This is a genomic window from Belliella filtrata (assembly GCF_022549775.1).
GTDB classification, from domain to species: Bacteria; Bacteroidota; Bacteroidia; order Cytophagales; family Cyclobacteriaceae; genus Belliella; species Belliella filtrata.
On sequence record NZ_JAKZGP010000001.1, the window covers coordinates 57,672 to 173,014 of the forward strand.

A 115,343-nucleotide genomic window follows, 5' to 3' on the forward strand; every position below is an offset into this window, starting at 1 on the left:
TCTCGTATTCTCATCAACAGCTTACCATCTCGGAAGGATAGAATCTCTGAATGTGGCTCTGCTTCCTCTGGGAATGCTATTTCAAACCTTTCTTGACCTTCCAAGGAGACAACCATTATGCTGTAGCAAGCTGGGTCTTTATGAGCCAAATAATCAGGATTGCTATCCATTAGATTCTGAATTTCCCCTTCTGATTTCCCCATAAAGTAAACCAAAACAATTGTATGCTTATCTAGCTTGTACACACCAACATTTCTAGCTTGATTTGAAGCAAGAAAAGATTCATGATCCAGAGAAATCTTACTGACCAGCTCAAAACCATTGAAAATGTCATAAATACCCAAGATTGAACTGTTCTTAAATGTCAAATATAGTAACCCCTCTTCTTGATCCAGGTGAAAAATTTGAATTGGTCTGAAGTATTGAGCTTCAAGCTCTGAATCATTGAAATACTCCATATCCAAGCTCAAATCCGACTTTAAATCTTTAGCCGAAGTGCTGTAATACTCTAACAGTTTTTGCTCTTGCAATACTTCATTCTTTTCAAACTGATGAAAGCTAAAACCTGAAAAAAAGCTAGCAAAAAAAGAAAAATCAGTGCCATTTTCACCCATAAAGTAAGGCACTTTGAATCTAGGACCAGAATATAAGAATACAGAAATTTTGGGAGAAAATTTTATCCTTTCAATGACATGCCAGTCAGTATCATACTTTATCAACTCTCCTGCACTCTGAAGAAAATAACCCTCTTCATCCTGACTAAAGGAAGCAGCAGTAAGTAATGAATTGTACTCATCAGGCCCCTCTCCTTGAAGCTTGATGCTGTTTAATTCCTTTCCTTGATAATCAAGAACGACAAACTCTTCATTAATAACATCATAGCCAAGATAATTTCTCTTCGATTCATTAAAATCAAGAATCCTGACAGCATTTTCTCTGGGGATATCAAAGGAATCCACCTTCACAATATCGTACATAACATCACCTCCAAAAAGATTTTCACTTCTTTGGTTACTACCACAGGATGTGATTACCCCTGGCAACAATATTAAAAACAAAAGCCTTCTCATAGTTAGTAATTATTTATGGATAAATACTCTTGATATGTTTATCATATACTTCTTAAAGAAATTTCTTGGCGGAAAATATTTTTGAGTTAATGATCATTTATTAATACTTATCCTAACAAATCCCATTTCATCATCCATATTAGTAAACACCCATAGCTTCCCCTCCTTAGCGAAATACTTTGTGCTTTCTGTATCAAGTTCTGGAACTTCTACTTCTGAGACTAAATTAAAGTCTTCGTCAAAAACAGTTAGAAAAACTTTTACTTCTTTAACTTGGGGAAGAAATGCATTTTCTGGCTTAATATCAGTAAAAACTCTTTGGGCAGATAAACGCAGATACCTCTTATTTACCTGATCCCAGACTGGAGGACTGAATTTTATCTGTTCTAAAAAGCCCTGATAAAATTTTTTTAATATTTCTACAGAGACTATTTCTTCTTTCTCAATTTGTTTGACACTTTTAGGAGTTAATGTAGGTTCATAAGAGACCTTTTTTACTTGCTCTCCTCCAGTATCAAAAATGTACATTTCATTGGAAAAGTCATGGCTAACGATGGCGTAACCATTTTCTGCAGTAAGATACACCATGGGATCTAAAAAATAGTAGTGACCATTATCATCAAACTCCAAAATATTGTTTTGATATACCCCTTCAGAATCTATTTCAACAGTCTCTTTTGTATGTTCATTTACTGACAAAATTTCTAAGCTAACACTCCTATCACCTTTATAGGACAAGCCAAAAACTTTCATAGAGTCGTTATAACTTAACGTAAGTTCATTCCTTAACATCTGAAAATCTTCACCTTCGTTGACTTTAGACCAGTCTGCTTTTTTGAGAAGTTTAGCATCCATATTGAAAACACTTGATTGAACTGATCCTTTGATAAAAAATAAGTCATTTGCCAGCGCATAAATATAATTTACATAACTCGTACCGTTAGGTCCTTCTTTTTGAAATGGAATACTTTGTACAAACTCCAGTCTTTCCAGATTGATCTCATCTATGGAATGATCAAATCTATTGAACAAATAAATGGCGTCTTTGTCAAAATTCACGCTAGCATTGGTAATATTTCTGGAGAGATCGAGATTTCTTTCTTTGGAATCAATCACTAAAGTATCTAGACTATAAGAAATTGCATGAACATAATCATTACTGGTATTTTGACTACACGAGAAATGTAGACATAATAAAAGGGCAAAAATCGTGTGCTGCTTCATAAAATTCAATATTGACTAAAACTATAGCTAACTACTGTAAGGTTTATTTAATTTTTGAGAGGAAAACACAACCTCTAAACACCTCATTTTTAGTGATATTTAGTAGGTGGTTTGAGTGTTGTTTGTCAAGTGATATAATTTCATACTTTAAATAAAGATGATGCATAAGATAAACAATTAATGATAAAACTAAAATTTTATCTGTAAGAGTTTGAAAAACATGAGCTGTAATCTTCGAAAAATAACCAATACACCCTTCTTGGAAAAAGATCTTTGCTCAAAATTAGGCGCCATTAAACGAAAAAAAGCGAGACTATTCAGTCTCGCTTTTTACTCGACTTTGGCTATTTACTAGTTTGGAGAAAAAAAAGAGTCACAATTTGGAATTGTGGCTTTTTTTTTAGACTTTTATATCTAGTTATTTGACTAGATATGGGATATCCAACTAAAATTCAGCTCATAAAGAGAGCGAAAAGTGAACAATGGTACATCAACTTTCCCGCAGCAGTGGCTCAGGCTATTGAATTTGAACAGGGAGAAATAGTCGAGTGGATTATTGATGATCACCAGAGACTAGTACTTCAGCGAAGTGAGAAGGCTACCGAAGGCCTTAAAAAAAAACTGCCCAACAAAACCTGAAAGAGGTTTTTGAATCTATCTTTTCTCAATGTAAAGGAGCCTTTAAGCAATCTCGTACCTGGAAAAGAGCCTTTGGTCTTGCCGAAGGTGTTTTGGGTTGTGTAGGAAGGAGTACCGTTACAGGTATGATATCTGCTACCGGGCAGCATTTCAAAGACTGGTCGGCAGCCTATCGGCTTTTTCAAGGCGACAGGATGGATACAAGCAAGCTTTTTTCGGTGATCAGGAAGACAGTAGCGGATGCTATTTCGGCAGACGAAAGGGAGATTTATGCCCATATGGATGATACCCTGTTGAGAAAAAGGGGTAAAAAAGTATCTGGGGCAAAATGGATGAGAGACCCCCTTGGCCCTCCTTTCCAGACCAATCTTGTATGGGGTCAGCGGTTTATTGAGGTATCTCTCTCCTTGTGTTCCAAAATGGATAAAGTTCAGGCAACCACAATACCTGTGGACCTTCAGCACTGCCCCTCTGTCTCCAAACCCAAAAAAGACAGTCTCCAAGAAGAACACGACCTGTACAGGGAAGCGCAGAAAAAAATGAAACTCAGCGTAATCGGAGCTCAGAGAATCTCTGAACTGAGAAAGGATCTTGACAAAGACGGACATAACGAAAAAACGCTGGTTGTTAGCGTTGATGGCAGCTATACCAATGAAGCTGTTCTTAAAAAGCTAGATGAAAATGTCGTTCTAATTGGTAGAATACGTAAGGACTGCAAGCTCCACGAATCACCTGAAATCTCCCAAAGCAAAGGAAGAAAACTTGTTTATGGAAAACAATTACCAACCCCCGAGCAGATCCGCCAGTCAGATGAATATGAATGGAAAGAAGTCAAAGCATGGGCTGCAGGGAAGGTTCACACTTTTAATGTCAAAACAGTTGAGCAGGTGAGATGGAGAAAGTCAGGACCAATGAATTTAAGACTGATTATCATAAGGCCAGTAAGTTATCGACTTACAAAAAAATCAAGGCTCCTTTACAGGGATCCAGCATACCTAATATGTACATCTACAGAACTATCGCTTGAAAAAATCCTTCAGGCATATCTATGGCGCTGGGGCATAGAAGTGAATTTCAGAGATCAGAAGACATTGATGGGATGTGGCCAGGCCCAGGTGAGAAAAGAAAAACCCTGTAGCAAAGTACCTCAATTTATTACTGCTGTTTATTCGATGTTACTCTTATCTGCGTCAATAGCCAAAATAACTGAATTACCACGTCCTAAATGGTATAAGAAAAAGAAAAATCAGAGGTTAACAACCCAAGACTTTATCAACCAATTTAGAGCAATAAACTGGTCTGATTCAGTCAAAATCAATTTCTCCGACTTCGTGAACATGGAGCAAAAACAACGAAGTACTAAAAATTACCCAGTTCATACTTTATCAAGCCTATTCTATAATAGAAATTAGCCAAACTTAAGAAAAAAGCGAGACTATTCAGTCTCGCTTTTTACATTTAGTTCTATTTCTTCTCCTGAATCGTCCAGGAATCTGTACTCCGTCACAGGTAGTGAAGAATCTTTGATCAGTTTTACCCATTTGAAATATTTGAAAAACCATTTGATCCTTTGTGAAATGATGCCATTTGTAAAATAGGCATGCAAATAAGGATGTAATCCAATTTGGATTTTCGAAACATTTTGGATCGTAGCCATATGTTCTAGATCTTTCTCTAGTTTGTCGGCTACAAGGATTGAAGCTTGTATTTTGCCTGTACCGTTACATGCCGGACAGGTTTCTTTGGTGACTATATTGACTTCAGGTCTCACACGTTGTCTAGTGATCTGCATTAGACCGAATTTGGTCAATGGTAACACGGTGTTTTTAGACCTATCAGATTTCATCTCTTCTTTCATCGCATCAAAAACAGCCTTTTTGTTATCAGCTTTTTTCATATCGATAAAGTCAATGACGATAATCCCTCCCATATCTCGGAGGCGCAATTGTCTGGCAATTTCTTTTACAGCTACCAAGTTGGTTTTGAGTGCCGTTGTCTCTTGGTCGCTTTCTTGATTAGACTTGTTGCCACTGTTGACATCCACTACATGGAGTGCTTCAGTATGCTCTATGATGACATAACCACCTTGTGGTAGGCTGATTGTCTGTCCAAACAAGCTTTTGATTTGCTTCTCTATTCCAAAATTTTCAAAGAGCTTAGCTTTACCATTGTAAAGCTTAACAATTTTTTCTTTTTCAGGGGCAATCGATCTTATATAAGATCTGATCTGATCATAGATCATTTCATCCTCTACTGTGATTGCATCGAATGATTCGTTGAGCAGGTCTCTAATGATAGATGACGCCATGCTCATTTCTCCTATTATCTTGTCTTTGGCTTTAGCTTTGGGTAGCTTTTTCATCCCATCTTCCCACGTGGTCACCAAGTTTCTGAGGTCTTTGTCTAGTTCCGTTACGGACTGACCTTCGGCCACAGTTCTGATGATCACACCAAAATTGGCAGGTTTGATGGAAGTGATTAGCCGCACTAACCTACGCCTTTCATCTGCGCTTCGTATCTTTTTGGACACATTGACTGTATTCGAAAAAGGTACCAGCACCAGGTATCGACCGGCAATGGAGAGCTCACAGGATAGTCGAGGACCTTTCGTTGAGATTGGTTCTTTGACTACTTGTACCAGTATTTGATTGCTTTTAGGAAGGACATTGGAAATTTTTCCAAGCTTTTCTATGTCTGGTTCAAGGTCTAGTCCTTTCAAATTGTAAGCAGAGAGATTTCCATTCTTAGCTAGTTTCGTAAACTTGTTCAGGCTATTGATCTGGGGGCCTAGATCCTGATAATGCAGGAAGGCATCCTTTTCATAACCCACATCAATGAAGGCTGCATTGAGCCCATTGACGATCTTACGTACTGTGCCGAGATAGATATCTCCTACTTTGAACTTGTTGTCTTCTCCATCTGCATGGAGCTCCACCAAGCTCTTGTCCTTCAAAAGGGCGATACGACTACCGCTTTGAGCAGAATCGATTAATAATTCTGTGCTCAAATCGTGTCTCTGTTTATGTGAATGAACGTTTACTGTAAAAACTCAAAAAGAAGAAGTAATTAATTACTTCTTCTTGTGTCTGTTTTTTCTAAGTCTCTTCTTACGCTTGTGCGTAGCGATCTTATGTCTTTTTCTTTTCTTACCGCAAGGCATAGTCTTGAATTTAAATGTTGAACAATTATTTACAGCCTCTCAAGGTAGCTATCTACACTAGACAGAACCTGTGGATCTGTGGTCATGCTTTTCACTTGCTCGAATTGCTTTTTTGCTTTGTTATTTTGCTTAGACTCGTAGTAGCTGACTGCCAAATAGAACTGTCCCTGAAGATTGGAAGGATGAAATTTGATCAATTCTTCGAATCTTTCAGCTGCTCTTTTGTACTGCCCTGACTGCATAGATAGCACTCCCATGTTGAAAAGTGCGTCTTCATTGCTAGCATCTGCTTCCAGCACCTCCCTTAGCATGGTAATACCATGCATTGGGTTGGAAGAAGACACATACGTCATGGCTACTTTTGTTTTTAAATCTAAGCGGCTTGGATCTTTATCCAGAACCTGATTGAGATACTTTCTTGTCTTTTCGGCAAGAAAGGAAATCTTTTGCTCATTGAGCGCAAAGGTGTATGCTTCATAATATGCATTTCCTGTTCGCTCTTGACGTTCAATATTATTTGATTTATCCAAAGCAAGCTCTTGATAATGCGCTGCACTATCATATTTGCCCAATTCTGAATAAATCTCGGATATTGCGTCTGCAAAGGTAACGAAATTTTCCTTATTATCAGCTGCTGACAGCTTGCCTCTTAAAGTGGCAAGCTCATCAGCAGTAGATTCATCTATCGCTCCCATGTGTGAAGGGGCCGTTTCGGCAACTTCCTCCTCACTAGTCGCAACTTGATTCTGCCCCTCATCATTGTCTACAACTACTCTTGGTAGTGAGTATAATATACCGATGGCTACTATACCGACTGCAATGGCTATGATTTGGGATTTTTTCATAAGGAATTTAGCTTTTGAGGATTAGTCCTGTGGAGCTAGATCTTTGATTTTTTTACTGTTTTTAATTTTCTCGATGAAAACCTTCGAAGGTTTGAAGGCCGGCACATAATGCTCATCGATCACGATAGCAGTGTTTTTAGAGATATTTCGGGCTATTTTCTTTGCTCTCTTCTTATTAATGAAGCTGCCAAACCCTCTCACATAAATGTTGTCTCCCTCTGCCATGGAATCTTTTACAACTTTGAAGAATGCCTCAATGGTCTGAGTCACATCGTCTTTCTGGATTCCAGTTTTGTCCGAAATCTTGGTAATTACTTCTGCTTTAGTCACTGTTAAATTAATTTAAATTATTATCGAATAAGCTTAACGACCTATTAACCAACTAATTTTGGGACTGCAAATTTACAAGAAGCATTTCAAATTAAAAACAAATTCACCAAAATTAGCTTCTTTTGTTTAACGTTTATTTCATACAAAAAATTTCAACATTTTGAAAAACAGGCATTTTGCTTCTACATTACTACACTGGTATGCTAAGCACAAGAGGGATTTACCTTGGAGAAACACACATAATCCCTATATAATTTGGCTATCAGAAATAATTCTTCAGCAAACAAGGGTCGCTCAAGGCTTGCCATATTTTGAAAAATTTTTAGAAAAATTTCCAAAAATTTCAGATCTAGCTTCTGCGCCTAGCGATGAAGTAATGAGACTCTGGCAAGGGCTGGGCTATTACAGCCGTGCGAGAAACCTCCACCAATGTGCCAAAGACATCATGACAATGCACAATGGCGAATTTCCAAACACCTACAAAGAGCTCCTTAAACTAAAAGGGGTGGGTTCATACACTGCGGCAGCCATAGCGTCTTTTGCTTTTGGTGAGGCTGTTGCTGTCTTAGACGGCAATGTATTTCGAGTGCTGGGGAGATATTTTGGCGTGAGTGAGGATATTTCAAGCGGACAAGGAAAGCGAGCTTTTGAAGCTCTTGCAAATGAACAATTATCCAATGAAAATCCAGCGGAATATAATCAAGCCATCATGGAATTTGGTGCCCTTCAATGCACACCCAAAAATCCAGATTGCACTTCCTGCTCACTTCAAGAGGGATGCTTTGCTTTCAAAGAAAATTTAGTTCGAGACCTTCCTGTCAAACTAGGTAAAGTAAAAGTAAAAACAAGGTATTTTAATTACTTATATATAAGATGTGGTTCACAGATTGTAGTTCGTCAAAGACCAGCTGGAGATATTTGGCAGGGGCTTTATGATTTTCCTCTAGAAGAAACAGAGGGTGCACTACTTCAAGACATCGAAGAATTAACCTTTTTCGGACAATTTGAGTCAAAAATCGAAAAAATTGAATTTGAACCTGAAAGTACCTACAAGCATATACTCACGCATCAAAGAATTTTTGCCAACTTTGTGACGTTTGTGATTCAAGAAAAATATTTGTCAAAATTAGATCAATGGGTCAATGAGTCTGGTATGGAGTTGGTTAGTGCAGACAAGCTAGAATCATTGGGTAAACCAAAGTTGATCGTTAAGTTTTTGACTGATGAAAAATAATGCTTAAATTAGATCATGAACTTTTAGTTAATCATTTAAACCAATTTAAATTATGGCAGGAGGAGTTAATAAGGTTATTTTAGTAGGTAATTTGGGTCAAGATCCAGAAGTAAGACACCTAGAAGGAGACAAAGTAGTAGCAAATGTGAGTTTGGCCACCACCGAATCTTACAAGGACAGAAGCGGCAATAGGGTAGATAATACCGAATGGCACGACCTAGAACTATGGGATGGATTAGCAAAAATCGCTGAGAACTATCTCAAAAAAGGGAGTAAAATATACGTCGAAGGCAAGATCAAAACAGACTCTTGGCAAGATGAGCAAGGTAACAATAGAAGGAAAGTACGAATCAGGGTTCAGAACTTGACGATGTTGGATTCAAGGACTGATGGTCAAGCACCTGCAAGCAATAACTCAACTAATAATCAAAACTATAATAATAACCCTTCAACACAGCAGATGCCTGCTCCAAATGTAGCAGAAGGTCCAGCAGATGACGATGACTTACCTTTCTAAAACATTAAGAATAACCAATTTTGAAAAAGCTATTTGCAGGTAAACTTGTAAGCCTATTTCAAAATTGGTTAAATTTGTAAAAACAATTCAGACATTTAATGGACGACCCATATCCGAGTATGATGTTGCTGACTGAGATTTCAGAAATCTCGGTCAGCTATCTTTTGATCAATGGATTTATTTTCATTTTTCTTCTAATTGCTTCAGGGCTAGTATCAGGTTCAGAAGTTGCATTTTTTTCTCTGTCATCTGAAGATCTCACCGACCTAGAAAATCAGGGGGATGCCAATTCAGAGAAAGTTCTCAAACTTGTAGGCAATCCACAACGATTGTTGAGCACCATATTAATCCTCAATAACCTAATCAATATTGGTATAGTTACCTTAACAACCTTTGTTGCTTGGAGTATTTTTGGACTCAACGCCACTGGTATATTTGTAATCTTGATACAAACTGTAGGCGTGACATTTGCCATTGTATTCTTCGGGGAAATCGTACCAAAAGTATATGCTACTAAAGCGCGCCAAGAATTTTCTTTGATGATGGCACCTATAGTTCACTTTTTTTCATTTATCCTGAAGCCGCTTTCATTGTTCCTAATGGGTATCAGCAATATCATAGAAAGGAGGATAGAGAGAAAAGGATACTCCATGTCAGTGGATGAACTTCACAAAGCGATCGAAATCACAACAGAGGATACCACCGAAGAAGAAAAAGGCATCTTAAGAGGAATAGTCAACTTCGGAACCTTGTCCGTAAAACAAGTAATGAGGTCTAGAATGGAAGTCACTGCGGTAGACACAGAAACCGATTTTCATGAATTAATGGACAAAATCAATAAAAGTGGATACTCTAGGATTCCTGTGTACAAAGAGACCATCGACAACATTGAAGGCATTCTATACATCAAAGACCTATTGCCATTTATTGAGCATGAAGAGGATTTTGAGTGGCAAAATCTTGTTAGAAAGGGTCTATTTATACCAGAAAACAAGAAAGTAGATGCTTTACTTAAGGATTTTCAGCAGAAGAGAGTGCACATGGCTATAGTCGTAGACGAATACGGAGGCACTTCTGGACTCGTTACTTTGGAAGACCTTATTGAAGAAATCATAGGTGAAATCAATGACGAGTTTGATGACATTGAAGATTTTTATTTCAAAGAAATAGATCCCTTTACCTTTATTTTTGAGGGTAAGGTTTCATTAAATGATTTTTGTAAAAAGCTAGAGTTAGATCCAACCATATTTGATGAAGTGAAAGGAGAAAGTGAATCTCTCGGTGGACTACTTTTAGAGTTGAATGCAAACTTCCCAAAAAATGGTGCTAAAATTATTTTTGAGAATTTTGAATTCACCATACTAGCAGTGGATACCAGAAAGATAAAAAAGGTGAGAGTGAGGATCATATCTGAAGAAGAGAAGGTTCAAAATGAATACGAAGACTGAAGCCCTATAAATAGCTCTCAAACATTATGTGGTGTAACAGGTGTTTTTCAAAATTTTATAAACCTCATTTTTTCAAGCAAAATATACTTAAGGCACACAAATTGAAAAGTCAGGAAAAAAAATTGAACTTTTTTTAATTTTTTTTCCTGACAACTTATTATTGTTATTTTTATGTTAAAAATGAATTTAGTGGTTCAAATAGAGAGTCTATTCAAACTTATCACACACCTATTATTCAATAATAGGTTGAAATAATAACAGACATGCCATTTTTGTAATAGATAAACAAAGGTAATATTCGGTACAAACTATGCAGTTAAACATTCGTTTGGTTGCTTAAATTTTAATAAAGAGAATATTTTTTGTAAATTCCGCAACCATTTCGAAAACCTATTAAACTTATTGATAATGAATAAAGGATTATACCGTTCAGATTTTGAACATGATTCTTGTGGTATAGGTGCAGTCGTAAATGTCAAAGGACTAAAAACCCATGAGACCATTAGCGATGCACTCTATATGTTGAGTAACATGGAGCATAGAGGAGGCCGAGGAAGTGATCCCAAAACTGGTGATGGTGCTGGGATATTGATTCAGGTTCCACATTCTTTTTTGAAAGAAGTAACCCAAAGAGCCGGTTTCGAGATTCCGGGTGAGGGAAGCTACGGTGTCGGCATGACATTTTTCCCAAAAAACAAGCAGTTATACAAAAAGTCCAAAGAAAGACTTAACCAAATCATCAAAGAGCTTGGGTTCAAACTGTTGGGATATCGTCAGGTACCTGTAGATGAGACTGTCCCTGGTTCTGGAGCTTTGGATGTAATGCCAATCATCGAGCAGGTTTTTGTAAGACATGAAGATGGTCTACAAGACATAGATCTTGAACGCAAGCTGTATGTTTTGAGAAATTATGCCACTAGAGAGATCAACAAAGAAATCCCAGGTGTCAACAATGCTTTTTACTTTGCCAGCTTCAGCTCAAACACCATTATATATAAAGGTCAGCTAAGGACAGATCAAGTTTTACCTTTCTACAAAGACCTACAAAACAACAAGATCACTTCTGGATTAGCGATTGTCCATTCAAGGTTCTCGACCAATACATTTCCTAACTGGAGACTTGCGCAGCCGTTCAGGTACCTATCCCACAATGGAGAGATCAATACAATCAGAGGAAATTTGAACAAGATGAAGTCAAAGATGTCTTTGATGAGATCTGTCAATTTCACTGATCAGGAACTCGCTATGGTAATGCCTGTGACTAATAAGCAGTATTCTGATTCAGCTAACCTTGATGCGCTGGTAGAACTATTGACATTAAGTGGAAGATCATTGCCTCATGTGATGATGATGCTGGTGCCTGAAGCTTGGCAAGATAACCAGATGATGGATAAGGATAGAAAAGCTTTCTACAAATTCCACGCAGCCCTCATGGAGCCATGGGATGGTCCTGCTGCATTACTCTTCACTGACGGAAAATCTATAGGTGCTACCTTGGATAGAAATGGACTAAGACCTTTACGCTATTTCATAACCAATGATGATAGGGTAATCTTATCTTCAGAAGCTGGAGCGCTCCCAATCAGAGAGGCTACTATCAAAGAAAAGGGACGAATCAGTCCAGGCAGAATGCTCTGGATAGATTTAGAAAAAGGCAAAGTGGCATTTGACGATGAAGTTAAGTCTTCTATCTGCGACAACAAGCCATATGATAAGTGGGTAAGAGAAGAGCGCATTAAGCTTAGACTCATGCCAGACCCTAAAACCCTTACAAACCCATATACAACAGAAGCCCTTAAGCAAAAGCAAACCATATTTGGCTATACTTCGGAGGAAGTAAAAGTAATCCTAGCTCCTATGGGAGACACTTCTTACGAACCAATAGGCTCTATGGGAGCAGATACTCCACTTGCTGTTCTTTCAAAACAAAGTCAGCATGTAGCCAATTACTTCAAGCAACTGTTTGCTCAGGTAAGCAACCCTCCAATCGATCCAATCAGAGAGAAATTGGTGATGTCACTATTCACAAGAATAGGAGAAAGCCACAACATACTCGATGAAAGCCCAAGGCACACGAGACAAATACATATTTCGCAGCCAGTTCTTCTCAATGAAGACCTTGAAAAACTAAAAAACCTCGAAGATCAAGGATACAGAGCTGTAACATTACAAGCTCACTTTACAGCAGATCACAGACCTGGAAGCCTTCTCGACGCTCTCAATGAACTTGGAAGACAAGCTGAAGGTGCAATCTATGCTGGTAAAAACATCATAATAATTTCAGATCGAGGCTCAGATCAAACTAAAGCACCAATCCCAAGCTTACTAGCCATCGGAGCAGTACACCATCACTTGGTCAAAAAGAAACTTCGTACTCGAGCTGGACTGGTAGTAGAAGCAGGAGATATTAGAGAAACACATCATTTTGCTACAGTGATAGGTTACGGCGCTTCAGCCATCAACCCGTACTTGGCTTTGGAAACACTACTCAGTTTGAATGAAAAAGGTCAACTAAGCAAGCAGCTTCCAACCAAACAGCTTTTTGCAAACTATCAAGCAGCTGTGGGCAAAGGGTTGCTCAAAGTTCTTTCCAAGATGGGTATCAGTACGCTTCAATCCTATCAAGGCGCACAGATCTTTGAAGCCATAGGATTGGGACCTGAAGTTATCGACAGATGCTTTAAAGGTACCGTAAGTAGGATATCAGGAATATCATTTGATGAGTTGGCAGAAGAAGTGTTGATCAGACATCAAGCAGCATACGAGACTGATAGGCCAGTATTGGAAACTGGTGGTGTATATCAATGGAAGCGAAGAGGGGAAAAACACATGTTCAATCCCGAATCGATTCATTTGTTGCAAAAATCTACAAGGCTAAATGATTATGCGCTGTACAAAAAATTTGCTGAAAAGATCAATGTGCAGACCAAAGACGCATTGACACTTAGAGGATTGTTTGAATTTAAGAAAAGAATCTCTATCCCCATCGAGGAAGTTGAACCAATAGAGTCAATCCTCAGACGATTTGCTACAGGTGCGATGTCTTTTGGATCGATTTCTCACGAAGCACACACTACTTTAGCAATCGCCATGAACAGGATCGGTGCAAAAAGTAATAGTGGTGAGGGAGGAGAAGATGAAATAAGGTTTGAAAGAAAGGAAAATGGGGACTGGGAAAGATCTGCTATTAAGCAAGTAGCTTCAGGCAGATTCGGTGTCACTTCCAATTACCTCAGTAATGCTGAAGAAATTCAAATCAAAATGGCTCAAGGAGCCAAGCCAGGTGAAGGTGGTCAACTTCCTGGTCACAAAGTGGATGATTGGATCGGTAGGGTAAGACACTCTACTCCAGGTGTGGGGCTGATTTCTCCACCTCCTCACCATGACATCTACTCTATTGAAGATTTGGCGCAGTTAATTTACGATTTGAAAAACGCCAACCGTAAAGCCAGAATCAATGTCAAGCTTGTATCCCAAGCTGGTGTAGGAACAGTCGCAGCTGGTGTGGCCAAAGCACAGTCTGACGTAATTCTGATCTCTGGAGCAGATGGAGGTACAGGTGCGTCACCGCTTAGCTCTATACGACATGCGGGCTTACCTTGGGAGCTTGGACTTTCGGAAGCTCATCAGACATTGGTGAAAAACAACCTAAGAAGTAGGGTTGTCCTTCAGACTGATGGACAGCTTCGTACCGGTAGAGACATTGCTATTGCGACCCTTTTGGGAGCGGAAGAATGGGGTATTTCTACTGGCGCACTCGTAGTAGAGGGATGTATCATGATGAGAAAATGTCACCTCAATACCTGTCCAGTAGGTATAGCTACGCAAAATCCAGATTTGAGAAAACTTTTCACTGGTGATCCTGACCATGTCGTGAACTATTTCAGGTTCCTTGCCCAAGACCTCAGAGAAATCATGGCTTCATTGGGATTTGCTACAATTGATGAAATGGTAGGTCAGAGTGATGTTCTAAAGGCTACTGGAAACATGAACCACTGGAAATGGGACAAAGTAGACCTTACGCCAGTATTCCACAAAGTGGAAGTTCCTGACCATGTTGGTGTACACAAGCAAATAGATCAAGAGTTTGAGCTCAAGAAAGTCCTCGACAGAAAACTGATCAAAGCAGCTCTACCAGCCCTAGAGCAAGCCAATGAAGTCAAAGGAAAGTTCGAAATCAAAAACATCGACCGCTCCGTAGGGGCTATGCTTTCTAATGAAATTTCTAAAATATATGGAAGTCCAGGCCTTCCAGAAGATACTATTCAGTACAAATTCATAGGTTCAGCGGGACAGACATTTGGAGGATTCTTGACCAAAGGGGTAACTTTTGAGCTAGAGGGAGAGGCCAATGACTACTTCGGAAAAGGATTGTCTGGAGGAAAACTGATCGTATATCCAAGCAGAAATGCCTCCTTCCGAGCAGAAGACAATATCATCATCGGTAATGTGGCTTTCTATGGTGCAACATCAGGTGAAGCCTTTATCAATGGAAAAGGTGGAGAAAGATTCTGTGTAAGAAACTCTGGAGTAAGCACTGTAGTAGAAGGCATAGGCGATCATGGATGTGAGTATATGACTGGTGGATTGGTAGTGAATCTTGGAGAAATAGGCAGAAACTTTGCCGCAGGTATGAGTGGAGGTATTGCATACATTCTCAAAGACTACCTACACTTGATCAATCAAGAGATGGTCGACATCGATCCATTGAATGAAGATGATTTTGTCTTGATTAAAGACTTGACAACTAAACACAAAGCACTTACTAAAAGCCCTTTAGCTGGGGAGTACTTAGATAAATGGGATTCTTACAAGGAGCGATTTGCTAAGGTAATCCCAAGGGATTACAAGGAGGTATTGAGAAAAAGAGCTTTGGAACAATCAAAAACATTAGTGTAATATGGGAGCGAAAGAAGGATTTATCCAATATAAAAGAGAGCTACCAGAGTCACGCTCTCCCGAAGAAAGAATCAACGATTACAAAGAAATATATAAGCCGTTTGATGCACAGAAGTTGAACGAACAGTCAGCTAGGTGCATGGATTGCGGTATACCATTTTGCCACCAGGGGTGTCCGCTGGGTAATGTAATACCTGAGTTTAACGATGCTGTATACAATAATGAATGGGAAGAAGCTTTCCATATATTAAAAAGCACTAACAATTTCCCAGAATTTACTGGTAGGATTTGCCCAGCGCCCTGTGAGGCATCATGTGTACTTGGTATCAACAAAGATCCAGTAGCCATTGAGCTTATCGAGAAGCATATTGCTGAAAAAGCTTATGAGTTAGGGTTTGTCAAGCCTAAATTGCCTAAAACCGAAACAGGCAAAACTGTAGCGGTAATAGGCTCAGGACCTGCAGGACTAGCAGCAGCTGATCAGCTTAATCAAGCTGGCCATAAAGTGACCCTTTATGAAAAAGATAAGAAAGTAGGAGGACTTCTTCGTTACGGTATACCTGATTTCAAGTTAGAAAAATGGGTGATCGATAGAAGAGTAGAGGTAATGGAACAAGAAGGTGTCCAATTTTCGACTGAAACAGAAATTGGTGTCAGTGTGAAAGCAGAAGAAATACTTGCTAACTTTGATGCTGTAGTACTAGCCACTGGAGCGGCGCAGCCTCGTCAGTTGAAAATCAAAGGATCAGACTTGAAGGGTGTGCACTTCGCAATGGAGTTCTTGGGCAAGCAAAACCAAGTCGTAGGTGGCGAAATCAAGGAAAATCCAATTTCAGCCAAAGATAAACATATTGTGGTGATTGGAGGTGGTGACACGGGTTCGGACTGTATAGGCACATCTAATAGACATGGTGCAAAGAGCATTATGCAACTTGAGTTGCTACCAAAACCTCCAAAGCAGCGAACAGAGCTGAATCCATGGCCCGAATGGCCAATGACTTTGAAAACCTCTAGCTCTCATGAGGAAGGTGCAAACAGGGTATTCTCTGTACTTACCAAAGAGTTTGTTGGCAATAAGAAGGGTGAAGTCACTGGCTTGGTGCTAGTAGATATAGAATGGAAACATGAAAATGGAAAGATGCAGTTTGTAGAAATCTCTGGTACAGAGCGTACTGTTCCATGTGATTTGGCATTCTTGGCCATAGGGTATACAGGACCCGCAGAAAATGGTCTTCTCGAAGCATTCAAAGTAGAGAAAATGGAAAATAGTCTTCCTATGTCAAAAGAATATCAATCTACTGCAAAGAAAGTTTTCCTTGCTGGAGACATGAGAAGAGGACAATCACTTGTCGTATGGGCTATATCGGAGGGAAGAGAAGCGGCCGTACGAGTAGATGAATTCCTTCAAGGTAGTTCTGTTTTACCTAGGAAAGATGAAGGATTCTACCAAGTAGAGGAAGAAATGGCACCTTAATCCAAATTTGAAACCACTATTTCAACCAATAGCCGGCCTGGGTAATTTAGGTCGGCTAATATTTTATGTAAGCAAAAAAAATGCAGGCCAAACTGACCTGCATTTTATGTATTACATTTAACCAACCTTTATGAAAATTACCGCTGTGTTCTTGGACCTCTAGTCCCACGCTCACCTCTTTGACCTTTTCTAAATTTCTCTCTGTCAGGGTTTGTTCTAGCATCTCTGACAGCATTCATTCTTTTCTTATTTTCATCCTGCAACTCCTCGTACTTCGTCAATTGCTCTGGAGTAAGTACAGAAGTGATTTTTTCTTGTTGAGCTTCATGCTTCGTTTTCATTTCCTCTCTCTTGGCTTTCATCTCTTCTTTTCTCGCTTCCATTTCAGCTTGCCTTTTATTCGCATTTTCTAAATGAATAGCATAAATCTGCTCTTTCTGATTTTCATCTAGCTCTAATTTATCCGCTAGCCTATTTGTTGCCATTTCTGCTCTCTTTTCTGGGCTAGCCATTTCAGCCCTTTTGTCTGGACTCATACCATTTCTTGGTGACACTCTTTGAGCTTGTGCTGACAAAACTCCTAAGGAAAATATGGCGACGATTATCAATAGCTTTTTCATGATTTCTTTGTTTAAGGTTAATATTTCTTCTTATTAAGATCCATCACTTACCCGGGTAGATTGGATGTTGGTTTAGTTTCCAATTTCTTTTGGAATTTGTCTTTTAGACCAAGCGGCCGCTCGAAGGTTTAATCTACCACTCAAAGAAAAATGTTAACAAACGTTAAACAAAAAAAGGCTACTCCTAAACAAGAGTAGCCTTCCAAAAGGATTATTATTGGGTTATTGTTGCTCTAATTCTTCTGCGCTTGGCGTGAAAGGATTCGAAGAACGAATCAATCCAGCTGGAAGCTCTCCTTCAGTAGAGGCCACTGTCACACATACTGCTGCATCACCTGTGATATTTACCACTGTCCTGAACATATCCAAAATCCTATCAGGAGCAATGATAAGTGCCACACCTGCCCCAGGTACACCGATAGCTTCAAGTACTATGATCAACATGATCAAGCCAGCGCCAGGTACCCCCGCAGATCCAATAGCTGCTAAAGTAGCCGTGAGGACAATGGTCAATTGCTGGGATAAAGTAAGATCCATTCCTAATGCTTGAGCGATAAATACCGCTGCTACGGCTTGATACAAGCTGGTACCATTCATGTTGATAGTAGCTCCAAGAGGAAGCACAAAGCTACTTACCTCTTCAGATACACCAATCTCCTCTTCCACTAGCTTCATCGTCACTGGAAGCGTAGCTGAACTAGAAGAGGTAGAGAACCCAAGCAACATGGCAGGTCTCAATGATTTGATAAAGTCAAGGAAAGAAAGCTTGGTGAAGGCTTTCAGCATAGCGCTATAGACACCAACGATGATCAGGAACAATCCGCCCATTACAACCAATGTGTATTTCAATAGCGCCAATAGCAATTCGACAGCTGAATCTGGATTATCTCCAGCTATCTCCACAATGAGAGAAGCCATAAGTGCAAATACCCCATAAGGTGCAATCATCATGATATACTCTACAATCTTGATGATAACATCATTCAGGGCATCAAAAAAGTCTGTAAATGTCTTGGCCTTTTCTTTAGAAATCTGAAGCAAAGCAATACCCGCAATGATCGCAAAAAACACGACCTGAAGCATGCTTCCATTGTCTGCCGCGGCTGCAATAAGGTTTTCAGGAACTATATCTACAAGCGGTTGAAGCGGCCCTTGATCTTTGATGGCAGCGGCTGTATCAGCTTTGGATCCAGCTTGAGAGTCAAATTGAGCCATTAGCTTATCTCTTGTCTCCTGTGGAAGTTGCTCCCCTGGCTCGAAGAAGTTCACTAATAATAAACCTAAGGTAATGGCAATAATGGTAGTTACCAAGTAGGCTAAAATAGTCTTTCCACCAATTCTTGAAAGCTTTGAGATATCACCAAGATTAGAAACACCCACAATCAAAGATGCCAAAACCAAAGGAACTGCAATCATTTTGAGTGCATTGATAAAAATCGTACCTACAGGCTTGATGTAGTTGACGGTAAACTCTGGTGAAATTCCAAATTGGATAATCACCAATCCAAAAATCAATCCTAAAACTAGCCCAGCAATAATCTGGGTATGTAAGGGTATTTTTTTAAACATAATATTTGGGTTATTTACTTTATAATTTATTCGTCCTGCTGATCAAGAGGTAGTCTGCCAAAACAAGTGCAGCCATGGCTTCTACAATAGGAACAGCTCTAGGGACCACACATGGATCATGTCTTCCTTTGCCAGATACCGTTACTGCCTCTCCTACTTCATTGACAGATTCTTGGTCTATCATGATAGTCGCTACTGGCTTGAATGCTACTTTGAAATAAATATCCTCACCATTTGAAATACCTCCTTGAATACCTCCACTGTGATTGGTCTTTGTCCTAGTCTTTCCAGATTCATCTGTATAAAATACATCGTTGTGCTCCGAGCCTCGCATACTGACTCCTTCGAAACCACTCCCATATTCAAAGCCCTTTACAGCATTGATACTTAGCATAGCCTTCCCCAGTTCAGCATGAAGCCTATCAAAGACTGGCTCTCCCAATCCTGCTGGTGCTCCAGTGACTACACAGCTCACAACACCACCTACGGTATCTCTAGATTTACGAATCGAATCAATATAGTCAATCATCTCCTCTGCCTTCTTAGTATCTGGACATCTTAGTATATTGTCTTCTATCTTGGAGAGATCTAGCTCTTGGTATGATTTGTCAAGCTTAAGGTGCCCAACTTGGCTTACATAGGCTTTGATATCTATTCCAAAATGTTTCAGAAGTAACTTTGCGACAGCACCTCCTGCCACTCTTGCGGCAGTCTCTCTTGCACTACTTCTTCCTCCCCCTCGGTAGTCACGCACTCCATACTTCTCATGGTAAGTATAGTCTGCGTGTGAAGGTCTAAATTTATCTGCAATATGACCATAATCTTTACTTTTTTGGTCAGTATTCATGATGACCATTCCTATAGGAGTGCCAGTACTTTTTCCTTCAAAAACTCCAGAAAGCAACTGAAATTCATCTTCTTCTTTCCTTTGTGTTGTGATTTTTGACTGACCTGGCTTACGGCGCTGCATTTCTGTTCTGATGAATTCCTCATCTATAGCCAAGCCGGCTGGACAGCCATCGATGATTACACCTAGCCCTTTGCCGTGCGATTCCCCGAAGGTGCTGATTTTGAAAATCTTTCCGAATGAATTACCCATTACTCTTTCTCACAATAAGTACAGCTATCAAGATCACTGATGCTGCCAATAGTATATTAATAAAGATGGAAAAATAAGACTTATATCTCTGGTATGAAAGTTTATTGTTCTCTACTTCGATTAAATCATATATCCCACCTAATCTTTGGTTGGAAATAGCTTGATTGACCTTAGATTCTCCTGTGATTTGAAGCGTTGCTTGAGGCCTTAGCGTATCGTACTTTGCTAACCTGGGATTGAAATATATCCATTCAAAGTGATTGGATAACTTAACTTCGCCTGGTTCATTGATGGTCAAATAGTAGCTGAATTCTTTGATTCCAGTTACTTTTCCCATGCCTCTATTGATCTGCTGACGTACATTTGGATCGTAGGTATTTAGTTTTTGGATTTGCTTTGTTCTAGGCTTGTTGATGGAATTTACATTTCCTGATCCTGATATTCCAAAATTGTAGGTAATACCTTCTCCTGTCTCTGCTGTCCTCTCTTTGAAGTTCTCTCTTAACTGATATTCCCCCACACTGACTTCATTCCGTAATGGATGTGGTGGTAGAGGCTTCACCATGACTGTCTTTGCCGCAGAGTAAAAAGTTTTGAAATCCTCCATTCTATTGGCACCAAAGAAAGATGGATTTTTGGCTACTCTATACTTGATCATTTCCCAAGATATGGATGGAATGGTAACCTCTCCTTCGGAAAAAGGGAAAAACGTAGCTTCATATACTTTATACTTGGTCCAATTTTTCCCATTGATGCTCACCCTTTCAGGCTGAATACTCGTAATGTTGAAATTCTCTTCCCAAGCATTACTTGGCTTAAGCTTTTTCAAGATGTTGTCAAGCTGCCTGCCCGGCTCATGAAATTGAAATGGCGCTTGATTTTCCTCGGACATGTAGAAAGCCAAACTCACATTGATCCCTTCTCCTACAAACACCTCGGACTTGTCCACAGAAGCTGCAAAAAATGCGTCATCATCTATCTCTATAAATTCCTGCTCTTCCCTACTTCCTCTTCCAAACATTTCATCAAATGCATCGAAAGCACTCGAAGGTCTCTGGCTGCTGCGCGAGTCTACTACATTGATAGACTTTCCTTGAGAGGAATAATCTGTCCCATTTATCTTTATTGTAAAATTAGAAAGTTGAAACTCACCTTTCCGTGTGGGCCGATAATATTGAATGATGCTATTGGATGAGCTCATCTGCCCGTTGATGATGTTCATTGAAGAAGATTGCTGAATCCCTTGTTTTTGGAAGCCTAGAATATCCGGAAACTGATCATAAGATTTTATTTTATCATCAGAAATTGTTACCTTGATGGTGAAGGTTTCATTTAGACCTATTTCACCTGGTCCTAATTCTATCTTTACATCTTGGGCAAAATTCTTAAATGAGATAATACCTAATAGCAATACCAAAACCCAGGTGGCCTTCGTTTTTATCATAGTGGTTTTAATCAATTTATGACCGCAAATTAACTTTATATTTTAAACGCAACAAACAATATAAAGTATCGTATGATAGAATTAGTAGTTTCTGTTTAACCTTTTAAAATTTTAGAACCAATGCTAGAATACGTTAAGACAGTCTTGATGAAAGTGAGTTTTGACAAATCACTCTTTGAGAAAGAACTGCGTAAGAGCCTAAACTTGATCCTCCCTGATGAAATCAAGGAATTTCAACTTTGGTGCTACAGGACATTTTCAACTGTTTATGAACCTGTTTTAAATAAGTACTTTGTGAAGCTTGCAGGCTAAAAAAATAAAAGGCTCTTAAATGAGCCTTTTCTAATTTGATGTTTTTCAACTGTTGAGTATGCAATCTAAATTAGCTGCGAACCAAAAACTTTATATATGTGACAAATAGCTAATTGAATTCATCTTTCTTCTTTTTTTAACAAGTTCGATCGCAGAATACATCAATTTGTCAACCGATAACAAAATATATAATAGAACGGGCTTTTACCATGAATTTGAGCATCTTCTCTTGATATTAGTTTATCATTAGTTGAACAAAATTTCAAAGCCTTCATTCCAATGAAATCAAACTCCCAAAAAGCACCATAGAGAGCAAAAGGAATAGACCTATTCATTTCAAGATAATCAGAAATTTCAAATTCTTTCAAGCCAAATGACCTTTTATAATCCTGATGAATCGTGACTTGATTTTGTGCCTTGTTGATATCACTTCCAAAAACAAAATTAAATTCACTTGAGTTAGATTTTTCCCTTTTTATTCCCAAAACAAGATTATTTATAAACTTCCTCTTCAAACTATCAAGTTGATGATAAGTTCGTCCGGAAAAAATAGTTTTCTCCTCTATAAGAATGTCTTTTTCATAAATTTCAACGATATAATCAATGTTAAATTCCTCATCGTTAAAACTTAAACTTTGTTGTATTACTCCTATACCATTTTAAGCATTGCTAATATTAAGAAGTTCTTCTAAATGATCTACTTTAGTAGCTTCGTCTTTTTCAACTCGATTTGTTTGACAAAAACCATTATTTAGGGTAGTCAGAAATAAACTGACTAAGATTAAATCATTGAAATGTTTCATTTTGTTCATTTTTTAAATACTTGCCTAATTAATGGTAAGTTAAATTAGGTTGAAGCTTCCCGTTTCGGTGAGATTCCAAAAAATCCTACAACCTTATTTGATTTTAATGTCCAAAGCTTGCTTTCTGGATTTGATTTTTAACTTTGAGTATATACTCCCGACATGAGACTTTGTGGTGCTTAGTTCAATGTTACAAGCATCTGAAATTTCTTGATTGCTCATTCCTTGCTGAAGCAAGTCCAAAACCCTTCTTTCTTGAACACTCAGGTTTTCTAGTTTTGGTTTTCTTCTATGGGATATGTAAAACCCAAGCAAAAATAGAGTCCCTACTAGTGAAATTGTCAAGACTAGAATCCATGGGAAAGAATTGGAAATAGGGAATTGTCTTCTGAATGGATCAAAATATGAATCGCTTTCATTTCTCATTTTGGCAAGATATGACTTGTAAAAATCTGGATCCTTTTGGTAATCAGAAAGGAAATCAGTTTTGTAGAGTGCATAAAGAGAAACCAACTGGTTGCTGCTTGTATCTGCTATAGCCTTCAGTTTTTCTGCTACTACATCTTCTATAAACTCCTTTTCGACCAAGGAACTTTCATAGTCAATCGCATTGGGATATTCTGCTAATCTTGATATGTAATCAAATGTATCCATATAAGGAGCTCCTTCAATAACCTTGTTTTCAAAGACGGGCATGCCTTCTGTATTGAAAAGCCTGATTTCAGAATCTCTTTTGGCTATGATCAAAACATAATTTTCCTCATTACTTCCAATCACCAGATACTTTGGAGCGAATCCTTTCTTGACCACATGCAATCGAAGCATGGACCAATCAGTGGATACGTTCTCTAATGGTATTTCAAAATTTCCCAAACTGTCCAATTCAGTGGTTGCTAAGATCAAACTGTTGCTGAAAGTGAATTCCTTTTCGAAGGACTCCACTAGAGATAGAAATACCTTTCTTTCCCAGGTATCATCAAGCAGTAAGGTCCCCGAAATTTTCCCAGGATCCTTAGGGAATGAATCATGCTGCCAGCTCCAAAGAAGGATGACTAAAACAAATCTTATCCTTAACACCTTACTCATCTGTGGCAGGTTTAATGTATCTGCCAACTGAAATATTGACATTTCCCTCTGATTGTTTTGGCGTGATTCTGATTTGCCAATCGCCAGCATCTGCATCAGCTATGGTTTTGTTAATCGATCCGTTAGTGTATTTTGAAAAATCATCAGCTGAAACAACGCCAGACTTTTGCTTGTGTTCCAGTGAAAGCTCAGCTTCTTTCCCACCTTTTGGATTGAATATCTCTATCAAGATATTGCCTGAATTCAATCTGCTATGGACGTTGAAGTATATTGTTGTTTTTTTCTCAATGTTGATCGTGATTGGATCGATCTTAGTTGAGGATTTAGAAATTTCAAGATTTTTTGTCAAAATATTTTCAAAGCTGTTTCGAAACTCCTCGGCCTTTTTCCTTTGAATTTCAGCCAGCTTTCTCATTTCTTCAGCTACTTTTCTTTGCTCAGCGGCCACCTCCCTTTGTTTTTCGGCAATTTCTCTTTGTGCCATTGCCTGTTTTCTTTGTTCCTCGGCTTTTTTCCTTTCTAGGGCACTTTCAATTCTTGATTGTTCGGCTTGCTTTCTCATTACTTCAGCTTGTTGCCTTTGAATTTCAGCTTGCTTTCGAGCTTCTTCTGCTTGCTTTCTTAGGATGTCAGCTTGTTTTCTCTGTTCTTCAGCTTGTTTGCGGAGGATTTCTGCTTCTTTTCTTTGAAGAGCCGCTTCTTCACTTTGCTTTTTTACTTTTTCGATGAACAACTTCTTTTCATTATCATAGTCAATCAGTTTTTTCTGTATTTCTGATTCACTTAAGCCAGCTGCTTTCAATTGTTTTTGGTAAGCTTGTTTATGGATTTCCCAACTTTCTTCTGCTGAGAAATTCTCATGGAATTGTGGATAAATGAAATTGCCTCCAGAGGAACTCTTGCTCTCTTGTGCATTTAAGAATCCACAACTTGTCAATAAGACAATCAAAATGATTAAGCTCGATTTCATAACGATAAATTTAACTGTTAATAATTATTTTCAGCAAAACTAGGCTCTGGATTCTGCCAAATGGGTATTGCTAAGGGTGGAAAAAAGTAGGAATTTGGGAGGAATCTTAATGGGTAGGGGTGAAAAAGATGCTTTTTTATCCCTGAGGCCATGAATTTGAAAAATTAGGATTAATATTTTAGCTTTTTTCTAAGAACACCTTTTACTTTTTCACAAACGAAATATTCCTCTTCAAGCCTTCCAGTTTTGTTCGCTTTACAGCTGATTTTTGAAAGACTTTATTGAAAGTTTCCTGAGTAATTTCTTCCCAGTCTCTTGAAGTGAATCCTTCCAGCTCTGGATGAGGCAAAAATGCAGGCTCTTGGTGTGCCTTCGAAAACCTATTCCATGGGCATACATCCTGACATATATCACAGCCAAATATCCAATTTTCGAATTTGCCTTTGACTTCTTCAGGGATTTGGTCTTTGAGTTCTATGGTGAAGTAGGAGATGCATTTGGAGCTATCCACCACTCCTGGCTGTACGATCGCATCTGTGGGGCAGGCATCGATACATTTGGTACATGTTCCGCAATAATCCTTTGCCAATGGTGTATCAGGACTCACTTCCAAATCAATGATCAATTCAGCCAAAAAGAAAAAACTCCCCATATTCCTATTGAGTAGAAGGCTGTTTTTACCTGTCCAGCCCAAGCCTGATTTTTGCGCCCATTGACGCTCCATCACGGGAGCTGAATCAACAAAGGCACGACCTCCTATTTCTCCAATTTGTTCTTGCAGGTTTTCCAGCAATACCTTAAGCTTGTCTTTGATCACAAAATGGTAGTCTTTGCCATATGCATACTTTGCAATCTTATAAGTTCCCTCTACCGCAGCTATTGGCTTATCTGGATAGTAATTATAAATTAAGCTCACGACTGTCTTTGCACCATCCACCAGCTTCGCGGGATCCAAGCGCTTATCAAAATGATTAGCCAAATAGGCCATTTGACCATGATAATTTTGATTGAGCCAATTTTCAAGCTTTGGTGCATCCTCCTCTAAAAACTCCGCTTTGGCTATACCACAAAAGTCAAAGCCCAGACTTTTGGCCTGGGATTTTATGATTTGGGCATATTTTTCTTTAGAAGTCGTTAAGCTCATTTATTGGAAATACAAAGGTTGATTTTTTCGAAAAGATGGTAGGAATGTTTTAGAAATAGGTTTGAAATATTTGGAAACAAAATAGAAATAAATTTGAAATATTGTAGAAATATTTGGGTTAACAGATATGATAGGATCTTGTACATTCCTGCATATTTCACGATAATATTATTTCCCAAACCTGTCTATCGTTAGTGTAGAGGCATATTTCAACATTATTTCAGCGAAGCTATATTAAGAAAACAAATTGCCTGTTTGACCACCGAAGTCTGCTTTGATTTTGAGATGCTTGTATGCTAACTCTGTAGCCATTCTACCTCTCGAAGTTCTCTTGAGATAGCCCTCCTGAATCAGAAACGGCTCATAGACTTCCTCAATGGTCTCCGCTTCCTCACTACAAGCCGTAGCTATAGTGCTTAGACCTACAGGGCCACCTTTGAACTTTTCAATAATGGTCAGTAGTATTCTATTGTCCATTTCATCTAGTCCATTTTCATCGACATCTAAGGCTTCCAATGCAATCTTGGCTATTTCGAGCGTAATCTTTCCATTTCCTTTTATCTCAGCAAAATCTCTCGTCCTTCGCAAAAGCATGTTGGCGATCCTTGGTGTACCCCTACTTCTTCTGGCTATCTCATAAGCCGCCACCTCATCTATTGGGGTCTTAAGTATTCCTGAAGACCTAGTCACAATATCTGTCAGAAGCTTGGCATCATAATATTCAAGCCTTGAATTGATCCCAAATCTAGCCCTCAGTGGAGAAGTCAATAAGCCAGATCTTGTAGTAGCTCCAATGAGTGTAAATGGACTCAGAGATATCTGAACAGTTCGAGCGTTGGGGCCAGAATCAAGCATGATGTCAATGCGAAAGTCCTCCATTGCCGAATACAAGTATTCCTCCACAATAGGATTGAGACGGTGAATTTCGTCTATAAATAGCACATCACCCTCCTCCAAGTTGGTCAACAGTCCAGCCAAATCAGAAGGCTTATCCAAAACGGGTCCAGAAGTGATCTTTATCCCAGCTTCTAGCTCATTGGCAATAATATTGGAAAGTGTGGTCTTGCCTAGACCTGGAGGGCCATGAAGCAAAACGTGATCCAATGGCTCTTGCCGTCTCTTTGCTGCCGCCACGAAGATTTTTAGGTTTTCTACAATCTTAAATTGTCCTGTAAAATCGTCAAAGCTCAATGGTCTCAATGCCTTCTCTATTTCTCTATCGGATGAACTTAGATGATCGGAATCACCACTCAAATAATCTTCTCGCATACTTTGAACTGGTCTAGCTACAAAGATAAAAAAATCAACGAAGGGGAATAAACATTCTATTAGTAATCAAAACTGCAATGTTATTGCAATCTGTTGACACCTACTTCCTCACTTTTGAAAAAATAGCATTAACTTTCGCAAAAAATTTGACAATGAGAAGTAACGCCAATAAAAATATCATTTATTCTATTATCCTTTTGCTCCTCGTGGCTGTAGTTTACCTCTACAGGCAAAACCAAAATAAGCCAGAGGAAGAAGCTGTAGAATTGGCGACGGGCAAAATAGTGCTGACTGGAAGTACCATGGGGACAAGCTATAGAATCGTGTATCTCGATATAGCAGAGCGAGATTTCAAAAAAGAGATTGATTCTGTTCTTGTGGATTTCAATCAATCCATGTCCACTTATATCAAAACTTCCGAGATCAGCCAGTTCAATCAGACGGACACATTATACTTCAATTCAGGCTATTTTTTGCCCATTTTAGAAGAGAGTAAAACGATTCACGAGATCACAGCAGGTGCCTTCGATCCTACTGTAGGACCACTTACTGACCTATGGGGTTTTGGTCCAGAAGGCCCTCAACTCAAGGATAGTGTGAATATTGATAACATGCTACAGTATGTAAACTTTGGCTTGATTTCTTTTGATCAAGTAAAGGCATGGAAACCAATGAATGAGATGCACTTAGACTTCTCTGCCATAGCCAAAGGATATGGGGTAGATGTAATAGCATCCTATTTAGAAAGCATGGGAATAGAAAACATGCTTGTCGAAATCGGGGGAGAGCTTGTAGCACGTGGTGTAAATGAGAATGGAGAATTGTGGAAAGTGGGTGTGAATACCCCGTCTGAAGACAATAATTCAGAAGAGCTATTTGGTATCATAGCCTTAGAAAATAGAGGAATGGCTACTTCTGGCAACTATCGTAACTACTACGAAGTGGACGGTTTGAAAATTTCTCATACCATAAATCCTAAAACAGGCAGACCTGTTAGGCACAACTTACTAAGCGCAACAGTGCTCGCTGAAAATTGTATGAGAGCTGATGCTTTAGCTACTGCAATCATGGTAATGGGAAAAGAAGAAGCTATAGCATTACAAGCCAAATCAAACTTTGAATTTTATCTTATCTACAGTGATGAATCAGGAGAGATCAAGTCTCATGCAAGTGAGGGGATCAAGCCATATTTATCCTTTTCACTTAATTGAACCAATTAGTATAAATCACGGATTATTCCTAATATGTTATTCAACTTCCTTTTGCTCTTCTTTACTGCCCTGATAGCGGGTGGTTTAGCTTATTTTCTACCCAACTGGCAAGAGCGCTACTTCAAGTTGGTATTGGTGTTTGCTGGCTCTTATTTATTTGCCATTACGGTAATGCACATTTTGCCTGAACTATTTGTAGGTACAGAGGATGCCAGGTTTATGGGCTTGTACATTCTTTTGGGTTTTTTACTTCAGCAGATACTCGAATTATTGTCTTCTGGTGTAGAGCATGGTCATATTCATCACCATGGACATCATCATGGAATAGAATCAGGCGTATGGACATTGATGATTGGCCTTTTCCTGCATGCCTTTTTGGAAGGTACTCTCCTGTCACATGATGGGATGCTTGCACTTCATGATCATAGCCATGAGGGGCATCATCACCATCACCACCATGGTAGCAACAATCTTCTTTTTGGGATCATGCTGCATAAGGGGCCAGAAGCTTTTGCTTTGGTAGCGGTACTGATGACTGCATTGAAAAAAAGATGGGTACTTGTGCTGTTAGTAATATTTGCACTGGCAAGTCCGTTGGGAATGTGGGCGAGCTCCTTTCTTTATGAAACAGATTTGATCGGTAGAGGTGCCTTAAATGTGTTTTATGGCATGGTAGCAGGAGGATTCTTGCACATTTCTACTACCATTTTTTTTGAAAGTAGTCCTGATCACCGATTTCACTTGAATAAAGTGATCATCTCTATGATTGCATTTGGTCTTGCGATAGGTTTTGAATTATTGGCTTAGCACGCCTTGCTCATGGAAAAATTTGGGTATTGTGTTCATGTTTAGGAAATTATCCAGCATAAACTCTTGTATTATTGCTAAAATATTATACTTTCGCTAAATTGATATACCGAACCCAAAAATAAACTATGGAACAGCCAATTTGTCCCAAATGTGACCATACCAAAGTAGTGAAAAGTGGTATAGTAGGTGGTCGGCAGCGATTTAAATGTAAGCGCTGCAGCTATCACTTCACTGTGAATAAAATAGGAAAAGCAATTGACAAATACTACGTAGTCAAAGCTTTACAACTTTATATCGAGGGAATTTCTTATCGCGAAATAGAAAGGATATTGGGAGTAAGTCACGTTTCAGTGATGAACTGGGTAAAGCAATATAAAATCAAAGCCCCAGAAAGTTATGATTACCGCCCTACCTATAAAGTGCTGAACCATACAGAATTGGTCAAATTCATGGCTATCAAAGAAAACTTACTAGATACTGGTATGCTGATCACAGAGCTTGGTGACAAGTTCATGATTATCAAATGGGAAAGGTTTAAAAACAGATAGTATGTAAAATCCGTGGACCTTTCAGGCTTTTAATACCCCAATCAGCTATTATAAATTTTTGAGTAAGACCTACAAGGTTTTTTTCCGCTATAAATCAATCTATTACTGAAATATATTGCAGATTTTGAGGCAGAATCAAATCATTTTTTCCTGATGCTTTAAATTCACATATCCAATACACCTTTTACTTCTGATTCCAGAAATTGAGTTCCACAATTGCTTTGAGAAGAGAATTGTATACTCAATTAGCAAAAATCTATCATCAACTTTTCTTTTTAAGGGCTTCTTATCAAATTGGAGTTCACAACATTACCCATTAATGTGTGAAATCACCCAAATAGCCATAGACCATGAAAAATCACTTACCCTCCATACTTGGTTATGCATTGATGTTCTTTACCTCCACAGGATTAGCTCAACAAATCAACACCAAGAGTCCAATTAAAGATGAACAAGAAGATTTTGTAGACCATACATACAAGCCTCTTACACTCAAGCTTGATGAAGAGGGAAATAAGTACATTCGATTTCTTTTTTGGAATCAAATGTGGGCAAGAGTTATCCAAAACAATCCCGGAACACTTGATGCAGCCGGAAATCCACAAAGAGCTACTTCTGATATCGGAATCCGTAGAGCTAGGGTATTGGCATATGCAGAGATTTCACCTCGATTTATGATATTGTCCCATTGGGGAATCAACAATCAAACATTTAGAACAGGCGGGGTACCTGGTGGTGGGTTCACTGGAAATCCTGGTGGTATCCCTGTTCAAGTTGACCCAATCAACGGTATAGGCTCAGCTAATGGAATGTCGGCAAAAAAGCCTCAACTTTTTTTTCATGATATCTGGACAGAATTCAAAATCCTGCCAGAGCTGTATGCAGGACTTGGCCTTCATTACTGGAATGGAATCTCTAGAATGTCTAGTGCAAGTACTTTGAATTTCATGACACTTGATGCTCCAATTTTCAATTGGCCTTTAATTGAAATGACAGATCAGTTTGCTCGTCAATTTGGCTTCTATACTAAGGGTCAAGTCAACAAGTGGGACTATAGGCTCGCAGTCAATAAGCCATTTGCAGTGGGTAATGGGGGGAGTTTTGACTCTGAGCGCAATAGACCTGTTTCAAATCATATTGTAAATGAAAATTGGGCTACACAAGGATATATTGCTTATCAATTTTGGGATACTGAGGATAATAAGCTACCGTATTTCGTAGGATCATATTTGGGAAGCAAGAGGGTTTTCAATATCGGTGGAGGATGGCACCACCACCCCAAAGCCATGAGTTCTTTCAATTCTTCAAATCAAGTCCAGTTTCATGACATGAAGCTTTTTGGATTAGACAGCTTTCTAGACTTGCCTATAAACAAATTAGCTGGAACTGCATTGACCAGTTATGCTGTGTTTTACCATTATGATTTTGGTCCTAACTATATCCGAAACATTGGAATCATGAATGTGGGAATGGGACAAGGCTCCTCACAAAATGGACCAGGAAATGCCCAACCAACCATTGGTACTGGAAATATCTTCTACATTCAAAGTGGCTATTTGCTCCCAAAAAAAATACTCAAGGACAAAGGTAAGCTTCAACCTTACACTGCTGTCACTCACAAAAACTTTGAATATTTTGACGAGGGATCTTGGCAATATGACCTGGGCTTGAATTACTACATCAATGCACATCAAGCTAAGATAACCCTTCAATACAGCCAAAGACCAATTTTTGAACAATATAGCAGATCTGGATCCGCTTCCGAATTTATATTACAAACACATATTTTCTTATAACAATCACCAAAAACCCAACAACCATGACACCATTAAAATCAAGCAAAGAAGCCTATTGGAAAAAGAACCTGAAGATACTTGGGGTACTATTGACCGTCTGGTTTACAGTCTCATTTGGATTTGGAATCCTACTAGTCGAGCCACTCAACCACATCAGAATCGGAGGATTTAAATTAGGATTTTGGTTTGCCCAACAAGGCGCTATTTATGCATTTGTGGTCTTGATATTCATCTATGTCTACAAGATGAATAAGCTTGACAAAGAATTTGATGTAAACGAACAATAAACCACCCAAAATACTATAAAATGGACATTTTAACTTGGACTTACATACTTGTAGGCTTATCCTTTGCACTTTACATAGGCATTGCAATCTATACAAGAGCTGGATCTACAAAAGAATTCTATACAGCAGGCGGCGGAGTGTCTCCTTTAGCCAATGGCATGGCAACTGCCGCTGACTGGATGTCGGCAGCATCATTCATTTCTATGGCTGGAATCATATCATTCTCTGGATATGATGGGTCAGTTTACTTGATGGGGTGGACAGGGGGCTATGTTTTACTTGCATTGCTTCTCGCTCCGTATCTTAGGAAGTTTGGGAAATTTACAGTTCCAGATTTTGTTGGAGACAGGTACTATTCTAACAAAGCCCGTGTGGTGGCGGTAGTTTGTGCCCTTTTCATATCATTCACCTACGTAGCTGGACAAATGAGAGGCGTTGGGATTGTTTTTTCCCGGTATTTGGAAGTCGACATCAATACAGGTGTGATCATAGGAATGTGTATCGTATTCTTCTACGCAGTATTAGGTGGAATGAAAGGGATCACCTACACTCAAGTGGCACAATATTGCGTGCTGATTTTTGCATTTATGGTCCCAGCAATTTTTGTTTCGATGCAACTGACCAGTAACCCTATTCCTCAGCTAGGACTGGGAGGCACAGTGGCGGATGGATCATATTTATTGGACAAACTTGACGGGGTGCTCACAGAGTTGGGCTTTGCAGCTTACACTTCAGGAAGAAAAGGCATGTCAGACATATTTGCCATTACATTGGCATTGATGGTGGGAACAGCTGGTCTTCCTCACGTGATCGTAAGGTTCTTTACCGTGCCTAGGGTAAAGGATGCCAGACTATCTGCAGGATACGCATTGGTGTTTATTGCCATACTGTACACTACAGCGCCAGCAGTAGCAGCTTTTGGAATATACAATGCCATAGATACTGTGGCAAGCCAACCTGTAAATGAATTACCAGCTTGGGTGGATAACTGGGAAAAAACAAGCCTGATCAGCATAGAGGATAAAAATGGAGATGGTGTCGTGCAGTATGCAGCAAATCCTGATATCAATGAGCTCAATATTGACAAAGACATCATGGTACTAGCCAGCCCCGAAATTGCCAATCTACCAAACTGGGTTATCGGTTTGGTAGCAGCTGGAGGAATGGCTGCAGCACTTTCTACCGCCGCTGGATTACTATTGGTAATTTCGACTTCAGTATCTAGAGATCTCTTTAGAACTTTCAGTCCTCAAATGACAGAAAAAAGAGAACTCTGGATAGCAAGGATTTCGGCAGCTGGAGCTGTGGTACTTGCTGGGTATTTTGGGGTAAATCCTCCTGGCTTTGTAGCTGAAGTAGTTGCATTTGCTTTTGGTCTGGCCGCTGCATCGTTTTTCCCTGTGATCATCATGGGAATATTTTCCACTCGGATGAACAAACAAGGAGCCATTTCAGGAATGCTTTCAGGCTTGATATTCACCCTAGTTTACATTGTATATTTCAAGTTCGGAATTACGCTCTTTGGATTATCTCCTGACTTGGTTAGCGCTGATTATTACTTGTTTGGAATATCTCCAGAAGGTATAGGAAGTGTAGGGATGTTGCTAAATTTTCTAGTTTGCTATATCGTATCCATGTTGACACCTGCACCACCGCAAGCCGTCCAAGAAATGATTCAAGAGATCAGGATTCCAAGGGGTGCAGGGGGTGCTCATGATCATTGATCAGTAATCACATACTATAAAGAAGGTCTAAAAAATGGTGACACATCCAATCAAAAAGTGTAAATTAATGATGCTAATCACTTCTCAAGAAAGTTAGGAATGAAGGAAAGTCTGAAATCACAGTATTTATGGGCATTATTTTTTCTTGGAATGTTTCTTTTGAACTATCCAATGTTGGCAATATTCGACATCCAAAGCAGGTGGCTTGGGATACCTGTATTGTATTTCTGTGTTTTTAGCGTTTGGATTGGATTGATATTGTTGACATTCATCATCATCAAGAGAACCAAAAAAGATGTTTAGCAACCTGATCATCATCTTCTTCACTTTCGGCTATTTGGCTTTGCTATTTGCTATAGCTTGGTTTTCAGAACTGAAAGCCAAGCAAGGCAAAAGGCTGTCCAATCATCCAGCGATCTATGCATTGACTTTGGCGGTATACTGTACTGTGTGGACCTATTATGGATCGGTGGGAAGAGCAGCTACCAATGGACTAGAGTTTTTGACGATTTACATTGGTCCGAGTCTGATCGCTCCCCTGTGGTGGCTGATCATGAGAAAGATCATCCGAATTTCAAAAGTACAACGAATCTCTTCTATAGCCGATTTCATTTCCAGCAGGTATGGGAAAAACATCACCTTGGGTGGAGTCGTCACCGTAGTTTGCCTCCTCGGCATTTTGCCTTATGCCTCGATACAAATTAAAGGGGTGGCGAGCTCTTTTGAGATTCTCCAAGGAGCATCAGGAATTGGTGTTTTGCAAGGCGTTCCATTCTACCAAGATACAGCATTCTATCTGGCCATGGGACTAGCCTTGTTTACTGTGCTTTTTGGTACGCGAGACATTGAAGCCACAGCGCAGCATGAAGGTATGGTGATGGCTGTAGCCTTTGAATCCATTTTCAAACTTCTAGCCTTCTTAGTGGTAGGGGTATTCGTAAGTTTTTTTGTATTTGATGGAGTCGTGGAGATTTTTGATCAAGCGGAAGCTGTGGGACTAAGTAGTCTTTTTCAAATGCAAGGTGAGGGCAGCACTACGGAATGGTTTTGGATGTCAACACTGTCGATGATGGCAATATTATTCCTCCCGAGACAGTTTCAAATGGGGGTGATTGAAAACACCAATGAAAAGCACATAGATACAGCCATGTGGTTATTCCCTATGTATCTATTACTTATTAATTTGTTCGTGATGCCAATTGCACTTGGAGGATTGGTCTATTTTCCGTCGGGGAGTTTTGAAGCAGATACTTTTGTACTAGCATTTCCTATAGCCTTTGATCAGAAATGGTTGGCATTGTTGGTATTTCTCGGAGGATTCTCCGCAGCCACAGGAATGATCATCGTGTCAACGATAGCATTGAGTACCATGATAAGCAACAACTTGGTAATGCCTAGCCTATTGCTAAGCAAACATTTTCAAGCACAAAATCAGCCCCAGCTTGGAAAAATCTTGATTTGGACTCGAAGATTGGCCATTTTCGGCATTATTCTAGCGGCTTATCTTTATTACAGGCATGTAGCTGGTCAATTCACTTTGGTCAGCATAGGTTTGATTTCATTTGTGGCCATCGCACAGTTTGCTCCTGCAATCATTGGAGGGATATTCTGGAAAAGAGGCGCTAGAGTGGGTGCTTTGGCAGGAATTGTAGGAGGGTTTATCATTTGGTTTTACACTTTGGTAATACCTACTATGGTCACTGCAGGCTATGTAAACGAATCGCTAATGACTGAAGGCTTACTTGGTATAGGCTGGCTGAGGCCTTATGGTCTTCTCGGATTCAATGACTTGAGTTACATTACTCATGGTCTGTTTTTCAGTCTTTCTGTGAACTTGATATTATATACCGTGCTAAGTCTCTTGGTGGATCAAACTTCTAAGGAACATAACCAAGCCGCAGTCTTTGTAGACATCTTCAAACACAGTGAGACGATGGATAATGTGGTGATTTGGAAAGGTCAAGCATACCTTTATGATTTGAAGAAATTACTCAATAGTTTTATTGGAAAAGAACGAACCAATCAAGTTTTGGAGGAATTTGAAAAGAGTACAGGCAAAATGCTAAACCAAAATGAAATGGTTGATCCTGCATTGGTCAATTATTCTGAAAGGCTTTTGTCTGGAATCATCGGGGCAGCCTCCGCCCGCATCTTGGTTTCTTCGGTAGTGAAAGAAGAGGAGATTACAATGGAGGAAGTATTAGGCATCCTCAAGGAGACACAAGAGCTCAAATCATTGAATAACGAACTCAAAGCCAAAAGTCAAGCCTTAAAGAAGGCTACAGAAGAGCTCCAAGACCTCAATCAATCACTTCGTCTAAACGACATGCTGAAGGACGAGTTTATTTCTACTGTCACTCATGAAATGAAAACCCCGATTACTTCTATTCGGGCCTTTTCAGAAATTCTTCGTGAGGAAGAAGAAAACCTGTCTAAAGAAGAAAGTAGAAAATTCTTAGACATCATTATTCAGGAGACCAGCAGAATGACCAGACTAATCGATCAAGTCCTTGACTTGGAAAGATTCGATTCTGGAAAGCAAGAATTGAACTTAGAAAAAGTAGCGATAAAACCCCTTTTGACCCAAGCAGTAAATAGCATCGCACAAGTGATTAAAGACAAAGGGCTTGAATTAACTGTTGCTATGCACTTGGAAAATATTGAAATGATACTGGATCAAGACCGAATCACACAAGTGATCTTGAACCTCATGTCAAATGCTTCAAAATTTGCCTCAAGAAACATTTCATTCGAGGCAAAGAATACTCAAAATCAATTGATTGTGACAATCAAAGATGATGGCAAAGGAATTCCAGAAGAAGAAATTCCATTCATTTTCGATAAGTTTTTCCAAGCCAAAAATCAAACAAGTAAAAAACCAATAGGTAGCGGACTTGGCCTTGCCATTTCTAAAAAGATCATCGCCTATCACCGCGGGACAATAAGGGTAGACCGGATGGATGGCATGACCTGTTTTGAATTTAGCTTACCCTTACATTATCAACAAACTCAAAGAAAAACCGATGAACAAAATTCTAATAGTAGATGACGAACCCAACATTCTACTCTCTTTAGAATACCTATTCAAAAAAGAGGGATTCAAGGTATACATAGCAAGAGATGGGGAAGAGGCCATTGGTATCATAGATGCAGATCCTCCAGAGCTTGTGATTTTGGACATCATGATGCCAAAAGTGGATGGCTATGAAGTTTGTAAGTATATCAAAGAAAAAAACGAAGCAGTCAAAGTCGTATTCTTGACAGCTAAAAGCAAAATTCAAGATATTGAAAAAGGGCTTGAAACTGGTGCTGATTTATACTTAACCAAGCCATTTGGCAACAAGGATTTGATTTCAAAGGTTAGAAACCTACTCACTGATCCTTCTTGAATACCTAATAGCTTCTAGAAAAGCTTAGGTTTTCCAAAATATATATCGGACAACTCAAAAGTAAATTGGCAAAATAAGCTAAGATTAAGAGCATTGAAATAAAACGAAAATCATAAAATCAACTCATCAAAATAACCAAAACTATGAGCGATAGAATTCACACCCTTAGTGGGTATTTTCATGAATATCAAAAATCAGTAGCCCAACCTGAAGAATTTTGGGCAAGAATAGCAGACTCATTTCACTGGAAAAAGCGCTGGGACAAGGTACTAGACTGGAACTTTGAAGAACCAGATGTGAAATGGTTTGTCAATGCAAAACTAAATATCACTGAAAATATCCTAGAGCGTCACCTTTACACCATAGGAGATAGACCAGCTATCATCTGGGAGCCCAATGATCCTAGTGAAGCAGGTAGAACACTGACCTATAGGGAATTGCATACAGAAGTATGTAAATTTTCGAACGTACTTCAAGAAAAAGGCATCAAAAAAGGTGATAGGGTAATCATCTATATGCCAATGATTCCTGAAGCTGCCGTTGCAATGCTTGCATGTGCCAGAATCGGAGCTGTACATTCTGTTGTCTTTGCTGGATTCAGTTCTTCCTCACTGGCTGATAGAATCGAAGATTGTAAAGCGAAAGCTGTACTAACTTCAGATGGAAATTTCAGAGGAAGTAAAAAAATTGCTGTCAAAGCAGTAGTAGATGAAGCCCTTGAAAAAGTGACTGTGGACACGGTGATTGTATATCAAAGAACTCATCAAGAAGTTAGCATGAAATCAGGAAGGGATTTCTGGTGGCATGAACTAGTCGAAGGAGTCTCTGAACAGCATGAAGCGGTAGAGACTGATAGTGAAGACATGCTTTTCATTCTATACACTTCTGGGTCTACAGGAAAACCAAAGGGTGTAGTACATACCGTGGGGGGATATATGGTTTATACCAAGTATTCATTCGAAAACGTCTTTCAGTATACACCAGGGGATGTATATTGGTGTACAGCTGACGTGGGATGGATCACAGGTCACTCTTACATTGTCTATGGGCCACTTTTGGCAGGTGCGACTACTTTGATGTTTGAGGGAGTTCCTACATTTCCAGATGCAGGAAGATTTTGGTCTGTAGTAGAAAAGCACAAAGTCAATCAGTTCTACACAGCCCCTACAGCAATCCGAGCGCTTCAAGCACATGGTACTGAACCGATCGAACCATACGACTTAAGCTCACTCAAGGTACTCGGGTCAGTCGGAGAACCAATCAATGAAGAAGCATGGAATTGGTATCATACACATGTCGGAAAATCTAGGTGCCCTATCGTAGACACCTGGTGGCAAACAGAAACTGGCGGGATTTTAGTTTCACCAATCGCAGGTATCACACCTACCAAGCCAGCTTATGCTACCCTTCCCCTACCAGGAATACAGCTTTGTATCGTAGACGCTGAAGGTAATGAACTGAAAGGCAACTCAGTAGAAGGAAACCTATGTATTAAATTCCCATGGCCCAGCATGATAAGAACTACTTATGGAGATCATGAGCGGTGTAAGCAAACCTACTTTTCCACTTACAAAGACATGTACTTCACAGGTGATGGTGTCAAAAGAGATCACGATGGCTACTACAGAATACTGGGAAGAGTGGATGATGTGATAAATGTATCTGGACACCGTATGGGTACCGCAGAGGTAGAAAACGCTATCAATGAGCACCCACTGGTGGTGGAGTCAGCTGTGGTGGGCTATCCTCATGAGGTAAAAGGCCAGGGAATCTATGCCTATGTAATCTGTGATATGAAAAATAGGACCGAGGAGAACCTCACCAATGAGATTAAAGATACAGTATCAAAAATCATCGGACCGATTGCTAAGCCTGACAAAATCCAAATTGTCTCTGGACTTCCTAAGACTAGATCTGGAAAAATCATGCGAAGGATTTTGAGAAAAGTAGCAGAAGGTACTGTAGACAACCTAGGTGATACCTCTACCTTACTAGATCCAGAAGTAGTTCAAGAAATCATAGAAGGTAGGCAATAAAACAGGAATATGCTGCTACGCTATGTATGATTGACATATGCCTTCGGCGATAAATTATAGTACACCTAAACGTTGAAATAAAAGTATCAGAATAAACATGTTTCAATTTGTTAAAATCTCAATACAACGTTTCGCCGAAGGCCTATTTCCACTTTATTTCCATCTTATCTCTACCATATTTCCATTATGTACCAAGTTCCAACCTTAAGATCTTAATTTTGTATTCTCTAGTAATCAAATGAAACATGTCCAACGTAATCTTCAATAGAGTAAAGGAATTCTTGAATCGCTTTCCTCCATTTCATTTTCTGGATAGTACCAACCTACTTACAATAGCACAGGTGGTGGAAGTGCGGTACTTTGCGGCAGGTGAAAGTCTCTTCCAAAAAGGTGATGCAGCACAAGAATATTTCTTTGTACTAAGAGAAGGTTCCGTTCACTTAATAGATCATGAATACGGGAAAGACATCATTGTGGAAGTGTGTGATGAAGGTGATGTATTTGGTGTATTGGCCCTACTAGGCAAACGTCCCTATATACTACAAGCTTTGGCAAAAGAGGATAGCCTTGTTTATGCTATCCCTGTGCGTACTTTTGATAAGATACTGCAAGAGAATAGCCGCGTAAGTCTATACTTCGCCGCTGGCTTTGCATCAGGGCAAGTAGTGGTAAGGCGTGATTTGTCTCAAGTACAAAAAGCCCGAAGTGAATTCAAAGAAATGTCTCAGGACAATGGACTGATGATATTTACTGGTCAATCCGATATGAAGTTTTCGGAGGATGTCCTTTGTGTCCAACAGGGTACAAGTATAAGAGAAGCGACTATCGCAATGTCTGAAAAAGGCGTGGGCTCTGTAGTGATCACAGACTCGAAACAGTTTCCAGTGGGAATTATAACAGACAAAGATATAAGAAATAGGGTAGTTGCAGCTGGGCTAGGATATGATGTACTGGTCGAGTCAGTAATGACTACACCTGTGATCACGAGAAGAAAAGATGCAGGATTTGCCCCACTATATCTTACCATGATTAAGAACAGGCTTCATCACTTGATATTCACAGAAGATGGCAGTGATCAGAGTCCTGTTACGGGCATCTTATCAGACCATGACATCCTACTTTCGCAAGGCAATAGCCCAGCTGTCTTGATCAATGCACTGATGAATACTTGGGAAGTCAGCGAAATGGCTCAAGTGAGGAATAGGGCCGAGAGACTACTGAAGTATTACTTAGAAAATGAAGTTGGGATGGAGTTCATCGCCAATATCATTTCAGAGATCAACGACATCATCATCCAAAGGGCTGTCCAAATCGCCAAAAAGAAATATGATGAAGCTCATCCAGAAGCTTCAAAAGTTAAATTTTGCTTTCTTTCTTTAGGAAGTGAAGGCCGAGAAGAGCAGCTACTTAGGACTGACTTGGACAATGCAATTGTCTATGAAGATGTCCCCGCTGATCAAGCAGAAGCTGTTCAAGCATACATGCTTCTAATAGGCAACGAAGTGATAGATATCCTTCTCCATTGTGGATTTGAACCCTGTCCAGGCGATATGATGGCCAACAATCCCAAATGGTGCCAACCCTTGAGTCAATGGAAGCAGTATTTTTCGGATTGGATTTTGGTACCAGATCAGAAAGCATTGATGCACGCCACTATATTTTTTGACTATCGACCAGTGTATGGGCACAAGGCGCTGTCGGATGCCATGACAGATCATATTTACCAAGAAATAGCAGGAAAGTCTGTTTTTCTTAATTTTTTAGCAAAAAATGCACTGCTTAACCCTGCACCACTTGGTTTCTTTAAAAATTTTATAGTAGAAAAAAGTGGTGAACACCGAGACAAGTTTGACATTAAGCTTAGGGCAATGATGCCACTGGCTGACCTAGGAAGATTGCTTGTCCTCAGCCACAGGGTAGTGGGAATCAACAATACTTTTCGTCGATTTGAAAAAATAGCAACCTTAGAACCTCAATACAAAGAGCTGATGTTAGAAGCAGGGAAGGCCTATGAAATTCTCATGCGTATGCGTGCCATTGAAGGCCTCAAGTCTGGCTCGTCAGGAAGGTACATTCAGCCTGATGCACTTGGTAAACTGCAAAGGCAATTACTCAAAAATGCTTTTGCTCCAATAGACGAGCTGCAGCGAATCATGAGCGTCAGGTTTCAAATGGAATATTTCAACAGGTAATATGGGATTCTTAGACTTTATATTTAGAAAAAAAACCAGCAAATCTGACTTTGTGGTGCAATATGAGCAATTTTTAATCAAAAAACAGTCAGAATTTACACCTTTAGATCAGTTGAATTTCACGATTTTAGACACTGAGACCACGGGCTTAGACATCAAGAAAGACTACATTGTCTCCTTCGGTGCTGTCAAAATGAAAGGCTACAGACTAAATTTAGAACAGTCCTGGGAAGTCTATTTGGATGCTCCATTGCAAAATGAGGCTTCACTGAAAATACATGAAATCCTCTACCCCATTGAGATTTCTCCCATCAAAGACTTTGCCGCAGATTTTTTAAAGTATATTGGTAGAGATATTATCGTAGGTCACCATATAGGCTTTGATTTGGGAATGTTGGAAAAGATCTTGAAAAGCTTTGGCTTGAAACAAGTTCTAAACCCTATCCTTGATACCCAAGCACTGGCTATACGACTAGAGCAAGGACCACACTTTGATCGCAGGCTCATGAGAAAAGGAGAATATGCCTTGGACACACTCTGTGAGCGGTATGGCATACCGCTTGATGATAGACATACAGCAGCTGGAGATGCTTTTCTCACTGCACAACTCCTTATGAAGCTATTGAAACTTGCTGAGAAAAAGGGAATAAAGAACTTGAAAGACCTGATGCAGGTATATTGATGCCAAAAAAATGCATCAAAGCTCTTCCTACGAACTTCAATGCATAATCAAATTAACCTAACAGCTTCCAAGCGATGAGTTTACATTTGAAAGTCAATTATTTTTCACTCAAACAACTGTGGTGCAAACTGGCTTAGGTATACCCTCCAATTTCTCCAAATATGCCCTCCTTCACTTTCTACATAGGTGTATGGCATATCAATTTCATCAAGCAATTTTTTAAATTCCTGATTGGCATCATATAAAAAGTCTGTTTTGCCTATCGCGATCCAATATAGCTTGTATCCATTATCGCGTTGAACTTTTAGGGTTCCTTCGATATCTTTATATACTTTGCCCGAGGCATCCTCTCGCGGCATAATGGCCGCAGAATATAGACCAATGAAATCGAAAGTGTCAGGAAAAAACCTAGATACATGCATCGTGTGAAATCCTCCCATCGATAGACCAGCTATGGCACGATGAGACTTTTGCGGCACAGTTCTATAGTTTTTATCTATGAAATTTACAATTTCCATAAAATTTTCCTCATAGGTACCATCCATGGTCTTTGGTATCATGAATTGTGGCTTATAGAATCCCAGCGTACCTTCACCAGGTGCCGCATCTTGAATCACATTACCGTTTGGCATGACCACAATCATGGGTTTTGCTTTACCTTGATTGATAAGGTTATCCAAGATTTGAGCTGTTCTTCCTAAAGAGATCCATGCTTCTTCATCACCTCCCGCACCGTGCAAAAGGTACAATACAGGATATTTCTCTGCAGAAGACTCATACCCTGGTGGAGTATATACAGTCAGTCTTCTTTCCATTTGCAATCCGTCTGAAGGATACCATCTTTTGGCTACAGTTCCATGAGGAACCTTTTGTACCCGATACAAGTCAGCATGAGCACCTTCAATGATAAATATATTGGTAACAGAAGCCACATCTCGAATCAAAAATGGATTGTTAGGATCTGTAGCCGGCAAGCCATCTACATGGAAAGAATAGCTATAAAGTTCTGGTTGTAATTTATCTATTTTGAATTCCCAGACACCATTTTCATTTATAGTAAGTGCAGCTTTACCAGGGCTATCTATTGTCCCCATTGGTGAATCTATTTTTTCAGTAGGCAAAAAATCTCCTGTAATCTCAACTTTTTGCGCCTTTGGAGCATAAAATCTGAAGGTAACTACATCCCCTTCTATTTCTGGTGAGGTTAATTGCTCTGCTCGAAAGATCGCTTCTTGGGCCGAGAGACTAGTGATTATAAGGAAGAAAAACAGCTCGGCAAGTAATGTCTTTTTCATCAATTTCGGGTTTTGATTGAGCAACTAATTTACGGCTATATCCATGAAAATTGTAAAAGTATTTTCAATTTCTGCAAACAAGATTCAACAAAAAAGGAGCAAGCTCAATAGCTTACTCCCTGATTTAATGATGTTCTAAAGGATTTACGACAAAATTTATAGAAATTATTCTCTAAGCATTTTTCAGCACGCCCTTTTTAGCCAACACGCTCAAATATCCTTCTGAAGCTACATGCCTCTGCAAGTTTGCCATGCAATTCGGAAATTGGCACTCGCTCTTGCTCTGTAGTATCTCTATGCCTGATCGTAACTGTATTGTCTTCTAGTGTCTGATGATCCACAGCGATACAATATGGCGTACCTATCAAGTCTTGTCTGGTATATCTCTTCCCGATCGACGCTGCATCTTCATAGATGATATTGAAATCATACTTCAATGCTTCAAAGATTTCCTTTCCTTTTTCAGGAAGCCCATCCTTTTTGGTCAATGGTAAAATCGCTGCTTTCACTGGAGCGATTGCAGGGTGGAATTTCAAGTAGGTACGTTTTTTACCCTCCACTTCTTCATCCACAAATGCATTGCAAAGCGTCATCAAAAATAATCTATCTGCTCCAATAGAAGTCTCAATGACATATGGAATATAATTCTGATTGATTTCAGGATCAAAGTATTGTTGCTTCTTTTTAGAAAACTCCTGATGACTCTTCAAGTCAAAGTCTGTTCTTGAGTGAATCCCCTCCACTTCTTTGAAGCCAAATGGAAATTGATATTCAATATCCATTGCAGCATTGGCATAATGCGCCAACTTCTCGTGATCGTGTCTTCTTAGCTTATCTTGCGGCACTCCAAGTGCCAAGTGCCAATTCATCCTTGTATCGGCCCAAGCTTTGTACCAATCAAGTTCAGATCCAGGACGTACAAAGAATTGCATTTCCATTTGCTCAAACTCCCGCATTCTGAAGATAAACTGACGTGCCACGATTTCATTTCTGAAGGCTTTACCAATCTGGGCAATTCCGAAAGGCACTTTCATACGTGCCGTTTTCTGTACATTAAGGAAATTCACAAAAATACCTTGTGCTGTCTCTGGTCTCAAATAGATCGTAGAAGCATCTTCAGCTACAGATCCTACTTGTGTAGAAAACATCAGGTTGAACTGTCTTACATCTGTCCAATTACTTGTACCAGATATCGGACACTTGATATCCTCTTGAATGATCAAATCCCTCACGCCTGCCAAATCTTCGGCTTCAAGCAGTCTCCCCATGGCTTGGAGCAAGTTTTGAGCACGATCCTTATCACCAGCATTTTCATATGAAGCCGCTTTATCTTCTATCAATACATCCGCTCTATACCTTTTCTTAGAATCTTTGTTATCGATCATTGGATCATTGAAACTATCCACGTGACCAGAGGCTTTCCAAGTAGTAGGGTGCATAAAAATCGCTGCATCTATCCCAACGATATTCTCATTGAGACGAGTCATCGTCTCCCACCAGAGTCTCTTTAGGTTGTTTTTCAATTCCACACCATAGGCACCATAGTCATACACTGCCTGCAGTCCATCATAAATCTCAGATGAAGGGTACACAAATCCATACTCTTTGGCATGGGAAATAATATCTTTCAGTTGAGCATTTTCTGCTCCTTGTTCGTTTTTTGCCATAGGCGCAAAAATAAATAAACTTCTTGAGAAGTAGGCGAAGAAATTGGCTTTTGGAACAGCTTATCAAAATTCTTTTGAAATGCTTGTCATATAATGAGTAAATTTATTCACCAACATGTAGTTATGACATCAAAGGAATTGGAAGTTTTGATCAAAGCGCATCACAGAGAAGCATTTCTCTGGTCTAGGCAATGCTGTGGTTTTGATACCTCACTTGCTGAAGATATTCTCCAACATGCCTATCTCAAGGTATTGGAAGGAAAAGCAAAATTTGGTCACCAATCCAGTCCAAAAACTTGGCTTTTTGCTATAGTTAGGTATACAGCTATGGAATGGCTGCGCAATGAAAAACCAACTCATTCCTTGGAGGGTGTCGAGATAGAAGATATAGAACCTGATAGGCCAGTAGAAAGTCAAGAAGATATGCTGAATCTTCTCCCTAGTCGACAAAAAGAAGTCCTGCTGTTGGTCTTCTATCATCAGATGACCATAGAAAAAGCTGCTGAAATCATGGAAGTAAGTCTGGGCACTGCGAGAACGCACTATGAGAGAGCAAAGAAAAGTTTGAAAATGCTAATTGAAAAGAAACATGAAAATGCTAGATAAAGAGGAAAGGGAGTTGGAGTTGTTCTTTTCCGAATTGAAATCAAAAGACCAAGGTATCTCTACTCCAACCTTGCCTGCTTTCAAAGCTAAATCTTACAAAATATGGCGATGGATACCCGCCGGCATAGCAGCAGCACTTGTCGCTGCCATCTGGATAGGTACGAGTGACAAAAAGGATGAAACATTGGCAAAAGATGTAATCATCATTTCACTGATAGAAGATGAAAACCAAAAACAACAGCTGATCATAGAGACCACCTCTTCCATGGATATTTGGGAATCTCCTACAGCTTCATTATTAGAACTAAACTAACAACAACATGAAAAATTTGATCACCATATACTTTCTGCTTCTTGCTGGAATTGCACAAGGGCAAGATTTGTTTCAAGGCACGCTATTTTCTGCTGACCTTATCATGAAAAACAGGGACAAAATATCCCTTACTGATCAACAAGCAGATAAAATTAAAGCAATCCATGGCAAGAATGCGGGGGAATTCAGTACACTAAAATGGGACCTAGATGCAGAGAATGAAAAGCTCAAAAAAATGCTTCAAGAACCAAAGATCAATACAGCTGCTGCTTCAAAACAGATGGACAAAATCCTGAACTTAGAGACTCAACTGAAGAAAAAGCAGTTCAGCAACTTGCTGGCAATAAGAAGTGAGCTCAATGATAACCAAACAAAGTCACTTGCTGATCTCAATAAGTCAGTTTCAGTTTCAACCTTTAATCTATTTGGCTCAGAACAGGGCACGATAAATAACAATATGTTTAACAAGTCAGGCACCAGTATTAAATTGACTGGAAAATCCACACTTTCAACAGAAAACAAACCATTATTTGTTATAGTCGAAAATGGTAAGGAGACTTTTGTAAAAGACCTTGATCAGTATGATCCAAATGAAATAGAATCCGTCTCAGTTTATAAAGATGCCACTGCCATCAACCTATACGGTTCCAAGGCAGCAAATGGTGTCGTCGTGATCACGATGAAAAAAAAATAAAAGTGTATCAATCGAAAATTCAGGTTTGAATAGGTTGTGGCTATTCAAATGAAGAGATTTGAATTATTAGTACAATTTTGTAAACTCAATGTTGACCACAAAAAATTAGAAGGTTACGCGAAGGACGCCAAGGGGAAATGATTACTTCAAAGCACAGAATCTCCTTTGCGTCCTTTGCGAAAACTTAGCGTCCTCAGCGGTTAATCTTATTTATGAGTGAATACCAAGAAAACATCCTCTATACATATGCAGGTTTCCATCGATTTAAATTCTTATAGACTTCCAGTGCATTCAAAACTTCTATGATGTCTTTTTCTGGACCTGACACTCTATTATCTTCAATGATCGCCGAAACCTGATCTTCTGACAAAGTGTTTCCCTCTATGCTTAGAGAGGAATGAATAGTTCTGATTCAATTCTGTTTTGAAGTTTAGGGTTTCCCTCACCAGATTTTTGGCATTCACAGCACCTATCTTTTCCGAGATGGAGGTAATTAATTTTAACATTGTAGCATTAATCTCGTAAGGTGGTTTCATTTTTTGATAGTATCAAAGATAATTAGTTCGTGTGATAAAAAGTTTTGAAACTTGAAAGGAGGAAACAAATATGGGGTAATTTAATTTGGTCGATCTAGGTATATTGTCCTTTTCCAGGTAAAATCATGCTCTAGCTTTTGAATACTAGAACATGATAAAAACAAGAATTATAGAGGCTATCTACTACAATGCTTGAACTTTAAAATAAAACCTTCAATCAGTTAAACTGAATCAACTCTACTTCTCCAGAAAACAATGTTAACCACAAATTATCTTCAAGTTGAACCAAGCCATTTGGGGAAAAATTTAATCGGTCCTGTGAATGAACCAACTCGATGGATCCATTTGACAAATCCACCTGGTAAAACCCACTGATTCTGTGTTCATCTTGATTTGGCATATAAAATAGGTATAACAAAAACTTGTTGTCTTTCAATGTAGTTTCTGAAGGTAAATAGTAAGTCACACCTTTTTCTGAAAGAGATTCAAAGCTGGGTTCTTGGTCCTTTTTACTCACAACGAATTTTGAGGAGAAGCCTTGTTGTAAAGCTTCAGATCCTAATCCTTGAATATAGAAAACTAAATCCTCACTTGGAATATATTGCAACAAAGCAGTTCCTTGAAAAGGAGAAAGCTCCTCGCTCAATGTTCCTGTTTCTATATCAAAAATCGAATTCCCAAATATTTTTTGCCCTATAATATCCTCTCTATAAGTATTACCAAAATCGAAATCTGGTATAATCCTTCTTTCATCATTTTCCAAATTAACAACGGTAAGAGTTCTGTTTCCCTCTTCTATCGGATTGGAATATACCAAGTGTCCATCATTGACTCTTGACACGCTACCTGTACTACTCATTTGTCCAAATGGAATGGATGATGAATTTTCAATATCATATAAAAATAAGTCATTTATGTATACCCCTGAATTTTGATATATGACCCTATTACCATCTACAGCCCTTAATCTTAAACCTAATTTATCATCAATTTTGAGAAGTTGACCAGAATTTACTTCAAGTCTATAAGTGCTAATCTCATTATTGGCAAAATCATTCATAAACAAATATTCCCTATCTGGACTTAAGTCAAATTCACCCAAACGATCAAATTTAGCTAAAGGCTTAACCGCCATCTGCGTTTTTATGATATGCTGGTAATCAGGTAGCTGAAATCTAAAAACACTATCTTCATTAACTTTTAAATCTACAAATAATTGATAAAATTCTCCCTCCTTAAAATCATACTCTAATTCAGTAATTGAAGACGTCTTCTGGAAAGGGGCGGTATCCACAGGTGTTATTGCTAGGGTGTCACTATCTTGATTAAGCATGATCAACTGTGTTAAAGGCTGTGCACTATAATCGTCTAGCCTAGGAAACCAAAATTTAACACTGTTTGAAGACTGTGGGTATGTAGAAAAAAAAAGCTTATCTGATTTTAAAACTACTTTTACTTCAGATGAAATTATAGTATCAGGATTTTGAGGTTCCTCACATGAACCAAGAAGTAAAACAAAAATTAAGAGAGCTATTGAATATTTATTTACCATAATATAAAATTTTGAACAATTTAAATCTTACTATAATTTAGGTGGGTAGCTACAAAAGCTATAATTTCACTAAAAATATAATTATTTCTCAAGAATTTCAAAAAATAATTATATTTATTGAAGCATTACCCACCCAATTTTTATTAGCTTGTCCTTTTTTCATACTATAATAATAAACCCCGAAAATATCCATTTAAGGGATTCTCGGGGCTTTTGAGTTCAAATTAAAAATCCTTCGGAGTCTAAAAAAGACCCCAAGGGTTTAATGTTTATTTAAATCATCCCTACAGAACGTTGCACAAATGCCGTCAAGTCCTTACCAGTTAGCAAGCCTTGAGCTAGTAATGCCAGGTCAAAAGCCTGCTTTGCCAACTTGGTCTGCTCTTCTTGGTTTTCAGCTTTGAGGATTTTGTCAATCACTCCATGATTACCATTGATAGCTACTTTGTAACTGTCAGGTAGTGAACCGTAGAAGCCCATTCCTCCACCAGTGGCTGCCATGTCTTTCATTCTGCGCATAAACTCATCCATTGTTACAGTCACAGGAAGCTCTTCAGGGTTTAAACCTTCGATTTCTACGCTGTAAGATTTATTGTCGATCGCTTTTTCAAAGATTTCCTTCACTTTGGTGGACTGCTCCTCAGATAGAAGATTGGCAAATGCATCATCCTTTTGGATCAGCTTTTCTACCACATCAGCATCCACACGCTTCAGTTGTGTTTTCTCCTCTTTACCTTCCAAGTGCTGGATAAAGTGACTATCGATAGGTGAATCCATCACCAAAACATCATAATCCTTCTTGTTTGCTGACTGAATGAAAGCATCTTGCTTATTGACATCCGTAGCGTATAGGTAGATGGTCTGATCGTTTTTATCCTTTTGGATGGCTTGTACTTTTTCTTTGTATTCTGGCAAGGTATAGAACTCTCCCTTGGTATTTTTCAACAAAACGAAATCTTTACCTTTTTCAGCAAATTTCTCCTCAGAGATCATTCCGTACTTTACAAACAGCCCTATATCATTCCATTTCTCCTCATAGACTTTTCTGTCCTTTTTGTAGAGTTCAGCTAATTTATCAGCTACTTTTTTGGTGATATAGTTGTTGATTTTCTTCACATTACCATCCGCTTGCAGGAAGCTTCTAGATACGTTCAGAGGAATATCTGGAGAATCAATCACCCCATGCAAGAGCATTAAGAACTCAGGCACAATATCCTTCACTTCATCCGTGATAAATACCTGCCTGCTGAAAAGCTTGATTTTATTCTTCTGAAAATCGAAGTCATTTTTCACTTTCGGGAAATATAGCACACCTGTCAAGTTGAATGGATAGTCTACATTCAGGTGAATCCAGAAAAGCGGGTCTTCACTCATTGGGTAGAGTTCCTTGTAGAAGGAAAGGTAATCCTCATCTTTAAGATCACTTGGAGACTTGGTCCAGATCGGAGAGGTGGTATTGATAATGTTGTCTACTTCTACCGACTTCCACTTTTTCTTGCCCTCTTCATCTTCCCCATCTTCTACGCTTTCTGTTTTTGTTCCAAACTTGATCGTAACAGGAAGGAACTTACAATACTTATCCAAAATGCCTTGAAGCTTCCACTTGTCTAAGAACTCCTCAGATTCTTCGTTGATATGAAGGACGATGTCTGTACCTCTTTCTGTTCTGCTACCTTCAGCAATCTCAAAAGTGGTACTACCATCACAAGTCCACTTGGCTGGTTCGGCTCCTTCTTGGTAAGAAAGGGAATTGATTTCCACAGTATGGGCTACCATAAAAGCTGAGTAGAACCCAAGACCAAACTTACCGATGATCTCATTGGCATCCTTGGCGTCTTTGAACTTCTCAACGAATTCGGTTGCACCAGAGAAAGCAATCTGATTGATATACTTCTTGATCTCTTCAGCTGTCATTCCAAGGCCACGATCGGAGATGGTGATGGTCTTTTTGTCTTTATCAAAAGACACTTCTACGGTAGTGTCACCAAGCTCACCAGTGTATTGACCTAATGTAGCCAATCTTTTGATTTTCTGGGTGGCATCCACGGCATTGGAGACTAACTCACGGAGAAAAATTTCATTGTCAGAGTATAAGAACTTCTTAATAATCGGGAAAATATTCTCGGTATGGATTGAGATGGTTCCTTTTTCCTGCATAGCTATATTGAATTTTTAAATTGTTAGAAACAAATTTGACAATACAGCTTTATCAAGGGTTGTTCCAAAGGGTAAAAAATGCCATTTTGGCAGAATTTCTTAAGGTTTTGATTTTGAATCTAACCGCAAAGGATACAAAGGTTACACAAAGGACTCATAGAAATGATATTTAGAAGGAGGGAATATAGGTTGGAATTTGGAGAAGTGGTATAACATAATATCTCAATAACATTCAATTAATCTCTCTATGTTACATTTGATTGGAGATGGAGACGCTTTTATTTATAGTCACCCTACAGGCGCTGACAACTGGATTGCTTATTTACCTGAATAAAAAATTCCGGGGAGAAGATCTTTTTCTGAGCCTTTTCTTTGGAGTATTTACGGTTCACCTACTGTATAAAATACTTTTGCATTTCTACTTTCATGATTCGAATATTTTTGAAAAACTAAATGGCTCATTTTCATTGCTATATGGCCCATTGCTATTTTTCTATACCTCACAAGTTTTGAGAAAAAAGGTGATTAGCTTCAAGGTATTACTTCATTGTACCCCATTTCTGGTATGCTTAGGATTAAATATACTTGCCTACATTTCTTTATTGTTTGAAACAGAAATTTCTCATTTATTAGATATTTATCATACCATTATTTCAGTATTTATTCTTAGCTCACTTATAGGGTACAGCTACCTGACATACTCTATGCTCAAGGAGCAAAAACCCACAATTGTCAATCAAACGAAGAAGCATATCATTCAATTAATTATGAGTTGCCTATTGGTAATTTCGCTACTGATTATAGTTGGTAACTTTTTAGCTTTTTTTGACTGGAGGTTCAACCTGAGAGTCGTCTACTACGGAATCTTGATTATCATGTTTTTTGGAGTAATTCACTTACGCACCAGACTGTTTCTAAGTACTGGTCAAGAAGCTGAATTCAAAGTGGAGAAAAAAGTGAATGCACCTATTGAGAAATATAAAAACTCTAAAATCGATACCAAATTGATGGAGGACATTGCGACCAAAATCAACAGTTACTTACAAGAAGAAAAACCGTATCTCAATGCTGATTTTAATTTGGAAGACCTATCTAAGTACATTGATGTACCCAAAGTTCAAATCACGCAAACCCTCAACCTCCATTTGAACACGAATTTTTATCATTTGGTAAACAATGCAAGGATCGAATTATCCAAAGAACTCATAGCACGTGGTGAAGAAGAAAACCTCACCGTGGTAGGCTATGAAAGTGGCTTTAAATCAAAGTCTACTTTTTACAAATACTTCAAAGAAGTCACTGGATCCAATCCTACCGACTATAGAAAACAAGTCAGCTTATAAGTGTTAATGACGCTTAACGTATTGATAATCATTTCATAAAACACATTATACAATTGTTTTTCAGTGAGTTACATTCCATTCTACCCTGAACATGTACGTCTAAATTTAAAAAGACGAAAAGGAAAAGGACATTGGATAGCGTTGCACAAAAAAATTCATCACCATGAAAAAACGATTACTTTACTTACTCTTTGCAATGTGCATCATCGGAGAAGCCTTTTCACAAAACAATGCTTCAGTAGTGGGAAGATTGTCAGATGGGACTGGTTTCCTACCTGGAGTCAATGTGCTTGTCCTTGGTTCTACTCAAGGAGCTCCTACTGATTTGGATGGGAAATTCCAAATCTCAAATCTGCCTCAAGGAAACATTACTTTGCGCTTTAGCTACTTAGGTTTCGAAACTGTAGAATTGGAGTTAGACTTAAAGTCAGGCTTGAACAGTATCGGTACCATTACCATGCAAGAAGAATCAGGAAGCCTTATGGAATATGTGGTTCAAGGAACCATGGCTCCATCACAACTTAAGGCCATGTCTATCAAAAGGAATTCTCTGGGAATCATGGATGTCATCGCTGCAGATGCGATAGGCAAGCTCCCGGATAGAAATGCCGCCGAAGCAGTTCAAAGACTTCCTGCAGCAAGCGTGAATAGATACCATGGAGAAGCCAATCAAGTCAGTGTAAGGGGAACGCCTTACGCATGGTCTTCTACACTATACAATGGTACCAGGCTACCAAGTGCCAATGTGTTTGGCAATAGAAATGCACTGCTTGATGCCATTCCTGCAGAAATGATCCAATATGTGCAGCTTTCGAAGGCTATCACCCCTGATATGGAAGGAGATGCCATAGGTGGATCGATCAACTTTATCACCAGATCCGCACCTGACGAGCAAATGCTCAATGCAAGTCTTGCTGGTGGTTATAATCAACGCTCAGAAAATTCCTCTTACAATGCCTCCATAGTTTATGGGAATAGATTTTTGAACAATAAACTTGGAGTAATCGTCGCCGGTGCGATTTGGAACAGAAACTTTGCAGCAGACGAAATAGCCATGGAATACAATGTCAACAGGACTAATCCTGCTGAAAGATACTCCATCAATACGCTCAACGCCAAACGCTACTTTGGTTACAGAAGAACCACTGCAATAAATGCCGCATTGGAATACGAATTCAATCCTGCTCAAAAGCTTATTGTAAGGTATGTAAACGATCAGTTTGACGATGTCAGACCTGTATATGAATCTTACTATGAGTTCAACGAAAACCGATACAGATACAGTAACAGAGAGTCTGATTACAAAACAAACCTTAATGGAATAGAGTTAGGCGGTGTACATAAACTGGGCAGTAGATCAAGGCTTGATTGGAGTTTTTCTGATTACGAGATGTATTACAGGCTGGAGACTCCTCCATACATGCCTGCTAATCAAAAAGGACTTCCTATCGTTCAGTTCCGTCAAAGCCTTCAAGGTAATTTTGGCGTGAGGTCTGTCGATGGACTAGTGTACAATCAATTTGACTCCCCTGACGGAAATGGAATTGACCCTTATAACTTTGATCCTAAACTGACCAATTCAAATGATTTTCTAGACCCAAGTAGGCTACGCCTTCAGCAGATGATCATTTACCAAACAGACCAAAGAGACAATGACAAAGTAGGTCAAATTAATTTTACACACAACGCCACTTCAAAATTCACTCTAAAAACTGGTGTCAAGGTTAGGCTAAAAGAAAATGTAGGAGAGCTGACTCCATTGGCATTTTTACCTGGAGTAGCTGTAGGCATACCTGGTGCTCCCCCGTTCAGGTTTTTGAATGAATTCCAGACACAGGATTTCCCAAGCATAGGGACTTATTTCAGTGAAGTCAACAATCAGTTTGATCACCTCGCCCTTAATCCCCTTACTCAAGCTCAGATTTTTGACATGTTTTCACCAGCTTTTTTTGAAGAAAACGGGATCAGAGACTTTTCTCCAGCATCTAATGGAACCACAAAGTTCAATGGTACAGAAAATGTTTACGCTGCCTACATCATGGGAGTATATGAATTCAGTAAAAAACTTAAATTCACTGGTGGTATACGAAATGAATATACAGACATCTCCATGAACAGCTCACAGTATGATGCAGCTACTGGAGAAGTAGAACCTATCACGAGAAATCATGCCTACAATGCATTTCTTCCCATGATACACCTTACCTACAAACCAACTGAACAAAGTAATCTGAGATTGGCTTATACCAAAACCTTCGCAAGGGCTAACTTCCGCGACTTAAATCCTTCCGAAAATGTAGACATTACAGGTGGCGTACCAAGAATCAGTCGAGGAAACACTGGTTTACTACCTACATTCTCTCATAATTTTGACATCATGGGAGAATATTTCCTAAGTGATATCGGTTTGATCACTGGTGGCGTTTTCTACAAAAACATCTCAAACTTCATCTTCTCGGACCTTTCTCAAGAGACCATCAACGGAACAAACTACCTCATCACCCAACCCAATAATTTAGAAAATTCATTTTTGGTAGGATTTGAAGTAGGGATTACCAAAAGGTTTTCTGGCTTGCCTGGGATATTGAGTGGCTTTGGAACTGAACTGAACTATACCAGAATACACTCCGAACTGGAAGTACCTAGAAATGACGAGCAAGGTCAGGTTATCGGTAGAGATATCACTTCACTACCAAATCAATCAGGAAACTTGTTCAATGTATCCCTTTTCTACGAAAGAAATGGTCTTATGCTTAGGCTAGCAGGAAACTACAGAGGGCCAGCACTGGAGACAATCAATAAAGACCTAGGACCTGATTACTACATCTTTGTTGGCAAAAATTTCACCGTAGACTTCTCTGGAGCCTACTCTATATCAGAAAAAGTCAAAGCCTTTGCCGAAGTCAGGAATATCACCAATGAGCCATTTGTTCAATATATGGGTGACAATAAAAACAGAATCACCTCTAGCGAGTGGTTCTCGGTCAATGGCCAAGCAGGAATCAGACTTATCATATTCTAAAACTTCCAAGATATCATGAAACAATATATTTTAATAATCATCACATCACTACTATCAATTACCGCCTTTGGTCAAAAGCATGCTGGTATCGAAAAAAGTCCCAATTTCAGAGAGCTAGGAGGTATCGCTGTCAATGAAAATGAAAAAATAAAAGAAGGTATTATCTACAGGTCAGGAAGTTTTTCTGAACTAGAAAATTCTGACGCTCAAACTTTCAAAGCCACAGGTATCAAAACAATCGTAGATTTTAGGTCTTCTTTTGAAATCGACAAAGAACCAGACTATTTACCTGAAGAACTTGACATCACGTGGATCAATGCCCCAATAGGCAACCTTAATCCAGCAATGTTGGGAAAATTCACTCAAGTCCTGATGAGTCCTGACTTTGATGAAAAGGCCGTAGAGCAACTGATGATAGACATCAACGTAGGCTTTATCGAAAACGCTTCAGACTTCAAGCCCCTATTTGATGAATTGTTGGAAACTGAAAACCCTTTGTTGTTCCATTGCTCGGCTGGAAAAGACAGAACGGGTTTGGCTTCCTCTCTTTTGCTTCATGCTTTGGGAGCTGACTGGGATACCATCATGGTGGATTTTATGAGATCAAATGATGCTGTAGCTAAACTGGACAAATCAAAGCCAAATGCTTATGGCATTCCACAAGATAGGCTTGATATGCTCATGGGAGTAAAACCTAGCTACTTGGAAAGTGCTTGGGACAAAGCTGTCCAGAAATATGGAACGATGGACAACTTGCTATCCCAAGAACTCGGCATCGGTGAGGATGAAAAGAAAATTCTAAGGTCAAAGTACCTAGAGAAAATCAGTCAGTAAACCACCAAAAAACCCCCAATCGACAAAATGATTCTGTCGATTGGGGTTTTAAACATGTCTTAAGAAATTATCTTTCAACTTATACCCTTCATCACTTTTTCAACAAATTAGGGATTTCGAATTCTACCACATTTGGATCTGCATCTGTTGTAATACCGAATATTTTACCCACAGTTTCATCAACAGAAATAGCATACAGTGAACAATCTAAGTTTAGAATAGTAATCGGTTTCCCGTTAAAGTCAAATACAAATATTGTTTTGGCTAGATCACCTGTGTTTCTATAATCTTTCTCACTAAATCCTCCATAAAGCGCATATACGTAGTTCTTTGTAATACTCACATCTCGGTATCGGTATGGATTAGTATTGATATCATACATCAATTGAAGATTATTTTCCGAGCCCACTAATTCATATGGTGGAATTGCTAAATCAGGGCCATCTATGACTACATACTTCTTGGTATGGTAATCAAATATCTCTAATCTATCCCTGTGATTGCAAGCAAATACATAATACCTTTTCGATTCGTCTCCTATAAACCAACCTGAATTCAACGAACCAAATAAATAATTATCAAGAGGTTCTGACGAGTCTACAGGTTCCCAATTACCATACCCAGCTATTCTCTCCCCATTGGCATGATATTCTACTAGTCTATTAGGCTCATCTACGGACCTGCCTAAATATGTAGAATCAGAAGCATGTAGCATCCGTATCATTTTGAAGAAACTCTCTGGTTGCTTGTATTGTGAAACAGCATAAGGAGATTTATCTTCATAGCTAAACTTTGAGATTTTCTTATCTACAGAGCTATAGGCCCAGAAAAAATTCTCTTCAAACCCAGTATCTATATTTGACACATAGGGTATTTCATTTGGACCAAACCCCATTACTCCTTTTTCGCTAATATGCTCCAAAGTAGCTGGGTCATATAAGTGCATAAACCTATTTTCCTCTGGTATTTTACTACTTTCAATGACGATAAGATACTTCCCTTCCTTTCCTGCTATATTAAACGGATTTATCAATTCTGGAAGCAATCTTTTGGTCGAAACCAAATCTATCTGCTCAATCCCTTTGTCATCAAAAATCACGTATTTGTCAAAATAAGGGTTTTCAAGATTCTTCGAACAACCCAAGATAGTAATCGAAATAAGAATACTGGCAAGTAAATCGTTTCCTTTCATAACAATAGAGCCATAAATCTGAAAAGGTATGCTAAATGAACTAATTATGTAAATATATAAAACATAAAATAGCTTATTAAGATACTCACTCATTTTCTGCAAAAAACACCTTAAGCAGAACAACCCTCATTTAAACTTTAAAAAAATCACCCCTACTCCAACCCATGAACATTAGTCTATAGTTAAATTTTATTTCTACAATATTTCCATGTCTATCAATTTCTTAAAAAGTATCCCAACATCTATGTTAATCAAAAAATATCACATCCATTTCATCTCCTCAATATCTTCTCCATCTTCTTCCCTTTGGCCAGCTCATCGACTAGTTTGTCGAGAAAGCGGACTTGCTTGGTGAGGGGGTTATCGATCTCTTGGATTTTGTAGCCACAGATGGTACCAGTGATCATTTCTACATTCGGGTGAAGCTTGGCTTGCTCAAAAAACTCCTCAAAAGTTACCTTCTCATCTATCAGAGCCTGAATCTTCTTATCGTCAAACCCAGTCAGCCAAGTGATTACCTCATGAAGCTCTTCTTTCGTTCTGTCTTTTTTCTCCACCTTAGTGACATAGTGTGGATAGACCGATGCAAAGGTCATTTTTGCCATTCTTTCGTTGTGCTCTGGAGTAGGGATCATTATCTATTTGATTTTGTTCTAGACTTACCAAGGTAAAATTAAATGTATATCCGCAAAGATACCAGGAACCAAACCATATTTGGGGTTTTCAAGATCCAGATATAAATTGATACCTGTCCGATATAGTGGGCTAGATCCTCCTAGGTGGACAAGTTAGCTAGTTGATACTAATTTCGAAGTAACCTATTATTTGAATGAAATACTTCTTCTTGAATAAAAACGGATATACATATAACATTATTATTTTTCTACTATTACATAAAACCCCTGACTCTCTTTATTATTTCTAGCAAATCCTTCCCCTTGATAAACGAGTACAACCTCTTTACCTCCTGTTAATTCTCGAGGAATTTTATAGTAACTAATTTCAAACTTAAAATTATTATCTCCATAGTCATTTGCATTTTTTTTGTAAGTCAAAGCCCCCTTTTCTAACTCAATAGTGAGGTAAGCCTTTCCTTTCCACTTTGGTGGTCCATATCCTGTTGGGTTAAAATTTGGAAGGAACCAACTCCAAATAAATTTCTCTTTGGCAAAATGTTTCAAATATAAATCAGGAGATAAATCTCTGATGTCAAAAAATGGATACGGAGGCTTGATAATTTGAAAATCACTTTCTTGAAGATTAAAATTTATGCTATCCTTGCTGACAATGCTCCCCGAGTAATCAAATTCAATCCATTCATAGACAGTTTTCTTCATTGAGGTATAGGCATCCTCACTAGTTTGATCTACTGGATATTCCATATCATCTACTTCATCAAGTATTTTGATCCAAAAAGTACCCTTGGTCGCATGATACAATACTTCACTTCTCAAGTCACTTCGATATACACCTGTATCATTTAAAAATGTATCATTTTCTTCTTGTGAATAAAAGTAAGATTCTAAAAACTCCTCCAATCTTTTGTCTGTCATTCGAATGATTTTATAACCTTCTATTTGCTCAATCTCATGAAGATATTTATATTTTTTGTACCACTTTTGATCTCCAAAATAATTCAAAATACCTGGATATGTAACTATAAATAAGATAGATGCTATAAAAGTCAAAATAAATATCATCTTTCTCATAGTTTCATTTTAGTTAGCATTCTCCCTTACCAATATTTTGTATCTCAAAAATATGGATACATTCTCAAAACTCCATTCCCCCTCCTTTTCACGATCTTGGTAATACTTTGTAAATCGGATTTCTTCAAATTCCAATGTAAACCCATATTCTCCCAGCTCAAATGTAGCTCGTAGTTCTGATGTTGGTTTTCTGATTTCATGATTAGCTTCATTTCTTAGCTTAAATTTTCCTTTAAGAAATGGTATCAAATCATAATTAGCTATTTGCTCCTGGTTTTCACTCTCAAGCTTAAGAATCATCTTTTTCTTATCATTCTTATCCCAAAGGTTCTGATCTACGGTAAGAATTATATCATTGAGTTTTACTCTATTTCCTGCATAAAGCATATCTGACGCAAGATAAAAGTCTACACCTCTGACATCATGAAAAGCGTTCTGCTCAACATCTACCTTAGTGATCAAAAACTCATAAGAATCACTACTATAGTTGTCTTCGTCAATATTCGTAAAATGCTTGGTGAAATTCCAATCATAAAAATACTGTGGATCTTTGAAAGCAAGAGAGTCAGGAGATTCTAACAGGTTCTTGACAAAGTCCATCTCTTGGTGCTTAGCCAAGAATGTTGCAATGTCTCCTAAGCGCCTCAAATCTGTACGCTTGATGGGTTGATCCACTTCTATAAAACCATTTTTATATAGTCCAAATTCATCTAAAAGCATCATAAACTGCTGCTTTTGATTTCTTTTGGAGACGCTGTAGGCATTGAAATATGGAAGTGAAATACTGAACAAGCCCAACACAAATAAAGTAACTGGAATAGTGAAAATTTTGGAGTTTTTGAAGAAAATAAAATACAGACTCACTCCTGCAATCCACAAGGCCAATATAAAGACAAAATACCTATTCGGTGTGATTCCATATTCAAAAATCCTGAACAATATAGCAACAAATAACAACACCAAAACTGGTATCATCGTGTAGAAAAATGTCCTGTCAAAGATTCGAACCCAAGGCTTGCTAGTCTCTCCAAACAAGGGATATATAAGTAAAATAGCTACAAAGCCCAACACGGCATATGCAATTACCATATAGCTCACCCAGCCTTGAGGAAGTGACCAAAGCAATACTATCTTTGCCATGTAGGCATACAAAATCAACCCGTAGATAAAGATAAGAGGTATCAGAATATACTGAACAAAAAAACGCTGGACTGGAGGTACTTTAGAATCCTGAATCATGCTTGCAAAGCCATCTTTGCAAAACAAAAGGAAGACAAAAGCAGATCCTAATACACTCGAAACAATGCCTACGTATAGGTAATACCTGTCTAAGTAATTTTTGATATTAAACAGGTTCTCAATAGCTGCTATTGCAAGCAAAAGTCCACCAGTCAGTACACCAACGAACAATATTGTTTGAGCCAAATTGCCAAAAAGTGTCTTATTATAACTCCAAAAAGAAATATCATCTCTTTTTTGTAGAAGAAAAGGCAAAAATGAAACTGCCAAATGGTGAAGTAGAAATATCACCAAAAAACTTGTCACCTCCACACTTGACCAGTTCTTTACATCATTTGGGAAAATCAAATAATAAACTGCCATCAGCAACAGGCCAACAAAAGGCAACCACATCCTGCTTTTGATTTGCTTGATAACTTCCAGAACAAAAAATAAAGAAATACCCAATGCAAAAATCAAATATAACTTAACAAATGGAATTGAAGCTAAAAAAGGATAACCTTGGATAATGTTACTCCCTCTCCTAAACTCTTGCAGTTCGAAGGCAAAAATTGCCGCAGTAGTAGCCAGCAGTGCACACAAAAGTGTGAGAGGATAAGAAATCCACACTTTTTCCGACTGCTCAAATAAAGATTTGAATCTATTCATATGAGGAAATTTAAAACAATATTTTCAATCAATTACAAAAATTCATTTAGATGAATAACCAAAATTCTGAATTAGCAAGCTTGAACCATGCACATAGTAACAAGATTCAGATTACATACCAATTTCAAATCACTCACTTTTCTTATTTTTCCCAACTTCCTCATTTTGCAGTCCTAAACCTGCCTGGTTGCCAAAAGGATCACGAAAACACTAAGTTTTGAATATGTAAGATAAAAGAGGAGAGACTTTAGAAGGAATGTGTTTGGTTCCTGAACACATGACACTTGTGTCAATCTCGCCTCTAGCTTCTAACTTCCATCCATTACTCTCTCTGATACACCATATTACCTCCTACTACAGTCATTACCACCTTCACATTGAGTAGCTCATTTTCAGGAATCTCCATAATATTTTGATCGAAAACCGTAAAATCAGCAGCTTTACCAACTTTAATTGATCCTTTAAAATCCTCTTCAAATTCCGCAAAAGCCCCTGCTAGAGTGTAAGATTTCAAAGCTTGCTCTCTGGTCAACTTCTGATCTGGCTCATAGCCTCCTTCAGGAGTCATTTTGAGTGTTTTTCTACTCACGGATGCGTAAAAAGATGGAATGGGATCCAAAGGCTCTACTGGTGCATCAGTACCATTAGATAGCACTGCTCCTGACCCTAGGAGTTTTTGCCATACATAAGCTCCATCTTTGATCCTTTTGGCTCCAAGTCTTCCTATGGCCCATGGCCTATCGGAGCTCAAATGAATCGCCTGTATAGCTGCAATTACACTTAGGTCACCAAACCTACTGATATCGTCTGGATGAAGATGTTGTGCATGCTCGATACGGAAACGGTGATTTTTCTCCTCTGGAAACTTTGCAAAAGCTGCCTCAAACCTATCCAAGACTTCTCTGTTTGTACGGTCTCCAATGGCATGCGCATTTACTTGAAATCCAAGCTCTAATCCTTTTTCAGCAACTTGACTTACTAGATTGATCGGCATGGTCTCATGCCCCTTATGCCCAGGCTTATCTTCATAATCCTCCAATAGCCAGGCTCCCCATGGCCCCAATGCTCCATCCATGTTCAATTTGATCGATCTTACTGTGACCATGTGGTCTGAATCTATCATTGGTCCTCTTTGATACCACTCTTCGAGCAAATCTGGCAATCTACTTGATAGCATCACATACATCCTTGCGGTCAACCTTCCTTCACGCTTGAACTTTTCTAATAGATCGATTACTTCTTGACCACTTCCTGCATCATGGAAAGAAGTGATACCTTTTGATGCCAATTCTTCCAATGCCAATTCTAGTGCTTTTTCTGCACGCTCTGGAGTATCTTTTGGAACTAAGCTACTCACCAAACCAGAAGCTCGCTCTACCAATACACCTGTGGGATTCCCCACTTCATCGAGTATGATCTCGCCACCTTCTATGACACGAACAGGTTTCTCATTGCCTAGAGTAGTGATACCGGCCATCTCCATAGCCTTTTGATTGACAAATGAAGCATGGCCTGAGGCATGTGCCAAGTATACAGGATTATCAGGAGTGACTTTACTCAATGCTTCATGTGTTTGAAACCCTGCTACAGTTCTGTCTGGCATTTCTATCCACTTATCTTGATGCCAACCTCTTCCTGTAATCCATTCCCCTGGCTCCACATTTTTGGCCGCTTCAGCTACTTTTTCTACCAGTTCATCATAAGTCTTAACATACATCAAGTCAATCTCCAATTTGTTGTAACCTATACCCATCAGGTGGGCATGAGATTCAATAAGACCTGGAGTCATTGTTTTTCCCGCTAAATCTATTTTCTCTGTTTTTACACCGATGGACTTTTCTACCTCGCTTAAAGGTCCTATTGCGATGATCACACCATCCTTGATGGCTACTGCTTCTACCATAGGCTGATCTTCTTCTACGGTATAAATCTTCCCATTGTAGAACAATTTGTCTGCTTCTTCCTTTGAATTACAGGCAAAAAGCAGCCCTATTAATGCGCTGAATAGTATAGTTTTTTTCATAAATTATAATGTCCTCTCTCAAATCTAGGAAAAATATAGGTTGGAACGTATGCCATTCCTGTATTTGATTTCAAGAAACTCTTCTTTGAAAAACATAATGAAATCATAAAATTCTTAAACTAGACAAAAATTAGTTGCTTGATATAGTTAGAATTTGATACTAAATTGGATGATATTTCTAAACCAAGTCAATAAATTGGTTTTAGTTTTGTTAAAAATCAACTTACAGAACAACCTGTAATTTTACAAAATTTCTCTTAAATGCTAATTAGAATTTTGTTTGAGTTCAAACAGTAAAAACCACTATTCATCAAATTAAAAAGTTCTTTGAGTTGTTCCATTGAACTATGTATATGAATTATAGGTGAATATTCTCTATATTTTCACCTGGCTAAACACAACGTATCACGATAGTGGAAAATCACCAAAAACTTTAAATTTTCTATGGAAAAAAGCCTAGATGAAATAGACGAACTATGTAATTTGATCAAAAGCAATGATCAAATCATGATTTTTTTGAGAAAGGTTTGCTTGCAAAACATTTGGTTTTGGGAAATAGAATCACCCGAAAGTGCTTGGATAAACGATAACATCAGGTCAATTTTAGGCTATCAAGAACCTTTAAAAAAGAGTGACTGGAATAAGATAATCAACTTGCAGGATCTCGAAGTTTCTAATCTTGGCTTCGCCTATCATCTAAAAAATGAAAACGCCCTGTTTGATCAAACAGTGAGATTCAAGAATAACAGTGGCCACACATTATGGTACAGGTGTCAAGGTAAAGTTATAACCGAACCCAATGGAAACAAACTAAAAGCTATTGGTATTTTTAGTGATATCACAGAACAAAAAGAGCAAGAACTAAAAAGCAAACTAATACTTCAGGACACCAATACTGGTGTTTGGGAATTGGATATTGCTACTGGCAGGACTATTTGGAGTGAAACCGTATATGCTATACACGAGATACCTAGAGGTTTTGATCACAACATGTATAATGGGATTGAATTCTATCATCAAGACTACAGGTCAATTATTTCCAAAGCCGTGGAAAACTGTATCAATGAAGGCATCTCTTTCAACCTTGAATGTTTACTAATCACTGCGAAAAAGAACTTAAAGTGGGTAAAATCCACAGGAAGTAAAGTAGGCAATAAACTTATAGGAAGCTTTCAAGATATCACTGATATCAAGGAGAAAGAGCTCAAATTCAAAGGGATTTTTAACTCTACTTTTGCATTCATTGGGTTTTTGAATACTGATGGTATTTTGCTAGAAGCCAATGATACCGCAGTAAAGATGGCTGGTGTTGCACATGAAGATGTGATTGGAAAACATTTTTGGGATTGCTATTGGTGGCAAATTTCTGAAGAAACAAAGAAAGAACTTCAAAACAAATTCAAACTGGCCCTATCAGGTCAGCCTGTTGAGTATGAAGTTGATGTTTGGGTGGCTGGAAAAACACCAATTACCATTCTCTTTTCTTTGAAACCCATATTTGATGAATACAGAAACGTCGTGTATGTAATTCCAGAGGGAAGACCTATTCAAGATATCATAGAAGTTCGTAATAGATACAAAGCTGTAATAGAAGGAACTCAAGCTGGAACTTTTGAATGGAACATCCAATCAGGCCATGTTATAATCAATGATAAACTGGCCAATCTACTAGGCTATTCACTCAAAGAATTTCAAAACACTTCTTTAAGAAAATGGTCCACTATTATTCATAATCAAGATTTTCCCATTGCACAGGAAATGATCATCAAGTGTTTCAAAAAAGAGCTTAATTTTTTCGAACTCGAGATTCGATTAAAACATAAATCAGGCAAATGGATTTGGCTTAATACTAGGGGGAAAATATCAGAATGGAATGAAGCAGGTACAGCGCTTAAAATGTATGGTACTTTTATAGAAATCTCTAAAAGGAAAAAAGCTGAAGAGGAGTTACTATACAATAAAAATATTTTAGAGGCCTTGTACAGCCTTTCTCCAATAGGCATCGCTTTAAATGATTTCGAAACTGGTAAATTTATAGATATCAATCACAAACTTATAGAACCAACAGGCTACTCAAAAGAAGAATTTCTTAATCTGAGCTACTGGGACGTTACGCCAATTGAATATAAAGAATTCGAAGAAATTGCCCTTGATCAACTAAATGATAGAGGATATTATGAGCTTTTTGAAAAAGAGTACATCAGAAAAGATGGATCTAGATATCCTGTAGACTTACAAGGTATTTTGATAACTGATGTAAATGGAAAAAAACTAATCTGGTCATTTATTCGAGATATCACATTGGAAAAAGAAAATAAAAATAAACTTCAAGAAGCAGTTGGAAACTTACAAGCAGTTCTAGATATCACACAAGACCAAAATAAAAGATTAAGAAACTTTGCACATATTGTATCTCACAACCTCCGTTCTCATGGGTCTGGTATATCCGGATTACTAGAAATTTTCAGTGATGAAAATCCTAATCTCCACAATAATGAACTATTAAAACTCGTGGATCAAGCAGCAAAAAACCTGATGGAGACCATAGAAGACCTCACTGAAGTGGTTCAGGTAAACTTAAGTAACAAAACCAAATCCGAAATCTACCTTAAAAGGGTGACTCAAAAAAACCTAGACAGCCTAGCTGCACACTTAAGCTTATCCAAATGTAAAGTAATCAATCAAGTTCCTGATAAATTGACAATCAGTGGAATCCCAGCCTATATAGACAGCATAATCTTGAATTTTATCACCAATGCAATCAAGTACAGGTCATCAGAAAGGTCTCCTATAATCGAAATATTTACAACATCAAATGATCAGCGTGTATTCCTTCATTTCAAAGACAATGGACTAGGCATTGATTTAGACAAATATAAAGACAGCCTATTTGGAATGTATAAGACATTTCATCATCATGAAGACTCTAGGGGAGTTGGATTATTTATTACCAAAAACCAAGTAGAAAGTATGGGAGGAACTATAGCAGTAGAAAGTATTCCAGGAGAAGGCACCACCTTCATTGTAGCTTTGCCAAAGGTTTAAATAGATACTTCAGATTACACCTTTTCTTATTTTTACTTAAACATTTTGCAAACTTCTGCATTAATATAGAAGTTTGAACTTGCACATAAAACACATCGATGGAAAAGCGATATGATTACATCATCGCAGGCTCGGGGCTTGCAGGCTTAAGCTTGTTACATGGCCTTTTGAGAAATGAAAAGTTGAGAAACAAAAGGATTTTAGTCTTGGACAAAACAGCCAAAACTCAAAATGATCGCACTTGGTGTTTTTGGGAAATGCAACCAGGACCTTTTGAACATCTGGTAACCAAATCCTGGAAAAAACTTCAATTCTTCTCACCTTCTGTAGATAAGACTTTTCAGATGAAGGATTACAGCTACAAAATGATTCAATCAGGAGATTTTTATAATTATGTTCTCCAGATAGCTTCCACTTTTGAGAATGTGACATTTCTAGACACAAATATCCGGACGATAACAGAACAATCAGGTACCCCATTAGTAGAAACAGTACATGGTACATTTCATGCAGCCTATATCTTTAACTCAACGGGTATGTTTTATCCACCGATGTCGGAAGAAAACACCCTATTGCAGCATTTCATGGGATGGTTTATACGTACTGATAAGCCAGTATTTGATAGTGAAGTAGGCACATTGATGGACTTCACACTTTCTCAGCATCATGGCACTACTTTTATGTATGTGCTTCCTACTTCAGATAGAGAAGCACTTGTAGAGTATACCTTGTTTTCAAAAAAGGAGCTCAACAAGCAAGATTATCAGGTAGCACTAGATGCATATATCAAAGATAATATTGCCTTGAAATCCTACGAAATTATCCACAGAGAGTATGGAGTGATTCCAATGTCACTTGCAAATTTTCCCAAAACAATAGGAAGGGCGCAACGCATTATCAATATAGGGACAGCTGGTGGCCACACCAAAGCTAGCTCTGGATATACCTTTCAGTTTGTACAGTCAAAAATTGAGCGTATCATAACCCAACTTGCACAAGGTAGATCACCACTTATCAAACTCACAATGAGAGAGAAAATGTTCGAATGGTACGATAGGGTACTAGTCGATGTGCTGTTGCAAGACAAAGTAAATGGAGAGTTTCTTTTCAGCAGCTTATTCAAAAAAAATGATCCAGAGCGAATTTTAGCTTTCTTGGCAAATGAAAGTGGCTTCTGGGAAGAATTCAAAATTCGAAATAGTGTACCATTTTGGCCATTTTTCACATCAGGAATCAAGCACTTGATCAAATAAAACAAAAGAAGCACACTTTATTCTTTTGAATATCAAAACGATAGCGTAATTTTTTCAGATTGGTCAGTATTTTTTCTTCCAATGCATGGTAATCCTTCTATTAATTTTCTACCTTATTGGGAGCTAACAACCACTTAAATATCTACCTATGCCAAGAGCCAAATCCAATAAAGAACGTAAAATCTTTGTGCTGGATACATCTGTAATCATCTATGCACACAACAGCATCATGAACTTTGCTGAACATGATGTCGTCATCCCGATTACCGTATTGGAAGAGCTCGATCAGTTCAAAAAAGGAAATGATACCAAGAACTTCGAAGCAAGGGAATTTATCCGCATTCTAGACAATCTCTCCAAAGACAATATGATCCATAACTGGACACCTTTGAATGGGAAAACGAAGGGTAATTTCCGGGTATTGATGAATCCTGACAATAGCCTAAACGCCAACGAAATATTTGGTGAAGAAAAGAATGATCATAAAATCCTCAATGCCGCACTTTACCTCAAGCAAACCGAAAAGGGAAGAAAGGTCATCTTGGTCAGCAAGGATATTAATCTCAGATTGAAAGCCAAATCTCTAGACATATTCGCAGAAGATTATGAAACAGGGAAGATCAAAAATATTGATGAGCTAGAAAATACGGGGAAATTTATCATTGATGATATCGCTCCAGAGATCATCAATGATTTCTACGAGAATAGAACCATGGATGCTAAGAAAATCTTTGGTAGAAAAAAGGTGAAATCTAATGGCTACTACATTCTGAAAAGTGAAAAAAATTCTGTTTTAGCCTACTTCAGTGCCGAAGAGAATACCATTGAGCGGGTAGACAAGCAGCTATTTTATAATATCAAACCAAAAAATGCGGAACAGACTTTCGCTATGCATGCAATTCTCAATCCTAGGGTCAAGCTCGTGACAATACAGGGAGTAGCAGGTACAGGAAAGACACTTCTAGCCCTAGCAGGAGCGCTAGAGCAGCGTAGAGATTTCAAGCAGGTCTATCTGGCTAGACCTATTGTACCTTTGAGCAATAAAGATATTGGTTACTTGCCAGGTGACATCAAGTCAAAGCTGAATCCTTACATGGAACCTCTATGGGACAATTTGAAATTTATCCAAAATCAATTCAAAGAAACAGATAAAGAATACCAAAAAATCACAGAACTAGTCAATCAAGAAAAACTTGTAATTCAGCCTCTTGCCTATATAAGGGGTAGGTCTCTTTCAAATATCTTCTTCATCGTAGATGAAGCCCAGAACCTTACACCACATGAAGTAAAAACTATCATCACTAGGGCAGGGGAAAACACCAAGATCATATTTACAGGAGATGTATATCAAATAGATACTCCCTATCTAGATTCACAAAGTAATGGACTCTCTTACCTCATAGACAGGGTAAAAGATCATCCGCTATATGCTCACATCAAACTGGAAAAAGGAGAGCGATCCGAACTAGCAAACCTAGCCAATGAGTTACTCTAATCATTGAAGTGCACTTATATCAGTTGACCTTTTTTGGCCCAGTGAAAAAATCGCTGGGCTTTTTTTTGATAATGACGCAACTTACTTCTTCGAAATATTCTATCGAAAAATGTATCAAATTGAAAATATATTTGTTCGATACCGCACACCCCTTCAAATGACACAATCTGTTATTTATTGATTTACAGCCGATTACATTTTTGGTTCAGGTTTTGGCATATACCTATTGTCCAAACGACACAAGGACACAGGATTTAAAACGAAAAACAAAAAAATATGAAGACTTCAATCTTAACACAGAAAAATGTTTGTGCCTTCTTAGGCTTAGTTATGGCTATCATGATCGTATGGACTGCTAACGTTCAAGCCTCACCATTGAAAGATGATGCAGCTACAGAAAAAACTGTTTTGACACCAAAGTCAAATGCTTCAGAGTCTCTGAATCTCGTGCTTGATTTACCTTCGCTAAAAACGGAGCCTACAGCTGTGTTGATCAACAAATATGGAGATGTAGTGGCAGAATTCTACGGTGATATGGAAGAGATCAAAGTAAAATTCAGTGGTCTATTTGAAAAGTGTGATTATATCACTTCCTCTGGTAAGCAATCGTTCTACCTGAAGCGCTAAGAAATAAAAGAATTGTTTGGTTTAACGATAAAAAAGAAGGTGAGCGTTGCTCACCTTTTTTTTTTATATTTAATCGTACTACAAAGGACGATTAACTTTCTGTAATGGTATTCAACTTTGCCAAAAAACTGTTGTAATACTGTCTACCGACTTGTACTACAGCACCAGTTTCTAAAGAAATCTCTTTGGTATTGAAACTTTCGATTTGGCCGAGCTGGACGATGAAGGATTTCTGAACTCTCAAGAAAAGATGCGCTGGAAGCTTCTCTTCCATATCTTTCATAGACTTTCTGATTGTATAGTTTCTATGCTTGGTGTATATCGTCACCATATTACCGTTGGCTTCTACATAGAAGATATCGGTATAAGGTACTTTTTCATAAGAATTGTCAGCCTTGATATAAACAGCATCAGCTACCAAGTAAGGACTTTCATCTTTGGATTTGGTAGTAGCTGCATCAGATATTGGATTGACTCTTTTATTGTAAAGAACTATCTCTACTATAGCGTGAATATCATTGGTGTTGAAAGGCTTCACAATGAATCCTGCTGGATTTATTCTTTTAGCTCTTTCAATGATTGTAGGATCAGAGTATGACGTTACAAATACGAGTGGTGCATCGACCATTTGTTTAAGGATTTCCCCTAGCTCTATTCCGTCTTTATCTCCCTTAAGTTTGATATCCATGAAGATCATATCAGGTCTGTATTTCTTGATGATCTTAATGGCTTGGTTAGCTGAATTTGCTATATCGATATTGACGTAGCCGAGCAGCTCAAGTATTTCTTCTATATTCTCTGCAATATTAACATCGTCTTCGACGACTAGTATTCTTTCCTCTTTCATATAAGTCTAAGGCAAACTTGGAGTGATTACTGTGAACAAATCAATTTTTCTGTATGCAAAATTAATTAATTTCTATATACAAAATCTAGATTTGATAATCAATAGTTTTCCTTTTTTTCTACCACATTTGGGGAATTTTGAGCCTAAAGACTCATCATATCCTTAAATCTTGCCGCTTGACGCCTACTTACCTCAATTCTATCTCCTCCTTTCAAAGTCACAACCAAGCCACCATTGAACCAAGGCTCAATAGCTTCTACCCAGCCAAGGTTAATGATATGTTTTCGGCTCGCTCTGAAGAATGATTTTTCATCCAATTTCTCATCTAGGGCATTGAGAGATTTGTGAATCATCGGCTTATTAGAATCAAAATATACCTTGATATAATTTCCGTCTGATTCAAATAGCCTGACATTTTCCAATTTGACAAACCAGCACCTGTCTCCGTCTTTGACAAATACTTGATCGTTCAGAGTCAATTTCTTCTCACCTAAATCACTATTATCAGTTCCAGATTTTTTCTCTTGCTCTTGTATTTTTTTCTGTAATCTCTCTACCGCTTCTCCCAATCTTTTTGGTTCTATTGGCTTTAGCAAGTAATCCAATGCATTGACTTGAAATGCCTTGAGGGCATATTCATCATAAGCTGTCGTGAATATTACATGGGGTACATTGTCCAATTCTTCTAACAAATCAAACCCTGTCTTTTCTGGCATTTGAATATCCAAAAACACCACATCCGGGAGAAGGGTGTCAATTTTTTCTTTAGCATCATCTACATTATTTGCTTCTCCCACGATTTCTACGTGATCGTATTGGGATAGCAAATTGATCAGCTCCTTTCTTGCTAATCTTTCATCATCTATAACAAGTGCTCGCATTACTTTGAAATTTTAACCTAATGTAAGGCTTTGTTTTGGAATTTTTATTTCGGTGATAACAAAATCATCTCCTGAATTGAATATTTTGAAGGAAGACCTGCTCCCATAGATCAATTTTAATCTTTGAATTGTATTGGAAATACCATTTCCCTCACCATTGCGCTTTTTGGTAAACGACTGAGATTTGAGTTGTCCACTATTTTTCACTTGAATATACAAATCATCCGTCAAGCCTTCATAACACTTGACTACGATCAGTCCACCTTGTACTCGATTGGAAATACCATGCTTGATAGCATTCTCGACTATGGTCTGTAGCATCATGGGTGGAATTCTATAGCTGAAAGCCTCTGGCTCAATATCATATTGTACAGTTAGTCTTTCCTCAAAGCGAATCATCTCTAAGTTAAGGTAATCCTTGACTGTATTGATTTCTTTTTCAAAATCAATCACCCGCTTTTTGTCCATCATTAACGAAAATCGTAAGATATTAGAAAGCTGCGTGATTGCTGACTTTGCCTTATTTGGATCCTCGTCTACCAAAGCCCTCACACTATTGAGCGCATTGAAAATAAAATGAGGATTAAGTTGCGATTTTAAGTGATTAAGTTGTATTTCATTGATTTTGGCTTCATACTTCAAAGATTGATTATAATTGTCCAAAAAGTGAAAAATGAAATACAACATGGCCCATAATGCATAGAATAAAAAACTGACGAAGACATTTGCAGCCAATACCAATGGACTCAAATCCTCATTTAAAATGAGAATGTCGTAGGCAAGGTTGATAAGAATCTGCGCTATCGTATTCGACAGGCCCAAGATGAGCAAAGCAATGAATGTATTCCAAAGTAGCTGATTGAAACTTTTATTGAACCAATGGTACTTCTTGATCACATACCTCAATACATGTGTAGAAATCAAATAGTACAAGGCTAAAGAAAAATAGGCGCCAACTTGTACAGAGGAAATTCCCCTGCCTAAGGATACAAAGAAAAGGTTGATCAGCGCAAAGCCCATCCAACCTAATAATTGTAAAATCCAATATAACTTGATCCTATTCATTGTATAGCTCAAAGATAATCATCTCACTAAAAGCAACTTTGGCTATTGTGCCAAAAGGCATATAGCTTGTGTCAAAAGCTTCATGTTTATTTTAGTTCTTCTTTCAAGAACTTGGCAGTAAAGCTTCGTTTACTTTTGGCTACCTGCTCCGGAGTACCTTCAGCAATGATTTGCCCTCCCTTTTCTCCTCCTTCAGGACCAAGGTCTATGATGTGATCAGCTACTTTGATAATGTCCAAATTGTGCTCAATGATTAATACTGTATTTCCCTTATCTACAAGCTTTTGAAGTACCTGAAGCAAAAGGTCAATATCCTGAAAGTGAAGTCCAGTGCTTGGCTCATCTAGGATGTAAAAAGTTTTGCCAGTGTCTTTCTTAGACAGTTCAGTGGCCAATTTCACACGTTGGGCTTCACCTCCTGAAAGTGTCGTGGCATGCTGACCCAAAGTAATATACCCAAGCCCAACTTCGTTCAGCGTTTGGATCTTTCTTAAGATTTTTGGTTGGAACTCAAAGAACTCTACTGCTTGCTCCACTGTCATGTCCAACACATCAGAAATGGATTTACCTTTGAACCTTACTTCTAATGTCTCTCTATTGTACCTTTTCCCTTTGCAGGTTTCACAAGGAACGTGGACATCTGGCAAGAAATCCATTTCTACTAGCTTCATACCAGCACCCTCGCAGTCCTCACATCGTCCTCCTTTGACATTGAAACTAAATCTTCCAGGCTTATACCCTCTGATCTTAGCTTCTGGCAACTCTGTAAAAAGCGCCCTAATATCGGTAAAGACACCAGTATATGTTGCAGGATTTGACCGTGGAGTCCTTCCGATTGGGGATTGATCTACTTCTATTACCTTGTCCAGATGCTCTAGTCCTTCGATAAGCTTGTGCTCCAAAGGCTCTCTTTTGGAATTATAGAAGTGAGTATTGAGGAGTGGAAAAAGTGTCTCATGAATCAGAGAGCTTTTCCCCGAACCAGATACACCAGTAACACTAATCATCTTACCTAAAGGAAGATGAAGGTCCACATTTTTGAGATTATGTCCTTTTGCACCTAATAAACTTAAAGTGTGTCCATTGCCTGTTCTTCTTTTCTTAGGAATTTGAATCTTAAGCTCGTTTGCCAGGTATTTGGCCGTGATGCTTTTTTGATTGAGAAATTCTTGCGGGTTTCCTGCGGCTACTATCTGACCTCCATGCCTTCCTGCTCCTGGGCCTATATCTACTACAAAGTCTGCTTCTAGCATCATGTCTTTGTCGTGCTCTACCACAATCACAGAGTTACCCAAATCTCTCAAATCTTGAAGTGCTTTGATCAATTTGACATTATCTCTTTGATGAAGACCAATGCTCGGTTCATCTAAAATATAAAGGACACCGACCAACTGTGTGCCTATTTGCGTAGCTAGCCTGATTCGCTGCGCTTCTCCTCCAGAAAGTGACCGAAGTGGTCTATTAAGCGATAAGTAGTCAAGCCCAATATCTAATAAAAAGCCTATTCTTTTTCTGATTTCTTTCAGTACTTCTTTGCCAATCAGTAGCTGTCTCTCGGACATGTTTGACTCTACACCATCAAACCATGCTCCAAGGGTAGCAATATCCATGATCGCCAATTCTCCAATATGTTTATCAGCAATCCTGAAATGAAGCGCTTCCTTTTTCAACCTATAACCATCACAGTCTGGGCATACCTTGGTGCTTGTAAATTCACTCACCCACTGTTGTATTTTATCTGAACTACCTTCTTGCTGTTTTGTCAAGAAATTAATAATTCCTTCAAAAGTTGTCGTCCACTTAGTGCCTGGGTACTTTACAGAGTCTACTTCAACTTCTTGCTTATCGCCATACAAAAGTACATTGACCACTTCTTCAGGAAGCTTTTTTATAGGAGTGGTGATGCTGCATTTGTATGCCTTGAGGATCGCATCAATCTTCTTGAATATCCAAATATCTCTAAATTCGCCCAGAGGAGCTATACCTCCTCGGCTTATGCTTAGACTCGGGTCAGGAATGATGTTTTCTTTGGTGATCTCCTCAATTATACCAAGTCCATTACACGAAGGACATGCTCCATAAGGACTATTGAATGAAAAAGTGTTCGGCGCTGGCTCATCATAGGAAAGACCTGTTGTAGGATCCATCAAATATTTTGAAAAGTGATGTATCTCTCCAGCTTCATCTCTTAGCATGAGTACACCTTTCCCATGCTGAAGCGCAGTTTTGAGGGATTGAGTAATTCGGTATCTATCAGACTCCTCTGCTACTATCCTGTCAATTACGATTTCTATGTCGTGAATTTTGTACCTGTCTACTTGCATTTTAGGCACCATATCCATCACCACACCATCTATTCGCACCTTTGAGAATCCCATTTTTCGGATTTGCTCAAAAAGCTCACGATAATGCCCTTTTCTTCCTTTCACAACAGGAGCAAGGATAAAAAGTTTTTTGCCTTGAAAATTGCTGAATAATTGCTCTATGATTTGATCCTCTGTCTGACGGATCATTTTGTGACCTGACAAATACGAGAATGCCTCCCCAGCTCGTGCATAGAGCAACCTCATAAAATCATAAATTTCGGTTACTGTGCCTACAGTGGATCGCGGATTCTTAGATGTAGTCTTTTGCTCAATAGAAATCACTGGTGATAGCCCATTGATTTTGTCAACATCTGGCCTCTCCATTCCTCCCAAAAAAGACCTGGCATAGGCTGAAAAACTCTCCATGTACCTCCTTTGACCTTCGGCATAAATGGTGTCGAATGCCAAGGAGCTTTTTCCACTTCCGCTAAGACCTGTGATCACTACAAGCTTATTTCTTGGAATCTGAATGTCTACATTTTTCAGATTGTGCTCTCTAGCACCATATATTTCTATGAATTCTTGTTTTTCAGCGATTTTGTCAGTCATGGAAAGGTAATCCTTTATGTATCAAGCTTGCAAAAATAGGGATTTAAATCTACTCATCCCAAAGTGATCTGAAAGTGAAGGCTATATTTTGAAAGGAAAAGTCTAGAAGTTACAAATCACTATGAGTCATTATCATTTGCTTTGGATTTTAAGTCTTCAAGATCTTCCCCTGTCACTGTAGATTTCAAGCCTGAAAATATCAGTTGCCACCAAAAGTGGAACATAGATTTGTGTTTTACCCTTTTCGCATAAACCACTCCTTTTTGTAAATCACCATTTTTACGTGGATTTTGAGATTTGATAACGACTTTACTTGCTAAGAAAGAACCTATTTTTCTGAAGATGTTTTTATCTTTTTCAAAATCTTTATTAAGAATTTCAACTTGCAAATCTTCATACCTCACTATCACTTCACCATGCCCATCATGATCATTGGCGTAAATATTGAAGTCTAACCTATTGATCATACCTGACTTGAGGCTAACTTTTGCCTCTGGTTCTATCATAGGGTTTACTGCAGTCAAGTCCATTTTCCCAAGAGAGCCTCTAAGTTGAAACTTCCCATCTGGATCTTTGAGGTCATAAGAAGCTTCAAGGTTGACCTTACCCTTGCCCATTAGTAAAGCATTCGCTACTATCTCGAAGTTTTTGGCAGTTTCCGAATCATCATCTAGGTTACTTAATCGACTGATTTGAGCATTGACTTCGGAAAAGAATAATTTTCCCGTGGTGGGTGCGCCATTATCTGGCTGCTCCTCTATTTTAATATGCGCATTGATAAGGTTGATATTTCTCAAAACCATAGGAAACTCTATAGTCTGAAAGAGATCATGGACCATTGAAGGACGTCTATCATAGTCCTCCGGTCTATTTTTATTGTTGAAAGCTTCTATCTGAAGTTCACTTATACTTAAGCTATCAACATCAAGGACACCCTTTCTCAAGAAAGAGTCAAAGTTTACACCTTTGACATCCATAGCTCCATTTGTAAGCTCAAGCCAAGGAGTCCTTAGCTTGAATGACTCTGTGTACTCAAATTTTCCAAGCTTATGATTCAATGAAAAATCAGCTACTGTGACCGTTTCATCTCTGGTATCAAAAACCAAATCTTGAATATTAGCATGTTGTTTATAATCGTCAAAATGTACAGACACCCCCGCTATCTCACCATGAACCATACCTACATCAAACAAGGCGTCTGAATCAGCAATATCCTCCTTTGATAGCCTAAAATCCGATGCGTCAAGCCTCAAATCAGTAATTTTCATCCGAACAGAATCAGATTTAAGGTCTCTATTTTCCAAGTTAAAATGGCTAAGCAAGATCGTATTGGCGGAAATCATATCATAATCTTTCTTTTCTCCATTCTTTCCATTGGTCTCTATGTTAAGCGAATCAATAGGCGGAGTGACTGTGCGTATATCCAAGTTTTCCAACTTGGCAGAATCTATTTTTATAGAATTATTGAACAAAAAACTTCTCCACCTGAACCCTGTAATTCTAGCAAGCTCTAGCCTCAATTCTATTTGGGATTGCGTAAGATTAATATCATCAGTTGGTTTGATGATCACATCTTCTATATTTAAAAATGTCCCTGTGTAGTTGTAATCAAGGGTGATATTACCGAAGCTAACTTCATGATTATCAAATCCACTGGTTCGTGTGATCATGTCACTGACAATTCTATCTGCATTTTGATTGAGATAGACATTGATCAAATATGGGACACCTCTTAATGCCATGATAGCGACAAAAAGAAGTATCAAAAGGACAACTGGCCATTTTTTCATAAAAATTGGGCTGGGGTAGAAATAAACACTTGATTAAGATATAAAATTTATCTGATAAAATATAAACTATCTACTACTTCAATTGTTTATTGCACTGGAATTTTGATTTCATACACTTTGCCCTTACTTGTGCGAAGTCTATCTGATCGAAGCCATGGATTGTATAACTTCAGTATTTTGTAATTTGTATTATGTTTGATTGCCCAATCGGCTAGATTTGAGATATCTGTACTTGTAGCCACTTCTCTCAACTTAGGCATGGTGTATAAGTCTTTTGGGGCTAAGTTGAAGCCATATTTTTCTGCATTTTCAAAGATCTCCTTGAAGGCAAGTAAGCGAAACACATAACGACTCGTCTCATCATTGAGTAATAGGTCGTAATAGTTGTTTTGCTTTTGTTCTGATTTTCTCTTAGAAAGACCTCCCATCCCCATGTTGTAGCTTGCCGCTACAGACGTCCAGTTACCATACCTTGCGTAAGCTTTTTTCAAGTACAGACAGGCTGCAATTGTTGATTTTTCTAAATGATACCTTTCGTCCACGTCGTTTGAGACCTCCAAATTGTATTCTTTGGCAGTGGCAGGCATAAACTGCCAAAACCCTCTTGCTCCTGCTGGTGAAGTAACATTCATCAGACCAGACTCTGCCATTGCCAGGTATTTGAAATCTGCTGGAATGCCATTTTCGGCTAAAATCTTTTCAATTGTAGGAATGTACTTACCCGCTCTTTTTATCAACAAGATCATGTTCGACTGCCAATAGGCATTTACATAAATCTCTCTCTCAAGCCTTTCTTTGACATCTTCCAATTCTAACGGTACAGGCTCGTCAGCAAAACTAATGGATTCGGGTAAATCAAAAAGCTTGGCCCTGTCATCTGGAATCTTCATGACAAATTGCTCCCCACTTTCTGGGGTAACTAGCACTTCTTCATAAATGACTTCAGGCTGCTTTTGATCCATATGAAGGATCAAAAACAGCCCTAATAAAATGACTATCAAGCCGTAGATAATGTATGCGTGGTAATGTTTCACTATTAATAGTTTGGTGACAAAAGATATTTGCTATAAAAATCATCAATGACTTTGACAGCATCTGTCGGATTGTCTACGATAGAAAATAGATCTAAATCTTCTACATTGATATTACGCTCTGCCAGCATGGTCTCCTTCAGCCAGTCTACCAACCCTGCCCAATACTCTTTGCCAACAAGCACTATTGGGAATCTTCCGATCTTATTCGTTTGGATCAATGTCAAAGCTTCAAACAATTCATCTAAAGTACCATAACCGCCCGGTAAAGCAATAAAACCTTGTGCATATTTGGTAAACATCACTTTTCTGACAAAGAAGTAATTGAAGGTAATCAATTTGTCAGGATCGATATACACATTATTGAATTGTTCAAAAGGGAGTACAATGTTCAGACCAACTGACTTTCCGTTCTCAGAATGAGCTCCCTTGTTTCCAGCTTCCATGATACCCGGGCCACCACCAGTGATTACCCCATACCCATGCCTTACAAGTTTGGCAGCAATTTCTTCTGCCATTTTATAGTACTTGTGATCTCGAGGTGTTCTTGCTGAACCAAATACAGATACACATGGGCCTATCTTTGCTAATTTTTCAAATCCCTCTACAAACTCTGACATGACTTTGAAAATCGCCCAAGAGTCTGCACTCTTTATTTCATTCCAGTCTCTTTCTTTGAATGCCCGACGGATTCTTTCTTCTTGTTTTGGGTCTATTGGACCATTGTTTTCACTCATAACTTACAATCTTTTATCAAAAAACACTTTTAATAATGGCTTAAAAAGATGTTTAAGCTCTTAAAGGTAGATTTTTTCTTTTCTCCTTGAAAAGAAATCCATTTATTAAAACATGAAAGAGAAAAAAAAGTTGCCCCAAAAATAAATGTTGTTTATGATTATAAGGTGTATTACTTTCGCAGGCTTTTATATGTGAATCTATGAATTTGAGAGAAAAGTCACTGGAAGTCAGGAAGGTATTTGATGAATTAGATATTGAAATCAAGTCCTTCATGCAATCTTCTCAATTATCCTGTGTAGCTGGATGTGGTGCTTGTTGTGCCAATCCAAATGTACACGCATCGGTATTAGAATTTTTGCCGCTGGCTTTTGACCTTTATGAAAAAGGAAAAGCTGAGAAGGCGCTGGAAATACTTGATGAATCTGGTGAAGACGCTAACTGCATTGTGTACAAATCGCTCTCTGAAGATGCGAAATCAGGGTTTTGTTCAGATTATAGCAATAGAGGTATGATATGCAGGCTTTTTGGTAGCGCCGCAAGAAGAAACAAGGAAGGCAAAAAAGAGCTGATTACATGCAAAATCATCAAGGAACAAAAATCAGATGCCTATCAAAGCACTGCTTTGGCTATCAAGGAAGGGCTTGCGGTCCCTTCAAGTGGAGGTTTCTATTCCCAACTGTACAACATAGATTTTCAGTTAGCCAATCAACAGTTCCCTATCAATATTGCTATTAAAAATGCACTAGAGGTGGTTTTGACTTACATGTTTTACATAGAAAATAACGAACCAGAAAGTCTAGAAAATTTTTAATGCACGGTTTTTGATTGTATATTGTAGACAATTTTGTTTTAGGAATTTTAAATAAATCTACATTTATGCTCAATGTATCAGAAATCGTTCAAACGATCAAGCAACTGATCGAAGTCAGGATTCAAATGGTGAAAAACCAAGTTGAAGACCGTTTTTCGGAGATTATTTCTAGAGTTTTCATCTTAGTTTTGATGGGCTTAGCATCCTTGATGATTTTGCTTTTTGCAAGCATTTCTTTGGCATTTTATTTGGGAGAAATCTTATATTCAAACTATCTTGGATTTCTATATGTCAGTCTGATTTACCTACTCTTGTTTGTAGTTTTGTTCATTGTCAGGGAGTCTGATGGCATTATTTCATCCTTCAGGAAGTTTTTTAGAAGTTTTCTTTTCAGAATCAAAAAGTAAAAAACTATGCTAGAACTAGATAAAAAAGCACAGGAATTGGAGCAAACGCTACAAGCACAAATTAATGCACTCAAAGGAGACTCTGGTGATTGGATCAGAGTAGGATCCGGGGTAGTGGCTGGTGGCATAGTAGCTTTTGGCTTGGTTAGATTGCTCAAGGGGAAAAAAAACAAAAAGACAAAACAAATCATGGCCGTCCTTGAGCGAGAAGGTCTATTAGACAAAGACATTAGCTCAAAATTGACTGCAAAAAAGCAAGCTGGTTTCATGGCTCGCATGGCAGCCATATTGCTACCAATGGCCATAGCTTATGGCCGAAATAAGTTTCTCAACAACTATATGAACAACAGTAGTGAGGTTGAAGAAGCGTAATTTATTAGCAAGTAAGATTAATAGTCATGCAACTACAGGTCGAAAAGCTGTAGCGTGGCTCATTGACCCAGATAAAATCAAGTCTTTAAGAGAGGTAAACAAGCAACTAAATCATGCTGTTTCACTAGGACTTGATTTTATTTTTTTTGGTGGTAGCTTAGTTTCGCAACCCAAACAGGATAGCTTGATTAGTGAAATTAAGTCTCTATACCCAAAGATTCCAATCATATTGTTTCCCGGAAGTATAGGTCAGTTTTCTCCCCTAGCAGATGGTTTGCTTTTTATTTCTTTGATCTCTGGACGAAATGCAGAGTTGCTTATTGGACAGCATGTGATGATAGCTCCAATATTGGCTCGCTCAAGCGTAGAGGTGCTACCTACTGGCTACATGCTCGTAGATGGAGGAAAATCCACAAGTGTTCATTACATTTCACAGACGATCCCATTACCTAGAGACAAACCTGACCTTGCTGTAGCTACGGCTTTGGCAGGATCATATCTGGGCTTAAGGTACTTTTATTTGGACGCTGGGAGTGGTGCAAATCTTCCTGTGCCAGTGGAAATGATACTTGCAGTCAAAAAAAACATTGAAGCTCCACTAATCGTTGGTGGTGGATTAGATAATTTAGAAAAAGTCCGGGCTGTTTTTGATAATGGAGCAGACGTGGTGGTAATCGGAAATGGAGCAGAAAAAAACCCCGACCTATTGGCCGAGGTTCTTGAGTATGTAAATGTATTAAACTTATCCTTGAACATTAATTAGAGACTCTCTTCTTCTCATTTTTCCAGCTGGCAAACCGTACATCATCTTGAATCGGCGACAGAAATAAGCGGTGTCTTTATAACCCACCTCTTTGCCTATGTCTCTGATACTCTTCTTGGAAGTACGGAGAAGCTCTACAGCAGCCTCCATTCTTTGGTATTCTATATAATCTTGAGGGTTGATTCCAGTGAGCATTTTAAAATACTGACCCACATAATCTTCCGATACATTGGCTACTTTTGCCAATACCTTATTGGAAAGGTCTCCTCCAATATTCTTCTTTATAAAATTGAACATTTCGATCAATCTTGGGTCTTTGAAATAAGTACTATTGGTAGAAAGTTCTTCAACAAACAGTCTATTCTTTAGAATATGACGCACAATCTCAATAACCAAAAGTTCCGTATGAAGTTTGATCACACGCTCTTTACCCGGAGTATTTTGCTCATTTTCCTTTACGATATCTTCGATAATTGAAGCTATTCTATCATTGAACTTGATTGCAAATGGAGGAATACCAAGTGAATTAAAAAAATTAACGACATCAAACACCTTTGCGTCAAAATTAATCACGGTAATGCAATCTTCCTCTGCTGCTTTGATCTCTCTAAAACTTATCGTTTGAAGAAATTTCCTCTTATTATCTAAAAACTCTTCATTCGACATTTCAGATTTCTTTGTAATGGACCCAAATGTGACATTTGTTCTTCTTCCAGCTGGAATAAAGAGCATTTCACCTTCATTGACTCCTTCACTTTCATCTGAATACTTTAAGACTCCTTGATGTAATAGAATTACTGTATTCTCGGTATCACTATAGTCTGCAATGTTTGCTGGCTTAGTGATCTTATAGTTATTGCCTTTTAAGAAGCGTACTCCTACTGATTCTATGACTTTATTGTAAAATTCCATGAATACAAACTTGGTTGTTTTCTTGTAAAACTAGGACAAATTTTTAAATCACAATGTATTTATCTCATAAAAATTTCATGTAGCCAAGAAAAAGGGCAAATAAATTGTATTTTTTGCCCTTTTTTAGATTGAAATATTGTACTATCTCAATATACCTCGCGATATTACTATTTTTTGAATTTCACTTGTCCCTTCATATATCTGCGTAATCTTCGCATCTCGCATCAGTCTTTCGACATGATACTCTTTGACAAAGCCATATCCACCATGCACTTGAACCGCTTCTACTGTCACATCCATAGCTACTTGTGAGGCATAAAGCTTGGCCATGGCTGAAGCATGAGCATAATCCTTCCCTTGATCCTTAAGCCATGCTGACTTGAGTACAAGCAATCTTGCAGCTTCTATACTTGTGGCCATGTCAGCAAGTTTGAATTGTATAGCTTGATGCTGACTGATGGGCTTTCCAAATGCCTTTCTTTCTTTAGAATAAGCCAAGGCAAGTTCATAAGCACCTGAGGCTATACCCAAAGCTTGGGCTGCGATACCTATTCTTCCACCATTCAGGGTTTCCATAGCAAAGTTAAACCCAAAACCTTCTTCTCCGATTCGGTTTTCCACAGGCACCTTTACATCTGTGAACATCAAAGAGTGGGTATCTGATCCTCTTATTCCTAACTTATCTTCTTTTTTCCCCACAACGAAACCTTCCCATCCTTTTTCCACTATGAAAGCAGATATTCCTTTATGTCCTTTGGCCACATCTGTCTGTGCAATCACCAAATAGACGCTCGCCGTATTTCCGTTGGTGATCCAGTTTTTTGTTCCATTCAATATATAAAAATCGCCTTCCCTATGCGCCTCTGTCTTCTGTGAAGTCGCGTCAGATCCAGCCTCTGGTTCAGACAAGCAAAAAGCACCCAATATTTCACCTGTTGCTAGTGGTTTCAAATATTTTTCCTTCTGCGCTTCTGAACCATATTTTTCCAAACCCCAACATACCAATGAGTTATTGACTGACATCGCTACGGAGGCAGAAGCATCAATTTTTGATAATTCTTCCATTGCCAAAACATACGATACAGTATCCATACCTCCACCATTGTATGCCGGATCCACCATCATACCCATGAACCCCAACTCTCCCATTTTCTTGATTTGATCTTTGGGAAACTTGGCCTCAGTATCTCTTTCTATGACGCCCGGAAATAATTCTGACTGTGCAAACTCTCTGGCTGCATCTCTCACGGCTAATTGTTCTTCAGTATATTCGAAGTTCATATATTTGGGTTATTTGTTTAATGTTAGAAATATAATTCAAAAAAATAAGAGGTACAACGAATTGCACCTCTTATGTAAACTCAAAAAGAGTTTTTTGGTTTCCTGTTTTTCTAATCTCTATTTCCGAAGAAAATAAAAATATAGTACGCTAAGGTAGCTAGTGAAGCCAATGCAGCGACTACATAAGTCATGGCAGCCCATTTTAAAGCATCTTTAGCCATACCGTACTCTGATCTTGTGACGATATTTCTTTGGTTGACCCATGCCAGAGCTCTGTTGCTTGCGTCAAATTCCACTGGTAAAGTGACCAGGGTGAATAAAGTCATGATACCATAAGCACCTACTACGATTGCGCCGATGATTTCATATGGTAAACCTATCAAGAATCCTCCTAATAATGACGCAATAAGAACAATGTTTAAGATTTTACCACTAGCATTTTGGATAGGAACCATGGCAGACCTCAACTGAAGCCAAGTATAAGCTGTAGCATGCTGTATTGCGTGACCACATTCGTGGGCTGCTACCGCAGTAGCCGCGGCATTTCTTCCGTAATATACATCTGGGCTCAAGTTGACTGTCCTATTACCTGGGTTATAGTGATCAGATAGCTGTCCTTCCACACAATTTACCGATACGCCACTGATATTGTTATCAGCTAGCATCAATTCGGCTACCTCCTTACCAGACAAATTTGCTTGAAGAGGTATTTGTGAATATTTTTTGAATTTACTTTTTAACCTGTTGCTTACAACGAACCCCAAGATTCCGAATACAACGACGATAAGAATAATCATAGTTTCGATTTATTTTAACTGCTTGTTCAATACGAATTTAAGATGTTTTAGGTTTTTTGTTTGTGGAGATTCTGAAGAAAATTCCCAAAGCCAAAAGACCTACAGCAATAATGGTCAACACCTGAGAGCCATGAATGATAGCCGCAAATATTTTGCCTTGATCTTCACTCAAATCATACTTGATCAAAATAAAGGCCACAAGTGCATGAAAGGTACCAATACCTCCTTGAACTGGCGCAGTCATGCCTATACTGCCCATCACCATGACCATTAAGATCGCATTAGCTGTCAAACTGGCAGTCGAAGGTATCCCCAGTGCTACAGCGTACATTGTGAAATAGTAACTTAGCCAAACACCTATGGAGGACATCCAAAATCCAAATTGATTCTCTACATCTTTGATCGAAAGCATTCCTTTATAAAGATCCTTTCCAAAGTTGCGCACCTTTTTGACTAGTCTGTTTTCTTTATATTTTTTGAACACAAAGAATATAACCAAAGCTATAACGAAGATCGCCCCTATTACTATAGGTAATATGCTCATCAAACTATCTGAAATATCATCAGTAGCTACAAGTTCTTCGAAGATACTTATGAATAAGTTACGCTCAATAACAAAAGCTAGAAATATGCAAATGAGCATCATTAGCAAATCAATGGATCTTTCTACGATCACCGTACCTACTAGCTTACCCATATCTAATCCATCTGTACGCTTGAGAACACCACATCTTGCCACTTCTCCAGCTCTGGGCACGATAAGATTAGCTAGATACCCAATCATCAATGCCCAAAATGTCCTGGAAGTCTTCACTTTGGTCTCTGCACTAGCATCGATAAGCAGCTTCCACCTCCACGCTCTTAGCCAAAAACCAACCAATGCCACTAAAATTGAGGCAGCCAACCAATACCATGAGAGTTCAGCGACTGCCTCTGAAAGTTCTTCAAAACTGATATCTTTATACAAAAACCAAAAGATTCCAACAGCTACAATTAATGATACAACTACCTGAATCCCTTGCTTGAGAGTGATTTTCAAAATTTATATGACTTTGTTATGGTCATCGGGAAAGATGACGATAGGTTGATGCTTCTTGGCTTCTTCAAAATCCATTGAGGCATATGAAATAATGATGACAATATCTCCAACTTGAGCTTTCCTAGCAGCGGGGCCATTTAGGCAAATCATTCCACTGCCTCTTTCTCCTTTGATCACATAGGTCTCAAGTCTTTCACCATTATTGATGTTGACTATTTGTACCTTTTCATTTTCTATAAGATTTGCAGCATCCATTAGGTCTTCATCTACGGTGATACTTCCTACATAGTGAAGTTCTGCTTGGGTGATCTTTACTCTATGGATTTTAGATTTTAATACTTGGATATGCATGATTCAAATTTTGCGCAAAACTAATCAAATTATCTCTAGGTTGTCTATCAACCTTACGTCTTCAACATATGCTGCGATACAAATAGAAGCTTGTGAAACATCACTTATGCTATTTTTTATTTCCAAAGTATGCGTATCCACAAGTTCGAAATATTCTAGTGAGCACATGGCAGAATGCAGAAATCTATTGACAACTTGTTCTTTGATCTTAAACCAATCTTTACCTGACTTTAGTTCATCTTTAGCATATGTCAAACTCTGAAAAAGGATAGTTGATTTTGTTCTTCCTTCTGGACTTAGTCGGATATTTCGCGAAGACATGGCGAGTCCGTCATGTTCTCTAATTGTCGGTACAGTGACCACCTGCACATCAAACTCAAGCTCCTCAACAAGCCGTTTGATGACTGCAACTTGCTGCAAATCCTTCTGACCAAAGTATGATTTATGAGGTTTAACAATATTTAACAGTTTGGAAACGACCAATCCCACCCCACTAAAATGGCCCGGTCTAAAGGCTCCTTCGAGGGTATTGTCTAAGTATCCAAAATCAAATTTCAAGATAGATTTACTGCTATATAGCTCCTCAACAGTTGGAATAAAAACGAAATCAACCTGCTTTTGTTTTAATAATTCGAGGTCTTTATCTACCGTAATAGGATACTTTTCGAAATCCTCAACATTATTGAATTGTGTTGGATTAACGAAAATAGACGCCACAACAACATCGGAATTTAATTTGGCGTTTTCTACCAGCATCAAATGTCCTTCGTGCAATGCGCCCATTGTTGGAATAAAACCAATGTTTTTTTGAGAATTTCTTACTTGGCTTAGTTTGGATCTTACTTCCACTTTGGTTCTGAGGATCTCCACTTTTGGGCTGGTTTATCAAATGTAAAATAGGCGCAAAGCTATGTTATTCTCCAGAAAAACAATGGATTTTCGGGATTTTTTTTGTAACTTTGTAGTCCCGTATTATACCCTCAACAAAAATTACAAGATATGTCTAAACTTCGTATCCTTTACGTTGCAAGTGAAATCAATCCATTCCTCCAAACATCAGAAGTTGCCAACTTCGTAAGAGCATTGCCTCAGGCGATGCAAGAAAAAGGTATGGAAATTCGCATTCTTGTTCCTAGATTTGGCTTGATCAATGAAAGAAAGAACAGGTTGCACGAGGTAGTGAGACTTTCTGGAATCAACATCGCTGTTGGTGAGGAAGAAAAACCATTGATTATAAAAGTAGCATCAATTCCAAATGCAAAGCTTCAGGTTTATTTTATAGACAATGAAGATTATTTCCAAAGGAAAAGCGTTTTCCATGATAAGCAGGAAAAGTTTTATGAAGATAATGACGAAAGAGCCATTTTCTTCTGTAAAGGCGTCATAGAAACAGTAAAAAAGCTTGGCTGGGCTCCTGATGTAGTACATTGTAACGACTGGATGACTAGCTTGATACCGCTGTATTTGAAGACTACTTACAAAAACGAACCTTTGTTCAAAGATACAAAATCCGTATTTGCTATTTATAATACAGGATTTAGCCATAAATTTGGCGACGATTTGTTTGATAAAGTCAAAATGGTCGATATAGACGACAATATTTTGGCGCCACTGAAGTCTAAAGATTATGAAGGATTCCTCAAAATAGGAATGGAATATGCCGACATGGTCATCAAGAGTGAAGAAATTTCAGATAAGTTGACGCAATTAATTGAAGAGTGCTCTAAAGATAAAAAGTGTGAGATTAACAACGAAGAAGACGAAGAACTTTTTGAAAGTTACTATAACATCTATAATGACCTGGCCGGCTAAAGCTGTCGCTGGGCTATTCGTTACATTATCCATAGCAAGTTCTTGCAGTGATCCGTCTAGCATTGGTCTAGACTTGGATCCCAACAACAACCAGATAGGGGTTTTCTATGCAGAAATACCCCTTTCTGCTTCTATGGTTTTGCTAGATTCATTCAATACTACCAATGCTGGAGTAATGGTAGTGGGTGGATTGACTAGTGATTTCTTCGGCACGACCGAAGGTATCGGTTTTTCTAGATTGGCAATTAGCCCTACTGTCGCTCGCCCACAGCAGAGTGCTGTACTTGACTCTGTAAAGTTCAATTTCCAGATAGAATCGGTGATTGGCAATGACTTGAGTACTCCTAAATCTCTATCTGTTCATTTGCTAACTGAATCTATTCTTGATACAACCTACTATAACACTGATCGACTAGAGTTTGACCCCCAACCTATAGCGCAGGGAAGTTTCAATTTCTCTTCAAGACAAGATACAGCAGTGAATGTTCATATGGAAAGTGGCTTTTCAGAATTCATCTTTGAGGAACTGAAAAAAGGCGATGCTTTCAGAGACATTTTCACATTTAGAAGCTTGATTCCAGGAATTGCATTTCAGGGAGATCCTTCAGAAGAAACTTCTGCAGCAATAGCGGTTGGAAGTACCACAGCCATCACTGTTTATTATAAAAATGAAGGCGATACTATTTCACGAGGATACACCATCTCCACGGCTCAATCAAGGCATTTTAATTATGTGAATAATGACCGCACAGGTACTCCAACTGCAGAGATTACTGAGCCAAGAGTAGCTTATAGCGTTGGAAATAGGGTAGGATCCATTTCCAATGTCGGTATAGTGATGAAACTTGACACAAGTCCTATAGACAGTTTCTTGGATACGCTAGAGAATGTTACATTCAACGATATTGAGCTTTCAATAGGTCCATTAGGCAGTAATGTTAGTACTAACAGACCTCCTCAAGGATTGTTAATGTACTTTACCAACGATCAAAATACAATTGAAAGAAATGCTAATAATAGTAGTTTAGCCGTACAAAGAGAAGGGGCTGCACAGGTGATTAATGACAATGGAAGCATGGTCCCAGCATTTGGTTCCAATAGTGAAGCTATCTTATCTTATAGCTCTGCAACTAACCTTTATCGGGCAAAAATCACTTCACATATGAATGCCCTATACAGATTAGGGTTGGAAAGAAGAGATTTTCTACTCTATCCATCAGTAGGCCTAGGAAGTCCGGATATCTTCAAAAGATCTTTTAGGGAGTTCGTAGTAGATGAGAATGAAATTAAGTTAAAAATATATTACTCTAAAATTAGAGCATTCTAACAAGGAATATAACTATCAAAAGATAAACAAACCCAATCCGCTAATCAAGATTTAATCAATTATATCATGATTTTGGGTTGGGTTTTTGTTTATATCCAATCAAATGAATTACCTTTAGGATCTAATAATTTTTAAATAACATGTGTGGAATAGTTGCTTATGTAGGGCAGAAAGAGGCGCTGCCAATTATCATCAAAGGTCTCAAAAGATTAGAATACAGAGGCTATGACAGTGCAGGAGTAGCACTTATCGACCAAGAAGGGCTCAATGTCTATAAGAAGAAAGGCAAAGTATCTGAATTGGAAAATCACCTGACAGATAAGGGAACCCTCAGCTCCACAATTGGAATAGGTCATACCCGATGGGCTACACATGGAGAACCCAATGATGTGAATGCTCACCCACATTATTCTTCAAATGAAAAATTTGCTATGATTCATAATGGCATCATAGAGAATTATGATGTGTTGAAGACAGATTTAAAGAATAAAGGTTATGTATTCCAAAGTGATACGGATTCTGAGGTATTTATGAAATTCATTGAAGATATTCATAAAAACAATGATTGTAGCCTTGAAGAAGCTGTGAGACTTGCTTTGCACAAAGTCGTAGGCGCATATGCTATTGTAATCATGAATATCGAAGAGCCAGACACATTAATTGCTGCCAGAAAAGGTTCTCCTTTAGTGATAGGAGTTGGAAAAGGGGAGTATTTCCTTGCCTCCGACGCAACCCCTATCATCGAATATACCAATCAGGTAATCTACCTTGATGACTATGAAATCGCAGTGATCAGAAATGGGTCTCTACAAATCAAAACCATCGAAAATGTAGAAACTAACCCATATATCAACAAGCTTGAAATGGAGCTTGAAGCAATAGAAAAAGGTGGGTATGAGCACTTCATGCTTAAAGAGATCTACGAGCAGCCAAGGTCTATTGCTGACTGTATGAGAGGGAGATTAGATGCGAAAAACGGTCGCTTGGTCTTAGGAGGTCTACGGGATTATATGAACAAGTTCCAAAACGCAGACAGGATCATCATCACAGCTTGCGGGACTTCATGGCATGCTGGACTCGTTGCAGAATATTTGTTTGAAGAGTTCGCAAGAATTCCTGTGGAAGTGGAATATGCATCAGAATTTAGATACAGAAATCCAGTAGTCAATGAAAAAGACTTTGTTATTGCTATTTCTCAATCAGGAGAGACAGCTGACACTTTAGCGGCTATTGAGCTGGCAAAATCTAAAGGAGCAACAATATTTGGTGTGTGTAATGTAGTAGGATCCTCTATCGCAAGAGCAACTCATGCTGGTAGCTATACACACGCTGGACCAGAGATCGGAGTAGCTTCAACCAAGGCTTTTACAGCGCAGATATCTGTACTTACTATGATGGCTTTGATGTTAGGTTATCAAAGAGGTACGCTTACTGAAAGCAAGTATGTACAGCTGCTCAATGAACTAGAAAAAATTCCTAGTAAGGTAGAGGAAACTCTTCAGATGAACCCTCACATCGAAGAAATCTCTGCAGAATATAAGGATGCAAGGAATTTCTTGTATTTAGGAAGAGGTTATAATTTCCCAGTTGCCCTAGAGGGTGCATTGAAGCTCAAAGAAATTTCTTATATCCATGCGGAAGGTTACCCAGCTGCAGAAATGAAGCATGGTCCAATTGCCTTGATAGATGAAGAAATGCCAGTGGTATTCATCGCTACCAAAGACAACTCTTATGAAAAGGTAGTCTCCAATATTCAGGAGGTGAAAGCAAGAAAAGGAAAAATCATAGCTGTGGTCACTGAAGGCGACACAACAGTGAAAAGTATGGCCGATCATGTTCTTGAAATCCCAGACACCGCTGAGGCATTTGTACCATTACTTTCTGTAATTCCTCTACAGATACTTTCGTATCATATTGCGGTAATGAGAGGCTGTAATGTTGATCAACCAAGGAATTTGGCAAAAAGTGTAACGGTAGAATAAAAAAAACCCGCTAGTGATAGCGGGTTTTCTTTATATAGTTTAAGCTAAAATCAACCTGTTTTCAATTTTAACTCTCCATTTCTTTTGACAATCTTCAAATCAAAATAATGATTAATGAAAGCTTTACACTGATTTTCTGACCACGCTGCTCTCGATTCTGTATCATATAGCACAGTCATTCGAAGCATCGTTTTTACATAAGGCTCGAACTGACCAAGCTGCCTAAGCCACATTGTAAGTTGTAAAAACCAATCTTCCTGAAATTTTTCAAAATGACTTCTACCATCAAAAAGTAATTCAAGCTGATTATCACCAAACTTATACCTGTATATACCACATAGCTGGTGATAAATTAATCTAATTCTCTCTGCTGGAAACTCGTAACTATCAATGATCTGATTGAAAGTAGTATCCATTATCATCAATGGATTATATAAAGCAGTATAAGATTTCTTCAGTTCAAAAACCATCAAGTCCAATGCCTTATCTTCCAAAGACGTTTGGGCTTGTCTTAGGATATAGTTTTTGTCTAAAGGAAACAGCTTTTGAATCATTGGAATTAGAAATATTTCGCAAAATACGTGATTTTTAGCTATAATTAAAATTTCCAATTAGAAATTATAAACCTATAACCACTCTCGACAAATACAAAATATGGCACTTGATCTTTAATTATCATATAGGTACTGTTGGTGCATTAGGTTCATATGGAGAATATTATTTTATTATCATCAAAAAAATTGAATAGTAATCAATTAGCATTTCAAATAGAAGTTAAAACATAGTAATAAGTGTAATATTAACTTTTCATTTTTATAACTTAGAGATTTCAATGAAAATAGCGATTTTACTGACTTGAAAATACTAGATCAGAAAACAAGAATACAGATGGAAAACAAAACTGTAATAGTAACTGGTGGTGCAAGTGGCATAGGTCTTGCCATCTCTAAGAAATTCCTATCTCAAGGAGCCAGTGTATACATGCTCGATTTCAACACAAAACTTGGTCAAAGCGTAGTGGAAGAATTAAAAAAAGACTACAATCAGATCAACTTTGTAGCTTGCGATGTCAGCAATCAAAAGCAAATAAAAGAGGTGTTTGAGAATATCCCATCCATTGATATACTCATCAACAATGCAGGCGTATCACATGTAGGGAATATAGAGAACACCACAGAAGAAGATTTCACGAGACTTTTCAATATCAATGTGAAAGGAATATTCAACTGCACCCAAGCTGCCATCATGAAGATGAAAGGTAAAGGTGGAGCTATTTTGAACATGGCGTCTATAGTTTCTTCTGTTGGGATTCCAGATAGATTTGCATACTCTATGACCAAAGGAGCTGTACTTTCCATGACCTATTCTATAGCTTGTGATTATGTCAATGAAGGAATCCGCTGCAATTGTCTATCTCCAGCTCGGATTCATACACCTTTTGTAGATGATTTTTTGGCAAAAAACTATCCTGGTCAAGAAAAAGAAGTGTTTGACAAACTTGCCAAAACTCAACCTATTGGCCGAATGGGTACCCCTGATGAAGTAGCAGAAGCCGCCTATTTTATCTGTTCTGATCAAGCAAAATTTATAACAGGAACCAATTTCCCTGTAGATGGTGGATTTGTAAGTATAAAAAACTAAAAATATGAAGTTAATAAGATTTGGAAATGAAGGTCAGGAAAGACCCGGGATAGAGGATGAAAATGGTGTATGGCTGGATTGCTCCGCATTTGGATCGGATTGGAACGAGGCTTTTTTAGGTGATAATGGTACTCAAAAACTTGAATTATGGTTAAAAGAAAATCAAGCGAACTTACCAAAAGTAGATAAAAGCACCCGACTAGGTAGCCCAATTTCAAGACCTTCAAAAATTGTATGTGTTGGCTTGAATTACTCCCTTCATGCCAAAGAGAGTGGCATGGCTATTCCTGAATCTCCTATTTTGTTCATGAAAGCCTCCTCATCCTATTGTGGCCCATTTGATCCTATCATCATTCCTAAAAATTCCGTCAAAACAGATTGGGAAGTAGAGCTAGCAGTGGTAATTGGCAAAAAAGCAACTTATGTGGATGAAGTTGACGCTCACAAGCACATCGCAGGATATGTCTTGCATAATGATGTGAGTGAAAGAGATTTTCAACTCAACCATGGCGGACAATGGGTAAAAGGAAAAAGTGCAGATAATTTTGCGCCATTAGGCCCTTACCTAGTTACTCCAGATGAGGCGAAAAATCCCGAAAACTTAAGACTATGGCTCAAGCTTAACGGGAAAATGATGCAAGACAGTAATACATCTGATCTGATATTCAAAATTCCATTCCTAGTAAGCTATATCAGCCAATATATGACCCTACTCCCTGGAGACGTGATCTCTACTGGAACACCATCAGGTGTAGGGCTTGGGCTCAACCCTCCACAATATCTCAAGGAAGGTGATATAGTAGAACTTGGTATAGAAGGTTTAGGTACAGCTAAGCAAGAAGTTGTTGCATATAAATGAAATGATTTGATAAAACATGAATCTCACGATTCTATGAGATTCAATTGAAAAGACCGCAGAATGTTAAAACTGCGGTCTTTTTTTTATTGATATTGAACAATCAAATTTTAAAATTAGAATGAAGCATCAACCAATGCATAGTTGATCGCCGCACCTGCCATGTTTCCTGAAGCTACTGCATTTGCTACCGACCGCATTGGGCTAGTACAGTCTCCACTAGCAAAGACACCATCTATGGTTGTTCTTTGCATTTGATCTACAGTAATCAAACCTTGCTCATTGATTTCGCAACCCAATTTGACTAGTATATCAGTGTGTTGCTCAAAGATAGGTCTATGATAGATTGCATCCACTTTCATCTCTGAACCATCCTCCAACATTAAGCTTTCTATGTGTCCATCATGATGTTGTATCTTCTGTACCTTTGCTGGAATGATGCTAATGTTTTTTGTAGCAAATTTTTGCATCTGCTCTGGCGTAAACTCAGGAATACCTTGTGTGATAATTACCAAATCATCAGTCAAATTTGAGACTAATTGAGCATAGTGATAAGCAAAGTTACCATTAGCAAGTATGGCTGTTTTCTTTCCACGAACCTCGTAGCCATGACAATATGGACAATGGATAGCTGAAATTCCCCAACAAGCGGCAAACCCTTCAATGTCAGGCATTATGTCTCTTACTCCAGTTGCAAAAAGTATTTTTTTGGCTACAAAGGTCTCCTCATTTTCAGTGGTAACTTCAAACTGCATATCCTGTTTTGCGACTTCAAGCACCCTATCATTCAAATAGTTAATACTTGGATATTTTTCAACTTGTCGCTTCGCTTTCAAAGCTATGACAGCAGGCTCTTCACCATCTTGGGTCAAAAAATTCCGGGAATGAGGCGTTTGTTTGTTACACGGATTACCACTATCTATGATCAATACTTTCCGCAATGACCTACCTAATGCCAAAGCCGCAGAAAGCCCAGAATAACTTCCTCCTATGATGATAACTTCAAAATTTGTTTCCTCCATTTTTATACAATTAACTCAATATGATTAAATAAAACCCAATTTCAAGGCTTAAAAGATGAACAGCCATTAACGCAACATAGTTGCATTTAATGGTTTAATTTTAGAGAAAAATCTTCAACACCTATTTTTACTTAAACGACTCAGTATTAAAGGTGAAATAAATAGCAAAAAGGTTTTAAGGTTTTGATTTCCATATTTTATCAGAGAAGGGTAAATATTCCAGTAGTGCAGCTGAACCATACCAATTAAAAATCTCATAATCCAAAAGTTCATTTTTTATGGCAAGATCAGTTTGTAGTATTTCCTTAGCTTCTTCTATGGATGGGATATTGTCCAAGATAAAAATTCCTCGGTAATTGTACACATTCATTCCTAATGGACCAGCTACTATAAGCTTCCCATTTTGAGCCAACAAATTTATGTTATCCAAATGCGCTCTGAAGCTTTGATTAATAAAGTCTTTATCCGTTGTTTTATTTGGCCCCGTCTTCAAAATCACCAAAAAATAGTTCTTCATTCCAAAATCATCCCCACCTAATTTTTGAGCCAAAATTGGGTCAAAATTAGGATTTGATACAGTAGTATCTTTATGAGCTACTTGAGGACGTTGTTTTCGCATTTTATAAGAAAATCCTTTTTGCTGACCATCAGAAACCTGAACAAAAATCTCATTATCATTGAGTTTTTGATACATGATTATTTTAGGAAAGTCATGCTGGGGGTTTTCAAATATAAAAACACTGTCTGTTTTTGTACCTAAAAAGTCAACCCCTACACCATGGTTTTGATCAAGTACAGTTGCTGTATAAGTGATCTTATTAGCTTCTTTGCTAATATCGAGATACTCTGCAATGACAATTTGTCCATCCTTTAGCTTATATGAGAACCCCTTTAGGGTGTTGCCATTGAGCTTGTCCCAATGTTCATAACTCTCTTTGCCTTCCATTTTCCAAGTACCTTGTAGAAAGTCTGGAGATTCCGATTGAGCGAAAGCTACTTTTATTAAAAATAATGCGACGATTGTTAAGACATACTTCATTTTTGTTATATTTTTTGACTCGATATTCGAAATGATTAGGTATAAAAAATTGATGTTTTTCATATGTCAAATTTTACTTTCAAAAATAAACAATTCCCCAAAAGCAACGCATATCCGAAAAGATGATTTGAGGTTAAGATCAACCAGAAAGATTAGAGTGTTGTATACATCTCTGCACAATGCACTAAAGTCTATTCAATAAATAGAGAAATCCCATTTTCTCCTAAACAAAAAAGTTATAAAACTGCTCAAAATTATTCGGGCAGTTTTTATTTTTATACCTGAGAAACTATCCCATTGGCATATTTGATTCCGGAGTTGGAGAATCATCTATCTGGAAAGAATTTAGAGAACTATTACCATGGGAAAACACTATCTATGTATTTGGCAGATAGTAAAAATGCATCATACGGTCAAAAAACAAAAGATGAGTTTGTCAAAGAAAATTCTGAAAATAAATCCAAAGAAAGAAAATCAGAAATAACATTCATAAGTTCAACACCTTTGATGGAGAAGTTTATAGATAATGCAATTAACCAATCTCATATTTTAGTTTCTCAGCGTTACCCTCCAAACATCATACTATAGTGCTCAAAATATTTGCAATGGGACATTACTTCTTCGTAAAACTGGGTTTGTTCCATTTCCTTAAGTTTTTTGAAATAGGTTCTGTAGCGGCTTATTTTTACATCAAGCAGCTTATCATTTCGGGCTTTATAATCCAACTTATCTAGACCATTGAGTTCTTCGTCATCCTGAGTACTGTAAAAAATGCCCTGCTCACACTTGGAAGCAGCAAAGAGAATACGTGCTTGTGTTTCCTCATTTTTGGTGAGTTTCAGTGCTTTCTTTAAATAGGTCAATGGTAAATTGAAATCATCAGGATACCATACACTAAAAGAATAATTTTTAAAGTAAAAAGGATAGTTGGGCACTCGTTCCTTATAATGACCTCCCCAACTATAGTAGTTGTGGTATTTTGGACTATTGCCATTAGACCAGTCAAAAGCCAAAATATGTCGATAATAACCCAAAGTAGAGATGTTGTAGAAAAAATTACCCAAGAGATAATTCGCTTTTGCGGCAGTTTCTCCTTTTTTGCCAGCTATTTTTTCTAATTGCAATACCACTTCAGTAAGTTCTCTTTTGTTCATCAGGGGCTTGATAAAAGGAAAATCTTCTAAATAATCGGTTTCGATCATTCTGTGATTATTACCCAGACCCATATCTTCCTGACATTCAAAGCATTCTATCCGGTTGTAACCAAACAGACTTGCTGGAACATTTGCATAGCCATTATACACAGTACTGTGAAGTGCTTCATACTTGTGAGATTGATAGTTGTAATATTCCCTAAACTGTGTGTAATCATCAGGGACATTGTCAAATTGATCTTTGGCTTTTTGGATTTCACCCCTACGTAGTAAAGTATTCCCTTTCACATAGGCTACGTAGATGGGAAAGTCAAAATATTCATCCACTTCATACTTCTGCGTGTTTTGATTGTAGACGTTTGGTACAATGTAGTCAATCAAATGTTTTTCGAGTGAGTTTTTGTCTTTTTTGTAATATAAGTTTTCAATAGCTTCTAGAAGTTTCAAATCGGGGTTGTATTCAATGCTCCGGATCGAATTTTGCAACAAAAAAGCTTTAGCAAAATCTTCTTGCAAGTAGTAGCGATTAGCCAACACGTCTATGATAAAATCATTTGTAGAAGGCGAATAAAAGAAGCCCTTCTTGACTTTATCAGGATCAAAAATCTTAAATTTATTTACCAATATTTCTTCAAACTCAGGTGAAATCGAAGGTTGCTCAATAAGCTGTAATAACATTTCAAGCTTACTTTTTTGGGTGAGATACTTTTCGTTTTTTACCAAACTCAAATGTTCTTTTGAAGCCATGTCATTTTTCTTTATAAAATAGAGCCAGGCTGTAGTAAGATTCCAAAAATCAGTGTCTGCTACATCGGTTTGTTTTGTCTGACGCAGTGAAGCTTCAAGTGTTAGGTTCAAAAAAGCAACGGAATTAGCGCTGACTCCCAATGGGATGCGAAGATCCTCTACTCCTTCCCAGCAATTTGCGTTGTCATAAGGACAGTAATAGGTTGTAGGCATAAAATCACGCTCCAGTTGATTGATAGCTCTAGCCATTAAAACCTTCGCTTGAGGTGCATTGGGGTCGTTTTTGACTATCTTTTCAAAAGCAGCTATGGGATTGTTAAAGTCTTTGAAGCCTAATAATAAATAAAGTTCGTTTTGCTCATGTGTATTTTTTGCAGCTTTGAGCATATTTTCAAAATCAAGGTCAGCAGTTACTTTTATCGATGTATATGCTTGGTCTTTCCTGTTTTTAGTATGTGTGAAGAATTGAAAAAAATCATTTATAGCTTGCATGTAATTACCTAAACTTCGCTCAGCCCCTCCTTTTTGATCCAAGGCATAGTAATACATAATTGGCCGATAATTGAGGCTTTCAACATACTTGTTGAAATAATCGATAGCCTCAATCGCTTTCAGGTTGTAATGCGCAAAACGTACCAACTGATAGCCATATCGAAGCTTTAGGTCTTTGTCAGTTTCCGCTTTCCAGCTACGCTCCAGCACATTGATCACAGTCTGATAATCGAGTTTTTCAACAGTATGCTCAGGTCTAGCTCCCCAATAATAATGACCACTACTTTTGACAGCCATATAAGGTTCCAAATATTTGGAATAAGCAAGGTAAAGTAAAGCTTGCCTGTACTTAGTAACAAAGCGATTATCTACAAAATCTAACTTTTCATTTTCAACCCGTTTGCCATCTATCTTGGCTTTTAGCTCTTCACGAGAAGAAGAGAAAACCAGGTAAAATGCCTGATCATAGCTTATGCTAAAGTACTTTTGCCAGTCCTCAATATTTTCGTTCAAAACAGGTAGATTATTTTCTGAATTGCTGTGGTAATAGGTAGATTCATAACTCAGCAAAAAAGGATAGTACTGTGGTTCATCAATGGTTTCCTGTACAAAGAGGTTATAGTAATTGTAATCTTCATCCCAGCCTCCTGCACAAAAAGAAAACGACTTTAGAGGGTGGGCTGCCTCTACTAAAAACATTGTAGAAAAGCACATCGTAAACAAAAATACTTTTTTCATACTAATCTCTTTTTTATCACTTCAATTCATCCACAGAAAACCTATGTGTAAACAAGCTGTCTAAGTGGTAGTAAACGATGCCATACGGGCGTTTTATTGTTTTTCTCAGGTATGATTTAGTTTCTCCAAGCAATTCCGGGGATATCATTTCCACTTTGACGACAAATCCTTTGTTGAGCCAGATTCCTCGCAAAAATACATCTTTTTGAATTTCATAGATGCCCGCACCTAACTTTCGATATTCTTTCCCTTCCAAATCCTGATGGCTTACACCGTTGATCAGCTTTTTCTTTCCCAAATGATTGGTGATAATTCCCCAAGAATAAAGAGGTAGTGCAATATCAAATTCCAATGGATAATCATTGATGGTCTGTAAATAATTTTGAAGTAAATTACTATCTAAAATAGAGTTCAAGTCTGAATCTTCCACTGGACTGGAAGTAGCATAAGCCATCAAGTAGACCTTGTCTACAGGTGGGATGCCCATCAATTCTTTGTCCTTCGCTTGATGCAATCGCAACGTGCTGGTAATTTTCTTTTGAGAAACCCCTTTTAACTGTTCCAAAAAGTTAAAAAATGCCCTTTTGGTACTTTGTGTCCAATCACAGTCTATCTGTAATTCATCAAAACTTACGTGTTTGTTTTTGGAAAGAATATCATTGACCAAAGCCCATATATCAGCCGCCAATTTTTTATTATCATCATGGGAAACACCCTGAAACACCTTGTTTGTAATGAAAACTACAGGGACATATTCTGCCTGTAGCACATCTGAATCGAAAGAACGAATTATTCCTTTGGGCTCGGGTGTTGCATTTAATTTATCCACGTCAAAGAGCCGAATGTAGAGTTTATTGGATTGAAGTGCTTCAAAGGTCTCCTTCTCAGTTGAATTGATACTAAATTCACTTTTCCAATAGTAAAAATCAATTGGAACAGGATCAGGATTGCTACAACTGATTACCATTGCCGGCAATAAAAGAAGCCATACAAAATTAAAATGAGTGTTCTTAGTTAGTCTTTTCATCATCCTCATCTGTATTAATAGGTTTCAGGCTTTCAATAGAAGTTCCCGATTCTGTTATGGTGCCATTTTCAACCAAATATTGTGTAAATTTTCCATAAAAATCGGTCATGAAGTGCTTTCTATACACATCATTGAGAATCAGTGGTTTTGTAGTGTCAAAAAAATAGAAGGTCAAGTTTGAAATTTGTTCTCCGTCATTCAACTCTTTTTTTGTTTTAAAACTTTCAAAGACCTTCTTTAATTTATCTAAGTCTTTTGATCGATAATCAGCTATAAATTCTGAAAGAGGAATGGAATTGTTGACGATAGCTTCATTTAAAAACTGATTGATTTCACCTGCTGTTTCAGCAGTATTGCTAAGTCTGATTGTATTTATTCTCTGGTAAGGACCCATCGTAGGGTTGGTATGTTCTAATTCTATATGTGAAATTTGAAGAGATTTTAACTGCTTATTCATTGGTAAAGCTGATGTTGTTGATTTGATATTTTTTTGGCTATCCGCAGTTGTTATCAATGCTAAAAATAGCTATGAAAATCATTTATTTCACTGGGAACAGGTTCGTCACCTAATTGGTAAATCAGCCGGTAGAACTTTCCATTTTGATATGCATTTAATATTTTTGATCGTCCATCGTGTACTTCTGGTGGTGGTGGAACACTATTTTTTTCATCATTTAATTTGTTGAAATTTATGGTTGCCAATTTAGAATGAATTTCTTCTAATTGTTCGACTGAAAGTTGATAACCGGCTATGCTATAGATTTGGCCGAGCAGGGCAATACGCCCATCGGTATAAACGGTGTAGGCATAGGCGTTGCTTCCAGGTTTGCACGGTGTTAATGCTACTTCTAAAATTACTTGGTCTTTTTGCAGTCCATTGTTGTGTTTTTAGTTGTTTCTGTTTGTGGTGCACATCCGCTGAATCCACCAATGGAAATAAAAACTAAGGCAGCCAACAGACAAGTTAATTGCTTCATCTTCCATAGTATTTAGTATAAAATTCGTCAGGTATTTGGCTACTGAAATGCTTTGCATTCTCTTGTAAAAATTTATTGAGATTTGTGGTGTGTTCGTCCCAACTTAGCTTTGCCAAGTAATGATTAATTTTTAAAACTGTTCCAGCCTCATCATCTACAAAAAATAGTGAGGCAAGTGTTTGGTGACTGTTTCCCATTTCTACCTTATCTTGGTCTTGGTTTAGACTGTGGATTTCCTGTAGTTTTTCGGTGTTGTTGTTATATAAATGTGTTAAGTATTCTTGTAAGGTTACACTATTGTTTACTTTTGTATGTTGAAGATAAAGGTTGAGAATGGATTGAAATTCTTCATTTTTAGACGAGGTTTCGCCATCAAAAAAAGAATAATTATATACCGTAGGAAAAATTTCGTGTTGAGTAGAGCCTCCGTAATTACCAGACTTCACATAGGCCTTTGCCATTGATTTTATAAAACGTGTCATAGGAAATAGATTTTGGATTGTATGATTTTCTGAAAAATTATTGTTTAAGGTTAAAAGCAAGCTAGCCGCTTGATAAGATTTGGGGTTATTTGGGTTCAAACTATAGGCTTTATCAGTGTATATAGTGATTTTACCTGACTTCGACCATTTGAAAATTTGTCCCTTATTGTTTGTAGCTGTTCCATCTGGTAAAATCTCCATAATTTGAATACCATCAGAGTCTATCACTTTCCCATTTTCATTGAGCGTATATATCATTTGATCATTCAAATCATATAATTCATCATTTGACTTCAAAACGGCTACTTCCCTGTCCTCTGCGAAGACTTTTCCATCTCGATGAAGTTTTAATATTGCTTGACCTTTTTCATTTTCGATGTAAAATGGCTCTTGCAGTTGCTTTTGAACCATACAAGAAATGCTTATTGAGGTCTGAATGGCTATAATTAGTATAGCTATGTATCGGTACATGTTTTGAACTTTAACGTTGAAATACGAATGCTATATGTTACTATTTTATAAAGTGAGTTGTTGTAAGAATACTTCCATCGAGTCTGCGATAAAGCGAATTCTAACCTCATCGGAACCAAAAGCAATGATTTGTCCCGATTTTCCTTGAACACCCGGAGCATAATCTATTGCATAAAAATTACCGCCACCAGTACTGTAAAACGGTACCCAAGAAGGGTTGGTATATACACCAACGCTTTTGTAGCCATTGGCTTGGTTGTTACCTGTTAAGTCTTCCAGCTTCCAGTTGGGGTCGTCATACAATTTTTGGTTGCCTTCAGGTGCATTTGGAAGTAGGTTTTTAGCTTGAACAAGCTGATGAAACAACAGGCTCAAGGTTTCAGCATTTACTACTTCTCTATTGGGTTTAGTGTAAGGCTTGATGAATTGGTCTTTCTGATTGCGCAATGCGGCTTGGTTATATTTGGCAGGTGCTTTTTTGTGAAGATAAGCTCCGGTGTTTTCATAAGGTTTTTCGTCAAATAACATTCCTGAATTAGCCCTTTTTATAGAAAAATTGCCCCTGCCTAATTCTAATAAAAATTGCGGATTGGGGTTAAGTTCCGGCTGGCGTTCAAAAATGCCATCTGCACGGTCTTCTTCAAGCTCTTTGTAGCTTCTTTTAAAAATGTCATCCATCCATAGCTTGAAATTCCTGGAATTGGGTATATGCATTGCTACAATTTTTTGATTTGCCAGAAAGGCAAAACTATCAGATGGAGACTGTTGGTCTTTTGGCGTAAAAATCATCAGCTTTAGCACATTACTCTCAAATTGTAAGGATAATTTTTCCAATAGTATATTTCTGAAAGCCGATTTGTCAAACCTATCGCATCCTTCATTACTATAGAAATGCTCGGGTATATCAGCTATTGTCATGCTATTAAAAGTAATGTCAGCAAGCTGTAGTAGCTTGATTTGACTAGTGTATTTGATCGAAAATATGCTCATTTTTACAAAAATTTTGTTGAAAAAATGAAATTCACAAAATTGAATTGATCTCAATCAAAAAATCAAAAATTATTGTCAAATTACTTTTTCAATATTTCTTTGGTCAGAGATTTAACCTCTCGAAGGAGAAGTGGAAGGCCAGGGTACATCATCTGACCATGGTCGGATCCATCTAATTCATATAAGCGAACTTGATTGTGCCCTACCACTTTCATCATTCTCATCAGGTAAGCATTTTCTTCGTATCTTCCTAGAAGTTCTAACTCCCTGTCTCCCGTGAGAATCAAAAGTGGTGGTGCATCTGCTCTTACATGGTACAAAGGTGCCAACTCATCAATGATTGGTTGAGCTTCTGGAATCCCTGATTCTTCGCGAATAGCAAAATGAGTAATCGCTTGACCAGAAAATGGTATCAATCCAGCAATTTTGTTTGCATCAATTTGATGGGTAGCAAGGTACTTTTTGTCCAAACCGATCATATAGCTAAGATATCCTCCTGCCGACATCCCTGACACAAAGATCAATGAGGAATTGCCTCCATACCGCTCTATATTCTCAAATACCCATGCAGTAGCTGTAGCTGCATCTTTTATAGCTTCTTCTGCTTTTACATTTGGAGAAAGGCGATAACCTACTCCTACCACAGCCACTCCTTTGTCTTTCAAATATTCTGGAATCTCTCGATAGCCGCTCGTTAATCCTCCACCATGAAACCAAACTATGGTAGGAAAATTCTCTACATTGGTAGGATAATAAAAGTCCAAAACACACATAGACTCCTTGTACGCATCTCCCTCTACTTGCTCTTGGCTGTAGTAGGGAATTTCATTTTCTAAGTTGTATGCTACTTGGGCATGTGAAAGACCAATGCTTATAAACAAGCAACATGTATAGACGAATGCAAATTTATTTTTCATTTAACTTTACCTAAAGACTAATCCTCTGACTTCACGAAGATAGTTTCTTTAGGTTTAATTAGCGTCATCAATGCCCTATCATGATGATTGACGATTTTGGATTCGTTGTCAAAATACATCGTGACACCATTTTCTTGAGTATAAACATCCCACTTTGGCAAAATGCCATCGACATTTGGGTTTACAGATTTCACAAAATTGATCCAAGCAGAACTCATTTTGTCTGCAAGATCCCAAGCCTCTGGGGTATCTCCCGTCCAATCAGCTCTTAAATCGACCGTATTGAATGCCAATGGAATATCTAAGCCATGAAATGAGCCTTTGGATGAATCTTCTACACCACTTTTCCAAGCTAAAAAATATACGTACAATGGTGCACTGGACTCTGCTGCCCTGGCATCCGCAGTACGGATCGTATATGGTCTGAATACATCATCTACAGATAATAGGTCTTGCGGAGTATAATCAGGATATGCTTCTGCAAACCGTGTTATATATTCGTCTGTTTTATCACCATAAGTTTTTTGTAATCGCTCTTTAGCCTCTTCCAGAGTAAGGTTCTTTTCTCCATAGGCTGTCGGCTTAAGTTCGTTCAGCGTAGAGCCAATCATTACAGGAATTTCTTTTGAAATACTTGCAAAACCAGGGCTAAAAGGTTGTTGGAGTAAAATTTCCCCATCCGCTGAAGGAGCAAAACCAAACATAGTAGGCGATCCAGGAACTCGTGGACCTGAAATCTTTGCCACGGCATCATTTCCCGCCTTTACCAAATCGGTATAAGGTACAGTCTGTATCTTTTCTACATCTTCAGGTGTCAGTCCCAATTCTTCAAGTACTGCTAAGCCTAACGTTTGTGACTTTTCCTTGGTCATGGTATTGATCAAGGTTCCACTTTGTATGATAGCTTTGTGGAAAGTACCCTTAGCAGAAGGCATATTCATAATCGTACCTACTTTTCCTCCACCTCCAGACTCTCCCACTATGGTCACATCTGCAGGGTTGCCTCCGAACCCTTCAATATTATCTTGAATCCAATTTAGTGCCTTGACTATATCAAGCATACCTACATTGGCTGATTGGGCATATTTATCCCCACAAGCTGAAAGGTCCAAAAATCCTAAAATATTCAATCTGTGATTGACTGACACGACTACTATGTCTCCTTTTTTGGCCAGGGCTTCACCGTAAGTCATGGGATCATTGCTACTCCCTACAAAAAACCCACCACCATGTAGCCACAGCATTACTGGGCGCTTCTTACCATCATTGATTCCTTGAGTCCATACATTTAGGCTGAAAAGTTCTTTCTCACTTTGCGTTGAATCTGGAATCCAAGCTACAATTTGCTTAGCCACAGGGCCGAAATCGTGGCACTCAAGAACCTCATCCCATGAATCTGGATCTTGAGGTGGCATAAATCGATCTGCTTTTGCATACGGAATACCCTTGAAGGCATAAACATCTTCATGAAGAAGACCAGAAACCTGGCCAGAATTGGTTCTTACAATTGAATCTTGATCATCCCTCTCTCTAGGGCCACAGCCCAAAATAAAATGAGAAAGTAGCATGATTGAGCATAATAAGCCAAAGTGTGGTTTCATGGTTATTTGTAGGTTTGGGTGTAAGGTGTTTGAGAAAAACAATCAGATACAATTTACTTACAATGCACCAAAATCGACCTCAAGACAATAGAAATCTTTCAAATTTCCCTTTAGGTAAGCGTACTGAAAAAGTGAATAACATGCTTTAGAACACTAAATTGGCTATTTTTTCCTTCACTTAAAAGTAAAATCCTCACTTGTTCTTCACATGTCTGGTCATTTGTGAAAAGCCAGTTGCTCAAGGCTTTAATCGCTATGAATTTTCAATATGAATATCATATTTGTCTAGAAGACCAGCGATATTGGATAGTGAGAATTTGGCTTTTTTAATTCGGTTATTTTCTGGATCAATGGAAAAACCTGATGAGGTACGCAAATCTACTTGCTCCAGAATCGTACGGTCAAAAACCGCCTGAGAAAGGTTACAATTATCAAATTTGGATCCTGTCAGGTCAGCTTCAACAAAATCGACTTCAACCAAGGAAGAGTTATTGAATTGGGTATTCTTCAGTTTGATCCTGTAAAAAGAAGCGTGGTTCAATTGGCAATTCTCAAATTGAAAACCTATTCCAAAAGGATCACAGGTGTCAAACCTCACCCCTAAAAGCTTCGACTCCTTGAAAACCACATCACGAAGGGCTGTTTTGTGTAGCTTAACCATAGTAAAGTTACAATGCTGAAAAACACAGTCTGAGAAAATATAGCCAGAAAGATCCATTTCGGAAAAGTCACATTGATTGAAAGTACAGTTTTCATACTCCCCTTTGGGTAAATTACTATTTCTGCCAATCGTCTTATCTGCTATGTAAATATCAGTCATTATTTTAGTTTGTTAAGGGTGATTCTAATTATGCTATTTTACATCAAGCCTTTTACAAGAATACATGAGAATTTGAATACCTGAATGGCTATAAGAGTAAGTATTTGAAAGTAAGGGTTCGACAATATCAGACTTTATAGCCTGATTTCGGAATTTTCTAAAATGGATTAATTATACCCTCTCAAAATACAATTCTGGGAGAATAACTTTCAACTCATTCTGTTCTTCATTTTTCCAATAAACTATAAAATTGACCTTTGCTCTTCTTAAATCATAACCCTTGGATTTCATTTCAACTAATTTTTGAGAAAACCTCTTTGAAAATTTAAGTATAGAATTACCCTTATGATCCATACATCCATCTTTTCCAATCCTTAACTTTTCACCACTCGTCAACAAAGCAATCAGGTCTTGCCTTCCTATAAAATAGCTCAACCAAATATCTTTAAAGGAAAGGTGTATGGTTATTTCTTTTGGAGGCAAGTGCTTTTCAAAATAATGTACTAATTCTAAATTTTCGGTAGCAATATTTTCTAGGAAATTTGTATTTGTGTGAATTGTCAGGCTATTTTTTGCTCGTGTCATAGCTACGTATAGAAGCCTTTTTGCTTCATTCGTAGCGGGATTGTGATTCTGCAACATCAAAAAAACGTTGTCAAACTCCTTCCCTTTGGATTTATGTATGGTAGATACGAATATCACTTCTCCATTTTCGCTATAAAAATCTTCTAAGTTTGACTCTCTAATGAATACTTCAAGATCTGATTTATACCTGATTTTTGGATTGCTAGCTTCAAATGTTTTTATGATATTCCCTAAAATATCCAATTTATTGCTTTGACGAAATCTTTTTACAGAAGCTCGTTTTGCTTGTAACCAAACTTGATCACTGATAATATACAACTCATCATTCAGGTGCAATTGTTCTAGAAAAAACCTGACTTCATAAAGATTGTATAAATTGAAACCTTCATTGCTTTGGATAAGCTTTGCTTGGATATCATGCTTCAATAACAAACCAGTCACTTGAAGAGCTTCATCATTGGTTCTGGTGAGCACGCAAGTAGTACCAGTAAGTCCTGTCTCCATTATATCTTGCACAAGTGGAGAAATCAAGCAACCTTCCTGGTGCTGTACTATTTTGATCTTACCATTCTCTCTCTGCGTCGCTATAATTGGAGTGCTTTTCAGCCTTTGAGAAATTCCCTGAACAAATTGATTTGTGTAATCTACAATATTGGCTTTGCTCCTGTAATTTTCTACCAGCTCATGTTTGACAGCTCCATTGATATGTATGAAATTCTCAAGATTTTTAGAACTAGCGCCTCTGAACTCAAAGATATTCTGATCATCATCACCCACTGCAATTACCCTCATCTCTTCATTTTGCTCCATCAATGCAGTGACCAGATCATATTCATCTGGATCCATGTCTTGCGCTTCATCGATTACCAACACTGTCTTTGTAATTCGGCTAGCCTCCACTTCACTTGATCTTATTTTTTGAATAGTTCTCTTTATGATATCACCAGACTTGTCTAGGCTACCCACTCTTCCCAACAGGTCAAAACAATAAGCATGAAAGGTCTTGATCTCGATAAAGTTGGCAGCATTTCCAATCAACTTTAACAAGCGACGTTTGAACTCACTCGCTGCGGCTCTAGAAAATGTAATCATAAGAAGCTGCTCGTGCTTCACATCTTCCATCAATAATAAAGAAGCAAGCTTATGAACCAGGACCCTGGTCTTTCCACTTCCTGGACCAGCAGCCACTACAATATGTTTAGTCTCTTTATCATTTATTATTTTCAATTGTGTAGGTGATAGCCCACCAAAAAGCTGCTTGAACTTAGCTGGAGTTATATTTCTTTTGATCTCATGCTGGCGGCTTCCTTTGAAGTACTTGTTGAGAAAAGAATAGAAATTAAGCTGGAAATAATCTTCCACAAACTGCAACGCATTTTTATAATCCTTGATCATCCTATTGGCATATTCACCAACGATATGAATCTGTTGTACTTTGTTTTCGTAGAATTGAAAGAGCTTTTGATAGTCGTCTTTGGTGTATTGCTTTTTATTATTTTGCTCTGTCCTTTCTATGGTCAGTCTGTTGTATACTACAAGAAATCCACCTTCAATTTTTAGTGCTTCAATTCTCGAAAGGAAGAATAATGCATCCTCCACATCGTCCAACGAAATGAAAACCTTAAACATATCCATACTCCTATCATAAGCATTTTTGAGTTCATGTACTGAAAATTCCACCAAAACCTGCTCCCTGTCAATTTCCTGATTCGAAACAGAAAACGAACTTTTCTCAAAAAGAAAATCAACAATAAATTTAGCCAAAAGATGCCTTCTTTCTACCTTTTCTTTCAATACGCTTTGAGGAAACAATGCGCAAATTGCTACATGATTTTTTGAATCCAAGCCTTTGCTTTTGATAGCATTTTTGATTGCCCAAAAGTTAACAATGGTTTTGATTTTGTTGGGTGAGACATCATGTATCCCGTATTCTTCGGCACTTTCATTGAGTGCTTTGATATGAAATACTTTTTCTTGCAGCTCCAAAAAGGGTAATAAAAATTTCTCTATTTTACAATATGTCTCTAAAACACTTAGTGACTTATTTTTTTGATCACCCCTACGAATGAAGGCTGTCAAATCTTTTGCATCAGCAAGAATTTCCTCTTCCCTGAGTAGGTTGATGATATTAATCACTTCTTCTTTGACTATACCTAGGTGATCGCTGATATAGTCTATCCTCGTCTCGGGCTCCTCTTCATTAGATTGCTTTCTACTTTTACTTGAGAAAAGCTTCTTGATAATCCTTGTCGCTTTTTCCTTTTGATTTCCCAAGAACCTTTCAGAGCCATTAATCTTTTCAATCGCTTCTTGCGCATTTTTGGAGAGTATACTATTTGCAAAAACACGCGGCATGTTCTGCCCTCTTTTCAAATAACCTGCCTCTTCGAGTGCTGCTATTGCTGTAGTTACTCTTGTTTCTATCTCCATTACACTATCATCCCATCCTGCCTTTCTTGCTATTTCCAAGGCTGAATTTGATACTGAAGAACGAAACTTCGTGATATCCTTTATCGCCTTCCAGACTTGTTGTATCTCTTTGATAGAAAGCTTTGTCTGATTCAGCAAGATAAAATGTTTACTAAGGTCTTCTTCATTGAATAGCACAAAACATTCCGCTTCAATTCTTTCATCTCTTCCTGCCCGACCAGCTTCTTGCACATAATTTTCAAGTGAATCAGAAATCTCATAATGTACGACCATACCCACATCCTTCTTATCCACACCCATACCGAAGGCTGAAGTCGCCACCATGATTTGAATATCCCCATTGATAAAAGCATTTTGGTTTTCAGACTTTTCATGTTTATCCATTTTGCCGTGGTACGGCCTAGCATTAAAGCCATCTTTGCTTAACCTCTCTGCCAATAAATACGCTTTTCTCGTACGCGATACGTAGACTATTGCAGGTCGATTTTTATCATCGATCAAATCGCGTAGGGCTTGATACTTTTCTTCTTCAGTGACTTTTTGAAAAACTTTATAGTGAAGGTTCGTTCTAGCAACTTTCGAGGTGAATACTTCAAGGTCTAAATCTAACTTTTCTTTAAAGTATTGTCTAATATCCTCTATTACTTTTTGCTTAGCTGTCGCTGTAAAACATGAAACTGGTATCCCATCTGCTAGGTTTTTCTTGTCTTGTATGGCCTTGATAAAATCACCTATATACAAATAATCTACTCTGAAATCTTGCCCCCAAGAAGAAAAACAATGAGCCTCATCTATAACGAATCGAGCCACTATTCTCCCCAATATCAATCGCTCAATCGTTTTGGAGCGAAGAGATTCTGGAGATATGTATAGTATTGATGCGGAACCTTTTTCAACCCTTTCGAAAGACTGCGCCCTTTCGATCGGGTCTAGCAATCCATTGATTGTGACAGCTTGAGTAATCCCTAGTTTTTCTAGGTTATCAACTTGATCTTTCATCAGTGATTGAAGGGGCGATATCACTATCGTCAATGCCTTTGAGACTTCGCCACTCATCAATGCTGGAACTTGAAATGTAATAGATTTGCCGCCACCTGTCGGAAATATGGCTAAGATAGACTTATGATCTATGGCTGATTTCACAGCCATTTCTTGCAATGGTTCACCGCCATAAGTTCTATAGTTATCAAAACCAAAAAACCTCTTCAACCCTTTTTGCGGGTCTAGCACACTGTCACAATAGGAACACCCACTTACGCAAGGCTTGCTTCTCAGCCGAAACAAGTGCTGCTCTACTTGTGGATAGTTTTTCAAGACCCATGGTGGAGTAATAGAGACTATGTTAGCATCTTGTAAGAAAGCATTAATTAAAGATAAGCAATAGGCAAGCTCAATAGGACTATTGATAATCATGCTACCCAAATCTGCATCCATACAAAATTCACCCTTGAACCTTCGTCGAATTAAACTTTCAACATCGGAATTTTCCCATTTTAAGGAAAAAAAGCGAAAAAACCCTTGAAACTCTACTTGGTCACAAAGCAGCAAATAAAAAATCTGTTTGAGCAAATCGTCCAATTGAGCAAATGCTGCAATCTCATCGTGAAATAAATCTTTAGTCTTTTGAGCATCATTAAGCGGATTGTTCAATTCATCTGTTTGAAGCTTATCATCTTTAAGTAATGCATGGTAGGGGTTTTTGGGGAAAAGCAAAGGAGATAAAAATAAAGTATCGATGATATTTTCCTGCTTGATGGAAGCTTTAAGGAGGGTATTATTGAGGTACTTGAGATCATGTCTAAAAAAATTATGACCACAAACAAACATTGTTCCCTTGAGAAACTCTATAAGATCTGGTAAAGCGTTTCTATGAAAAAAAGCAATATCATCCTTGACACAACCGATGTCTAGGATTTTGCCACTTTTTGGCTCTATTTCGGTATCAATAAAAGCTATGTTTCGCAATCAAATTCTAATATGGATAACAATCAAATATAGTTTATATTTCCTATATTGTTGCATTCACATTCATTTTTGAGCCTTTTTTACAGCTTTACTAGTCATTGGTGCTGCAAGCTGATTGATCATTCCTCTAAAAATAAAACCATGAAAGGGTAATACAGCATACCAATACAACCTTCCATACAAGCCAATGGGTCGGAAAGTGGCAGTCTGAGTAAGTATGTTGTCTTTGTCAATTTTAAACTCAAGCCATGCTTCTCCCGGAAGCTTCATCTCGGCATAAAGAAGAAGTCTTTGCTCTTCTCTATCCGCTATCATTACTCTCCAAAAGTCTAAGGCATCGCCAGTAAATATCTCGGTGTCACTTCTTCTACCTCTTCTCATTCCAACACCTCCGAATATTTGATCTATAAATCCACGAAGCTTCCAAAGTGCCGTACCGTAATACCAACCCGTCTTACCTCCAATTTTCCAGATTTTGTCAAGAGATGTCAAGCTATCCTCTAAAGGAAGCGACCGGGTATCTTTGAAGCAACCATTGGTAGGAACTTCGACAAATTTAGAAAAGCCACTTTTGAAAAGTTCACTGGTCTGAGCATCTTTCCAACTTGAAGTGACTTGATTCTGTTCGATTTTGTCAAATGCCAATTGGATCGCTTTATCATAACCCAGAAGCTTGATTTCAAGCGTAGATGCGAGGTCGTTTGGCTCACAGACCACCTCTACTTTCATACTGTTCACCAGATTCTTGGCCAGAGAATAAGAAGTAGACGTAATGAAATACAACCAATAGGAGGAAATCGTAGGACTCATTACTGGCACTATACCGATACGTCTTTTTAGTCCTCTAACTTTAGCAAAACGTAGAAGCATCTCTTTGTAAGTCAAGATATCAGGTCCACCGATATCATAATCCTTGTTGAACGTTTCACTTTTGTCGATCACACCTACCAAAAACTCAATAACATTTCTGATAGCAATAGGCTGGCATTTGGTCTTGAGCCAGCGTGGCGCAATCATAACGGGTAGCTTTTCTACCAAGTCTCTGATGATCTCGAAAGATGCGCTCCCTGAACCCACGATAATACCCGCCTTGAGTGTAGTAAGCGCATACTTTTCGCTAGTAAGTATGGTCTCTACTTTTTTTCTGGAAGAAAGGTGCTTTGACAATTCCTCCGAGTTACTGATTCCACTGAGATAAATAACCTGCTTGGCATTTGTTGTTTCGATACGCTCTTTGAAATTCTTGGCACAGGTTTCTTCCAGGTCTCCAAAATTCCCACTTTGAGTAGACATGGAATGTATCAGGTAGTACGCCAAATCTATATCATTGGGGATATACTTTAGGCTATCTTGCTTCAAAAAGTCCACCTCGATTACTGTAATGTTTGGAGAATCATATTTCTTGAGATTGAATCTACTGCTATCTCTCACGCAACACACCACGGTATGGCCATTTTCGATCAACTCTGGAAGTAAACGCTGTGCAATATATCCAGTAACTCCAGTGAGTAAGATTTTCATAAGTATCTATTATAAGTAGTTTCGAATTCACTCTCTACCCTTGGAGTTGACAAAATAAACTCATTCAAGTAGTCTGATGATGATTGGTAATTACTAAGATCTTAACCAATTCTGCCCACAAAGTGTTTGTCTATCATATTGTGGAAATTGATCACTAGCTTTCATCTAAATAAAGATTCAAAGAGAAGGCTTATGGCAAGGTTAAGTCTGCTTTAATCCAGTTCCTTCAGAGGAAATAGTTACTCCATTTTTTCTCTTTCCAAAAAATAAATAAAGATCCCAAGAAAAATATTAATCCAGTAGCTATGGCAACCATGGTGTAAAAAGGCCTGTCAGGAATTCGTACTATGAGTTCGGAAGCAAATGCAGCATAAAGGCCCAAAACAGAATAATACATGAACCAAAGGTGGAAAACTTGATACTTCTTCTGAATGATCTTGATCCAAATAGGTATCATTCCTGCCAAAAGCGTAACAAAGCCCACAATGGCCAATATATGAAAGACGCCAAACTTTCCTGTCAAATTGTAAATGAAAAATGCAGAACCACAAACCAACACCATGAAAATCACATAAAAATAACCTGCACGCTTATGAAGTTTTGTTCCTTTTGGTTTGGAAAGAACAAACCATCCTGCAAGCATAGCCATCAGCGCACTTGAAAAATGAAACCATCCTAAACAGGTATTTACAAAATCATACATAATCGAATGTTTTAGCCCTCGATTTGAATTTAACCTGCCACCAAATTATCAATGGTGTATAGAGCAAATACACAAGCCCACCCGTTAAAGATGCCCAAATAAATGAATACTGATTAATCACTATCGTAACCAGAATCGATAGCAAAGGAATCGAGAACATTATGAACAACCTCCACTTCTGAGATGCAGTATAAAACACCTCAAAAGTATTCAGGCCTAACTGATCTTGTAACTTAAATGCCCTTTGATAAAACCAAAACAAGATAAAGTATAGTGCAAAAGCTATAAAACCATAATAGATCATCAAATACGGAACTTGATAACCTTCAATACTTACATCAATATCAGTATAAAAAAAATAATTGGTAAGGTATAAGGTTAAAAATCTCAGTGGATATACGTAAAAAATAATCAAAGCAATAAAAATCGTGTTCAATAAGGCAAGTATGGAATCGTTCAGGGTGTAAATTTCAGAGAAGTAAAGGTGTTCGTTCCATATCAAAATGATAAATGAAATACTTATCAAAAATGCCGGCAATGTTTTCGTAAAAGTCAATAAATCCTCAAATGAGTTGGGGTTAGTGAGATTGAAAATAAGTAAGGTGATTGCAATGCCAAAAACTGCATCCGTCAAGTTCTCTAGTCTTGAAGCATTTTGGCCGCGATAACTTATCCTTGGATCATGACTCCTGTTTTTCAAGACTTCATTTCTCATGCATTATAAAATGTTGATTAGCAGTCTAAAGTATAAAAAAAACATTAATAATTTTCAAAATTAAGGACAATTATTATGGCTTTGTATGGTAAATAGCAATACCTTTTTTCATGCTGAAAGCTGGGGTATGTTAAACAGTCAAATGATCGGTTAATCTCTCTTTATTAAGTTTTTTGCGATTGTAGAAAATTCCAAGCCCAATTATTACTTCAGCTACTATAGCCAAAATGGAGCCTTCAAAACCGAAATATATGATATTAAAAATAAGAATACTCTTCCAAGGGTATTCGATTTCTCTGAAATACTACTCATAACACTTCGATTATATTGTTAAAATAAACTACCAGCTTCCGACCGCTGGCAATACACAGGGTTGATTACAAAACTTAATTTAATGCGTAATTTTTTAGCCTTCCAATAAGCAAGACCTTTCTCTTATGCTGTACCGTAATTCATTTTATTGTTTCTTCTTGCAGAAAAATACAAATAAACTGCAATGATAGCCCAAACGCAAAATACCCCAATCATTGTCAGCGAAATTGATGAAAAATGAAGGTCAATATTTTTAAAGAAAGGTAGCCCAAAATGAAATTTAGACGATAAAATTTCAAACCCTTTAAAATTGAAAATGATCAACCCTTGTTTGTAGATAAATAGTAATGGTATAGTTAGCAAAAGTAAATAATTCTTTTTCCTGATTGTCAAAAAGATAATGAGAAGAATTGAACCAAAAATGGATATAAAAAAGAATGCAATTTTTGAAATGTTAGCGCTATAAAGAGGTGCTGCAAAATTTGTGTCTGGAGCATAAAAGCTACTCAAAATGTTTACATCAATTGGCTCAAAGCGATTCAAAGTTAAATTTCCATTTTTCTCCAACACGTTAACAGCATAAGAGAACTTCATTTCATTCTCAAATGTCACCCAATATTTTAGAAGATATTCAGAGTTTCCCTGCAAGTTTCTTATTAAGTTGGCCTCACGGAGCACTATGTCATGTTCCATTCCGTTCCATACTATTGCATTCTCTTTAATCTTATCAATGTATTCTTGTGGTACGGTGTGATCAAAATATGCCTGATAAAAATCCTCCAATGGGAAAGTATTTATAGATGCTTTGATCGCATCTTGGGAAAATAGATGTATCTCCGCTGGGACTTCCTTTTTATTAGAAAAAGAGGAGAATAGTAATGCTAAAATTATAACCAATCTGACATTTATCATCGAAATTGCATTTTAGGTTTATCTTATTAATGTTTGTGAGGAACATATTTTTGAATTTTTTTTCTTAGGTGCCAACTTCCTCGAAAAAGAAAATCATTTGGACTCACTCACTACTAAGACTTTAAAGATAGTGATTTTTACATCCAATCCAAACTTACCATCTGATAGTCAGACCAAAAGAATCAATGTTTTTGAAATATTTTTAAGGAAGGGTGTATCGGCACTTTTTTCGTGTCAGTTAAGCCATAAATGTCAATTCATATCTTTCTTTTGATACTCCGTACCTCACTTGTTCATTTTGCCTAATTTCTCAACTTTCTCCAGCCATTTTACTCTAAATTCTTGTTTCGAAAGTCTAATAGGACCAATGGACGTGATACGAACTTTTTTTACACCGATAAAATTAAGTGTGCCCTTTTTTATAGCATTGTGGCTTGGGTTACCATAAATCCACTTATAGTACCAGGCAGGTTGATCCAAGGTGCAAATGATCCGTGCTGTTTTTCCACTTAATAATTTGTCACTAAATAAGGACTTTTCCTTTTTCTTAAAGGCAAATCCAGGTAGCAACACTCGGTCTAAAAAACCTTTCATCATTGCTGGTACTGAGCTCCACCACACAGGATATATCCAAACCAGATGCTCTGCCCATTTTAGCTTTTCTTGAGCTTCTAATAAGTCTGGCTCTAAAGCTGTCCTTTTCCTGTATCCAAATTCAAGGTTTGGATTGAATTCCAGGTCTCTGATGTTAATTACTTCTATTTCGGCACCTGATGTACTTGCACCTCTTCTGTAGGCATCGGATAGTGCAAAATTGAAACTTTCTTTATCTGGGTGACCGTTTATGATTAGTATTTTTTTCATCTGATTTAGAACAATGGTTTTATTTTCGATTCAAACTGAGTACTTGTCAAACCTCCAGTATTGAAGAATCGATAGAGAACAAAACAAGCAGGGACAGTTAAAAAGATTGAGCAAATAATGAAAGTCGCGAGGCTAAAAAATATAGCTGAAGTATGAAGAC

At 38.0% G+C, this 115,343-nt stretch carries 94 protein-coding genes (2 of these 94 cut by a window edge); 40 read left to right on the plus strand and 54 right to left on the minus strand.

Annotated elements, in window-relative coordinates; translation table 11 throughout:
• Both MM239_RS00270 and MM239_RS00275 read right to left on the minus strand, forming a co-directional pair.
• Positions 1–1,070: the 5' portion of a hypothetical protein gene (locus MM239_RS00270; RefSeq protein WP_241345757.1), read on the minus strand. 67 nt of this gene lie to the left of the window's left edge; 1,070 of the gene's 1,137 nt are visible here — the first part of the coding sequence; it begins with the start codon at positions 1,068–1,070; its stop codon lies beyond the left edge, outside the window.
• 93 nt (positions 1,071–1,163) lie between these two features.
• Entirely contained in the window at positions 1,164–2,294 is a 1,131-nt protein-coding gene (locus MM239_RS00275) for a DUF4221 family protein (protein WP_241345758.1), read from the minus strand.
• Positions 2,295–2,726: 432 nt separating this feature from the next.
• Between MM239_RS00275 and MM239_RS00280 the strand changes: the two genes are divergently transcribed.
• Both MM239_RS00280 and MM239_RS00285 read left to right on the plus strand, forming a co-directional pair.
• The gene (locus tag MM239_RS00280; protein WP_241297731.1) at positions 2,727–2,933 is read left to right on the plus strand and encodes a hypothetical protein; all 207 of its coding nucleotides are present in this window, start codon (positions 2,727–2,729) and stop codon (positions 2,931–2,933) included.
• 17 nt (positions 2,934–2,950) lie between these two features.
• Positions 2,951–4,345: an IS701 family transposase gene (locus MM239_RS00285; protein WP_317235592.1), complete on the plus strand. Its 1,395-nt coding sequence runs from the start codon at positions 2,951–2,953 to the stop codon at positions 4,343–4,345.
• Positions 4,346–4,368: 23 nt separating this feature from the next.
• Here the strand turns inward: MM239_RS00285 and MM239_RS00290 are convergent, their stop codons facing one another.
• The 3 genes from MM239_RS00290 to MM239_RS00300 form a co-directional block, all read right to left on the minus strand.
• Positions 4,369–5,940, minus strand: a complete 1,572-nt coding sequence (locus tag MM239_RS00290) for an Rne/Rng family ribonuclease (protein ID WP_241345760.1) — start codon at positions 5,938–5,940, stop codon at positions 4,369–4,371.
• Between the two features lie 182 nt (positions 5,941–6,122).
• Positions 6,123–6,938: a tetratricopeptide repeat protein gene (locus MM239_RS00295; RefSeq protein ID WP_241345761.1), complete on the minus strand. Its 816-nt coding sequence runs from the start codon at positions 6,936–6,938 to the stop codon at positions 6,123–6,125.
• 21 nt (positions 6,939–6,959) lie between these two features.
• Positions 6,960–7,268 (minus strand): HU family DNA-binding protein, encoded by a 309-nt coding sequence (locus MM239_RS00300; protein ID WP_241293262.1) that lies wholly within the window; start codon positions 7,266–7,268, stop codon positions 6,960–6,962.
• 160 nt (positions 7,269–7,428) lie between these two features.
• On the opposite strand from MM239_RS00300, the gene mutY reads away from it, so the two are divergent.
• From mutY to MM239_RS00325, 5 genes are all read left to right on the plus strand, one after another.
• Positions 7,429–8,502 (plus strand): A/G-specific adenine glycosylase, encoded by a 1,074-nt coding sequence (gene mutY / locus MM239_RS00305; protein WP_241345762.1) that lies wholly within the window; start codon positions 7,429–7,431, stop codon positions 8,500–8,502.
• A 52-nt stretch (positions 8,503–8,554) separates the two neighbouring features.
• A complete protein-coding gene (locus MM239_RS00310; RefSeq protein ID WP_241345763.1) occupies positions 8,555–9,019 on the plus strand; it encodes a single-stranded DNA-binding protein in 465 nt (154 codons plus the stop codon).
• Positions 9,020–9,117: 98 nt separating this feature from the next.
• The gene (gene gldE, locus MM239_RS00315) at positions 9,118–10,467 is read left to right on the plus strand and encodes a gliding motility-associated protein GldE (protein WP_241345764.1); all 1,350 of its coding nucleotides are present in this window, start codon (positions 9,118–9,120) and stop codon (positions 10,465–10,467) included.
• Between the two features lie 408 nt (positions 10,468–10,875).
• Entirely contained in the window at positions 10,876–15,366 is a 4,491-nt protein-coding gene (gene gltB / locus MM239_RS00320; protein ID WP_241345765.1) for a glutamate synthase large subunit, read from the plus strand.
• 1 nt (position 15,367) lies between these two features.
• Positions 15,368–16,840 (plus strand): glutamate synthase subunit beta, encoded by a 1,473-nt coding sequence (locus MM239_RS00325; protein ID WP_241345766.1) that lies wholly within the window; start codon positions 15,368–15,370, stop codon positions 16,838–16,840.
• Positions 16,841–16,977: 137 nt separating this feature from the next.
• On the opposite strand, the gene MM239_RS00330 is transcribed toward MM239_RS00325, so the two are convergent.
• From MM239_RS00330 to MM239_RS00345, 4 genes are all read right to left on the minus strand, one after another.
• Positions 16,978–17,460, minus strand: a complete 483-nt coding sequence (locus tag MM239_RS00330; RefSeq protein ID WP_241345767.1) for a DUF4890 domain-containing protein — start codon at positions 17,458–17,460, stop codon at positions 16,978–16,980.
• A gap of 222 nt (positions 17,461–17,682) precedes the next feature.
• The gene (locus tag MM239_RS00335) at positions 17,683–19,029 is read right to left on the minus strand and encodes a dicarboxylate/amino acid:cation symporter (RefSeq protein WP_241345768.1); all 1,347 of its coding nucleotides are present in this window, start codon (positions 19,027–19,029) and stop codon (positions 17,683–17,685) included.
• Between the two features lie 19 nt (positions 19,030–19,048).
• Positions 19,049–20,128, minus strand: coding sequence for a chorismate synthase (gene aroC, locus MM239_RS00340; RefSeq protein ID WP_241345769.1), 1,080 nt, complete (start codon positions 20,126–20,128; stop codon positions 19,049–19,051).
• A complete protein-coding gene (locus MM239_RS00345) occupies positions 20,121–21,572 on the minus strand; it encodes a BatD family protein (protein WP_241345770.1) in 1,452 nt (483 codons plus the stop codon). The genes aroC and MM239_RS00345 overlap by 8 nt, the downstream gene beginning before the upstream one ends.
• 120 nt (positions 21,573–21,692) lie before the next feature.
• Between MM239_RS00345 and MM239_RS00350 the strand changes: the two genes are divergently transcribed.
• A complete protein-coding gene (locus MM239_RS00350; RefSeq protein ID WP_241345771.1) occupies positions 21,693–21,884 on the plus strand; it encodes a hypothetical protein in 192 nt (63 codons plus the stop codon).
• Between the two features lie 896 nt (positions 21,885–22,780).
• Here the strand turns inward: MM239_RS00350 and MM239_RS00355 are convergent.
• The 4 genes from MM239_RS00355 to ruvB all read right to left on the minus strand — a co-directional run bounded on the left by MM239_RS00355 (position 22,781) and on the right by ruvB (position 27,156).
• Complete coding sequence (locus MM239_RS00355) at positions 22,781–23,773, minus strand: helix-turn-helix domain-containing protein (protein ID WP_241345772.1); 993 nt, start codon at positions 23,771–23,773, stop codon at positions 22,781–22,783.
• Positions 23,766–24,743, minus strand: coding sequence for a hypothetical protein (locus tag MM239_RS00360; RefSeq protein WP_241345773.1), 978 nt, complete (start codon positions 24,741–24,743; stop codon positions 23,766–23,768). The genes MM239_RS00355 and MM239_RS00360 overlap by 8 nt, the downstream gene beginning before the upstream one ends.
• A 202-nt stretch (positions 24,744–24,945) precedes the next feature.
• Positions 24,946–25,887, minus strand: a complete 942-nt coding sequence (gene queG, locus MM239_RS00365; RefSeq protein WP_241345774.1) for a tRNA epoxyqueuosine(34) reductase QueG — start codon at positions 25,885–25,887, stop codon at positions 24,946–24,948.
• Between the two features lie 234 nt (positions 25,888–26,121).
• Positions 26,122–27,156 carry a Holliday junction branch migration DNA helicase RuvB gene (gene ruvB, locus MM239_RS00370; protein WP_241345775.1) on the minus strand — a complete coding sequence of 345 codons (1,035 nt, stop codon included), beginning with the start codon at positions 27,154–27,156 and terminating at the stop codon, positions 26,122–26,124.
• Positions 27,157–27,308: 152 nt separating this feature from the next.
• Here ruvB and MM239_RS00375 point away from each other — a divergent pair, with 152 nt between their 5' ends.
• From MM239_RS00375 to MM239_RS00430, 12 genes are all read left to right on the plus strand, one after another.
• On the plus strand, positions 27,309–28,367 hold the full coding sequence (locus MM239_RS00375; protein ID WP_241345776.1) for an FAD:protein FMN transferase: 1,059 nt from the start codon (positions 27,309–27,311) through the stop codon (positions 28,365–28,367).
• A 33-nt stretch (positions 28,368–28,400) separates the two neighbouring features.
• Entirely contained in the window at positions 28,401–29,174 is a 774-nt protein-coding gene (locus MM239_RS00380; RefSeq protein ID WP_241345777.1) for a ZIP family metal transporter, read from the plus strand.
• A gap of 128 nt (positions 29,175–29,302) precedes the next feature.
• The gene (locus MM239_RS00385; RefSeq protein ID WP_241296754.1) at positions 29,303–29,725 is read left to right on the plus strand and encodes an IS1/IS1595 family N-terminal zinc-binding domain-containing protein; all 423 of its coding nucleotides are present in this window, start codon (positions 29,303–29,305) and stop codon (positions 29,723–29,725) included.
• A 350-nt stretch (positions 29,726–30,075) separates the two neighbouring features.
• On the plus strand, positions 30,076–31,521 hold the full coding sequence (locus tag MM239_RS00390; RefSeq protein ID WP_241345778.1) for a porin: 1,446 nt from the start codon (positions 30,076–30,078) through the stop codon (positions 31,519–31,521).
• A 23-nt stretch (positions 31,522–31,544) separates the two neighbouring features.
• Positions 31,545–31,808, plus strand: a complete 264-nt coding sequence (locus tag MM239_RS00395) for a DUF4212 domain-containing protein (protein WP_241345779.1) — start codon at positions 31,545–31,547, stop codon at positions 31,806–31,808.
• A gap of 20 nt (positions 31,809–31,828) precedes the next feature.
• On the plus strand, positions 31,829–33,532 hold the full coding sequence (locus tag MM239_RS00400; RefSeq protein WP_241345780.1) for a sodium:solute symporter family protein: 1,704 nt from the start codon (positions 31,829–31,831) through the stop codon (positions 33,530–33,532).
• A gap of 99 nt (positions 33,533–33,631) precedes the next feature.
• Entirely contained in the window at positions 33,632–33,835 is a 204-nt protein-coding gene (locus MM239_RS00405) for a hypothetical protein (RefSeq protein ID WP_241345781.1), read from the plus strand.
• Entirely contained in the window at positions 33,828–36,581 is a 2,754-nt protein-coding gene (locus tag MM239_RS00410) for a sensor histidine kinase (RefSeq protein ID WP_241345782.1), read from the plus strand. Before MM239_RS00405 ends, MM239_RS00410 begins: the two co-directional genes overlap by 8 nt.
• Positions 36,556–36,921: a response regulator transcription factor gene (locus MM239_RS00415; RefSeq protein ID WP_241345783.1), complete on the plus strand. Its 366-nt coding sequence runs from the start codon at positions 36,556–36,558 to the stop codon at positions 36,919–36,921. Before MM239_RS00410 ends, MM239_RS00415 begins: the two co-directional genes overlap by 26 nt.
• A 143-nt stretch (positions 36,922–37,064) precedes the next feature.
• Positions 37,065–38,957, plus strand: a complete 1,893-nt coding sequence (acs, locus tag MM239_RS00420; RefSeq protein ID WP_241345784.1) for an acetate--CoA ligase — start codon at positions 37,065–37,067, stop codon at positions 38,955–38,957.
• Between the two features lie 245 nt (positions 38,958–39,202).
• The gene (locus tag MM239_RS00425) at positions 39,203–41,149 is read left to right on the plus strand and encodes a DUF294 nucleotidyltransferase-like domain-containing protein (RefSeq protein WP_241345785.1); all 1,947 of its coding nucleotides are present in this window, start codon (positions 39,203–39,205) and stop codon (positions 41,147–41,149) included.
• 1 nt (position 41,150) lies between these two features.
• Complete coding sequence (locus MM239_RS00430; protein ID WP_241345786.1) at positions 41,151–41,831, plus strand: 3'-5' exonuclease; 681 nt, start codon at positions 41,151–41,153, stop codon at positions 41,829–41,831.
• 104 nt (positions 41,832–41,935) lie between these two features.
• Here MM239_RS00430 and MM239_RS00435 read toward each other — a convergent pair whose 3' ends face one another.
• Positions 41,936–43,126 (minus strand): esterase, encoded by a 1,191-nt coding sequence (locus tag MM239_RS00435; RefSeq protein WP_241345787.1) that lies wholly within the window; start codon positions 43,124–43,126, stop codon positions 41,936–41,938.
• A 197-nt stretch (positions 43,127–43,323) separates the two neighbouring features.
• Complete coding sequence (locus MM239_RS00440; RefSeq protein WP_241345788.1) at positions 43,324–44,793, minus strand: glycine--tRNA ligase; 1,470 nt, start codon at positions 44,791–44,793, stop codon at positions 43,324–43,326.
• 93 nt (positions 44,794–44,886) lie between these two features.
• Between MM239_RS00440 and MM239_RS00445 the strand changes: the two genes are divergently transcribed.
• Genes MM239_RS00445 through MM239_RS00455 form a run of 3 tightly spaced genes read left to right on the plus strand, consistent with a single transcriptional unit; the run spans position 44,887 to position 46,406 of the window.
• Positions 44,887–45,399 (plus strand): RNA polymerase sigma factor, encoded by a 513-nt coding sequence (locus tag MM239_RS00445; protein ID WP_241345789.1) that lies wholly within the window; start codon positions 44,887–44,889, stop codon positions 45,397–45,399.
• On the plus strand, positions 45,389–45,712 hold the full coding sequence (locus MM239_RS00450; protein ID WP_241345790.1) for a hypothetical protein: 324 nt from the start codon (positions 45,389–45,391) through the stop codon (positions 45,710–45,712). Before MM239_RS00445 ends, MM239_RS00450 begins: the two co-directional genes overlap by 11 nt.
• Before the next feature lie 7 nt (positions 45,713–45,719).
• The gene (locus MM239_RS00455) at positions 45,720–46,406 is read left to right on the plus strand and encodes a Spy/CpxP family protein refolding chaperone (RefSeq protein ID WP_241345791.1); all 687 of its coding nucleotides are present in this window, start codon (positions 45,720–45,722) and stop codon (positions 46,404–46,406) included.
• A 238-nt stretch (positions 46,407–46,644) separates the two neighbouring features.
• Here MM239_RS00455 and MM239_RS20935 read toward each other — a convergent pair whose 3' ends face one another.
• From MM239_RS20935 to htpG, 3 genes are all read right to left on the minus strand, one after another.
• Entirely contained in the window at positions 46,645–46,776 is a 132-nt protein-coding gene (locus MM239_RS20935; RefSeq protein WP_262918380.1) for a hypothetical protein, read from the minus strand.
• 383 nt (positions 46,777–47,159) lie between these two features.
• Positions 47,160–48,275 (minus strand): hypothetical protein, encoded by a 1,116-nt coding sequence (locus tag MM239_RS00460; protein ID WP_241345792.1) that lies wholly within the window; start codon positions 48,273–48,275, stop codon positions 47,160–47,162.
• Between the two features lie 492 nt (positions 48,276–48,767).
• Positions 48,768–50,651 (minus strand): molecular chaperone HtpG, encoded by a 1,884-nt coding sequence (gene htpG, locus MM239_RS00465; RefSeq protein ID WP_241345793.1) that lies wholly within the window; start codon positions 50,649–50,651, stop codon positions 48,768–48,770.
• Between the two features lie 266 nt (positions 50,652–50,917).
• Between htpG and MM239_RS00470 the strand changes: the two genes are divergently transcribed.
• The 3 genes from MM239_RS00470 to MM239_RS00480 all read left to right on the plus strand — a co-directional run bounded on the left by MM239_RS00470 (position 50,918) and on the right by MM239_RS00480 (position 55,850).
• Complete coding sequence (locus MM239_RS00470; protein WP_241345794.1) at positions 50,918–51,994, plus strand: AraC family transcriptional regulator; 1,077 nt, start codon at positions 50,918–50,920, stop codon at positions 51,992–51,994.
• 163 nt (positions 51,995–52,157) lie between these two features.
• Positions 52,158–55,016, plus strand: a complete 2,859-nt coding sequence (locus MM239_RS00475) for a TonB-dependent receptor (RefSeq protein WP_241345795.1) — start codon at positions 52,158–52,160, stop codon at positions 55,014–55,016.
• Positions 55,017–55,031: 15 nt separating this feature from the next.
• A complete protein-coding gene (locus MM239_RS00480; RefSeq protein WP_241345796.1) occupies positions 55,032–55,850 on the plus strand; it encodes a tyrosine-protein phosphatase in 819 nt (272 codons plus the stop codon).
• 91 nt (positions 55,851–55,941) lie between these two features.
• Here the strand turns inward: MM239_RS00480 and MM239_RS00485 are convergent, their stop codons facing one another.
• From MM239_RS00485 to MM239_RS00505, 5 genes are all read right to left on the minus strand, one after another.
• Positions 55,942–57,042, minus strand: a complete 1,101-nt coding sequence (locus tag MM239_RS00485) for a BF3164 family lipoprotein (RefSeq protein ID WP_241345797.1) — start codon at positions 57,040–57,042, stop codon at positions 55,942–55,944.
• A 272-nt stretch (positions 57,043–57,314) separates the two neighbouring features.
• Positions 57,315–57,677 carry a DUF2200 domain-containing protein gene (locus tag MM239_RS00490; RefSeq protein ID WP_241345798.1) on the minus strand — a complete coding sequence of 121 codons (363 nt, stop codon included), beginning with the start codon at positions 57,675–57,677 and terminating at the stop codon, positions 57,315–57,317.
• A gap of 240 nt (positions 57,678–57,917) precedes the next feature.
• Entirely contained in the window at positions 57,918–58,751 is an 834-nt protein-coding gene (locus tag MM239_RS00495) for a hypothetical protein (RefSeq protein WP_241345799.1), read from the minus strand.
• A 9-nt stretch (positions 58,752–58,760) separates the two neighbouring features.
• Positions 58,761–60,638 (minus strand): DUF4153 domain-containing protein, encoded by a 1,878-nt coding sequence (locus tag MM239_RS00500; protein WP_241345800.1) that lies wholly within the window; start codon positions 60,636–60,638, stop codon positions 58,761–58,763.
• A 322-nt stretch (positions 60,639–60,960) separates the two neighbouring features.
• Complete coding sequence (locus MM239_RS00505) at positions 60,961–62,661, minus strand: amidohydrolase (protein ID WP_241345801.1); 1,701 nt, start codon at positions 62,659–62,661, stop codon at positions 60,961–60,963.
• Positions 62,662–63,105: 444 nt separating this feature from the next.
• On the opposite strand from MM239_RS00505, the gene MM239_RS00510 reads away from it, so the two are divergent.
• From MM239_RS00510 to MM239_RS00525, 4 genes are all read left to right on the plus strand, one after another.
• The gene (locus MM239_RS00510; RefSeq protein ID WP_241345802.1) at positions 63,106–65,706 is read left to right on the plus strand and encodes a PAS domain S-box protein; all 2,601 of its coding nucleotides are present in this window, start codon (positions 63,106–63,108) and stop codon (positions 65,704–65,706) included.
• 98 nt (positions 65,707–65,804) lie between these two features.
• On the plus strand, positions 65,805–66,959 hold the full coding sequence (locus tag MM239_RS00515) for a lycopene cyclase family protein (RefSeq protein ID WP_241345803.1): 1,155 nt from the start codon (positions 65,805–65,807) through the stop codon (positions 66,957–66,959).
• Positions 66,960–67,107: 148 nt separating this feature from the next.
• On the plus strand, positions 67,108–68,454 hold the full coding sequence (locus MM239_RS00520; RefSeq protein ID WP_241345804.1) for a PhoH family protein: 1,347 nt from the start codon (positions 67,108–67,110) through the stop codon (positions 68,452–68,454).
• A gap of 276 nt (positions 68,455–68,730) precedes the next feature.
• A complete protein-coding gene (locus MM239_RS00525; RefSeq protein WP_241345805.1) occupies positions 68,731–69,081 on the plus strand; it encodes a hypothetical protein in 351 nt (116 codons plus the stop codon).
• Positions 69,082–69,172: 91 nt separating this feature from the next.
• On the opposite strand, the gene MM239_RS00530 is transcribed toward MM239_RS00525, so the two are convergent.
• From MM239_RS00530 to MM239_RS00560, 7 genes are all read right to left on the minus strand, one after another.
• Positions 69,173–69,928 (minus strand): LytR/AlgR family response regulator transcription factor, encoded by a 756-nt coding sequence (locus MM239_RS00530; RefSeq protein ID WP_241345806.1) that lies wholly within the window; start codon positions 69,926–69,928, stop codon positions 69,173–69,175.
• 143 nt (positions 69,929–70,071) lie between these two features.
• A complete protein-coding gene (locus MM239_RS00535; RefSeq protein ID WP_241345807.1) occupies positions 70,072–70,809 on the minus strand; it encodes a LytR/AlgR family response regulator transcription factor in 738 nt (245 codons plus the stop codon).
• A gap of 12 nt (positions 70,810–70,821) precedes the next feature.
• Positions 70,822–71,874, minus strand: coding sequence for a sensor histidine kinase (locus MM239_RS00540; protein WP_241345808.1), 1,053 nt, complete (start codon positions 71,872–71,874; stop codon positions 70,822–70,824).
• 86 nt (positions 71,875–71,960) lie between these two features.
• The gene (gene uvrA, locus MM239_RS00545) at positions 71,961–74,789 is read right to left on the minus strand and encodes an excinuclease ABC subunit UvrA (protein ID WP_241345809.1); all 2,829 of its coding nucleotides are present in this window, start codon (positions 74,787–74,789) and stop codon (positions 71,961–71,963) included.
• Positions 74,790–74,908: 119 nt separating this feature from the next.
• Positions 74,909–76,579 carry an AsmA family protein gene (locus MM239_RS00550; RefSeq protein WP_241345810.1) on the minus strand — a complete coding sequence of 557 codons (1,671 nt, stop codon included), beginning with the start codon at positions 76,577–76,579 and terminating at the stop codon, positions 74,909–74,911.
• 86 nt (positions 76,580–76,665) lie between these two features.
• On the minus strand, positions 76,666–77,613 hold the full coding sequence (locus MM239_RS00555; protein ID WP_241345811.1) for a lytic transglycosylase domain-containing protein: 948 nt from the start codon (positions 77,611–77,613) through the stop codon (positions 76,666–76,668).
• A gap of 2 nt (positions 77,614–77,615) precedes the next feature.
• The gene (locus MM239_RS00560) at positions 77,616–78,347 is read right to left on the minus strand and encodes an LOG family protein (RefSeq protein WP_241345812.1); all 732 of its coding nucleotides are present in this window, start codon (positions 78,345–78,347) and stop codon (positions 77,616–77,618) included.
• A 200-nt stretch (positions 78,348–78,547) separates the two neighbouring features.
• Here MM239_RS00560 and MM239_RS00565 point away from each other — a divergent pair, with 200 nt between their 5' ends.
• From MM239_RS00565 to MM239_RS00580, 4 genes are all read left to right on the plus strand, one after another.
• A complete protein-coding gene (locus MM239_RS00565) occupies positions 78,548–79,159 on the plus strand; it encodes a YkgJ family cysteine cluster protein (RefSeq protein ID WP_241345813.1) in 612 nt (203 codons plus the stop codon).
• A gap of 65 nt (positions 79,160–79,224) precedes the next feature.
• Entirely contained in the window at positions 79,225–79,566 is a 342-nt protein-coding gene (locus tag MM239_RS00570) for a phage holin family protein (RefSeq protein ID WP_241345814.1), read from the plus strand.
• A gap of 6 nt (positions 79,567–79,572) precedes the next feature.
• Positions 79,573–79,938, plus strand: coding sequence for a hypothetical protein (locus MM239_RS00575; RefSeq protein WP_241345815.1), 366 nt, complete (start codon positions 79,573–79,575; stop codon positions 79,936–79,938).
• A complete protein-coding gene (locus MM239_RS00580) occupies positions 79,925–80,701 on the plus strand; it encodes a geranylgeranylglyceryl/heptaprenylglyceryl phosphate synthase (RefSeq protein ID WP_241345816.1) in 777 nt (258 codons plus the stop codon). Before MM239_RS00575 ends, MM239_RS00580 begins: the two co-directional genes overlap by 14 nt.
• On the opposite strand, the gene MM239_RS00585 is transcribed toward MM239_RS00580, so the two are convergent.
• The 6 genes from MM239_RS00585 to panC all read right to left on the minus strand — a co-directional run bounded on the left by MM239_RS00585 (position 80,681) and on the right by panC (position 85,951).
• Positions 80,681–81,613 (minus strand): helix-turn-helix domain-containing protein, encoded by a 933-nt coding sequence (locus MM239_RS00585; protein WP_241345817.1) that lies wholly within the window; start codon positions 81,611–81,613, stop codon positions 80,681–80,683. The two genes, MM239_RS00580 and MM239_RS00585, sit on opposite strands and share 21 nt — an antisense overlap.
• A 141-nt stretch (positions 81,614–81,754) precedes the next feature.
• Complete coding sequence (locus tag MM239_RS00590; RefSeq protein WP_241345818.1) at positions 81,755–82,894, minus strand: acyl-CoA dehydrogenase; 1,140 nt, start codon at positions 82,892–82,894, stop codon at positions 81,755–81,757.
• Positions 82,895–83,004: 110 nt separating this feature from the next.
• Positions 83,005–83,691: a zinc metallopeptidase gene (locus MM239_RS00595; RefSeq protein WP_241345819.1), complete on the minus strand. Its 687-nt coding sequence runs from the start codon at positions 83,689–83,691 to the stop codon at positions 83,005–83,007.
• Positions 83,692–83,728: 37 nt separating this feature from the next.
• On the minus strand, positions 83,729–84,730 hold the full coding sequence (locus tag MM239_RS00600; RefSeq protein ID WP_241345820.1) for a lysylphosphatidylglycerol synthase transmembrane domain-containing protein: 1,002 nt from the start codon (positions 84,728–84,730) through the stop codon (positions 83,729–83,731).
• Between the two features lie 3 nt (positions 84,731–84,733).
• Positions 84,734–85,081 carry an aspartate 1-decarboxylase gene (panD, locus tag MM239_RS00605; protein ID WP_241296860.1) on the minus strand — a complete coding sequence of 116 codons (348 nt, stop codon included), beginning with the start codon at positions 85,079–85,081 and terminating at the stop codon, positions 84,734–84,736.
• A 24-nt stretch (positions 85,082–85,105) separates the two neighbouring features.
• Positions 85,106–85,951, minus strand: a complete 846-nt coding sequence (gene panC / locus MM239_RS00610) for a pantoate--beta-alanine ligase (protein ID WP_241345821.1) — start codon at positions 85,949–85,951, stop codon at positions 85,106–85,108.
• Between the two features lie 129 nt (positions 85,952–86,080).
• On the opposite strand from panC, the gene MM239_RS00615 reads away from it, so the two are divergent.
• The 3 genes from MM239_RS00615 to glmS all read left to right on the plus strand — a co-directional run bounded on the left by MM239_RS00615 (position 86,081) and on the right by glmS (position 90,202).
• A complete protein-coding gene (locus MM239_RS00615) occupies positions 86,081–86,893 on the plus strand; it encodes a glycogen/starch synthase (protein WP_241345822.1) in 813 nt (270 codons plus the stop codon).
• Positions 86,877–88,220: a DUF4270 family protein gene (locus MM239_RS00620; RefSeq protein ID WP_241345823.1), complete on the plus strand. Its 1,344-nt coding sequence runs from the start codon at positions 86,877–86,879 to the stop codon at positions 88,218–88,220. The genes MM239_RS00615 and MM239_RS00620 overlap by 17 nt, the downstream gene beginning before the upstream one ends.
• Positions 88,221–88,360: 140 nt before the next feature.
• Complete coding sequence (gene glmS / locus MM239_RS00625) at positions 88,361–90,202, plus strand: glutamine--fructose-6-phosphate transaminase (isomerizing) (protein ID WP_241345824.1); 1,842 nt, start codon at positions 88,361–88,363, stop codon at positions 90,200–90,202.
• Between the two features lie 50 nt (positions 90,203–90,252).
• Here glmS and MM239_RS00630 read toward each other — a convergent pair whose 3' ends face one another.
• Entirely contained in the window at positions 90,253–90,756 is a 504-nt protein-coding gene (locus MM239_RS00630) for a hypothetical protein (protein WP_241345825.1), read from the minus strand.
• Between the two features lie 334 nt (positions 90,757–91,090).
• Here MM239_RS00630 and MM239_RS00635 point away from each other — a divergent pair, with 334 nt between their 5' ends.
• Together MM239_RS00635 and MM239_RS00640 are read left to right on the plus strand one after the other, a co-directional pair.
• A complete protein-coding gene (locus MM239_RS00635) occupies positions 91,091–91,843 on the plus strand; it encodes an SDR family NAD(P)-dependent oxidoreductase (protein WP_241345826.1) in 753 nt (250 codons plus the stop codon).
• Between the two features lie 4 nt (positions 91,844–91,847).
• Positions 91,848–92,702: a fumarylacetoacetate hydrolase family protein gene (locus MM239_RS00640; RefSeq protein ID WP_241345827.1), complete on the plus strand. Its 855-nt coding sequence runs from the start codon at positions 91,848–91,850 to the stop codon at positions 92,700–92,702.
• A gap of 113 nt (positions 92,703–92,815) precedes the next feature.
• Here MM239_RS00640 and MM239_RS00645 read toward each other — a convergent pair whose 3' ends face one another.
• Positions 92,816–93,721: an NAD(P)/FAD-dependent oxidoreductase gene (locus tag MM239_RS00645; RefSeq protein WP_241345828.1), complete on the minus strand. Its 906-nt coding sequence runs from the start codon at positions 93,719–93,721 to the stop codon at positions 92,816–92,818.
• Positions 93,722–93,896: 175 nt separating this feature from the next.
• Positions 93,897–94,760 carry a DUF6265 family protein gene (locus MM239_RS00650; RefSeq protein ID WP_241345829.1) on the minus strand — a complete coding sequence of 288 codons (864 nt, stop codon included), beginning with the start codon at positions 94,758–94,760 and terminating at the stop codon, positions 93,897–93,899.
• Between the two features lie 297 nt (positions 94,761–95,057).
• Here MM239_RS00650 and MM239_RS00655 point away from each other — a divergent pair, with 297 nt between their 5' ends.
• The gene (locus MM239_RS00655) at positions 95,058–95,348 is read left to right on the plus strand and encodes a hypothetical protein (protein WP_241345830.1); all 291 of its coding nucleotides are present in this window, start codon (positions 95,058–95,060) and stop codon (positions 95,346–95,348) included.
• Here the strand turns inward: MM239_RS00655 and MM239_RS00660 are convergent.
• The 15 genes from MM239_RS00660 to MM239_RS00730 form a co-directional block, all read right to left on the minus strand.
• The gene (locus MM239_RS00660; protein ID WP_241345831.1) at positions 95,324–97,891 is read right to left on the minus strand and encodes a hypothetical protein; all 2,568 of its coding nucleotides are present in this window, start codon (positions 97,889–97,891) and stop codon (positions 95,324–95,326) included. The genes MM239_RS00655 and MM239_RS00660 overlap by 25 nt on opposite strands.
• Positions 97,892–97,907: 16 nt before the next feature.
• Positions 97,908–98,921 carry a hypothetical protein gene (locus MM239_RS00665; RefSeq protein WP_241345832.1) on the minus strand — a complete coding sequence of 338 codons (1,014 nt, stop codon included), beginning with the start codon at positions 98,919–98,921 and terminating at the stop codon, positions 97,908–97,910.
• A complete protein-coding gene (locus tag MM239_RS00670) occupies positions 98,902–99,375 on the minus strand; it encodes a hypothetical protein (protein ID WP_241345833.1) in 474 nt (157 codons plus the stop codon). Before MM239_RS00670 ends, MM239_RS00665 begins: the two co-directional genes overlap by 20 nt.
• Positions 99,376–99,891: 516 nt before the next feature.
• Complete coding sequence (locus tag MM239_RS00675) at positions 99,892–100,848, minus strand: hypothetical protein (RefSeq protein WP_241345834.1); 957 nt, start codon at positions 100,846–100,848, stop codon at positions 99,892–99,894.
• Between the two features lie 45 nt (positions 100,849–100,893).
• Positions 100,894–101,838, minus strand: a complete 945-nt coding sequence (locus tag MM239_RS00680) for an SMI1/KNR4 family protein (protein WP_241345835.1) — start codon at positions 101,836–101,838, stop codon at positions 100,894–100,896.
• A gap of 80 nt (positions 101,839–101,918) precedes the next feature.
• Complete coding sequence (locus tag MM239_RS00685) at positions 101,919–102,755, minus strand: alpha/beta hydrolase (protein ID WP_241345836.1); 837 nt, start codon at positions 102,753–102,755, stop codon at positions 101,919–101,921.
• A gap of 17 nt (positions 102,756–102,772) precedes the next feature.
• On the minus strand, positions 102,773–104,356 hold the full coding sequence (locus tag MM239_RS00690; protein ID WP_241345837.1) for a carboxylesterase/lipase family protein: 1,584 nt from the start codon (positions 104,354–104,356) through the stop codon (positions 102,773–102,775).
• 253 nt (positions 104,357–104,609) lie between these two features.
• On the minus strand, positions 104,610–105,176 hold the full coding sequence (locus tag MM239_RS00695) for a pentapeptide repeat-containing protein (protein ID WP_241345838.1): 567 nt from the start codon (positions 105,174–105,176) through the stop codon (positions 104,610–104,612).
• 171 nt (positions 105,177–105,347) lie between these two features.
• Positions 105,348–110,156, minus strand: coding sequence for a RecQ family ATP-dependent DNA helicase (locus tag MM239_RS00700; RefSeq protein ID WP_241345839.1), 4,809 nt, complete (start codon positions 110,154–110,156; stop codon positions 105,348–105,350).
• Positions 110,157–110,219: 63 nt separating this feature from the next.
• Entirely contained in the window at positions 110,220–111,677 is a 1,458-nt protein-coding gene (locus tag MM239_RS00705; RefSeq protein WP_241345840.1) for an SDR family oxidoreductase, read from the minus strand.
• 226 nt (positions 111,678–111,903) lie between these two features.
• Complete coding sequence (locus tag MM239_RS00710; protein WP_241345841.1) at positions 111,904–112,380, minus strand: DUF2306 domain-containing protein; 477 nt, start codon at positions 112,378–112,380, stop codon at positions 111,904–111,906.
• Positions 112,373–113,095 carry a DUF1211 domain-containing protein gene (locus MM239_RS00715; protein WP_241345842.1) on the minus strand — a complete coding sequence of 241 codons (723 nt, stop codon included), beginning with the start codon at positions 113,093–113,095 and terminating at the stop codon, positions 112,373–112,375. The genes MM239_RS00710 and MM239_RS00715 overlap by 8 nt, the downstream gene beginning before the upstream one ends.
• Positions 113,096–113,530: 435 nt before the next feature.
• Positions 113,531–114,190 (minus strand): hypothetical protein, encoded by a 660-nt coding sequence (locus MM239_RS00720; protein ID WP_241345843.1) that lies wholly within the window; start codon positions 114,188–114,190, stop codon positions 113,531–113,533.
• 414 nt (positions 114,191–114,604) lie between these two features.
• A complete protein-coding gene (locus MM239_RS00725; RefSeq protein ID WP_241345844.1) occupies positions 114,605–115,183 on the minus strand; it encodes an NAD(P)H-dependent oxidoreductase in 579 nt (192 codons plus the stop codon).
• Positions 115,184–115,188: 5 nt separating this feature from the next.
• Positions 115,189–115,343, minus strand: partial view of a hypothetical protein gene (locus MM239_RS00730; RefSeq protein ID WP_241345845.1) — the end only. 184 nt of this gene lie beyond the right edge of the window; 155 of the gene's 339 nt are visible here — the last part of the coding sequence; the start codon falls outside the window, past its right edge; its stop codon occupies positions 115,189–115,191.

What these genes read in the sequence shown, in the direction of transcription:
- MM239_RS00665 (WP_241345832.1), bottom strand. Translation starts at nt 98,921, where the DNA reads ATGATGAAAAGACTAACTAAGAACACTCATTTTAATTTTGTATGGCTT.
- MM239_RS00685 (WP_241345836.1), bottom strand. Translation starts at nt 102,755, where the DNA reads ATGAAAAATAAATTTGCATTCGTCTATACATGTTGCTTGTTTATAAGC.
- MM239_RS00695 (WP_241345838.1), bottom strand. Translation starts at nt 105,176, where the DNA reads ATGACTGATATTTACATAGCAGATAAGACGATTGGCAGAAATAGTAAT.
- MM239_RS00355 (WP_241345772.1), bottom strand. Translation starts at nt 23,773, where the DNA reads ATGAGTAAGGTGTTAAGGATAAGATTTGTTTTAGTCATCCTTCTTTGG.
- MM239_RS00630 (WP_241345825.1), bottom strand. Translation starts at nt 90,756, where the DNA reads ATGATTCAAAAGCTGTTTCCTTTAGACAAAAACTATATCCTAAGACAA.
- MM239_RS00275 (WP_241345758.1), bottom strand. Translation starts at nt 2,294, where the DNA reads ATGAAGCAGCACACGATTTTTGCCCTTTTATTATGTCTACATTTCTCG.
- MM239_RS00350 (WP_241345771.1), top strand. Translation starts at nt 21,693, where the DNA reads ATGCTAGAATACGTTAAGACAGTCTTGATGAAAGTGAGTTTTGACAAA.
- MM239_RS00375 (WP_241345776.1), top strand. Translation starts at nt 27,309, where the DNA reads ATGAGAAGTAACGCCAATAAAAATATCATTTATTCTATTATCCTTTTG.
- MM239_RS00280 (WP_241297731.1), top strand. Translation starts at nt 2,727, where the DNA reads ATGGGATATCCAACTAAAATTCAGCTCATAAAGAGAGCGAAAAGTGAA.
- MM239_RS00660 (WP_241345831.1), bottom strand. Translation starts at nt 97,891, where the DNA reads ATGAAAAAAGTATTTTTGTTTACGATGTGCTTTTCTACAATGTTTTTA.
- MM239_RS00390 (WP_241345778.1), top strand. Translation starts at nt 30,076, where the DNA reads ATGAAAAATCACTTACCCTCCATACTTGGTTATGCATTGATGTTCTTT.
- ruvB (WP_241345775.1), bottom strand. Translation starts at nt 27,156, where the DNA reads ATGCGAGAAGATTATTTGAGTGGTGATTCCGATCATCTAAGTTCATCC.
- MM239_RS00540 (WP_241345808.1), bottom strand. Translation starts at nt 71,874, where the DNA reads ATGAATAGGATCAAGTTATATTGGATTTTACAATTATTAGGTTGGATG.
- MM239_RS00395 (WP_241345779.1), top strand. Translation starts at nt 31,545, where the DNA reads ATGACACCATTAAAATCAAGCAAAGAAGCCTATTGGAAAAAGAACCTG.
- MM239_RS00575 (WP_241345815.1), top strand. Translation starts at nt 79,573, where the DNA reads ATGCTAGAACTAGATAAAAAAGCACAGGAATTGGAGCAAACGCTACAA.
- acs (WP_241345784.1), top strand. Translation starts at nt 37,065, where the DNA reads ATGAGCGATAGAATTCACACCCTTAGTGGGTATTTTCATGAATATCAA.
- MM239_RS00385 (WP_241296754.1), top strand. Translation starts at nt 29,303, where the DNA reads ATGGAACAGCCAATTTGTCCCAAATGTGACCATACCAAAGTAGTGAAA.
- MM239_RS00710 (WP_241345841.1), bottom strand. Translation starts at nt 112,380, where the DNA reads ATGTATGATTTTGTAAATACCTGTTTAGGATGGTTTCATTTTTCAAGT.
- MM239_RS00715 (WP_241345842.1), bottom strand. Translation starts at nt 113,095, where the DNA reads ATGAGAAATGAAGTCTTGAAAAACAGGAGTCATGATCCAAGGATAAGT.
- MM239_RS00645 (WP_241345828.1), bottom strand. Translation starts at nt 93,721, where the DNA reads ATGGAGGAAACAAATTTTGAAGTTATCATCATAGGAGGAAGTTATTCT.
- panD (WP_241296860.1), bottom strand. Translation starts at nt 85,081, where the DNA reads ATGCATATCCAAGTATTAAAATCTAAAATCCATAGAGTAAAGATCACC.
- MM239_RS00670 (WP_241345833.1), bottom strand. Translation starts at nt 99,375, where the DNA reads ATGAATAAGCAGTTAAAATCTCTTCAAATTTCACATATAGAATTAGAA.
- MM239_RS00495 (WP_241345799.1), bottom strand. Translation starts at nt 58,751, where the DNA reads ATGAGAAAGATGATATTTATTTTGACTTTTATAGCATCTATCTTATTT.
- MM239_RS00595 (WP_241345819.1), bottom strand. Translation starts at nt 83,691, where the DNA reads ATGATTATTCTTATCGTCGTTGTATTCGGAATCTTGGGGTTCGTTGTA.
- MM239_RS00675 (WP_241345834.1), bottom strand. Translation starts at nt 100,848, where the DNA reads ATGTACCGATACATAGCTATACTAATTATAGCCATTCAGACCTCAATA.
- MM239_RS00455 (WP_241345791.1), top strand. Translation starts at nt 45,720, where the DNA reads ATGAAAAATTTGATCACCATATACTTTCTGCTTCTTGCTGGAATTGCA.
- MM239_RS00445 (WP_241345789.1), top strand. Translation starts at nt 44,887, where the DNA reads ATGAGTAAATTTATTCACCAACATGTAGTTATGACATCAAAGGAATTG.
- MM239_RS00560 (WP_241345812.1), bottom strand. Translation starts at nt 78,347, where the DNA reads ATGAGTGAAAACAATGGTCCAATAGACCCAAAACAAGAAGAAAGAATC.
- MM239_RS00485 (WP_241345797.1), bottom strand. Translation starts at nt 57,042, where the DNA reads ATGAAAGGAAACGATTTACTTGCCAGTATTCTTATTTCGATTACTATC.
- MM239_RS00450 (WP_241345790.1), top strand. Translation starts at nt 45,389, where the DNA reads ATGCTAGATAAAGAGGAAAGGGAGTTGGAGTTGTTCTTTTCCGAATTG.
- MM239_RS00405 (WP_241345781.1), top strand. Translation starts at nt 33,632, where the DNA reads ATGAAGGAAAGTCTGAAATCACAGTATTTATGGGCATTATTTTTTCTT.
- MM239_RS00360 (WP_241345773.1), bottom strand. Translation starts at nt 24,743, where the DNA reads ATGAAATCGAGCTTAATCATTTTGATTGTCTTATTGACAAGTTGTGGA.
- MM239_RS00725 (WP_241345844.1), bottom strand. Translation starts at nt 115,183, where the DNA reads ATGAAAAAAATACTAATCATAAACGGTCACCCAGATAAAGAAAGTTTC.
- gldE (WP_241345764.1), top strand. Translation starts at nt 9,118, where the DNA reads ATGGACGACCCATATCCGAGTATGATGTTGCTGACTGAGATTTCAGAA.
- MM239_RS00550 (WP_241345810.1), bottom strand. Translation starts at nt 76,579, where the DNA reads ATGAAAAAATGGCCAGTTGTCCTTTTGATACTTCTTTTTGTCGCTATC.
- htpG (WP_241345793.1), bottom strand. Translation starts at nt 50,651, where the DNA reads ATGCAGGAAAAAGGAACCATCTCAATCCATACCGAGAATATTTTCCCG.
- queG (WP_241345774.1), bottom strand. Translation starts at nt 25,887, where the DNA reads ATGAGCTTAACGACTTCTAAAGAAAAATATGCCCAAATCATAAAATCC.
- MM239_RS00690 (WP_241345837.1), bottom strand. Translation starts at nt 104,356, where the DNA reads ATGAAACCACACTTTGGCTTATTATGCTCAATCATGCTACTTTCTCAT.
- MM239_RS00325 (WP_241345766.1), top strand. Translation starts at nt 15,368, where the DNA reads ATGGGAGCGAAAGAAGGATTTATCCAATATAAAAGAGAGCTACCAGAG.
- MM239_RS00525 (WP_241345805.1), top strand. Translation starts at nt 68,731, where the DNA reads ATGAAGACTTCAATCTTAACACAGAAAAATGTTTGTGCCTTCTTAGGC.
- MM239_RS00480 (WP_241345796.1), top strand. Translation starts at nt 55,032, where the DNA reads ATGAAACAATATATTTTAATAATCATCACATCACTACTATCAATTACC.
- MM239_RS00640 (WP_241345827.1), top strand. Translation starts at nt 91,848, where the DNA reads ATGAAGTTAATAAGATTTGGAAATGAAGGTCAGGAAAGACCCGGGATA.
- MM239_RS00295 (WP_241345761.1), bottom strand. Translation starts at nt 6,938, where the DNA reads ATGAAAAAATCCCAAATCATAGCCATTGCAGTCGGTATAGTAGCCATC.
- MM239_RS00335 (WP_241345768.1), bottom strand. Translation starts at nt 19,029, where the DNA reads ATGTTTAAAAAAATACCCTTACATACCCAGATTATTGCTGGGCTAGTT.
- MM239_RS00650 (WP_241345829.1), bottom strand. Translation starts at nt 94,760, where the DNA reads ATGAAGTATGTCTTAACAATCGTCGCATTATTTTTAATAAAAGTAGCT.
- MM239_RS00490 (WP_241345798.1), bottom strand. Translation starts at nt 57,677, where the DNA reads ATGATCCCTACTCCAGAGCACAACGAAAGAATGGCAAAAATGACCTTT.
- MM239_RS00475 (WP_241345795.1), top strand. Translation starts at nt 52,158, where the DNA reads ATGAAAAAACGATTACTTTACTTACTCTTTGCAATGTGCATCATCGGA.
- MM239_RS00310 (WP_241345763.1), top strand. Translation starts at nt 8,555, where the DNA reads ATGGCAGGAGGAGTTAATAAGGTTATTTTAGTAGGTAATTTGGGTCAA.
- MM239_RS00380 (WP_241345777.1), top strand. Translation starts at nt 28,401, where the DNA reads ATGTTATTCAACTTCCTTTTGCTCTTCTTTACTGCCCTGATAGCGGGT.
- MM239_RS00520 (WP_241345804.1), top strand. Translation starts at nt 67,108, where the DNA reads ATGCCAAGAGCCAAATCCAATAAAGAACGTAAAATCTTTGTGCTGGAT.
- MM239_RS00635 (WP_241345826.1), top strand. Translation starts at nt 91,091, where the DNA reads ATGGAAAACAAAACTGTAATAGTAACTGGTGGTGCAAGTGGCATAGGT.
- MM239_RS00510 (WP_241345802.1), top strand. Translation starts at nt 63,106, where the DNA reads ATGGAAAAAAGCCTAGATGAAATAGACGAACTATGTAATTTGATCAAA.
- MM239_RS00425 (WP_241345785.1), top strand. Translation starts at nt 39,203, where the DNA reads ATGTCCAACGTAATCTTCAATAGAGTAAAGGAATTCTTGAATCGCTTT.
- aroC (WP_241345769.1), bottom strand. Translation starts at nt 20,128, where the DNA reads ATGGGTAATTCATTCGGAAAGATTTTCAAAATCAGCACCTTCGGGGAA.
- MM239_RS00570 (WP_241345814.1), top strand. Translation starts at nt 79,225, where the DNA reads ATGCTCAATGTATCAGAAATCGTTCAAACGATCAAGCAACTGATCGAA.
- MM239_RS00500 (WP_241345800.1), bottom strand. Translation starts at nt 60,638, where the DNA reads ATGAATAGATTCAAATCTTTATTTGAGCAGTCGGAAAAAGTGTGGATT.
- MM239_RS00400 (WP_241345780.1), top strand. Translation starts at nt 31,829, where the DNA reads ATGGACATTTTAACTTGGACTTACATACTTGTAGGCTTATCCTTTGCA.
- MM239_RS00585 (WP_241345817.1), bottom strand. Translation starts at nt 81,613, where the DNA reads ATGGAATTTTACAATAAAGTCATAGAATCAGTAGGAGTACGCTTCTTA.
- MM239_RS00415 (WP_241345783.1), top strand. Translation starts at nt 36,556, where the DNA reads ATGAACAAAATTCTAATAGTAGATGACGAACCCAACATTCTACTCTCT.
- MM239_RS00460 (WP_241345792.1), bottom strand. Translation starts at nt 48,275, where the DNA reads ATGCTTAATCAAGATAGTGACACCCTAGCAATAACACCTGTGGATACC.
- MM239_RS00470 (WP_241345794.1), top strand. Translation starts at nt 50,918, where the DNA reads ATGGAGACGCTTTTATTTATAGTCACCCTACAGGCGCTGACAACTGGA.
- glmS (WP_241345824.1), top strand. Translation starts at nt 88,361, where the DNA reads ATGTGTGGAATAGTTGCTTATGTAGGGCAGAAAGAGGCGCTGCCAATT.
- MM239_RS00530 (WP_241345806.1), bottom strand. Translation starts at nt 69,928, where the DNA reads ATGAAAGAGGAAAGAATACTAGTCGTCGAAGACGATGTTAATATTGCA.
- MM239_RS00330 (WP_241345767.1), bottom strand. Translation starts at nt 17,460, where the DNA reads ATGAAAAAGCTATTGATAATCGTCGCCATATTTTCCTTAGGAGTTTTG.
- MM239_RS00680 (WP_241345835.1), bottom strand. Translation starts at nt 101,838, where the DNA reads ATGAGCATATTTTCGATCAAATACACTAGTCAAATCAAGCTACTACAG.
- MM239_RS00345 (WP_241345770.1), bottom strand. Translation starts at nt 21,572, where the DNA reads ATGATAAAAACGAAGGCCACCTGGGTTTTGGTATTGCTATTAGGTATT.
- MM239_RS00565 (WP_241345813.1), top strand. Translation starts at nt 78,548, where the DNA reads ATGAATTTGAGAGAAAAGTCACTGGAAGTCAGGAAGGTATTTGATGAA.
- MM239_RS00505 (WP_241345801.1), bottom strand. Translation starts at nt 62,661, where the DNA reads ATGAAAAAAACTATACTATTCAGCGCATTAATAGGGCTGCTTTTTGCC.
- MM239_RS00435 (WP_241345787.1), bottom strand. Translation starts at nt 43,126, where the DNA reads ATGAAAAAGACATTACTTGCCGAGCTGTTTTTCTTCCTTATAATCACT.
- MM239_RS00705 (WP_241345840.1), bottom strand. Translation starts at nt 111,677, where the DNA reads ATGAAAATCTTACTCACTGGAGTTACTGGATATATTGCACAGCGTTTA.
- MM239_RS00410 (WP_241345782.1), top strand. Translation starts at nt 33,828, where the DNA reads ATGTTTAGCAACCTGATCATCATCTTCTTCACTTTCGGCTATTTGGCT.
- MM239_RS00590 (WP_241345818.1), bottom strand. Translation starts at nt 82,894, where the DNA reads ATGAACTTCGAATATACTGAAGAACAATTAGCCGTGAGAGATGCAGCC.
- gltB (WP_241345765.1), top strand. Translation starts at nt 10,876, where the DNA reads ATGAATAAAGGATTATACCGTTCAGATTTTGAACATGATTCTTGTGGT.
- MM239_RS00430 (WP_241345786.1), top strand. Translation starts at nt 41,151, where the DNA reads ATGGGATTCTTAGACTTTATATTTAGAAAAAAAACCAGCAAATCTGAC.
- MM239_RS00535 (WP_241345807.1), bottom strand. Translation starts at nt 70,809, where the DNA reads ATGCGAGCACTTGTTATAGATGATGAAAGATTAGCAAGAAAGGAGCTG.
- MM239_RS00615 (WP_241345822.1), top strand. Translation starts at nt 86,081, where the DNA reads ATGTCTAAACTTCGTATCCTTTACGTTGCAAGTGAAATCAATCCATTC.
- MM239_RS00440 (WP_241345788.1), bottom strand. Translation starts at nt 44,793, where the DNA reads ATGGCAAAAAACGAACAAGGAGCAGAAAATGCTCAACTGAAAGATATT.
- MM239_RS00620 (WP_241345823.1), top strand. Translation starts at nt 86,877, where the DNA reads ATGACCTGGCCGGCTAAAGCTGTCGCTGGGCTATTCGTTACATTATCC.
- uvrA (WP_241345809.1), bottom strand. Translation starts at nt 74,789, where the DNA reads ATGACTGACAAAATCGCTGAAAAACAAGAATTCATAGAAATATATGGT.
- MM239_RS00515 (WP_241345803.1), top strand. Translation starts at nt 65,805, where the DNA reads ATGGAAAAGCGATATGATTACATCATCGCAGGCTCGGGGCTTGCAGGC.